The organism is Pseudomonas sp. AL 58, from assembly GCF_036348395.1.
Lineage (GTDB): Bacteria > Pseudomonadota > Gammaproteobacteria > Pseudomonadales > Pseudomonadaceae > Aquipseudomonas > Aquipseudomonas defluvii.
On sequence record NZ_JAZBQR010000002.1, the window covers coordinates 451,529 to 564,704 of the forward strand.

Genomic DNA, 113,176 nt, shown 5'->3' on the forward strand with positions numbered 1-113,176 from the left:
GCGACATTGGTCTGCCGCCGATCAACCCGGAAGATGACCGCGCGATGATCTGTGGTAGCCCGAGCATGCTGGATGAAACCAGTGAAGTGCTCGACAGCTTCGGTCTGAAGGTCTCGCCACGTATGCGCGAGCCGGGCGACTATCTGATCGAGCGGGCATTCGTCGAGAAGTAATCTCGCGGTTTGAACGAAAAAAAGCAGGCTTAGGCCTGCTTTTTTCGTTTTTACACCTTGCTGGTTCGGGGCTATGGCTCGCGCACGACTTCCAGCACCCGGATCATGTCCGGGTGGGGATAGTGCCAGCGCACCTGCACATCCCAGAACTTTACGCCGTAGATTCGCTCGGCGGGGGGAACCTGGTACGCCGGGCGCGGGTCTTGCGCCAGGCATTGCTCGATCAGTTCTGCCAGCGGCTCGCTGAGACGCAAGGCGTGCTCTTGTGCCTGATGCAATGCCTGGTCGCTCCACTCCACCTGGATCGGTGCGGGCGGGGCGCTGGCCATCGTATTCACCGCATCGCCAATGCTGTCGGCATAGGGAACGTACGGCTTGATATCCAGCACGGGGGTGCCGTCCAGCAGGTCGATACCGGAGAGGAACAACCGACCCGGTTCAACCTTTTCCAGCCTGACAACCGACTGACCGATGCCGTTAGGACGATGGGTGGCGCGCGTTGCGAACACCCCCATGGACTTGTTGCCCCCCAGGCGTGGTGGACGCACCTTCAGCCGAGGTTTGTCCTCCAATGCCTGATGGAACAGGAACAGCAGCCAGACGTGGCTGACCTGCTCAAGACCGGCGACTGCATCGCCCTGATCGAACGGCGGCAGCAGTTCGAGCACCCCGCGCGCGGCTGGCGCCAGTTGGGGTTGACGCGGGATGGCAAACTTTTCCTTGAAGCAGGAGTGCAGGATGCCGACGGGGGCGACACTGTGGTTCATCGGCGCCTCAACCACGTACCCGCAGGGTCAGGCCCTTGAGGAAGTTGCGTAGCAACTGGTCGCCACAGGGGCGGTAGTTACTGTGCCCGACCTTGCGGAACAGTGCGCTGAGTTCTGGCTTGGAAACCGGGAAGTCGACGGCCTTGAGAATCGCGTGCAGGTCTTCTTCCTTGAGCTCAAAGGCGACACGCAGTTTCTTCATGACGATGTTGTTGGTCACTGGAAGCTCGATCGGCAGGGCTGGACGGCTTTCGTCCTTGCCGCGCTTGAAGTACACCAGACCGTCAAGGCAATGCGCCAGGACTTCATCCGGGCAGCGGACGAAGCCTTCTTCATCCTCTTTTTTCAGGTAGGTGGCGATGTCGGCCTTGCTGACGTCCAACCCGCCCAGCTTGATGAGTTCAATCAGCTTGGCGTCGTTGATTTCCAGCAGGTAGCGCAGGCTGCGCAGTACATCGTTGTGAATCATGAGAACAATCCTGATCGGGGGCGCCACCCGAGTGGTAGCGCCTGTGGTGCTAGAACTTTTCCTGAGCCGCCAGATAGCGCCATTGGCCCAGAGGCAACTTGCCCATGGCTACGCCGCCGAGGCGTAGCCTGCGCATGCTGACAACGCTCAGGCCGACACTTTTGCACAACTGCACGATGACGCCGGGTGCCGGGTTTTTCAGTGCGATGCGCAGGCGCGTTTCGTTCTGCCAGCTGGCCTTGACCGGCGGCAGTGTATTGCCTTGCCAGATCACCCCGCGGTTCAGTCGTTCAAGGCCGTGGGCGATGATCTCGCCACTGACTTCGACGACATACTCCTGCTCAAGCTTGGCAATGTCCTGGGTGAGCTTGCGCAATACCCGCCAGTCCTGGCTGAACACCTGCAACCCGCTGGCACCTTCCTGAAGCAGCGCGGCACTCGTCAGGCGGCTGAAGTGGCCCTTGAGTGGGCGCTTACCGTAACGGTGCAGTTCGGACAGGCTGAGCGCATTGATACTGGCCAATGCGCTGTCGAGGGTGTCTTCGGGCTGTTGATTGAGCAACAGGGTGACCGGTTCCAGTGCTTCGGCCTTGGCGCCGGGCAACAGTTCGACCTGCTCGCTGCTGACCTTGTGCTGTGGTTCGTCGACGATCTGGCCGTCCACTGTGACCCAGCCACCCTCAATGAACAGCTCTGCCTCGCGTCGGGAGCAGCCGACAACTTCGATAAGGCGTTTGGAAAGACGAATGGGTTCAGACATGACGACAGCCGTGGCACAGGGAAAGGCCACCATTGTACCCGGCTGGCCCCGGTTAATCCCGGCAACATTCGTCGATAGCGCGGTTTTGCCCTATTTCGGAGTAGTACTACGTTGGCTGTCAGCCTGAAGTTAAAGGCAGTGTATGAACAAGCCTTAAGTGGAGTAGGGGGTAAGGTTGTCCCATGCCGTCGGTTTCTGACCGGCCGATGATTTCAAAGCCTTGTTTGAGATAGAAGCCTAGCGCCTGGGGGTTTTGTTCATTGACATCCAGTTGCTCGGCATTCAGGTGCTCGATGGCGTAGCGCAATAGCTGTTTGCCCACGCCCTGGCCGCGGTAGTCCGGATCAACGAAGAGCATTTCCACGCGTCCGGCGGCAACCCCGGCAAAACCGCTGATACGCTGCTGGCGGTCTTTGCAGCAGATCAGCATGACGGCGTCGAGATACTGTTTGCGCATCTGCTCGCGCAGCAGGCAGATATAGTCGTTCGGCAGAAAGTCGTGGGTGGCGCGCACCGAGGCTTCCCAGACGCGGATCAGTTCTGGGTAGTCGTTGAAGCTGGGGGTTTGAACCCGATGAAGCTGGGGCATTTCAAGGGCCTCCTCTGTGGGATGAGGAAACCATAGCCGTAAAAAAGCCCCGCCATCGCTGGCAGGGCTTTTTCAGACGCGGTTGATCAGAGGGTTTCGGCCCACAGATCGTATTCGTCGGCTTCGGTTACGCGGCACAGCACCTTGTCACCTGGCTTGAGGTCGCGGTCGCTTTCGACATAGACCACACCATCGATCTCTGGCGCATCGAAGAAACTGCGGCCAATGGCGCCTTGCTCGTCGACTTCATCGATGAGCACTTCGATTTCCTTGCCAACTCGCAATTGCAGGCGTGCGGCACTGATTTGCTGTTGGTGGGCCATGAAGCGGTCCCAGCGATCCTGCTTGACGTCGTCTGGTACGACTTCAAGGCCCAGGTCATTGGCCGGTGCGCCTTCGACGGGCGAGTACTGGAAGCAGCCGACACGGTCAAGCTGTGCCTCGCTGAGCCAGTCGAGCAGGTACTGGAAGTCTTCCTCGGTTTCACCCGGGAAGCCAACGATGAAGGTCGAGCGAATAATCAGCTCTGGGCACTGCTCGCGCCATTTCTTGATGCGTGCCAGGGTCTTGTCTTCGAAGGCCGGCCGCTTCATCGATTTGAGCACTTTCGGGCTGGCGTGCTGGAACGGAATGTCCAGGTACGGCAGGATTTTGCCCTCGGCCATCAGTGGGATCACGTCGTCGACGTTTGGATACGGGTAGACGTAGTGCAAGCGCACCCAGACGCCAAGGCTGCTCAGTGCTTCGCACAGTTCGAGCATGCGGGTCTTGACCGGGCGACCGTTCCAGAAATCGGTTTTGTACTTGACGTCGACGCCGTAGGCGCTGGTGTCCTGAGAGATCACCAGCAGCTCTTTGACGCCGGCCTTGACCAGGCGCTCTGCCTCGCTCAGCACTTCGCCCACCGGGCGGCTGACCAGCTTGCCACGCATCGACGGGATGATGCAGAAGCTGCAGCTGTGGTTGCAGCCTTCGGAAATCTTCAGGTAGGCGTAGTGGCGGGGCGTCAGTTTGATGCCTTGTGGTGGCACCAGGTCGATCAACGGGTTGTGGTCCTGCTTGGGCGGAATCACTTCGTGGACGGCGTTGACCACTTGTTCATATTGTTGCGGACCGGTCACGGCCAGTACGCTTGGGTGTACGTCGCGAATGGCGCCTTCTTCGACACCCATGCAGCCGGTGACGATCACCTTGCCGTTTTCGGCAATGGCTTCACCGATCACTTCCAGCGACTCGGCCTTGGCCGAATCGATGAAACCACAGGTGTTGACCACTACCACATCGGCATCCTGATAGGTGGGCACGACTTCGTAGCCTTCCATGCGCAGTTGGGTCAGGATGCGCTCGGAATCGACCAGGGCCTTGGGGCAACCCAGGGAAACAAAGCCAACCTTGGGCGTGGTGGGCGTAGGGGTGGTGGACATGACTAACCTCGGTGTTGAAGAGGTTGCCAGGCCGAATGGCGCGACAACCTTGGCGGGCGTTTGGGCGCCTCTGATCAAAAAGTGCGCAATTCTAGCGAGCGTAATCCTACTTGACCAGCAGAAATACGACGAACGCTGCGCTATGCTTCGCGGCGTTGTGCCAGCGTTGATGTCAGTTGCTGCGGGTCACCGTTCGCGGATTGCGTAAATGCTAGCATCTGGCGCGAATTTCTCAGGCTTCAGGGTCTTGGTTGCGGGAGTGGTTGATGGTTCAGGCAAGCAGTCATGCCGATACCGGGCAGTCGGCGGCAAAACCGCTAAGCCTGCTGGTGGCAGCGGTCGGGGTGGTTTACGGTGATATCGGGACCAGCCCTTTGTACACCCTCAAGGAAGTCTTCTCCGGCGGCTATGGGGTGCCGGTCAACCATGATGGAGTACTGGGTATTCTGTCATTGATCTTCTGGTCGCTGATTTGGGTTGTGTCCATCAAGTACGTGCTGTTCATCCTGAGGGCTGATAACCAGGGTGAAGGCGGGATCATGGCGCTGACGGCGCTGGCCCGACGAGCAGCGTCTCCGTATCCGAAACTGCGCACGTTACTGGTGGTATTTGGTTTGTTCGGTGCGGCGCTGTTCTACGGCGACAGCATGATCACCCCAGCAATCTCGGTACTGTCGGCTGTCGAGGGGATGGAGTTGGCCTTCGAGGGCATCGGTCATTGGGTCATTCCTGTGGCGCTGATCGTTCTGGTGGGGCTTTTCCTTATTCAGCGGCATGGCACGGCGCGAATCGGCATTTTGTTCGGTCCTGTGATGGTTGCCTGGTTTCTGGTACTGGCTGCGCTTGGCGTGCATGGCATTGTTCAGCGGCCTGAAGTGCTTCAGGCGCTCAATCCCCTGTGGGCGGTACGCTTCTTCATTGTGCATCCCGGTATGGGCGTAGCGATTCTTGGGGCGGTGGTGTTGGCGTTGACGGGCGCTGAAGCGCTGTATGCCGACATGGGGCATTTTGGTCGCAAGCCCATTGCACGGGCCTGGTTTGCCCTGGTGTTGCCAGCGCTGGTGCTCAATTACTTTGGTCAGGGTGCCTTGATCCTGGAGACGCCGGATGCCGCACGCAATCCGTTCTATCTGTTGGCACCGGACTGGGCACTGATACCTCTGGTCGGTTTGGCGACGCTGGCGACGGTCATTGCCTCCCAAGCGGTGATTTCCGGGGCATTTTCCCTGACTCGCCAGGCGATCCAGCTTGGCTATGTGCCGCGTATGCACATCCAGCACACCTCCAGTGACGAGCAAGGGCAGATCTATATCGGCGCCGTGAACTGGTCGCTGATGGTCGGTGTGATTTTGCTGGTGCTCGGTTTCGAGTCCTCGGGTGCCCTGGCCTCCGCTTACGGTGTAGCCGTGACCGGGACCATGCTGATCACGACCTTGCTGGTTTCTGCTGTCATGTTGCTGTTGTGGAAGTGGCCACCGGTTCTGGCTGTACCGGTATTGGTCGGCTTTCTCTTGGTCGATGGGCTGTTCTTTGCCGCCAACGTGCCGAAAATTTTCCAGGGTGGCGCATTTCCGGTCCTGGCGGGTATTGCCCTGTTCATGTTGATGACCACATGGAAGCGCGGTAAACAGATTCTGGTTGAACGGCTGGATGAAGGAAGCCTGCCGCTGCCGATCTTTATCAGCAGTATCCGCGTGCAGCCGCCCCATCGGGTTGAAGGTACTGCAGTGTTCCTCACTGCACGGGCGGATGCCGTGCCCCATGCGCTGCTGCATAACATGTTGCACAACCAGGTGTTGCATAAACAGGTCGTGCTGCTGACTGTAGTCAACGAGGATGCGCCGCGCGTGCCTGCCCAGCAGCGCTTTGAGGTCGAGGCCTACGGTGAGGGCTTCTACCGGGTCATTCTGCACTTCGGCTTCATGGACGAGCCAGATGTGCCTGCAGCACTGAAGTTGTGTCATCTCGAGGAACTGGACTTCAGCCCAATGCGCACCACCTACTTCCTCAGCCGGGAGACCGTGATCGCTTCGCGTCTTGTGGGGATGGCGCGGTGGCGTGCGACGGTGTTCGCGTTCCTGCTGAAGAATGCCAACAGTAACTTGCGCTTCTTCAACCTGCCGCTTAACCGTGTGATTGAACTGGGAACCCAGGTCGAAATGTAACGGGCAAAAAAACGGGCTCCGCTGGGAGCCCGTTTGCACAGTCGACTTACTGTTGTTCGGCGACGCTGGTTTTACCTTGACGGTTTTCGATGCCGTCGATCAGGCGTTTGGCCAGGGCCGGGTAGTTCTCGTCGAAGTGATGGCCGCCCGGCAGCTTGAGTCGCTCGCCGACGGCCGTATTTTCGGTACAACCACTTTCGTCGGTTTCCTCCAGGCCATAGACACAAAGCACCTTGGCTGCGGGCAATTTGGCCATTTCCGGGCCGGTTGGCGCCTCTTTGCCAGCATTGCCCAGCCAGCCTTCGACTTCGATTTCAAAGCTGCCGCTGCGGGCAAAGGCCAGCAAAATCACTGCGTCAATGCGCTTTTGATCTTCGCTGGGTAAGCGGTTGTAGATTGCCGGCAGCACGTCGGCGCCGAAGGAGTAGCCCGTCAGTACGAAGCGCTTGGTGCCCCATTTCTGGCGATAGTGTTGCATCAACTCGGACAGGTCGACGGCGCTTTGCTCTGGAGTTTTGTGCTGCCAGTAGTAACGCAGGGTATCGATACCTACCACCGGGTATCCCAGTTTGGCCATTTCACCCGCGACGTCCCGGTCCAGGTCGCGCCAGCCGCCGTCACCGGAGAGGAACAGCGTTACGGTGTCAGCCGTTTGCCCGGCAGGTACTTCAACAACCGGGATGCTCATGGCGTTGCCGTCCTGACCAATCAGTGCTTGGGTCAGTTGAGCCTTGAGTACTTGAGGCAAGTGGACGTCGTAGTCGCTGATGCTGGTTTCTGCATTTTGCTGATCACGGACGAAGGCCGCACTGGCGTCATCCGGATTGTCGTTCCAGGCCACGCTCCAGTGGCCGTGCGCGGCTGACTTCGGCAGAGGGGCAGGGCAGCCTGCCTGCTCAAGGGTGAAATCGACCGAAATCGCCTGAGCCTTGTCGTTTGTCTGTTCGGACAGCCAGCGCCATGCCTGTGCGGCGCCAGGGCCGATGCCCGCAACCAGAGTGGCGTCGCCCTGAAGTTGCTTGAGCGCCTCCTGCACAACCTGCTGCTGTTTAGCGCAGTCGGTGACCGGTAGGATCACTTGAACGAGTTGGGCGCTGCCACTCTGGCTCAGGTCGAGCAGTTGTTTATCACTCAGGGTTTGATCCTGAGGGACGGCTACGAGCACGCGGGCCTTGGCTTGGGTGCCAGGCGTTGTACGGGTCACGGGGCTACCGTCCTGCAGTGACAGGTGTTCCAGTTGTGCCTGTGGTGCTGGTCGTGTCCAGAGCCAGAAGCCCAAGGCGGCGGCAATCAGGGCTGCCACCAAGGTTGTCAGTGCGTACAGCCAATAGCGTCGAATCATTAGCGTTTCACCAATCCAGTCAGGCCGCCGGCGATCAGGGCGGCAGTGTCGGCCAGCGCTACCAGCGGATCAAGTCCTGCGGGTACGGCCATGTAACGGGGTTCCCAGTCGGGCTGGAACTTGTCTTTGAAGCGGCGCAGGCCCTGAAAGTTGTAGAGTTGTTCGCCGCGCTGAAAAACCAATGAGCCCAATCGTTGAGTCAGTGGTGCGCCACGCCGTGGTTGCAGCCCGGACAAGGGCACCATGCCCAGGCTGAAACGAGCGTAGTCATGTTTTTTATAGTGTTGGATCAGGCCGATCATCATGAACTCCATGGTCAGCTTCGGTGCTTCTGGGTGTGCGCGCATCAGGTCAAGGCTGGCCAGTTCATGGCTGTGGGTTTCCAGCAGGTTGGCGAACGCCACCGGACGGCCTTCGAACCGGATCAAGGCAATGCGAAAGTGCTGCAGGTAATCGGCGCTGAAGCGGCCCAGTGAGAAGCCTTTCTCACGTACGTTCTTACCGGTCAGCCACGCATCGGATATGACCTTCAGTTCTTCCAGCGGTGCTTCTCCTGGTTCATGAATTTCCAGGGTCAGGCCGTCCCGACCGCCGCGGTTCCAGGTGTAGCGCAGATCCTTCATTTCCTTGCCCTTGGCTTCAAGGTCGAAGCGCTTGAGGTCGACGCGTGCTTCTTCGCCCAGCTTGAGTGCGGTCAGGCCGATGTCCATATAGAACGGCAGGTTCTCCGCGCGTACCTGATAGAACACTGGACGGGCGTGGTGAACATCGCAGAGGTCGCGGAACTGCCAGATCATCTCGGCACGTTGTTGAGCAGGGCCGATGGGGTCATACAAGGCGACCAGGCTGCGGCCGCGACGTGCATACATGAGGAAGGCATTGTTATCGGGGTGAAACAGCAGGGCCTTGTCGCCGGTCAGGGCCAGGCCACCGTCGGGCTGATCCGAGGCGAGCAGGATGTGTTTGGCGCGCTGCAGTTCGTCGTCGTTTGGCAGGTGAATGACAGGCCTGGCGGTGCGCAGTAGCCACGTGAGTGCCACGATCACCAGCAGTACTGCGCTGCCCAGCGCCGAGCGCAGGCCTCGCGGTGCATCAGCATCCAGGGTGAATTGCCACCACAGTTGATGGCTGTAAGGAACGTCCTGATAGGCGAATAGCAGAAGCCAGATCGAGGCGCCCAGTACGCAGGCGCTGGCGACAACGTAGACAGGTGAAAACGGTAACTCCAGAAGGCGACTGGGGCGATAGAACGAGCGACGAAACAGCGCCAGCAGGCATGCGGTGAGGATCAGAATGCTGGCCTCTTCCCAGTCGAAACCCTTGAGCAAGGACAGCAAAGCGCCCACCAGCAGCAGGATGGTGGTTAGCATCCAGGCTGCCGAAAGGCGCCGACGCAACCCTTGGGCCAGCAGTAGGCAGAGTACGCCAACCAAACTGGCACCGAAGTGAGATGCGTCGATTAGCCGATGGGGTACCAGGAAGCCCATGTGTTCCAGGCGGGTGTCAATCTCAGGGGTAGCACCCGAAAACAGCAGGACCACACCGGAAAGGAACACCAGAACCGCCAGTACTGGCGCGGCAAGGCCGGAGGCCGCCCGCATGGCTTGACGGGCAAAAAGAAAGCGTCTCGCCTCGGTGGCCAGCAGCGCTACGCAAGCCAGCAGCAGAGGAAGCACTACATAGATCAGTCGGTAAAGCAGCAGTGCTGCAGCCAGTGGGGCAGCACCCAATTGGTTGGCGAAGGCTGCCAGCAGAATGGCCTCAAATACACCAACGCCGCCGGGAACATGACTCAATACACCAGCAGCCAGTGCGATGAGGTAAACCAGCAGGAAGGCACCAAAGGGCGGTGCTTCTGGCAGGAGCAGATAAAGCACTGTGGCTGCAGCGGCGACATCCAGTGCAGTAATGACCAGTTGCAGTGCGGTCAGTCGAACGCCAGGCAGGCGCAAGGTGCGTCGACCAATCTTAACCAGCAGGTTATCGGTAATGGGCTGTTCGGGCAGGCGTCGACGGTAAAGGCCAAACGCAAGGAGCGCGCTTAGCGCGAGAACCAGTACCGCAAGGCTCGCCAGCAGGCTCGCTGGCAGGCGCAGCGCCGTAGACGCAGCGTGCAGGTCGCTAAGGGTCGCGAGCGCGGCCAGCGGCGGTAGCGCGCAACCCAGGGAGAGGCTGGCGAACAAGGTCATGCGCGCCACCTCGGACGCTCCCAGACCATGCCGCGCATAGAGGCGATAGCGCACGGAGCCACCAGACAGCAGCGACAGGCCAATGGCGTTGCCAATGGCGAATGCAGTAAAACCGCCCAGTACCAGGGTTTGGGGGGCGAGCTTCACATTTGCATAGCGGCTGGCCGACCACTCATAACCGAGCAGGATGATAAAGCCGATCAGGGTGGCCAGCAGTGCGCCACCAAGTGATGGCAATGGAACACTCAGCAGTGAGTCGTGCAGCGAATAGATATCCAGCTCATTGAGCATGTGCCGACAGGCCACCAGGGCAATGCCGAACAGCAGCAAGGTTACGGTCAGGCCAATGGGCTGGCGGTACTTGCTGACCCGCTCAAGCCAGCGCAAGCGCTGCGGCGCAATTGGCTGGGCTGCAGTTACCGAAGTCTCGACGTCAGTGGTGTGAGTGCGCATCAATCACCTATTGGATTGTGCGCGACAGGATGGAAGTACCCAGTCAAGTTACCAATCCCTGTGGAATAGATTTACAGAATATTACCCTGTGATGACGCTTATGCGATGCACCGGGTTGGTTAAAGAAGTTTCATGCTGCCCTGGAGTAGGGCGGAGAAGGGTTGCGTATGAGGAGCGCAAAAAAAAAGGCCACTTTTTTCAAAGTGGCCTTTTTCAGACGTTTGGTTGCGGGAGCCGGATTTGAACCGACGACCTTCGGGTTATGAGCCCGACGAGCTACCAGGCTGCTCCATCCCGCGTCTGTGGGGCGCATTCTACAGCGTTGGCTATTGCTGTCAATGCTTAATTATTGAATTTCAATGGAAAACCCTGTGGGGCTTTTTTCGGCGCAAAGAAAAAGGCCACTCTTTCGAGTGGCCTTTTCTTAATCTGGTTGCGGGAGCCGGATTTGAACCGACGACCTTCGGGTTATGAGCCCGACGAGCTACCAGGCTGCTCCATCCCGCGCCTGTGGATTGAGATTCTACAGTTTTGCGCGATGCTGTCAATAGCGATGTGGAAAAAAACCTTTTCGTTCAACTATTTAGCCAGCCTGTAATGCCCTGCGAGGCAGGCGGGCCATGGCCTGTGCCGGGTTTTGCATCCTGTCGGGTGCACGGCTCGGCAACAGGGTGAGATACTGCGAGCACTCTTTTTACGGGTTGCTTGGCCAATCATGCCTCAACGCAAGATCATCCATATCGACTGCGATTGCTTTTATGCCGCCATCGAAATGCGCGATGACCCCCGCTTGGCGGGTCGGCCTATGGCGGTCGGCGGCGCTGCCGAGCGGCGAGGGGTCATTGCGACCTGTAACTATGAGGCCCGGGCCTTCGGTGTGCGCTCTGCCATGTCATCACGGCATGCGCTAAAGCTGTGTCCAGACCTGTTGATCGTCAAGCCGCGCATGGATGCTTATAAAGAAGCATCGCGTGAGATACAAAACATCTTCCGCGACTACACCGATCTCATCGAGCCCCTGTCTCTGGATGAGGCTTACCTGGATGTGTCAGACAGCCAGCACTTTTCCGGTAGCGCCACGCGCATTGCCGAAGATATCCGTCGGCGGGTTTCCCAGCGTTTGCACATCACGGTCTCGGCGGGGGTGGCGCCCAACAAGTTTTTGGCCAAGATCGCCAGTGACTGGCGCAAACCCAACGGTTTGTTTGTGATTACGCCTGCGCAGGTTGAGGAATTTGTCGCGGTGTTGCCGGTGAGCAAGCTGCATGGTGTCGGCAAGGTAACGGCGGACAAGCTCGGTCGGCTGGGCGTTGTCAATTGCCTGGAGTTGCGCGATTGGAGTCGCTTGGCGCTGGTGCGCGAGTTTGGCAGTTTTGGCGAGCGACTTTTCAATTTGGCGCGGGGCATTGATGAGCGCGCCGTGCAGAATGATTGTCGGCGTCAGTCGGTCAGTGTTGAGAACACCTATGATGCCGACTTGCCCGATCTGGCAAGTTGTCTGGATAAATTACCCGCATTGCTGGATGCATTGGCAGGTCGCATGGCGCGTATCGATAGCAGTTATCGGCCGGGTAAACCGTTCGTCAAGGTCAAGTTCCATGACTTTACCCAGACCACGCTGGAGCAGGCGGGGGCAAGCCGCGACCTGGAGAGCTATCAGCATCTGATGAGCCAGGCATTTGCCCGTGGCGGCAAGCCTGTGAGGCTACTTGGGATTGGGGTGCGCTTGCAGGATTTGCGCGGGGCGCATGAGCAACTAGAGCTGTTTTCGCTCGATTGAGGTGGGGCACGTCAGGCACGTACCCACTGCTCATCGGTCAGGTAATCAGTGAGCGCCAGGATCGGCAACCAGACGGCCGGCTTCGGTGGTCAGTGACTTGAGGAACTCCTGCTGCAGTTCTGGATCGTTGCGGGTCAGCTCGATCAGGCTCTGCTCCAGTTCGCTCGCCTCTTCTTCCATGCCCAGTTCTGAAAGACGCTTGACGCGATGAACCCATTGGCTGACTTCATCGTCTTCCAGGTCGTCGAAAATCAGGTCGTGGGCTTCTACCAATTTGCCACGCAGCGTACTGCTGAGCAGCAGGCTGGCATCGGCACGGACGTTGTTTTCCTCATCGGTTACTTGCAGATGCAAGGTGCCGACATGGCTGAGGTTTTGGTCGGTGAAGGGGTCGTCAAGCAGGTTCAGGCGCAGAATACCGTTACGGTCGGTAGTCAGCTCATGTGTCAGCTTGCCTGCCTTGATCTCCACGGGGCGTTCGCTCCAGGGCAGGCTGGTTTTTTCCTGGCGCTTGTCCTTCTGAACCTCATCGATAGCGGCCAGGTTCTGCTGGGCGCGACCGTTGGATTGTGTGTTCATGAATGGGTTCAGGCCAGCGAAGCCATAGCTGAGCCAGTCGTGAGTAACGCTGTCTGGCAGATTGCCCAGTGTGAAGACGTTGACGATGTTAGCGCCTGCACCGGCTACCACCGCGACCGCACCCAGCGGGATCTCATAGATTTCCCGCCAGGGCTGATAGGGGGTGTAGCGATCGTAACGACGCGTCACTTCAAACTCGGTGACTTCGAAGTTTTTCTGCTCTTGAATGCGCACGCGGCGTTGTGGCAGCTCAAGCACCTTGGGCTCCCCGACATCGATCTGCAGGCTATGCTCGAGCAATTTGCGCTCGATGCGCTCCTCGTGCTCGCTGCGCTGGGACATCTGATTGGCGCAGCCGCTGAGGAGCAGGGCACCGCACAGTGCGGTGCCCCCCAAGGTAAAGGTACTTCGCTTGAACATGATTACTCTTGCGTTGGCTGTCAGCGACGGATACGAGCTTGCAGGAACGACAGGGCATCGGCCAGCGCCAGAGGCTGAGCGTCGCGTTCGGTGCGGTGCTTGTACTCCAGGTTGCCTTCGGCCAGGCCGCGATCACTGATTACGATCCGGTGTGGGATGCCGATGAGTTCCATGTCGGCGAACTTGATGCCAGGGCTGGTCTTCTTGTCACGATCGTCCAGCAGAACCTCGAAGCCGGCAGCGGTCAGGTCGGCATACAGTTTGTCGGTCGCTTCACGAACCTGCTCAGTTTCGTAGCGCAGCGGTACCAGTGCGATCTGGAACGGTGCCAGGGTATCGCTCCAGATAATGCCGTTTTCGTCATAATTCTGCTCGATTGCGGCCGCAACGACACGGGATACGCCAATGCCGTAGCAGCCCATCGTCAGGGTTACAGGCTTGCCGTTCTCGCCCAGCACCTGGCACTTCAGGGCTTCGCTGTACTTGGTGCCGAGCTGGAAGATATGCCCGACTTCGATGCCGCGCTTGATGACCAGAGTGCCTTTGCCGTCAGGGCTTGGGTCGCCTTCCACGACGTTGCGCAGGTCAGCGATCTGCGGAACCGGCAGATCGCGCTCCCAGTTCACGCCGAAGTAGTGCTTGTCGTCGATGTTGGCGCCGATGGCAAAATCGCTCATCAGGGCTACGGAGCGGTCGATAATGCACTCCAGTGGCAGGTTCAGCGGGCCCAGGGAGCCGGCGCCAGCACCAATGGCGTCGCGCAGTTCGGCGTCGCTGGCCATGACCAGCGGGTCAGCGACCTGCTCAAGTTTGGCGGCCTTGATTTCGTTCAGTTCGTGGTCGCCACGTACAACCAGGGCAACCAGCTTGCCTTCTTCGGCGCCATGAACGATCAGGGTCTTGATGGTGCGCTCAATCGGCAGTCCGTGGCCTTCGACCAGTTGGGCGATGGTCTTGGTATCTGGCGTATCGACCAGGCGCAGTTCCTGGGTAGGGGCAGGGCGAGCCGTTTCCCGTGGAATCGCTTCGGCTTTTTCGATGTTCGCTGCGTAGTCGGAGCTGTCGCTGAAGATCACATCGTCTTCACCCGACTCGGCCAGTACGTGGAACTCGTGGGAGTAGGAGCCGCCGATGGAGCCGGTATCGGCTTCTACCGGACGGAAGTTCAGGCCCAGGCGGGTAAAGATATTGCAGTAGGCCTGGTGCATGCGGTCGTAGGTCTGCTGCAGGGAAGCCTGGTCGGTATGGAAGGAGTAGGCATCCTTCATGATGAACTCACGGCCACGCATCAGGCCGAAGCGTGGGCGGATCTCATCACGGAATTTGGTCTGGATCTGGTACAGGTTAAGTGGCAGCTGTTTATAGCTGTTCAGCTCGTTGCGGGCCAGATCGGTGATGACTTCTTCGTGGGTTGGGCCGACGCAGAACTCACGGTTGTGTCGATCCTTCAGGCGAAGCAGCTCTGGGCCGTACTGCTCCCAGCGGCCAGACTCCTGCCACAATTCGGCAGGCTGGATGCTTGGCATCAGCACTTCCAGGGCTCCGGCAGCGTTCATTTCCTCGCGCACCACGGCTTCGACCTTGCGCATTACCCGCAGGCCCATCGGCAGCCAGGTATAAAGGCCGGATGCCAGCTTGCGGATCATGCCTGCACGCAGCATCAGTTGGTGGCTGATGACGACTGCATCGGAAGGGGTTTCTTTCTGGGTGGCGAGCAAATATTGACTGGTGCGCATGGTAGGCCGTTGTCGGTTGCTTAACTGAAATGACCCGCATTGTACGGGCGGGATTCGGTGACGTACAGGATGGTGGCGGCTGAAACTGCAGCTATCTGTTTGCAATAAAAGAAAAAGCCCGGCAATGCCGGGCTTTTTCGTACTGATTACCGGTAGCCGAAGGGCTTACAGGATGCTCAGCGGGTACTCGACGATCACACGTACTTCGTCGATGGATGGCGAACCGTAGTAAACGCCGTCTGCGGAGCGGTAGGTCGCCTGGCGAACACGGAAGCTCAGGTCTTTTGCTGGGCCTTCCTGCAGGACGTACTTCGCTTCGATGTTACGCTCCCACTCTTTGCCGTTGTTAGTACCTTCTACGTTAGCATCGGTACCACGGATATAGCGGGTCATGAAGCTCAGGCCTGGAACGCCGTAGGTGGCCATGTTCAGGTCGTAGCGAGCTTGCCAGGATTTTTCGTCTTCAGCGTTGAAGTCGGAGCGTTGTACCGAGTTGGCCAGGAAAATGGTACCGCCACCATCAACGCCATAAGCGTAGTCACCGTCACCGGTTACACGCTGATGGGCAAGGGTGAATGTATGAGCGCCAATGTTGTATGCAGCCGAAAGGCTGAACGCACGGTTGTCAAGTTTTTGACCGTCATACGCCGTGACGTTGTTAGCGCCTTCGCCTTTGGTGTCATAGATGTTGAAGTCGAATACCAAGCCTTGCGCGTCGCTGATCGGCAGGCTCCAGTTCACGTTGGCGTAGTACTTGCGCCAGTAATCTTCTACTTTCGAGTAGTACAGGCTGGTGCTCAGGGTGTCGGTGATTGCGTAGGTGCCACCGAGAACATCGGCTTTTTTCAGGTGCAGGCTGTCACGGTCGGTTTGATCTTGGGCGTTGATGCCAGTGAAGTGACCGGCGTGCAGGGTCAGGCCTTTGATTTCGTTGCTGGTGATCAGGGCACCCTCTGCAACTTCAGGCAGCAAGCGGCTGTCGTCGGTAGCGAGAACCGGCAGCGCGGTGAACTGGTCGCCGACTTTCAGAACGGTGTCAGAGATGCGGAGTTTGACTGCGCCACCACCCTCGGAGTAGTCGTCTTGCGAGCGACCATCAGAGCCCGTCGGGAACAAGCCGGTGCCTGCACGGCCTTTGCCGCTGTCCAGTTTCAGACCCAGCAAGCCAATGGCGTCTACACCAAAACCAACGGTGCCTTGGGTGAAGCCCGATTCAAAGGTACCGATGAAGCCTTGGCCCCACTCTTCGCGGCGGCTCTGGCCGCTGTCGTTATTGCGGAAGTCACGGCTGAAATACAGGTTGCGAAGTTTGACGTTCAGCGCGCTGTCTTCAACAAAACCCTTGGACTCATCCTGGGAAGATGCCATTGCCAGTTGTGAGGTACCCGCGGCTACGGCCAGGGCGATAATGCTCCACTTCATCACGCGCATCGTGACTTGCTCCTTTGGTTTTTAGGAAGAGTTGCTGCCAGCCCAACTGGTTTTTTTATGCGGGCGGCTCTTTCTTTTTTTGCGTCGGCGGAATGTATATCACGCTGACGCATGTTGGCGATACTTGCGAAATGAACCTTTCGGTAACTTTACGGTCATGTCGCAAACAGTGTTGTCCCTGTCGCAAATCACGTCCCGGTTTTACGGGGCGTAGAACTCCAGCGCTGTTTTGGGCGGCTTAAGGATAGGTAAAAATAATCTAACCCTCGGCGCCAGCAACTCCCTGGTTACCCATGCAGCTGTTGTTATCTGTCGCACTCACCGTGTTCAGGATGGTGCTGTGTCGACTATGGTCAGCAATGGATGCAACAAGCGTGCACAAATCAGTGCCGGCCTCACAAATTTTTCACCTTTTTTTACGAAAACGCCTGCAAATGCCGAAAACGCGGGGGGCTAAGATCGCTTGGTTTGATCGGTTCTGCACTAATGACATAAGGCTTTTTTCGGGTTTTCACGTGGGCGTTACTGTCGGCGCAACGGGTGTTGGGTAGATTTTGGATACTCGCTGCATTCGGCTGGAGCGGGTGGCGTCATTTTGGTGCGAAAAGTAGCGCTTCTGTTACCGTTAGATTGTTAGCTATGTAACTAAGGGGCTTTTGTTTCAATAAATTGGCGCTGCTGATGCGTGTGGCCTTGATCGGTCGTGCTCTGTCGGGTGAACAGCGGTATTCTGCGTGTAGTGGTCTGCTTGGTGTCAATGCAAGTGAGACGGGTTATCGACTGTCGGGAGATGTGCCGTGTTTGTTCTGGATCCGCGCCTTGAACAGGATACGTATGTGCTGGGTGATTTTCCGCTCTGCCGTCTGTTACTGAGTAAGGATGCGAACTACCCTTGGTTTATTCTGGTGCCTCGCCGTGCTGAAGTCAGTGAGTTGTTTCAGCTTGATGGGGGTGATCAGCAGCAGCTCTGGAAGGAAACGACTGAGCTGGCTGAAACCCTCAAAGACAGCTTTGCCGCAGACAAGATGAATGTGGCAACGCTAGGGAATGTGGTCAGTCAGTTACACATGCACGTCATTGTTCGGCGTCGGAGTGATCTGGCCTGGCCTTCGCCGGTGTGGGGGCATTCGCCTGCCAGTCAGTACACGGCAGAGCAGCTTGCCGAAATTCGCCAGCGCCTGAAGATGGCGCTGGATGATGATTTTCAAGTCGTGGAGGGTTGAGCCATGTCGCTTGAGTTAAGAATCATGGAGCTGGAGAGCCGCCTGGCATTTCAGGACGACACCGTTCAGGCATTGAATGATGTGCTGGTCGAGCAGCAACGTGTGGTTGAGCGCCTGCAGTTGCAAATGTCGGCGTTGCTCAAGCGCTATGAGGAGATGGTAGGTCAGTACCAGAGCGCTGAAGAGGAAGCGCCGCCTCCGCATTATTGAGAGCACCGTTCAACGGGTACAAAAAAACCGCGATCAGCCAGGCTGTCGCGGTTTTTTATTGTATGCAATCAGCGGCGTGGTGCGGCAATCACGTCTTCTGCCTGGAGGCCCTTGTCGCGGTTCATGACCGAGAACTCAACACGCTGGCCTTCGACCAGTACTCGGTGGCCTTCCCCGCGAATGGCGCGAAAGTGAACGAAGATGTCATCGCCAGAGTCGCGGGAAATGAAGCCGAAGCCTTTGGAGGTGTTGAACCACTTTACGGTGCCTGTATCACGATTGCTCATGTCGTAGTTGGGGGCTTGATTGTGAAGGGGGCGGGTTTTTACCAGGTTTGCGATCAGGTGGGTAATGACCGCAAGCACTGCGCAGATCAGGGCGGGCAGGCTTCCCATGTCCTGGCGGGCAAACAGGGTGATGGTTTGCAGAACCACTGCCAGTACCAGCAGTGCGCTTGCCAGTTGTTGCAGGTGCTGACGAGGACGCGGCAGTGTTGCCACTGGAGCCAGGGTCAGGTTGAGCAGGCCGAAGAGTGCCAGGTAGACGGCGTCCGGTTGCTGCAGGAAAGGTGCCGCATCGGCTCTCAGGCTGGGTATTAAGGACAGCAGCAAAGCGGCTGCGCCCGTCAGGATGTGGACGATCTTGAACATGGTGGTTGGCTCACATTGTATAAGGAGGATCACAGGAAGAGCTGGCTCCATGGCGCGCAGGTGCACATTAGGGCGCAAAAACATGGAGGAGCAGCCTATGCGTCATGGCCTGGATGATTGGTAATGACAACACGCTACCTATTTAACAGCAAAGCTTGGGGGTTCTCAAATCGGCGGTCGGCGGCGGCTCATATGGCATGAGGTTTGGCTGATTCTGCCGCTGCAATCTGTCGCAGGGCTGCCGGGAAGGCTGCAGGGGTAGGCGAGTCTTGGTAGAGTGGCAAACATACCTGCTTGATGAGCAGGCACCATAGGAAGGGGAATGACATGGCAATTGATATCGGTATCAGTGAAGAAGACCGCAAATCTATCGTGGAAGGTTTGTCCCGTCTGTTGTCGGATACGTATGTCTTGTATCTGAAAACGCATAACTTTCATTGGAATGTCAGTGGTCCAATGTTTCGTACGCTACACCTGATGTTTGAAGAGCAGTATAACGAATTGGCCCTGGCCGTGGACTTAATTGCCGAGCGTATTCGTGCGTTGGGCTTTCCTGCACCGGGAACTTATTCCACCTATGCGCGCCTTTCTTCCATCAAGGAAGAGGAAGGCGTGCCGTCGGCTGAAGAAATGATTCGTCAGCTGGTGGAAGGCCAGGAGGCGGTCGTGCGGACCGCGCGCGGCCTCTTTCCGCTGCTCGACAAGGTCAGTGATGAGCCGACCGCCGACCTGCTGACTCAGCGTATGCAGGTGCATGAAAAGACCGCCTGGATGTTGCGCGTGTTGTTGGATAAGTAATGTTTGGGTGTTAATCAGGCAATATTTCCTTGTCTGATTAAAAAGCCTGGCCCTTTAGGGGTCAGGCTTTTTTATTTATAACGCTGTTGTCGGCGCGCAGGGAAGTGTTTCGTCGGTAGAATTTTTATCTCGTGTCTGGCGGATTGCTCCTACGGCAATAGCGTTTTGTTCTTCTAGAATGAAAATTATGTTGGGCGCTTTATAAGAGGGCGTGCGGCGTTAGTCGCTTATTTGTTCTCTTATTTATAAAGCGTGGTACTGATATGTCTCGAATGTTGAGTCGCGATGCTCGAGGAGCACTTGGCTTTCACGGGGTGGCCGTTGATCCGTTCGAAGCGGATTTCAATATGAATCTGGCACAACCGCTGTCGCGCTCGGTGCGCTTGAATGGCTTTGCGACCTGCCTGCGACTGGAGGAGGTCTACTGGAAGATTCTTGAGCGTATTGCGGTTGCCAATGGTTGCACGGTCAATTGCGTGCTCTCTTATGTGGATCGGGAGGTGCACCTGCGCCATGGTGGCGTGAAAAATTTCAGCGGTCTGGTGCGGGTCATTTGCGTGGTCTACCTGCTTGGCAGGGCTGCCGAGGTCTAGAATCATTCGCCCAGTGGGATGCTGGCGGGCTGCACAGCCTTCCTTAACCATATATAATCGCGCTTTTTACTGCGAGGCGTAGGCCCGCAGCGTAGTTAGCGAGACGTCCTCATGCCCCTGTACGACTATCAATGTGCTTCCTGCAATCATCAGATGGAAGTGCTTCAGAAGATCAGCGCTGCCCCACTGACCGACTGTCCGGCCTGTCAGGCGCCAGCGCTGAAAAAGCTGCTGTCCGTGCCAGGCTTTCGCCTGAGCGGTACCGGTTGGTACGAAACCGATTTCAAGACCGGCGCGAAAAAGAATCTTGCAGGCGGCGACAAGGCTGACTGAGTTGAACTGCACCGGCAGGGTCTTGCACTATTAGCCCCTTGCGGCGCCAAGACCTCCACTGAATTTTCGAATGACGAGAAGCGAAACCACCATCATGATGCGCAGCCATTATTGCGGCCAACTGAACGAGAGCCTGGAAGGTCAGGAAATTACCCTTTGCGGCTGGGTCCATCGTCGCCGCGACCACGGCGGGGTGATTTTCCTCGATATCCGTGATCGCGAAGGCATGGCCCAGGTCGTGTTCGACCCGGATCGCGCAGACAGCTTTGCTGCCGCCGATCGCGTGCGCAGCGAGTACGTGGTGCAGATTACCGGCAAGGTACGTCCGCGCCCGGCCGGAGCGGTCAACCCAAACATGGCCTCCGGTGCCATCGAAGTACTGGGTTACGAACTGACCGTGCTGAACGAAGCGGAAACCCCGCCGTTCCCGCTCAACGAGTATTCCGATGTTGGTGAAGAGACGCGCCTGCGTTATCGCTTTATCGACCTGCGTCGTCCGGAAATGGCCGACAAGCTGCGTCTGCGTTCGCGCATCACGTCCAGCATCCGCCGTTTCCTTGATGAAAACGGTTTCCTTGACGTCGAAACGCCAATCCTGACCCGTGCCACCCCTGAGGGTGCGCGTGATTACCTGGTGCCAAGCCGTACGCATGCAGGCAGCTTCTTTGCCCTGCCGCAATCGCCACAACTGTTCAAGCAGCTGCTGATGGTGGCGGGTTTCGACCGCTACTACCAGATCGCCAAGTGCTTCCGTGACGAAGACCTGCGTGCCGACCGTCAGCCGGAATTCACCCAGATCGACATCGAGACCAGCTTCCTCGATGAGTCCGAGATCATGGGCCTGACCGAGAGCATGATCCGCAAGCTGTTCAAGGAAGTGCTGGACCTGGAGTTCGGTGAGTTCCCGCACATGACCTTCGAAGAGGCCATGCGTCGTTACGGTTCGGACAAGCCAGACCTGCGTATTCCCCTGGAGCTGGTCGATGTTGCCGACCAACTCAAGGAAGTCGATTTCAAAGTGTTCAGTGGCCCGGCCAACGATCCGAAGAGCCGCGTTGCCGCGCTGCGTGTCCCAGGTGGCGCGAGCATGCCGCGTAGCCGTATCGACGAGTACACCAAGTTTGTCGGTATCTACGGCGCCAAGGGCCTGGCCTACATCAAGGTCAACGAGCGCGCCAAGGGTGTCGAGGGCCTGCAGTCGCCGATCGTCAAGAACATCCCGGAAGCCAACCTGAACGTGATCCTCGATCGCGTCGGTGCGGTCGATGGCGATATCGTCTTCTTCGGTGCGGACAAGGCCAAGGTGGTCAGTGAAGCGCTGGGTGCCCTGCGTATCCGCGTCGGTAACGATTTCAACCTGCACACCTGCGAGTGGGCACCTATGTGGGTTGTCGATTTCCCGATGTTCGAGGAAAACGAAGACGGTAGCTTCAGCGCGCTGCACCACCCGTTCACCGCGCCTAAATGCACCCCTGAGGAGCTTGAGGCGAACCCGGCGACTGCGCTGTCGCGTGCCTACGACATGGTCCTGAACGGTACCGAACTGGGCGGTGGTTCGATTCGTATCCACCGCAAGGAAATGCAACAGGCGGTCTTCCGTCTGCTGGGTATCGAGGCGGCGGAACAGGAAGAGAAGTTTGGCTTCCTGCTTGATGCACTGAAGTTCGGTGCACCGCCACACGGTGGCCTGGCCTTCGGCCTGGACCGTCTGGTGATGCTGATGACCGGCGCCCAGTCGATTCGTGAAGTGATCGCCTTCCCGAAAACGCAGAGTGCGGCCTGCGTCATGACCCAGGCGCCTGGCGTGGTCGATGCCAAGGCCCTGCGTGAACTGCACATCCGACTGCGCGAACAGCAGAAGGCTGAGTAAGGCGAAAACAGGGCGCATCTTCGGATGCGCCCTTGCGTTTCGGTAGTAACAAAGCTGCTGGGCATGCCCGGTAAGTGTTTCAAGCAGAATTCGGAGTTGCGTTATGGCAGGTCATTCCAAGTGGGCGAACATCAAGCACCGCAAAGAGCGCCAGGATGCCAAGAGAGGCAAGATTTTCACCAAGTGGATTCGTGAGCTGACGGTTGCTGCCAAACAAGGCGGTGGCGATCCGGGGTCCAACCCGCGTTTGCGTCTGGCACTGGACAAGGCGCTCGGTGCCAACATGAGCCGTGACATCATCGACCGCGCCATTGCGCGGGGTGCCGGTGCCACTGAGGCCGACAACGTTGAAGAGCTCAGTTACGAAGGCTACGGTCCGGGTGGCGTGGCGATCATGGTCGAGGCCATGACCGATAACCGTAACCGTACGGCTGCAGCAGTGCGTCATGCCTTCAGCAAGTGTGGCGGCAACTTGGGCACTGATGGTTCTGTGGCGTACCTGTTTGAGCGCAAAGGGCAGATATCCTTCGCTGCCGGTGTCGATGAAGACGCGCTGATGGAGGCGGCCATGGAGGCCGACGCCGATGATGTGGTCGACAACGGCGATGGTTCCTTCGATGTCTTTACCTCCTTCGCCAGCTTCTATGCTGTGCGCAGTGCGCTTGAAGCGGCGGGCTTCAAGGCCGCAGATGCGGAAATCGTGATGCAGCCGACTACCAGTGCCGAGCTGGATCTGGATGGCGCGCAGAAGGTGTTGAAGCTGATTGATATGCTGGAAGACCTGGATGACGTGCAGAACGTCTATTCCAATGCGGAAATTCCTGACGAGATCATGGAACAGCTCGCCTGAGTCTTTTGTTACGAGCTTTGTTCGAAGCCGGACCGCAGCCATTGCCTTGCACTGGCTGCGGTCCGGCTTCTGTCTTTTGACCGGCGCATCAAGGCGTCATTGTGCATGCGGGCGTTATGACTCTGATTCTTGGTATCGACCCAGGTTCGCGGATTACCGGCTACGGTGTGGTGAGACATACCGGGCGTGGCTGTGAGTATGTCGCCTCGGGTTGCATTCGCACTGGCAATGGAGAGCTGCATGAGCGCTTGCACATCGTTTATCGCGGCGTTCGCGAGATTATCCAGGCGCATGGGCCGGTAACGATGGGTATTGAGCGCGTATTCATGGCACGCAATGCCGACTCGGCGCTAAAGCTTGGCCAGGCGCGTGGCGCGGCCATTGTCGCCGCCGCCGAGGAGGGGCTGGAGATTGCCGAGTACACGGCGACTCAGGTCAAGCAGGCGGTTGCCGGTACGGGCGGGGCGAACAAGGAACAGGTGCAGATGATGGTCATGCACCTGCTCAAACTGACCCAAAAGCCACAGATCGATGCCTCCGACGCCTTGGCAATTGCACTGTGCCATGCGCACACCCGATCCAGTCTGGTGCCGCATGGGTTGGGTAGCGCCCGCAGCCGCAGCGGGCGTCTGAGGCTCTGAACGCCACATGGGTTCAGGTAGATTTTGCCGGTGCGGTGCCCCGTGCTGCTGTCTGTGCTGTTAAGGTGAGCAGCGTGTTGCTGTCACCCTTGGAAAGGATCGAAACGTGATTGGACGTTTGCGCGGGACGTTGGCTGAAAAGCAGCCTCCGCACTTGATTATTGACGTCAACGGCCTTGGCTATGAGCTGGAAGTGCCGATGACGACCTTGTATCGCCTGCCCAAGGTGGGTGAGGCGGTGACATTGCACACCCATCTGGTGGTGCGAGAGGACGCTCATCTGCTCTATGGGTTCCATGAGAAGCGTGAGCGCGAGTTGTTTCGCGAGCTTATCCGGCTCAATGGTGTGGGGCCCAAGTTGGCGTTGGCACTGATGTCAGGGCTGGATGTCGATGAACTGGTACGCTGTGTTCAGGCGCAGGATGCTTCAGCGCTGGTCAAGGTCCCGGGGGTCGGCAAGAAGACGGCCGAGCGATTGCTGGTTGAGCTCAAGGACCGCTTCAAGGCCTGGGAAACCGCGCCGAGCCTGTTCGCCTTGGTGCCCAATGGCCCGCTGCCGGTTGCGCCAGTCTCCAGTGCCGAGTCGGATGCTGTCAGTGCGCTGATTTCCTTGGGTTACAAGCCGCAGGAGGCCAGTCGGGCGGTGGCCGCTGTGGACGCCAAGGGACTGAGCAGTGAAGAACTGATCCGCCGCAGCCTGAAGGGAATGATCTAAGTGATCGAAGCAGACCGTTTGATTGCAGCCACCGGGCGTGATCGAGAAGAAGTTCAGGATCGGGCTATCCGTCCATTGCGCCTGGCCGAGTACATCGGTCAGCCGGTTGTGCGCGAGCAAATGAGCCTGTTCATTCAAGCTGCTCGTGGGCGCAATGAGTCGCTGGACCATACCCTGATATTCGGCCCGCCAGGGCTGGGTAAAACCACATTGGCCAATATCATTGCCCAAGAAATGGGGGTTTCGATCAAAAGCACCTCGGGCCCGATTCTGGAGCGCCCCGGCGACCTCGCGGCGCTGCTGACCAACCTTGAGCCGCATGATGTGCTGTTTATCGATGAGATTCATCGGTTGTCGCCGATCGTGGAGGAGGTGTTGTATCCGGCAATGGAAGACTTCCAGCTGGATATCATGATCGGTGAGGGGCCGGCTGCTCGCTCGATCAAGCTCGATCTGCCGCCGTTTACGCTGGTTGGCGCTACCACGCGTGCGGGGATGTTGACCAACCCGTTGCGTGATCGTTTCGGTATTGTGCAGCGCCTGGAGTTTTACAGTACGGAGGACCTGGCGACGATCGTCAGCCGCTCCGGTGGCATTCTGGGTTTGCCTATCGAGGACGAAGGCGCATTCGAAATCGCTCGGCGCGCGCGTGGTACCCCGCGGATTGCCAACAGGCTGTTGCGTCGGGTGCGTGACTATGCCGAAGTACGTGGCAAGGGGCATATCACCAAGCCTGTCGCGGATATGGCCTTGAACCTGCTGGATGTCGACGAACGTGGCTTTGATCATCAAGACCGTCGTCTACTGCTGACCATGATCGAAAAGTTTGATGGTGGGCCAGTCGGTGTCGACAGCCTTGCCGCGGCGATCAGTGAAGAGCGGCATACTATCGAGGATGTGCTGGAGCCATATCTGATTCAGCAGGGCTATATCATGCGAACGCCGCGTGGGCGGGTGGTGACCCGGCATGCTTACTTGCACTTTGGCCTCAACATTCCGGCTCGTGCGGGTGAGGCGGGTCGTGACGACGGTTTCGCCGCTCCGGCTGACGAGTGACAGATTTATCTCGCGTTTTCGTGGTCCTATTGCCAGGCATGGAAGGGTTGAGCTGGCAATACGACATATTCGATGAAAAACAGTTGCCGGCGCGGATTGGCAAGTTCAGGAGTAAGCACTAGAGTATGCGCGCGCAAAATGGGGTTGAGCCATTCGCACATCGCTGTCGCGTCTATTACGAGGACACCGATGCGGGTGGCGTGGTGTATTACGTCAACTATCTGAAGTTCATGGAGCGTGCCCGCACTGAGCGGTTGCGTGACCTGGGGTTTGCCCAGTCGGAGTTGGCGACACAGAACATGTTGTTTGTCGTGCATTCCAGCGAGGCGCGTTATCACGCGCCAGCGCGTCTGGACGATGAATTGCGGGTGACGGCGCAGGTGCTCGAGCTGAATCGAGCCAGCTTGCGCTTCGTGCAGCAAGTCTGGCGCGAAAACGATAATACGCTGCTCTGCGAAGGGCAGTTTCTGGTGGCCTGTGTGCGCGCCGATACGTTCAAACCCAGGGCCATTCCCTCCGAGCTGCGAGCGGCATTTGTTGAAGCGGGCGGCCCGGGTACACATTCAAATGCAGGAGATTAAGCGTGGAAGCTAACGTCGTCGACCATACCTCCATGTGGAGCCTGGTCAGCAATGCCAGCATCGTTGTACAGCTGGTCATGCTGGCTTTGGTGGCCGCATCGGTAACCTCATGGATCATGATTTTTCAACGCAGCACCATGCTGCGTGCCGGTCGCCGTGCGCTGGAAAACTTCGAGGAGCGCTTCTGGTCAGGTATCGACCTGTCCAAGCTGTACCGCCAGGCTGGTAGCAACCCGGATCCGGACTCCGGCGTAGAGCAGGTTTTCCGTGCCGGCTTCAAGGAATTCTCGCGTCTGCGTCAGCAGCCGGGTGTCGATCCTGATGCGGTCATGGAAGGTGTGGGTCGTGCCATGCGCGTCGCCATCTCCCGTGAAGAGGAAAAGCTCGAGCAAAGCCTGCCGTTCCTTGCAACCGTGGGTTCCACCAGTCCTTACGTCGGCCTGTTTGGTACGGTCTGGGGGATCATGAACTCCTTCCGCGGTCTGGCTTCCGCTCAGCAAGCCACACTGGCAACCGTTGCGCCAGGTATCGCCGAAGCACTGATCGCAACCGCGATCGGCCTGTTTGCTGCGATCCCGGCGGTTATCGCCTACAACCGTTTCGCTGCGCGCAGCGAAGTGTTGATCGGTCGTTACTACACATTTGCCGACGAGTTCCAGGCCATCCTGCACCGTAAAGTGCATACCAGCGAAGAGTGATCAGGTAAAAACCAATGGCCCGAGTTCGTCATAAACGCAAGCCGGTCGCCGAGATGAACGTGGTGCCATACATCGACGTGATGTTGGTACTGCTGGTCATCTTCATGGTCACCGCACCGATGCTCAACCAGGGCGTGAAGGTCGATCTGCCCAAGGTTTCCAGTGAAGCCTTGCCGCAGGACAACAATGTCCAGGTCCTGACCATATCGATCAAGGCTGACAAGACCTATTACTGGAACCTTGGCAGTGAAGTCGACACCGACAAGCAGATGGACAAGGCAATGACCTTGCCGCAAATGACCGACGCGGTGACCAAGATCATCGCTGCCGGACGTGACCAGGGGAAACAGACCCAGGTCTTCATCCGTGGCGACAAGTCCGTCGATTACGGCGCGGTCATGGGCGCCATGGGCGGGTTGCAGAAAGCGGGTGTCGGTAACGTTGGCCTGATTACCGAGGCGCCCTGATGCAACAGCGAGAGCCATCCGCCTCGGAAAGCTATTTCTGGCCCAGTGTATGGGCCATCGCGCTGCACGTTCTGGTGTTCGGCATGCTGTTTGTCAGTTTTGCCATGACCCCGGAGCTGCCGCCGGCCAAGCCTATCGTCCAGGCAACCCTGTACCAGCTCAAGTCCAAGAGTCAGGCGACCACCCAGACCAATCAGAAGATTGCCGGGGAAGCGAAGAAAACCGCTTCGCGCCAGACCGAAGTCGAGCAGATGGAGCAGAAAAAGGTCGAGCAGCAAAAGCAGGAAGCGGTGAAGGCTGCGGAACAAAAGAAAGAAGAAGCTGCTCAGAAGGCTGAAGCGGCCCGTGAAGCGGCTGAGGCGAAGAAAGCCGAGGAAGCTGCGAAGGCGGCCGAGTCGAAGAAAGCCGATGAGGCCAAGAAGGCCGCCGAGGCGAAGAAAGCCGAAGAAAAGCAGTTGGCTGATGTCGCCAAGAAAAAAGCCGAAGAAGAAGCCAAGAAAAAGGCTGAAGAAGAGGCGAAGAAACAGGCGGCTGAAGAAGCCAAGAAAAAAGCGGCTGAGGACGCCAAGAAAAAGGCAGCCGAAGACGCCAAGAAAGCCGCTGCCGCCGAAGAGGCGAAGAAAAAGGCAGCTGAAGAGGCCAAAAAGAAAGCCGCAGCTGATGCGGCCAAGAAGAAAGCAGTGGAAGCAGCTCGCAAGGCGGCAGAAGACAAGAAGGCTCAGGCGTTGGCCGAGCTGTTGTCCGATACCACCGAGCGGCAGCAGGCGCTGGCCGATGAGCAGGGTGACCAGGTAGCCGGTAGCTTCGATGACCTGATCCGTGCCCGTGCGGCCGAGGGATGGGCGCGTCCGCCTTCTGCTCGCAAGAACATGACGGTGGTCCTGCAGATCGGCATGTTGCCGGACGGTACCATTACCTCTGTGAGTGTTTCTCGTTCCAGTGGTGATGCACCTTTCGACAACTCGGCTGTGGCGGCGGTCAAGAACATTGGTCGCTTAACCGAAATGCAGGGCTTGAAACCGAGCGAATTCAATCCCTATCGTTCATTCAAGATGACATTCACACCTGAGGATCTAGCCTTGTGATTAACCTTCTTAGAGGACTGCTGGTCGTTCTCTGCTGTGCGGCGGGAATGGCCGTTGCAGAGGAAAAGAACATCATGGTCACCAGTGGCAGCGACCGTGCCACGCCAATCGCCGTCGTACCGTTCGGTCTGCAGGGCGGCAGTGTGCTGCCCGAGGACATGGCCGACATCATTGGCAACGACCTGCGCAACTCCGGCTACTACTCGCCGATTCCACGTCAGAACATGATCAGCCTGCCGACCCAGGCCGGTGAAGTGATCTACCGTGACTGGAAAGCGCTGGGTGCCCAGTACATCATGGTCGGCAGCATCGTGCCGTCCGGTGGTCGTCTGCAGGTACAGTACGCGCTGTTCAACGTCGCCACCGAGCAGCAAGTGCTGACCGGCAGCGTTTCGGGCAGCGTCGACCAGTTGCGTGACATGTCGCACTACATCGCCGATCAGTCGTTCGAGAAACTCACCGGTATCAAGGGTGCCTTCTCGACGCGCATGCTCTACGTGACGGCCGAACGCTTCTCTACCAACAACACCCGCTACACCCTGCAGCGTTCGGACTATGACGGTGCCCGCGCGGTGACCCTGTTGCAATCGCGTGAGCCGATTCTGTCGCCGCGTTTCGCGCCAGATGGCAAGCGCATTGCCTATGTGTCGTTCGAACAGAAGCGTCCGCGCATCTTCGTTCAGCACATCGACACTGGTCGTCGTGAGCAGATCACCAACTTCGAAGGCCTCAACGGTGCACCAGCCTGGTCGCCCGATGGCTCTCGCCTGGCCTTCGTGCTGTCCCGTGACGGCAACCCGGAGATCTATGTGATGAACCTGGGTTCGCGTCAGCTGACCCGCGTGACCAACAGCCCGGCCATCGATACCGAACCTTTCTTCGGTAAAGACGGTTCGACCCTGTACTTCACCTCCGATCGTGGCGGCAAGCCACAGATCTATAAAACCTCTATCGGCAGCGGTGGCGCCGAGCGTGTGACATTCATCGGTAACTACAACGCCAACCCTAAGTTGTCGGCTGATGAAAAGACATTGGTGATGATTCATCGTCAAGATGGTTTCACCAATTTCAAGGTGGCGGCTCAGGATTTGCAGCGCGGTAGCGTAAAAATCCTCTCAGAGACCAGTCTTGATGAGTCTCCTACTGTTGCGCCTAACGGCACCATGCTAATCTACGCCACCCGCCAGCAGGGCCGGGGAGTCTTGATGCTCGTGTCGCTAAATGGCCGCGTGAGGCTCCCGCTTCCTACCGCTCAAGGCGAAGTTAGAGAACCGTCCTGGTCCCCTTACCTGAACTGACGCGGCGCTTTACGTTGTACTTAACACATTGGGGTTCATTAGGAGTTTCACGATGGAAATGTTGAAGTTTGGTAAGTTTGCTGCGCTGGCTCTGGCCATGGCCGTAGCTGTAGGTTGCTCCTCGAAAGGCGGCGACAACGCTGGCGAAGGCGCTGTCGATCCAAACGCTGGCTACGGTGCCAACACTGGTGCTGTTGACGGCAGCCTGAGCGAAGAAGCTGCTCTGCGCGCAATCACCACCTTCTACTTCGAATACGACAGCTCGGACCTGAAGCCAGAAGCCATGCGCGCTCTGGACGTTCACGCCAAAGACCTGAAAGGCAACGGCGCTCGCGTCGTTCTGGAAGGCAACACCGACGAGCGTGGTACTCGCGAATACAACATGGCTCTGGGCGAGCGTCGTGCGAAAGCCGTTCAGCGCTACCTGGTACTGCAAGGCGTTTCCCCAGCCCAACTGGAACTGGTTTCCTACGGCGAAGAGCGTCCAGTTGCTACCGGCAACGACGAGCAGTCCTGGGCTCAAAACCGTCGCGTCGAACTGCGTAAGTAATTCGATATGCGTACGTGCCGTCGTGCTGTAACCGTCCTGGCTCTCTCCCTGCCTTTGCTGGCCTGGGGTGAGGTTCCTGTTGTTGATGACAACGCTGGCTATAACGGCGCAAGCAGTTATCCGCCCGCGGGTTATGGTACGAACGGCGCCTATGCCGGGGGAGGGGTTTCGGCCCCTGCCTCGGCACAGGGTCAGCTCTTCATGCAACTGCAGCAGATGCAGGAGCAGATAGAGCGTCAGCAGAACAGTATCGAGATTCTGCAAAATGAAGTAGCGCGTTTGAAACAGGAAGGCCTGGAGCGTTACCAGGACCTGGATCGACGTATTGGAAGCGGTGCTGCACCTGCCGCGACTCCTGAGAATTCTGCTGCCGGTGGCGCCAGCGCCGCCGTCGACAATAGCGCAGCGCCGGCTTCTCAGCCTGCTGCCAGCTCCGAGCCGGGTGATCCGGCGAAGGAGAAGCTGTACTACGACGCTGCCTTCGACCTGATCAAGGCCAAGGACTTCGACAAGGCCAGCCAGGCATTCAATGCCTTCCTGCGCAAATACCCGAATAGTCAGTATGCCGGCAATGCCCAGTACTGGTTGGGTGAAGTCAACCTGGCCAAGGGCGACCTGCAAGGTGCAGGTCAGGCCTTTGCAAAGGTCAGCCAGCTGTATCCGAAGCACAACAAGGTGCCGGATTCACTGTATAAACTGGCCGACGTAGAGCGTCGACTGGGGCATACCGATCGCGTCAAGGGCATTCTGCAGCAAGTGGTCAATCAATACCCTGGTACCTCGGCCGCACAATTGGCCCAGCGTGACCTGCAGAAGCTCTAAGTCAACGGCTTAAAAGAAAACCCGCGCTTGTCGCGGGTTTTTTCGTTAGAATTTGCGCCCTTTATTTGAATACGCTGCTGCGAACTACGCGATGACGGGTTCGTAGCGGTGCCTGACGGAGGCGGACAGCCTGTTTAGCTGTTACGCCCGTGGCGACTATGCAAGACACACTACGTATTACCGAAGTTTTTTACTCGTTGCAGGGTGAAACGCGTACCGCTGGCCTGCCCACGGTGTTTGTTCGTCTCACTGGCTGCCCTTTGCGCTGCCAATACTGTGACAGTGCCTATGCTTTCAGTGGCGGCACGTTGCGTACCCTGGACTCCATTCTCGAGCAGGTTGCCGGCTTTCGTCCGCGCTATGTCTGCGTTACTGGCGGTGAGCCTTTAGCGCAACCGAATGCCATACCGTTGCTACAAAAACTCTGCGATGCCGGCTACGAGGTCTCCCTGGAGACCAGTGGTGCACTGGACATTTCAGCCGTCGACCCGCGTGTTAGTCGCGTCCTTGACCTGAAAACCCCCGGCTCCATGGAAGTGGCGCGCAACCGCTACGAGAACATCGAACTGCTGACGGCCAACGATCAGGTCAAGTTCGTGATCTGTTCGCGCGAAGACTACGACTGGGCCGTTTCCAAGCTCATTCAGTACGGTCTTGATCAGCGGGCGGGGGAGGTGCTGTTTTCGCCAAGCCATCATCAGGTGCGGGCAACTGATCTGGCCGACTGGATCGTGGCTGACAATCTGCCGGTACGTCTCCAGTTGCAGCTGCACAAACTGCTCTGGAATGACGAGCCCGGACGCTGACAGGGGAGTAATGCAATGACTGAGAAACGTGCGGTAATTCTATTATCCGGCGGCCTGGATTCTGCCACGGTGGTCGCGATGGCCAAGGCAGAAGGCTACAGCTGCTACACCATGAGTTTCGACTACGGTCAGCGCCATCGCGCCGAGCTTGATGCGGCGGCACGGGTTGCCCGTGATCTGGGAGTGGTCGAGCACAAGGTGATCGGCCTGAACCTCAACGGTATTGGGGGCTCAGCCCTGACCGACAGCAGCATCGACGTACCTGAGGCACCGAGTGAAGGTATCCCGGTGACCTATGTGCCGGCGCGCAATACCGTATTCTTGTCGCTTGCACTGGGCTGGGCCGAGGTGCTGGAGGCGCGGGATATCTTCATTGGCGTCAACGCGGTGGATTACTCCGGCTATCCGGATTGCCGGCCCGAGTTTATTGAGGCGTTCGAGCGCATGGCCAACCTGGCGACCAAGGCCGGTGTTGAAGGTCAGGGCTTTAGAATTCAAGCGCCGCTGCAGAACTTGAGCAAGGCGCAGATCGTCCAGGCCGGTATTGCCCGGGGTGTCGACTACAGCCTTACCGTTTCTTGCTATCAAGCCGATGAGCAGGGGCGTGCCTGTGGAAAATGTGACAGCTGCCGCCTGCGCGCCGAAGGCTTCAAGGCTGCCGGTGTAGCAGACCCAACGCATTATTTTTGATTTTTTTTACATGAGGTGTTGATTTCTCGTTAGAAATCAGTATTATACGCCTCATCCAACGGGTCGTTAGCTCAGTTGGTAGAGCAGTTGGCTTTTAACCAATTGGTCGTAGGTTCGAATCCTACACGACCCACCACATACAGTCTGATATGTTAAATCCAATTATTGGTTTAACTGGTCAGGCACGAAAAGCCCGCTTCCTTAAAAGGAGCGGGCTTTTTCGTTTCCGGATCTCAGTAGCCTTTTGCATATGCAGGAGCGATCTGCCTGCCAGAGCGCCACGGTTTCTCGTCGCGTATTTACCTTCCCCCTCCGATGTTGATGTTATCGCTGGCGCCCAGCTCGCCTTGAGGCGTTCATCTGGCAACGTTCTTCTGCACATGACGGGCGTTGAGAGGCATCGGGAGTGCACGGTGGCCTGAGCAAGTTCACCCAGGAAAAATCCCTTTCAGTTTTGCCTAGGTCGTCCGGTGTAACTCACCAGGCCTATGAGATTTTTTAAGATTTGTTTAATCAAAGTGGCTCTGCAGATCAGTCTTCAATTGAAGTTTGATTGAATGCGGCGCGAGCAAACAAGGTCGTGTGCGTGAAGGGCTTTCGGCGTACATGCGGGATCTATTTGAGCGTTCCTGTGCCGCAGTTCCAACATGAATACTTGCTTTGAGCTGGAACCCTGACGTTTCCAACACTGGCTTTTCATCTCTCTTTCATATTTTCGTGCTTACGCTTCACTCGGCTTGCATTGAGTCGCTGAACTATTCCCACCCGTCGGTCCCGTCTACTAACGTCAATGAATGAGTTTTTCTATTGCCGCTGGCTAAGCGGTTGATAGGGTTTTCATTTCTTGAACTACGCTGTTATGGATGATGCATCGCTGGTGTAGTTGTCGTGTTGATTCGAGGGGGGTGACAGCTGCTGTTGTTTACTGACCCGAGGTACACATGAATCAGGCTTTTCTCCCGTTCTCGCGTCCCAGCATTGGCGACGAAGAGGTTGCTGCTGTAGAGCAAGTACTGCGCTCTGGCTGGATTACTACCGGACCGAAAAACCAGGAGTTGGAGCAGCAGTTCGCCGCCTATGTGGGTTGCAAGCATGCCGTAGCGCTGTCCTCGGCTACCGGCGGTATGCACATCGCGCTACTGGCACTGGGTATTGGCCCAGGTGATGAAGTGATCACACCCTCCCAGACGTGGGTTTCCACCGCCAACATGATCTGTCTGCTAGGGGCCACGCCGGTATTCGTTGATGTCGACCGCGACACCCTGATGACCGACGCTGTGGCGATTGAAGCCGCCATCACCCCGCGCACCAAAGCAATCATACCGGTACATTATGCCGGCGCCGCGTTTGACCTTGATCCGCTGTATGCCCTGGCCGATAAGCACGGCATTGCCGTTATCGAAGACGCCGCCCACTCCGCCGGCACCCGTTATCGTGGGCGAGCCATCGGAGCCCAGGGCACGGCGATCTTCTCGTTCCACGCGATCAAGAACATGACCTGTGCTGAAGGTGCGATGTTCGTCACCGACGACCAGAAACTGGCGGACCGGGTACGCATGCTCAAGTTCCATGGCTTGGGTGTCGACGCCTACGACCGCCTGACTGGTGGCCGCAAGCCTCAGGCCCAGGTGGTCGAGCCTGGTTTCAAGTACAACCTGGCCGACATCAATGCCGCCATTGCCCTGGTGCAACTGCAGCGCCTGGAAGCAATCAATGCCAAACGCACTGAATTGGCCCAGGCCTACCTGCAACGCCTGGAAGGCCTGCCGGTGCAGCCGCTGAGCATGCCGACCTACCCGCAACAGCACGCCTGGCACCTGTTTATCCTGCGTATCGATCCCGAGCGCTGCGGCATGGACCGCGAGGCATTCATGAAAGCCTTGCAGGAGCAGAACATCGGCACGGGCATTCATTTTATTGCCACGCACCTGCATACCTATTACCGCCAACGCTTCCCGGGCGTCCACTTGCCAAGTACCGAGTGGAACTCGGCGCGCCTGTGTTCGATACCGCTGTTCCCTGACATGACCCCCGATGACGTCGAGCGCGTTGTCGGTGCCATTGAAACTAGCCTGGCCCTAGTCCATTGAAGCCCTATCCAATTAATTGCGTGTCGGTCGTCATACCGGTCTACAACGAAGAAGAAAGCCTGCCTGAACTACTGCGTCGTACCGAAGCGGCCTGCAAGCAGCTCAAGCAGGCGTATGAAATCGTCTTGGTGGACGACGGGAGTCGTGACAGTTCGGCCGAGCAACTTGAAAACGCGGCGCAGCGCGAGGGCAGCCAAATCGTTGCGGTCATCCTTAACCGCAACTATGGCCAGCACGCGGCGATCATGGCCGGCTTCGAGCAATGCAGGGGCGACCTGGTGATTACGCTCGATGCCGATCTGCAGAACCCGCCGGAAGAAATTCCGCGGCTGGTAGAACAGGCTGAACTGGGCTACGACGTGGTCGCCACCGTGCGCAACAATCGCCAGGACTCCGCCCTGCGTCGCTACCCGTCGAAGCTGATCAACCTGGCCGTGAAGCGTTCCACCGGCGTGGCGATGAGCGATTACGGCTGCATGTTGCGGGCGTATCGCCGCACGGTGGTCGACGCGATGCTGGCTTGCCGCGAGCGCAGTACCTTCATCCCGATTCTGGCCAACAGCTTCGCACGCCATACCACCGAGATCCTGGTACAGCACGCCGAGCGCGAGCACGGTGACTCGAAATACAGCCCGATGCGCCTGATCAACCTGATGTTTGACTTGATCACCTGCATGACCACTACCCCGTTGCGCCTGCTGAGCATCATCGGCTTTGGCATGGCGGTACTGGGCATCCTGTTCGCCGTGCTGCTGATCATCCTGCGTCTGGCCTTTGGTGCGCAGTGGGCCGGCGGCGGGACCTTTGTGTTGTTTGCGGTGCTGTTCGTGTTCACCGGTGGCCAGTTCATCGGTATGGGCCTGCTAGGCGAGTACCTGGGGCGTATGTACGGCGATGTCAGGGCCCGTCCACGGTTTTTCATCGAAAAAGTCTTACGTAACCAACCCGCATCGCCTGCTCCTGTCGCAACTGTCGATGGACTGACTTCCACTCCTACTGACCAGGTTTCGTCATGAGTTCAAATGCCGTTGTCTTCGCTTATCACGATATTGGCTGTGCAGGCATCGAAGCACTGCTTGATGCGGGTATTGAGATTGCTGCCGTGTTTACTCACGCCGACGATCCGAAGGAAAACATCTTCTACGGCTCGGTCGCTCAACTCTGCGCCCGTAAAGGCATTGCGGTGCATGCACCGGAAGACGTCAATCACCCGCTGTGGATCGAGCGTATCGCCAAGCTCAACCCCGACTATCTGTTCTCGTTCTACTACCGCAACCTGCTGGCTGAACCGCTGCTGGCCGTGGCCCGTAAAGGTGCGTTCAACCTGCACGGTTCGCTGCTGCCGACTTACCGGGGGCGTGCTCCGGCCAACTGGGTGCTGGTCAACGGTGAGAAAGAAACCGGTGTGACCCTGCACCGCATGGTCAAGCGTGCCGATGCCGGTGCCATCGTCGCCCAGCAACGCGTGGCCATCGAGCGTTCCGATACTGCGCTTACCCTGCACGGCAAGCTGCGCGAGGCCGCTTCCAGTCTGCTGCGCGACACACTACCGCAACTTATCCAGGGCAAGATCAACGAGACCGCCCAGGACGAGTCCAAGGCCACCGTCTTTGGTCGTCGCACTGCCGCCGATGGCAAGCTGCTTTGGGACAAACCGGCGGAAACGCTGTTCAACCTGGTTCGCGCCGTGACCCAGCCCTACCCAGGTGCCTTCTGTGCAGTGGGGGAGCACAAGCTGATCGTCTGGAGCGCAGAGGTAGTCAAGGGCAATGAGGGGCAGGCCCCTGGTCGCGTGATCAGTATCGATCCGTTGCGCATTGCCTGTGGCGAAGACTCGCTGGTGATCACCTCGGGCCAGCGCAACGATAACGGTCTGTTTCTCAGCGGCGCGCAACTGGCTGCCGAACTGGGCCTGGTCGACGGCTCGGTACTGCGTGGTGCCGAATCGGGCCGCGCACCACGTCGTACCCGTGTGCTGATCCTGGGGGTCAACGGCTTCATTGGCAATCACCTGTCCGAACGCCTGCTGCGCGACGGCAAGTATGACGTCTATGGCCTGGACATCGGCTCCGACGCCATTGAGCGTCTGCGCAGCCACCCGAACTTCCACTACGTCGAGGGCGATATCAGCATCCACTCCGAGTGGATCGAGTACCACGTCAAGAAATGCGATGTGGTCTTGCCGCTGGTGGCCATTGCCACGCCAATCGAATACACCCGTAACCCGCTTCGTGTGTTCGAGTTGGACTTTGAAGAGAACCTGAAACTGGTTCGCTACTGCGTCAAGTACAACAAGCGTGTGATCTTCCCGTCGACCTCCGAAGTCTATGGTATGTGCCAGGATCGGAACTTCGACGAAGACACCTCCAACCTGGTCGTCGGCCCGATCAACAAGCAACGCTGGATCTACTCGATTTCCAAGCAACTGCTGGACCGCGTGATCTGGGCCTACGGCGCCAAGGGCCTGAATTTCACCCTGTTCCGTCCGTTCAACTGGATCGGGCCGCGGCTGGACCGCCTGGGCTCGGCACGTATCGGCAGTTCGCGAGCCATTACCCAACTGATTCTCAACCTGGTGGAAGGCACGCCGATCCGGCTGTTTGATGGGGGTGAACAGAAGCGCTGCTTCACCGACATCGCCGACGGTGTCGAAGCCTTGGCACGCATCGTCGACAACGAAAACGACGTCTGCAACGGCCAGATCATCAACATCGGCAACCCGGACAACGAAGCCAGCATCCGTCAGTTGGGCGAAGAACTGCTGCGTCAGTTCGAAGCTCATCCGTTGCGCGCCAACTTCCCTCCGTTCGCCGGTTTCCGCGATGTAGAGAGCAAGGCCTTCTATGGTGCCGGCTACCAGGACGTGGTGCACCGCAAGCCAAGCATCCAGAACGCCAAGCGCCTGCTGAACTGGGAACCAACCGTTGAAATGAGCGAGACGATCGGCAACACGCTGGACTTCTTCCTGCGCGAAGCCATGCTCGAAATTGCGGATAAGCGCTGATGCAGGCAGGTCTTCGAATCGATGTAGACACGTATCGAGGCACCCGTGAGGGGGTGCCTCGGCTGTTGGAAATACTCGATGAGGCGCAGGTCAAGGCAACGTTTTTTTTCAGCGTTGGCCCGGACAATATGGGGCGCCATGTGTGGCGCCTGATCCGCCCTCAATTTCTCTGGAAAATGCTCCGTTCCAACGCTCCAGGCTTGTACGGGTGGGACATTTTGCTGGCCGGTACCGCTTGGCCGGGCAAGCCTATTGGCCGTGACCTGGGGCACTTGATGCGTCAGGCCGCAGCGACTGGCCACGAAGTCGGCTTGCACGCGTGGGATCACTATGGCTGGCAGGCCAATGCCGGACGCTGGAGCGATGCCCAATTGACCGAGCAGATTCGCCGCGGCGTAGACACCCTCAGCGATATTCTCGGCCAGCCCGTCAACTGTTCGGCGTCTGCTGGATGGCGGGCGGACGAGCGCGTCATTGAGGTCAAGGAGCGCTTCGGCTTTCGTTACAACAGCGACTGCCGTGGGCAAAGCCTGTTTCGGCCACGGCTGACAGATGGTAAACCCGGCACGCCGCAAATTCCGGTCGACTTGCCAACCTACGATGAGGTGGTAGGGCCGGTCGTCTCTGCCGAGGCTTTCAACGCCTTCATTCTTGGTCGGTTCAGCCCCTCGGCGCTGAACGTCTACACCATCCATGCTGAAGTCGAAGGTATTCTGATGGCTGACCATTTCCGTCAACTGCTGATTGCTGCACGCTCGCATGAGATCCGGTTCCAGCCCCTGGGTAACCTGCTGCCCTTCGACCCGAGCAGCCTGCCTCAGGGCGGTGTGCTGCGCGGAACCCTTGAGGGGCGTGAAGGTTGGCTGGGGGTGCAAGGGGCATGAGCAAACGTTGGGCCCTGCCCCTATTGTTGATTGCATTCGTCTTGGCCTACCTGGTGCCGCTGGGCACCCATGGCCTATGGATCCCGGATGAAACCCGTTACGCCCAGATCAGTCAGGAAATGCTCCTGAGCGGTAACTGGGTGTCGCCGCATTTCTTGGGGCTGCGCTATTTCGAGAAGCCGATTGCCGGCTACTGGATGATCGCCATCGGCCAAGTGGTGTTCGGTGACAACCTTTTCGGTGTGCGTATTGCCTCAGCCCTCACCACAGGCCTGAGCGTTGTCCTGACTTACATCATTGCCCGCCGATTGTGGAACGACCCGCGCAAGAGCGTTGCCAGTGCTCTGCTCTACATGAGCTTTGTGGTGGTGGCGGGGCAAGGTGGCTATGCCAACCTCGATCCGCAATTCACCTTCTGGGTCAACCTGAGCCTGGTGGCCCTGTGGTTTGCCCTCGACCCGGCATCCCGTGGTTCACGCTTGATTGGCTGGGCCGTGCTAGGGCTGGCCTGCGGCATGGGCTTCATGACGAAGGGGTTTCTTGCCTGGTTGCTGCCGGTGCTGATCGCGCTGCCCTACATGATCTGGCAGAAGCGCTGGCGCGAGCTGTTGGTCTACGGGCCGATAGCCATCGCTGTAGCGATTGTTGTCAGTTTGCCGTGGGCGCTGGCAGTGCATGGTCAAGAGCCGGACTATTGGCGGTTCTTCTTCTGGAATGAGCACATTCGTCGTTTCTCTGCCGATGACGCCCAGCACGCCTCGCCGTGGTGGTTCTATCTACCGTTGCTGGTGGCCTTCAGCTTGCCATGGGTGGCGTTCCTGCCAGCCTCGCTCCAGCAAGCCTGGAGCACCCGGCGTCAGGCAGGCACCGGTTTCCTGTTGCTATGGTTGGTCCTGCCGTTGGCTTTCTTCAGCCTGAGCAAGGGCAAGCTGCCGACCTATATCTTGCCGTGCCTGTTGCCACTGGCACTGTTGATGGCCAACACGCTGGTGGACCGTCTGAAACAGGGGCAAAGCCGCCTGTTCAAGGTCAATGGCGTGCTGAATCTGGCCATCGGCCTGCTGACGTTGTTGGCGATTGTCTACCTGCAACTGAAAAAGCCGGTGTACGTCGATGAGATGAACAACCTGGTCCTGGTGTTCATTGTGATTCTGGCCTGGGTCCTGGCCAACCTGATGCAAATCGTCCGACCTTTGAGCACCTGGGCTGCGCCGGCCATTGGCAGCCTTTTGCTGGTGGCTATCTTGCCGGCCGCGTTACCGCACTCAGTGGTCTACAGTAAGACGCCAGACCAGTTCGTCCTGGAACACCTCGAAGAGTTGAGCCAGACCAAGCATCTGTTGAGCAACGATCTGGGGGCGGCTTCGGCCCTGGCTTGGCGTCTACAACGCCCGGACGTTGCGTTGTACAACACCATCGGCGAAGTGAAGTATGGCCTGCAGTACCCGGATGCTGCCACACGTCGGGTCGACGTCGACCAAGTACAACAGTGGATGAGCGAGGCTCGCAAGATCGGCCCGGTGGGTGTGGTGATGCGGGTCAAGGGTGAGGATGAAGTGCGTGAAGCCGAATTGCTGCCTAAAGAGGGCAAGCGTTACGAGCGCGGCAGCATCATCATTTTGATAATCCCGCAGAGTGCGCCATGACCTGGGCCTTGCTGTTGGGGGCATGCCTGCTGACCTGCATAGGCCAGATCGCCCAGAAGTATGCCGTGGAAAGCTGGCGCGGCGTCGAGTCGGGCCTGGGCGCGAAACTGCTCTCGCCCTGGTTATGGCTGGCGCTGGCCTGCCTGGGTACTGGCTTGCTGGTGTGGCTGCTGGTGTTGCAGCGTCTGGAAGTCGGTATCGCTTATCCGATGCTCAGTCTCAACTTTGTACTGATTACCTTGGCCGCCCGTTTCGTGTTTCACGAGACTATCGATCGTCGTCATGGGATCGGTATGGTACTGGTGATTGCCGGCGTCGTGTTGCTGGGGCAGCACGCATGAGTCAGGGGCGTGGAGTCGCTTTTGCCATGGGCAGCGTGTTGCTGGTCAGTGGCGCCCAGTTGGGCATGCGTTGGGGCATGAGTCACCTGCCGCAACCGGATCAATGGTTGATGGCGTTGGGCAACGACACGGTGGATGGGCTGGCACTGGGCGTGGTCATGTTGTCGATCTTCGCCTACGCGCTGTCGATGCTGTGCTGGCTGGCGGCCCTGCGGGACTTGCCTTTGGCCCGAGCCTATTCGCTGTTGAGCATCAGCTACGCGCTGGTGTACCTGCTGGCAGCCAGCTTGCCGTTGTTCAACGAACAGTTCAGTTTGTTCAAAACCCTGGGTGTGGCATTCGTCGTGCTGGGGGTCATTACCATTAACTCGTCACGTGTAACTCGTCCTCGAGACTCCGTATGAAAATCAGCGTAATTGGTAGTGGTTATGTAGGCCTGGTTCAAGCAACTGTCCTGGCTGAAGTGGGTCACGATGTTGTGTGCATGGACGTCGATAAGCACAAGATCAAAATGCTGCAAAAGGGCCATGTCACGATCTTCGAGCCCGGTCTTGAGAGCATGGTGCGGGACAACCTGGACAGCGGTCGCCTGCAGTTCACCAGTGATCAGAAAATGGCTATCCAGCATGGTCAGGTGCTGTTCATTGCTGTCGGAACGCCGTCGGATGAAGACGGTTCGGCTGACCTCAAGTACGTATTGTCGGTGGGCGATGCAGTGGCCCGCTACCGGGTCGAGCCATTGATCCTGGTGGAGAAGTCCACCGTGCCGGTTGGCACCGGCGACACCTTGCGCGCCCACATCGAAGAGGCCTTGGGCAAGGCCGGACGCAGCCTTGAGTTCGACATTGTTTCCAACCCCGAATTCCTCAAGGAGGGCTCGGCCGTCAGCGACTGCCGTCGTCCAGACCGCATTGTGATCGGTTGCGACCGTGAAGAAGTACGCGAGGTCATGCGTGAACTTTATGCGCCATTCAACCGCAACCACGACCGCACCATTTTCATGGACCTGCGCAGCGCCGAACTGACCAAGTACGCCGCCAACTGCATGCTGGCCACCAAGATCAGTTTCATCAACCAGATCGCCGAGCTGGCCGAACATCTGGGCGCCGACATTGAAGCCGTACGTATGGGCATTGGTGCCGATCCGCGCATTGGTTACCACTTCATCTACCCAGGCTGTGGCTATGGCGGTTCGTGCTTCCCCAAGGACATGCGCGCGCTGATCCACAGTGCTCAGTTGGCCAACTGCTCCAGTGACCTGTTGCAAGCGGTCGAGGCCATCAACCAGCGGCAGAAGCACAAGCTGTTCGAGCGTATCAATGCGTTCTACAAGGGCGACCTGCGCGGCAAGACCTTTGCCCTGTGGGGGCTGGCCTTCAAACCTAACACCGATGACATGCGCTATGCACCAAGCCGGGTGCTGATGGAAGCCCTGTGGGCGGCCGGTGCACAGGTGCGGGCCTTCGACCCTGAAGCCATGCAGGAAACCCAGCGCCTTTATCCGGACCAGCCTAACCTGTCGCTGATGGGGACCCCGGAGTCAGCCCTGGCCGGTGCCGACGCCCTGATCGTGTGCACCGAATGGCAACAGTTCAAGGCTCCTGACTTCAATGCCATCAAATCGCGTCTGAAGGCACCGGTGATTTTTGACGGCCGCAACCTCTACGACATTGAGCGCATGGCACGTGCAGGCTTCACCTACTTTCCGATGGGCCGTGGTGAGTCGCACAATCTGCCGGTTCCTCAGCAGCAGGTTCCGGCTCCAACCACTGTCGCCTAGGAGGCTGGGTATACCCCTCTTCACCGGCAAGGGCTCGTCAGCTAGCGTTACGGAGGGACGCTGTTCCGGCTTATTGGCATTTCGATGTAGCCCGGTGTGAGGCCAAAGACTTCGACACCTTGAGGAACAGCGCGTCCGGTTGTGACAAAGACCTTCTGCGGTATCTGTTCACGATGCGGTTGGTGGCGTACGAACGTCCGCCCTTCATGATCACGTCTAAGTGCGGCCACCGGTATCGCGATCGCGTTTTCAGCGTGATAGGTGACGATTGCCAGGCGCGCACTCATTCCCAGGCGCACGCGTTGCTGTTGGGCTTGAGTCAGTGGGTCGAGGGTCGCGACCACCCCGTAGCTGGCGCCGGCTCCATACGTTTCTGACGGTAGGCGCTGTGCACTGATGGCTGAGATCTTGCCTGTCAGCGTCATGCCGAGAAAGCCATCACCGGTGATCCGCACACGCATGCCTTCGCTCAACTGGTGCAGGTCGGCTTCTTCAACTCGGGTCACGGCGTTGATTTGTTCGAGGCTGACCAACTCGAACAAGGGCATACCCTGAGTGGCGCGGATGCCTTGCTGGATAGCGGTGGTGGTGTTTTCGTCCTGTTTGCGTGGGCGCAGGATGATCCCCGCGAACGGTGCGCGTAGCTCGCGTTGAGCATGCAGCGCAACCAGTGCCTGGTAGCGTGATTGGGCGTTGGCACACTCCATTTCGGCGATCTGTCGATGTTCGCCTTTGCCCTTTTCGAGTGTGGCGCTCAGTTCGGCCTGTGAAGCGGCCAGGTCGAGTGTTTGCATGCGGGCTTGTTGCTCAAGGGCTTCGACTTCCATTCGGGCCACGATGCCGCGATCGAACAGGCGCCGGGTGTCGGTGAGCTTGTTGCGCGTATCGCTCAGGCTCAGTTGGGCGTTGGTCACGGATCGACGGGCGCGGGCCACATCGGCGCTTTGCGGCCAGTTCTGCATTTCTTCCAGGGCGCGCTGAGCGTTGAGTTGCACGGCCAGTGCCTCGCGTAACTGAATCTCCAGTTGCGAGCTGTCGAGCGTCAGCAGGAGCTGGCCTAGCTCGACGCGCTGGCCTTCGGTAACGGAAACGCTGTGTACTAACCCTTCAAAGGGCGCAGCAAGGGTCAACCGTGTCGCGGCTTCCAAACGCCCGATGAGGCCCAACTGGTTTTCTAGTATTTGCGGTTTTACTTGCAGCCAGTCGCTTTCAGGCGGTGAGCCCGGTGGCCTTGCGTGGTACACGAGTGTGATTGCCAGCAACATCAGGCTCAGTGCGCCCGCCAGCCAGTATCGCGCCTGACGTGTGCGTGGAAACAAGTAGCGCTTAGTCGTTGAGGTCAATGTCCCAGCTCTCCAGCGTTGTGCCCAGTGTCTGGTCCAGTTGGGCTTGTGTGTTGAGATAGGCAATCAGTGCATTGAGGCGTGTGCTTTCCGCTGTTCGCAAATCGGCTTCAAAACTCAGTACCTGAAAGTTGCTGGAGCGACCGGCTTGCAGTTTCTCGCGTTCGATATCGAGTTTTCGGCGTGACAGCTCGCGCGCACGTTGTGCGATTTCATACTGGCGCCAGCGGGTGCCGAGGTTGCGCACAGCATCGCCGACATCGCGTTCGAGCAACTGGCGCGTTTCGCTTAGGCGAATGTCCTGGGTTTCGACGTTGACTCGGGCGCGCACTTCAGCTTGGCGTCGGCTCAGGTCGCCAATGGGGATCTCGACCTGTAGGCCGGCATAACCCTCCCAGGTGTGGTCGGATGCGTAGCCGCGTTCACCCGGGTAGCGGCTACGGGCCTGGGTGGCAGCACCAATGAGCGATAGGTCCCATAGTCGTTCATTGCGGGCCACCGTGAGGTTGACAGCGGCTTGCTCGATTGCGATCAACTGGGTGAGGTAGGTGGGTTGCTGGTTTTGTGCAACCGCTAGAGCCTCGGCCAGCCCGAAGTCTGTGCGTGTCACGTCAAGGCGTTCAATGGCCTGTACCGGTGTTTGCAGATCGAGCGCCAGCAGGTGCAGTAACTCGAGCCGGCTAGCGTCGAGTTGGTTGGAGGCTTCTTCGACAGCGAGTTCCTGTGTCGCCACGTCCGCTTCGGTCTGCACGAGTTCGAACTCGGCCATGCGCCCAGAGGCGATCATGACCTTGTTGGCATCCAGTAGCTGGCGTGAGCGCGCCAGTGCTTCGCGGGTGATGCGCAACTGTTCTTGTGCACGCAGCAGTTCGCGGTAAGCAGTGATGATCTGGGTGACGGTGCTTGAGACGGTTGCTTTCAGGTTGAGGCGATTGACCTGCTCGGCAAGTTCGGCCAAGCGTATGGGCGCGGTTGCCACCTCGCGCCCTGCGCCGCGGAGCAGGGGCTGGATGACGCTGAACGTTGCGCCATCGTTGTGTGTGCGACCAGCGTGGTTCGCCTGGGTAAGGTGATGACGCCATGACAGGCTGAACTGTGTTCCATATTCGCCAAGCAGCGTGGTTGAAGGGGCGACTTCGTTTTGCCGGTAGTGGTCATCCTGGTTGCGCGTAGCCAGGTGGCGGCTGCTTAGCACCAGTTTTGGCGTGAAGCGGTCTTTTTCCACATGTAGGTCGAATTTCTGCACGATGCGTTCGAAGTACGCGCTACGGATCGCGTGATTGTTACGCAGACCTAGCAGTACCGCTTCGTTCAAGGCCAGCGCTATCGTTTGTTCATTCGCGGAAAGGCTCTTGTCGGGGTGGCTGGCTTGCGTGGGTGACAAACGTTCGGCGCACGCGTTTGTCGTAAACAGCAGCAGGTGGACCACACCAGCCAACAGGTAACGGGTCGCAGTGCTGGGACGTGCGCACATGTCAGTCATCACGCAGCGCCGTCACGGGTTGTAGGGCGGCCGCACGCCGTGCCGGATGGAGGCCGAAGACCAGTGTACTCAGTAGCGAGCTGGCGATGCCCAGTGGCAGCGAGGTCATTGATAGCGAAAATGACCACCCCGATAGCGTCACAAACATCCAGGCAGCGGCCACGCCGAAAAGGGCGCCAGCCAACGCGCCGACCACGGCCAATGCCATGGCCTCCAGTAGGAAGAGGCTGGCGATATCGCGTGGGCGGGCACCGATTGCCATGCGTATGCCGATTTCTTGCCGCCGTTCGGACACGTTCATGACCATCACGTTCATGATGCCCACACCACCGACCAGCAGTGAAATACCGGCCAGCCCGAGGAGCAGGTAGGAAAAGGTTCGGGCCTGGCGTTCCAGCCCATCCAGCAACTGCTGGGGAATCTGTACCTGTACGGTGTGGCCTGGCGCCTTGGGGGCCAGGTAATCACGCAGCGCGTTGGCATCTTCAGCCAGGCGCTCACTCTGCAGCCCCTTGGCGATGATGCTGTTGATCTCGGGGGTGGGTGTTATCCGTCTCATCCCCTCGATAGGCAGGAGGATCGCCTCGTCCACGGGAATGGGTATGAGTGGGTTGTGCCCATGCTCGGCCAGGATGCCGATGATCTCAAACAGGTAGCCCTCAATCGCCACGGGATCCTGATTGTTCAGCGTGCTTACGTTCAGCGCTCTGGCTGCTTGTGCACCCAGCACCGCGTAGGTGCTCTGCTGATCGTAAGGGGAGAGGAATCTACCGTGACTGAGCTGCAGGCCCAATACACCTTCCAGTTCGTGGGAGGTGCCGATGACACTCAAGGGATAGGCTTGGCCGCCGATGTGGACGGTCGTCGAATAGAGTATGGCCGGCGCGATTTCACGAAGACCTGGGACGGCGTGTTTCACAAGCTGGGTGTCCAGTGTGGCAGGTGCGGGGCGCGTGACCGTGCCGGGCGTGGCGGTGAAGCTGCCTACCATTACATCGCTACCCAGGCCCTTGAATGTGCGGATGGCTTCGTGGGCCGCGTTGTGGCCTATGTTCAGCAGTGCGACCACCGAGGCGCAACCTGCTGCGATCCCTAGCAGGGCCAGCAGTGCGCGGCGCCCAAGCAGGCGCAGGCTGCTCAGGGGTTCGCTCAGTGTTTGGCGCAAGGATGGCCCGTAGCTGTTTGGCCGTGCGTCAGGCATGTGCTGGGTTCGGATACTGTTCAAGCAGATGCCCGTCTTTGACCAGCAGGCAGCGCTGCAGTGTCTGGGCCAGTGATTCGTCGTGGGTGACGATCACGAGGGTGACGCCCTGTTCTCGATTCAAGGCCTGTAACAGCGCTAGCACTTCCCCAGCGGTGGCGCTGTCGAGGTTGCCGGTGGGTTCGTCGGCCAGAATCAGGTCGGGGCGGCCGACCAGGGCCCGAGCAATGGCAATGCGCTGGCGTTGTCCGCCGGACAGCTCTGCCGGACGATGATGGGCGCGATTGGCCAGCCCGACACGCGTGACTTCCTGTAAGGCGAGGCGCTGTGCCTCTGCGTGCCCGTACCCTCGATAGCGCAGGGGCAGTGCCACGTTTTCCAGTGCGCTAAGGCGAGGGAGCAGGTTGAAGCTCTGGAATACGAACCCGATGCGCTGGTTGCGTGTTTGGGCACGTATGTGCGCCTTGGCGCGGGTCATGTCGTGCCCGTCGAGTAACAGGCGACCGGATGTGGGCTGGTCAAGCAGGCCAATGATATTGAGCAGCGTGCTTTTCCCTGAACCGGAAGCGCCGACGATTGCGCAGCTTTGTCCTCGCATGATGGACAGCGACACGTTGTGAAGTGTTGGCCGAAGCCCGGCAGCTGTTGAGTAGGTGTGGCCGATACTTTCCAGCTGTAGAAGGTGTTCGCCTGGCAAGGCGGTTGTGTGGTTGTTTCCGTTGCTCGGCACGGCCTGCTCCAAAGTATTTATCTAGTTTTCTATGGTTTTTGTGAGTCAGGCAATAAACAAAGTGTTGATGAGTGGTGGGTCGAATTATTCAAAAGGTTAGCGAAGGTTTAATTGATGATGTGTGCTGTCTTGGTTTTGCTGGGTGTTAGGTGTTTATTTTATACTTGGTTGTTTGTATGAATATTCTGATGTTCGAGAATTTGCTTTGGTTATGAAAGGGTGTTGTTCGTGAAAAGGGTTGACGTTATTTATCGTGCCGACTAAGAATTGCAGCCGGTTACACTGCTAACAGCAGTTGCGGCAACGTTCTTTACGGTTGTGAGCGGCGTGATGAAGTGAGGCTGGAGTGTGGTCGGCTTATTTCAAGGGCGCATTGCAAGTGTGATAAGCCGAAGGCATGTCTGTGTCGCTGGAACGCTTCGCGTTAAATAAATACGCAGGGAGGGCCGCCATGGTTGGCGTTACAGGCTATACATCTTTTTCCAGTACCAGTGCGCTGACCCGGGCCAGCCCAAGCTTGCCCGTTAGCACCGACGACACAGCGTGCTCCGCTGCAGTCATCCCGCCAGCGAGTGATGCAAGCACGGTGTCTACGCTGGCTCGGCAGCTCAGCGAGGCGGCTGCTCGCGCCGAGGCGCGCGATGCTGGGCTTGATCGCAAGGCGCTGGGTGAGGCGGCAAAAGTGCTGTTGAATCAAATATCGGGTGATAGCTATACACTCAACAAGGCTCGGCACGATGCGGAGCTGCCGAACAGTGATGACCCAGAACTGCTGGAGCGGGCCAGGCAGGCAACCGATTTCGTCAACAGTCGTTACCCAGGCTCCAACATCGTCGGCAAGAATCCTTTCGCGGGCATGTCACGAGATCAACTGGCTTTGATTGCCTATGACGATAGCGGTGCTTTCACAGTCAATGAGCGACGCGCAGCACTGTGCGAGAGTCTGAATCAGGAATACGAGTGGCGTCGGATGGTGCTGGCAAAAGGTGACGCTGAATACAATAGCACCGGCAAACTTACCAACTTTTTTACCGAGGTGCTTGAGCATTATGAAGGTCTGCCGGCTATCGAGCAGGCACAGTACCCTGGCAATTATGTGAGCCAGTTGCAGGGATGGATTGATAGCGGTTTCAACTACATCACTCACCAGTCTGAGGGCAACGCTACGACCTTGGTCGGGTTACTCGAAGAGTGGATGGCTTCAGCGTCGTACCAACAAAATGATGCAACGGATTACCTGCCCGCTAGAACAGGTGATGAGGCTGCGAACAAACGCAGTTGAGTGAACGGCGCAATCAGGCGCAGTCAGTTGGGTTTATCGAGAAATCATCAGTTCAGCATTGCTTTTGGCGTCGCTCCAAGAGGAGTCGCTGTAATTTAATAATGCCTGTTCAATCACGTGGAGACATAAAGTATGAATTTACATAAGGTAGTACTTGCGCTGCTCTCGGTCGTTACTTTGTTTGCTGCAGGTGCGGCGCATGCTGGGCCTAAGGTTATGGTGACCTTTAAGAATAACGCTATCTCAGATGCTGCATATGTAATAGAGACGTCAAATGAGGCTAGTACCAATGTAAATGCTTCGCCAAAGCCGGCTGCTTTGGTTGATTATGGAGGGGCGGATACCTACTATGTTCAAAGCAATGTCTCTCCTGATACAAATTTCGCTGCTGTCCGCTACAAGGTTGGCGGCAAAACCTGTGCATTTACCACGACGTATGTGAATACATACAACTCAAGCGGTATCAAGGTGCCGTCCTGGAACAAGACGTCTACCCCCAGTGGCGGTGCCACGTGTACCGCGACTATCACATCGACCAATTACACGAGTCACGAGTGGTCTGTAGAGTTTGCAATGAAGTAATCATCCCTATGGCCGGCGCTGTATTAGCCGGCCTTTTTTTTGCAATACCTATTCGTCAGTCAAAGGAAGACCGCTATGGTCGGCGTTACAGGGTATACATCCTTTTCCGGTACCAGTGTGCTGACCCGGGCCAGCCCAAGCGTGCCCGTTAGCCCAGACGACACAGCGTGCTCCGCTGCGGTCATCCCGGCAGCGAGTGAGGCAAGTACGGTGTCTACTCTGGCGCGGCAGCTCAGCGAGGCGGCTGCGCGTGCCGAGGCGCGGGATGCCGGGCTTGATCGCAAGGCGCTGGGTGACGTCGCGAAAGCACGGTTGAATGAAATTTTGGGTGACAGTTATTTCTTTAACAAGGCGAAGCATGATGCCGAGCTGCCAAACAGTGATGACCCGGAGCTGTTGGCACGGGCCAAAGACGCGACGGACTTCGTCAATGGCCGTATATATGGCTCCCGTTCCGGGACCAATCCTTTTGCGGGCATGTCACGAGATCAATTGGCCTTGATTGCCTATGACGATAGTGGTGCTTTCACGGTCAATGAGCGGCTTGCTGCAGTGTACGAAACCCAAGAGCAGGAGTACGAATGGCGCCGGATGGTGCTGGCAAAGTCGGATGTTGAATACAACAGGACCGGCAAGCTCACGGGCTTTTTCATGGAAGTGCTTGAGCATTATGAGGGGCTACCTGCCATCGAGCAGGCGCAGTACCCCGATACCTATGTGAGCCAATTACAGGGATGGATTGACAGCGGTTTCAACTACATTACTCATCAGGCCGAGGGCAATGGCATGAGCCTGAGCGGGTTGCTCGAGAAGTGGCTTGTGGAAAGCCCGGATGGCCGCAAGGGCGTGTTGAACAGTACCGACCCCGCATAGTGTGAAGCGCCTCATGATCCTGGTGAAGTACTGGGGGAAAGGGCGGGCAAAGTGATATTCTTCGCGCCTTCGGTCAACCCGTGTCGTCGCGGCATGCCGGTTTGGCTGAACAGTCATACTTCCCCCATTATGGATATCGTTCGGGTCAGTTCATGAAGAAATCAGTAGGCGTACTTTCCGGTCTTGCGGTACTCGCGGCCTTGACGAGTGCAGGTACCTGGTACACCGGCAAGCAGTTGCCTGACGCCTTGAAGGCCTCTATTGCGCAAAGTAACGAGCAGGCCCAGAAGGCATTGCTTGGCACGGGCGCCAGTGCCAGCGTCGAGTTGGTTTCGCTGGAGCAGCACTTCTACACCAGTACCGCCCATTACCGTGTGAAGGTTGCAAACCTGGATGCCGGTGACGAGTCGGTGAGCCTCGAGTTGAACTTCGTTGATCGCATCGAGCACGGCCCGCTGCCATGGTCGCGCTTGAAGGCGTTCAAGCTGATGCCGGTCATGGCAACCAGCAACTATGCGCTGGAGAAGACTGAAGGTACCGCCAAGTGGTTTGCCGCGGCCAAGGAAGTTGCGCCGCTGCAGGGTCAGGTCAGCCTGGGTTATGACCGTTCGGTACAGGGCAGCATGAAACTGTTGCCGCTGGACGTTACCGGTGACGACGGCTCGGTGGTGAAATTCTCCGGCTTCAACCTGGATGTCGACAGCAGTGCCGATGCCGAGAAGGTCAAGGTCAATGGCACCATGGGCAGCCTCGCCATGTCGCTGGTGTCGCCTGACACTGCGCCGGTCAAGATCGACCTCAATGGCATGAATATTACTGGCGACCTGACCAAGACCACCTATGGCTTCTATGTGGGGCAGGTTGACTTCGGGTTGGCCAGCAGCCAGTTCGTGTTCGGTGATCAGCAGTCGACGTTGCTGCTCAAGGCGCTTGAGCAGCGCAACGATTACCGCGCTGAGGGCGACAAAATGTCGGGCCGCCTGACCTACAAGGTCGGCGACATCAGCTACGAGGGCAAGTCGGTCGGCAGTGCGCAGATGGTCATGAGCGTGAAGAGCCTGGATATTCCGGCGCTCCAGTCGTTGATGAGCTGGTATGAAAGCCATCTGCCCGAGATTCAGCAGGCCGCCGCCGAGGGGCGGTCCATGCCGCAGTTGGCGATGAGCCCTGAAGAAGAGGCGAAGGTACGCGAGGATATCCTGAAGATGCTCGCGGCCAAGCCGCAGGTCGCGCTGGAAGACTTGTCGTTCAAGACCGCCAACGGTGAAAGCCGTTTCAGCCTGGCGGTTGAGCTGAACAAGCCGACCTCGTTGGAGTTGCCGCCTGATCAGTTGGGTCGCCAATTGATCTCCCAGCTCAAGAGCAACCTGACGCTGTCCAAGCCGATGATCGTTGATCTGGCGGTTCTGCAGGCTGCCTTCCAGGGTGAAACCGACACCCAGGCGATTGCCCAGCAGGCGTCCATGACCAGTGAAATGGTCGGGCAGATGGCGCTGCAGACGCAGTTGGCCAAGCTGCAGGGCAGTGATGTCGTTGCCAACTTGAACTATGTCGATGGCCAGGTGGAGTTCAATGGGCAGAAAATGACCCTTGAAGAGTTCGCCGGGCTGGTCATGGCCAACCTCGGTGCCATGGGTCAAATCGGCGGTTGATGTGATGCAAGGGGCGGGCAGCCGAGGCTAAGGTTGCCTGTCCTTGGCCGCTTCAGGCCAAAAAAGCCTTTAGAATTCATCTGATTATCTGTAGCCTTCGGCCTCCTATGAAGCCGAGGCCGCAGAGGCTTTACGGTCCTGCCGCAACTGCCGTTCGGGCACTTGCCGACGGAACCTGTAGCCGATTTGCCGGGGCTCGGTGATACACTCGACTTACGCGTATCAGCGCCTGCAGGTCTTGCCGAACATGACGCATATCTCCGAACGCCTTCTGGTTCAAGCTCACTTGGATGCCAAGCAACCCAAGCCACTGACACCGGAAGAAGAAGCCCATTACCGTGCCGCCATCGCTGCTGAGCTCAAGGCGCAGGATGCGGTCCTGGTGGCGCACTATTACTGTGACCCGGTCATCCAGGCACTTGCCGAGGAGACGGGCGGCTGCGTGTCTGACTCGCTGGAAATGGCTCGCTTTGGTAACAAGCACCCGGCCAAGACGGTCGTCGTTGCCGGTGTTCGCTTCATGGGCGAAACCGCCAAGATCCTCAACCCTGAGAAGCGTGTGCTGATGCCAACGCTTGAAGCGACCTGCTCGCTCGACCTGGGTTGCCCGGTGGACGAGTTCTCGGCGTTCTGCGACAAGCACCCTGAGCGTACCGTAGTGGTTTATGCCAATACGTCGGCAGCGGTCAAGGCGCGGGCTGACTGGGTGGTAACCTCCAGTTGTGCACTGGAAATCGTTGAAAGCCTCATGGATAACGGCGAGACCATTATCTGGGGGCCGGACCAGCATCTGGGGCGTTATATCCAGAAACAGACCGGCGCCGACATGCTGCTCTGGGACGGCGCGTGCATTGTTCACGAAGAGTTCAAGTCGCGACAATTGGCGGACATGAAAGCGCTGTACCCCGATGCGGCGATTCTGGTTCACCCTGAATCCCCTGAGGCAGTGATCGAGCTGGCCGATGCGGTGGGTTCCACCAGCCAGTTGATTGCCGCTGCGCAAAGCATGCCGAACAAAACCTTTATCGTCGCCACCGATCGCGGCATTTTCTACAAGATGCAGCAGCTGTGCCCGGACAAGGTCTTTGTCGAAGCGCCTACCGCAGGTAACGGTGCCGCATGCCGCAGTTGCGCCCATTGCCCATGGATGGCCATGAACACGCTGGAGCGCACCCTGCAGTGCCTGCGTGAGGGCAGTAACGAGATTTTTGTGGACGCTGCGTTGATTCCGCAGGCCATTCGCCCGCTCAAACGCATGCTGGATTTCACCCATGCCGCGCGGATGAAGTTGTCCGGTAACGCCTGATACACGCCGAATCCTGCGACGGCAGGGCAGCCCCATGTGCTGTGGGGCTGCTGCCGTACGTGGGTTAGGCTCTGTACGAAAAGCCTTGATACTCGGTGATGCTGCGTTGAAAACAGCCTCGGAATGCTCATTTACAACCCGTAAACTCCGCTTCCTCGGCTGTTTTCGCCTTGCCTGACCTTCGTCTCAAGACTTTTCATACAGACCCTAGCGCATCATTTCCTTGACCATGCGTTGCTGCTCAAGCATTTCCCGTTGCCGTGCATCGAGGCGCGACGCCAACTGGAAGTTGTTGCCGGCACGGCGCTTGGCGTAATCAAGCTGCTGAATTGCCTGGTCGTAGTCGCCGACCAGGGCAAAGTACTCTGCGCGAGCCTGGTGCAGGCCTATCGTGTTGCCTGACAGGCCGCGTGCCTCGGCCACTTCATACCAGACATCCGGATCGTCTGGGCGGTTCTTCAGCAAACCGTCCAGCGCCTTTTCCGCTTCGGCTGGGCGATTCAGTTTCAGCAATACATCGGCCCGGGCCTGCTGCAGTGGGTAGCTGCCGGGGTAGAGGGTGAGCATCTTCGCCACCCGTTGTTCGGCGTCGGCCAGTCGATTATTGGTAATGTCCAGGTCGATTTGCGCCAGGTTGTAGGTGATGTCGTTCGGTGCCTTGGCCAGCAAAGGCTTGAGATTTTCGCGGGCTTCGTTCAGTTGGCCGCCCTTGGTTTGGGCGATGGCCAGGCCATAGCGCGCGGCATCGAGTGTGGGGTTTTCCTCGAGCATGGCGCGGAAGCGTTTGGCCGCAAGGCCGGGGGTGCCCTCGTAGGTCAATTGCACCCGAGAACGCATCAATTGGTAGCGCAGGCTGTCTTCGGTGCCGCCGGCAGGTGCCTGTTCGGCACGGTTGCGGGTGTCGGCAATACGCGACTCGGTCACCGGGTGAGTCAGCAGGAATTCTGGCGGCTTGGCGTCGAAACGGTACTGGCGCATCAAACGCTCGAACATGCTGGGCATGTTCCGTGGGTCGTAGCCAGCCTTTTCCAGGTTGATGATGCCGATACGGTCGGCTTCCTGCTCGTTCTGCCGGGAGAAACGCCGCTGCTCCTGGATCGCGGCAGCCTGGGAGCCGGCGATGGCGGCAATACCGGCATCCCCGGCACCGGAAGCTGCAACCACGATCCCCGCCAGCAGGGCCGCCATCATCGGCAGTTGCATGCGTTGCTGGGCTTCAACACCACGGGCAAAGTGGCGCTGTGACAAGTGCGCCAGTTCGTGGGCGAGTACCGAGGCATATTCGCCTTCGTTCTGGGCGTTGAGGAACAGCCCTCCGTTGACCCCGACAATGCCACCGGGCGCAGCAAAGGCGTTCAGCTCTTTGCTGTCGATCAGGATGAACTCCAGGCGTCGGTCCTGCAGTTGGCTGGTTTCGGCAAGCCGGTAGACACTGGTCTCGACATAATCCTTGAGCTGGGGGTCGGACAGTTGGCCGACATTGCCCCGCAACAGGCTGAGCCAGGCGCGGCCCAGTTGGTGTTCCTGTTGCGGCGAGACAATGGCCGAACTGGCGTCGCCGAGTGACGGAAGGTCGTCGGCATGGCTCGGTAGCGCCAACAGGCAGGCCAGCGTCAGCAAGGTGGGGCGCAGAAAATTCATGCACGAAGCTCTGGTCGACAAAGACCTTACTGTAGCCCGCTCGCACGTCTGCGACCAGAGGCGGTATTCTACCGGGCTTGCTTTGTATCAATGCCCTTGACCGGGCGCCTGCCAGGAGAGAACCGATGACCGATAGCCTGCCCTGTGACGCCGAGCTCGATGCCAGTGGCCTGAATTGCCCGCTGCCTCTGCTCAAGGCCAAGCTGGAGCTGAATCGGCTTGCCAGTGGCGCGGTGCTCAAGGTGATCGCCACCGACGCGGGTTCGCAACGTGATTTTCGCACTTTTGCTCAATTGGCAGGTCACACGCTGCTACTCGAAAAGGCCGAGGCCGGGGTTTTCAGCTATTGGCTGAAGAAAGCCTGAGTCTTCCCCCGTATTTAAGGATTGTTGATGTTCAAAGTGCTTCGCGACTGGATGCAGCGCTATTTCTCCGATGAAGAGGCAGTGGTGCTGGCGGTGCTGCTGTTCCTGGCGTTTGCCGCGATATTGACCCTTGGCGGGATGCTTGCGCCCGTGTTGGCAGGCATGGTCCTGGCGTTTCTCATGCAAGGCCTGGTCAATGCCCTGGAGCGTTTCAAGGTTCCCAGCAAGATTGCCGTGGCACTGGTGTTCACTCTGTTCATGGGGGCGTTGGCAGTGTTCCTGCTGGTGCTGGTGCCGTTGCTGTGGCATCAGTTGATCACCTTGTTCAACGAACTGCCCGGCATGCTTGGCAAATGGCAGTCGCTGTTGTTGCTGCTGCCGGAGCGTTATCCGCACCTGGTCTCGGACGAACAGGTCTTGCAGGCCATTGAAGTGATGCGTGGCGAGATCGGCAAGTTCGGCCAGTGGGCGCTGACCTTCTCGTTGTCCAGCCTGCCACTGTTGGTCAACGTCATGATCTACCTGGTACTGGTACCGATCCTGGTGTTCTTTTTCCTCAAGGACCGTGAACTGATCGCGCGTTGGGTCAGTGGATACCTTCCGCGTGAGCGGGCCTTGATGACCCGTGTGGCCGAGGACATGAACCGGCAGATCGCCAACTACATTCGCGGTAAAGGTATCGAGATCCTGATTTGCGGGGTCGCGACCTACATCGCCTTTGTCGCCCTTGGGCTGAACTACGCGGCGCTGCTGGCACTGCTGGTCGGTCTGTCGGTGGTAGTGCCCTATGTCGGGGCGGTGGTGGTGACCGTGCCGGTGACATTGATCGCCTTGTTCCAGTGGGGCTGGGGAGACCAATTCATTTACCTGATGGCGGTGTACGCGATCATTCAGGCGCTGGACGGCAACGTGTTGGTGCCGTTGTTGTTCTCCGAAGCCGTCAGCCTGCACCCGGTCGCAATCATCTGCGCCGTGCTGTTGTTCGGCGGGCTGTGGGGGTTCTGGGGGATCTTCTTTGCGATTCCGTTGGCGACCCTGTTCAAGGCGGTGCTGGATGCCTGGCCTCGCCGGGAACCGCCTGTGGCGCCATTGCTGTAACGTCAGGCAGGGTTGATCACCGGCAAGGCCAGATCCATCAGGAGCCGGCCTTGCCGACGATAGCGCTTCAGGCCTTGTTCAACGCCTGCGCTTGGGCCAGCACGGCTTCAACGTGGCCCGGTACTTTCACGCCACGCCACTCCTGGCGCAGTACACCATCCTTGTCGATCAGGAAGGTGCTGCGGTCTACGCCCAGGTATTCCTTGCCATAGAGCTTCTTAAGCTTGATCACGTCGAACAACTGGCACAACGCCTCGTCCTTGTCGCTGATCAGCTCAAACGGGAACGCCTGCTTGCACTTGAAGTTCTCGTGCGATTTGAGGCTGTCGCGGGAAACGCCGAACACCTCGGTGTCGGCCGCCTGGAAGGCCGCGTAGTGATCCCGAAAACCCTGGCCTTCGGTGGTGCAGCCCGGGGTGCTGTCCTTGGGGTAGAAGTACAGCACGACCTGACGGCCTTTCAGGGCTTCCAGGTTGATCTGCTTGCCGCTGGTGGCCTCGGCCTGGAAAGCGGGTACCGATTGATCGAGTTCAACAGCCATGGTGCATTCCTTACATGGGGTTTTGTGGGCGCCAGGGTTCGATCAGCGCATCCAGGTTGAGTGCGTCGGCGAAGTCCAGGAACTGGTCGCGCAGCCAGCTGATCTGTGTGCCCGCAGGCAGCGTCACGGTGAACGTGGCGTTGAGCATGGTGCCGCCGGTTTGCGGTGCCTGATAGGTATCGCAGGTCAGGTTCTCCAGCTCGACCCGGTGGTCGAGGAAGAACTGGCACAGCTCATTGATGATATCGGGCCGATAGGCGGCGCTGATGTAGGCGACGTACGGCAAGGATAGTGGGCGAACCTCCAGGCCTGCGCTGCGCACGACATTGACCGTGAAACTGTGCTTCTTGGCCAGGCTTGGGAGTGCAGCCTCGAGCCGCGCCAGTGCGTCCCAGCTGCCCGATACCTGGAGCACCAGTGCGCTGCATTCCCCGTGGCGTGTCAGGCGCGAGGTTACGACAGAGCAACGGTTGTCGTTGCTGGTGCGGCACAGGATGTTGGTCAGCTCCATGGGATTGGGGCCCAGGGCGCTGATGACAAGGAATTGTTCGCGAACGGTGGGGGTGGACATGCAGCATTCCTAAAGCGATGAGCGGTCGGTACGTGACGTGGCAAGAGGCTGTGCTGTATACCGTTCCGCCGCTCAGAATCGAGGGTCAGGGCGCAGCCGAGGTGCATCATCAGCAAGCCAGGGGGCTGCTGCGTACCGATCAAAGAGGGAAGGGTAGCGAAAACTGCTGCCGAGGGGAATGCTCCGGCCACCTGCTTCGCTTGTGCAAGCCCGATGGCGCCAGTACCATTACCGCTCTCTTTTTCCGGCAGGAGCAGTTTCATGATTGCGGGCAGTATGGTGGCATTGGTCACACCCATGGATGCACAAGGGCGTCTTGACTGGGACAGCCTCAGCAAACTCGTGGACTTTCACCTGAAAAACGGTACTCATGCCATCGTTGCCGTCGGTACGACCGGCGAGTCTGCGACCCTTGATGTCGAAGAACACATCAAAGTCATCGAGGCTGTAGTCAAACAGGTCAACGGGCGTATCCCGGTGATCGCTGGCACCGGCGCCAACTCCACGCGTGAAGCGGTCGAGCTGACCCGCAACGCCAAGAACGCCGGGGCTGATGCCTGCCTGCTGGTGGTGCCGTACTACAACAAGCCTACCCAGGAAGGCTTGTACCAGCACTTCAAGCATATCGCTGAAGCCGTAGACATCCCGCAGATTCTCTACAACGTGCCCGGCCGTACTTCCTGCGACATGCAGGCAGAGACCGTCATTCGTCTTTCGACCGTACCGAACATCATCGGTATCAAGGAAGCCACAGGCGACCTGAAGCGCGCCAAGGCCATCCTGGATGGCGTCAGCAAGGACTTCATCGTCCTGTCCGGCGATGATCCAACCGCCGTTGAGCTGATCCTGATGGGCGGCAAGGGCAATATCTCGGTAACCGCCAACGTTGCGCCACGCGAAATGGCCGACCTGTGTGAAGCCGCCCTCAAGGGCGATGCCGAAACGGCCCGTGCCATCAACGAAAAACTGATGCCGCTGCACAGGGACCTGTTCATCGAAGCCAACCCGATCCCGGTGAAGTGGGCGTTGGTGGAAATGGGCCTGATGCACAAAGGCATTCGCCTGCCGCTGACCTGGCTGAGCGAACCTTGTCATGAAACGCTGCGGCAGGCCATGCGCCAGTCCGGCGTACTGGTTTAACTGAGGAAGTACACCGCATGAAGCGATTGGCTGGTCTTTCCGCCCTTGCCTTGATTATCTCCAGCACCAGCGGGTGCGGCTGGCTGTGGGGTGAAGACGGTTACTTCCGTGACCGTGGCAGCGACTATCTGGAGGCTACCCAGAAGCCGCCGATGCAACTGCCACCGGATGTCAGCAGTGCCAAGCGTCTCGACCCGCTGCTGCCGATCCCGCGTAACGTCGCGGACAGCAGTACCAAGGGCGAGTTCGACGTGCCGCGTCCGCTGCCGTTGTCGGCGGCGGGTGAAGCCAGCGACTTCAGCCTGCAGAAGAGTGGTAACTCGCGTTGGGTACTGGCCCAGCGTGCACCGGCTGAAGTCTGGCCAGTGGCTCGTCAGTTCTTTGAAGACAACGGTTTCCGTATTGCCGAAGAGCGTCCGCAAACCGGTGAGTTCACGACCACCTGGCAGCGTTCCGACGAGCTGTCGGCCGCCATGGCAAAACGCTTGGCAAGCACCGCCACCAGCGGTGACAGTGAAATGCGTGCGCGTGTACGCATCGAGCCAGGTGTACAGCGGGGCACCAGTGAAGTCTATGTGGTGACTGCTGAGCGTCCGGCCGGCAGCACCGCCGAGGTTGATTTCCCGGCGCGTTCCGTCAATACCGCCGCTGATGCCCTGCTGGTCGATGAAATGCTCGCCAGCATGACCCGTAGCGCCGAGAAGGGCGGTTCCGTCTCGCTGCTTGCTGCTCGTGATTTCGATGCCCCTAGCCGTGTCAGCCTGAGCGAAGACGGCAGCGGCAACCCGGTATTGAACCTGGGCGCCGACCTTGATCGTGCCTGGTCCAGTGTGGGCCGCGCCTTGGAACACGGTGAGTGGCGTGTCGAAGACATAAACCGCAGCCTGGGCCTTTACTACATCAACCTGGCCGAGAAAGCCGAGAAGCACGACCAGGAGCCTGGTTTCTTCGGCAAGCTGTTGGGCAGCGAGCCGAGCAAGGAAGAGCGTGAAGCCCGTGCCGAGCGTTATCAGGTTCGCCTGAGCAAGGTGGGTGACAGCGTCCAGGTTACGGTCGAGAAAAACATCAACACCGTCGCGCCAGCTGATGTCGCTCGTCGTGTGTTGAGTGTCATTCAGGACAACCTGGGTTAAGTGCGCTTCGCCGTACTAGGAAGCGGTAGCCAGGGCAATGGTACGCTGATCGCCAGTGACGACACCTGTGTGCTGGTCGATTGTGGCTTTTCCCTGCGGGAAACCGAGCGGCGCCTGGCGCTGCTCGGCGTAGCGCCAGATCAATTGAATGCCATCGTCGTTACCCATGAACATGCCGACCATGTTCATGGCGTTGGTTTGCTGGCGCGGCGCTACAATCTACCGGTCTACCTCAGCCGTGGGACGCTGCGCGGGATGCGCAAGCCCGTCGAGGTCGCAGGCTTCCTGGCCGGTGACGAGCGGTTGCAGGTGGGAAGCTTGAGTATTACCGCTGTTGCTGTGGCGCACGATGCGCTGGAGCCACTGCAGTATGTGTTCAGTGACGGTCATCGGCGATTGGGTGTGCTGACCGACCTGGGTTCGTATGATGATCGGCTGTTGACTCACTATCAGGATCTGGACGCCTTGTTGATCGAGGCCAATCACTGCCGTGATCTGCTGGCCAGAGGGCATTACCCCTATTTCCTCAAGCAGCGGGTGGGTGGTGATCTAGGACATTTGAACAACCATCAGGCCGCGCGCCTGGTGGCCGAGTTGGGTTGGCACAAGCTGCAGCATCTGGTGCTGGCCCACCTCAGTAGCAAGAACAACCAGCCACAGCTGGCCCGGCAGTGTTTTGTCGACGCCTTGGGGTGTGACCCGGGCTGGCTACAGGTGGCCAATCAGGATTCAGGGCTCGACTGGCGCGAAATCGCCCGGCCCATCTAACTTAGCAAGCGGAGCCCATCATGGAAAAACGTGAAGAACTCTACCGCGGCAAAGCCAAGTCGGTTTACAAGACCGATGACGCTGACCGCTTGATCCTGCTGTTTCGCAACGACACTTCGGCGTTCGACGGCAAGCGTATCGAACAGCTCGACCGCAAAGGTATGGTGAACAACAAGTTCAACGCCTTCATCATGCAGAAGCTCGAAGAAGCGGGTATCCCGACTCAGTTCGACAAACTGCTGGGTGACAACGAGTGCCTGGTCAAAAAACTCGACATGATTCCGGTCGAGTGCGTCGTGCGTAACTATGCTGCTGGCAGCCTGGTCAAGCGCCTGGGCGTTGAGGAAGGCATCAAGCTGGAGCCTTCGACCTTCGAACTGTTCCTGAAGAACGACGAAAAGGGTGATCCGTTCATCAACGAATCGCACGTTGTTGCGTTTGGTTGGGGCACTGCCGAGCAACTGGCGAAAATGAAAGCGCTGTCGCTGAAGGTCAATGAAGTACTGACCAAGCTGTTCGACGACGCTGGCCTGCTGCTGGTGGACTTCAAGCTGGAGTTCGGTGTATTCCACGGCGAAATCGTGCTGGGTGACGAGTTCAGCCCGGACGGCTGCCGCCTGTGGGACAAGGAAACCCGCAAGAAGATGGACAAGGACCGCTTCCGTCAGGGCCTCGGTGACGTCATCGAAGCGTACGAAGAAGTGGCCAAGCGCCTGGGCGTACCGCTGTAAGCTGGCGTTTTAACGCAAGCGCCTGATACCACGCGAATTTTTTTCGCAAGGCGCTTTGCCTTTTGGCAAACTGCTGGTATCATGCGCGCCACTGGAGAGATGCCGGAGTGGCCGAACGGGACGGATTCGAAATCCGTTGTACTGGCAACAGTACCTAGGGTTCAAATCCCTATCTCTCCGCCATACATGAAGTACACGAAACCCCTGAAAGCGTTAACGCTTTCAGGGGTTTTGTGCTTTTGGGTGTCGGTTTTTCAGGCCGCTGCGGTGCAACGGCCCTCCGCGGGTTCAATGCTCGCTCTTCGCTCTTTTTATCCGGATCAGGATGAGCAGGAGAATGCTGATGGCCAGTGGGCTCATGGTCAGCATGGCTTCTTTTGGGGACATCTCCAGCCCCAGGGTGTGTGCGCCCGAGTAGAGCAGCTTGAGCAGACTCAGCAGGTAGTAGGTGATGGCGATGATCGACAGGCCTTCTACCGCGCGTTGGATCTTTATTTGAGTATCCGCGCGATTGCTCAGGCTCTTGAGGATTTCCGCGTTCTGCTCTTCCATTTCGACTTGTACGCGCGCCTGCAGCAGGTCGCCGAGGTTGGCGACGCTTTTGGCCAGTTGATCCAGGCGTTGTTCGGTGACGGCGCAGTATCTGACGGTGGGCTTGAATCGTCTTTCGATGAAGATACCGAGCCGCTGGCAGTCTCCGACATGGCTTTCCCGTAGTTCGCTCAAGCGCTCAAATACCAGTTGGGCATAGGCTTGTGTGGCGCTGAAGCGGTGCCGGGTTTTCGCGGTACTGCTGACCACTTGTGCCGACAGGTTGGCGATGTCGGCCAGCAGCGCCTTGGCATCGCCGGTCTCGGCGCCGGCGTTGCGCTCTGAGAGGTTGACCAGCGTTCTGTCGAAGGTATTGAGTTGAGTACTCAGGTTTTTCGCGGTGGTGAGTGAAAGCGAGGCCATCATGCGGTAGGTCTCGATTTCCAGCAGGCGCCGGATCATGCGCCCTTGACGGTACGCATTCAGGCGTTTGTTCACGAACAGAAAGCGATTGGTGCCATCTTCGCTCAAGCGGAAGTCGCTCCACACCACCGCATCGCCGCCACCTATGCAAGAGCCGCAGGGGTCTTTGAAGCCGAAGCTGGAAAGGTCACCGTTAAAGGACGTATCGGCGCGCACCACAATTTGTACGGCGTTGATCATATGCTGCAAGTAAGGCGCAACCCGGTCCATGAGGGCCTTTGGCGGCGGGCTCCAGCCAGGCTCGGGGTCGGATGAGGTCACCACCACTGTCAGGGTCAGAAACTCGGCGTGCCGCTCCCATTTCAATGCGTGACCTTCTAGCTGGGTGATGCCCTGAACAGTATCGGGATCGATGGGGTCGCGGCAGAAGCTGCTCAGGAGGGTGTCGCACGGCACCTCGTGGGTGAGGAATGCCATGTGGTAGACGTTCGCGGGCTCGTCGAAATACAGCGACGGACGGGCGTGCAACTCATTGTGCAGGGTCTTTCTTTGCGGGTGCATGTCGTTCAAGCCATCTTGGAATTGTTCTTGGCGCTCTCGATGATGCCGGTGACGAAGGTGGCCAGTGCTTGTGTCAGGTTCTGCTCACTCACCTGCACCTCACGCCCCTGGCGTCCTCACTCGTTAGCAATGATCGGGTTGAGGATTGATGCGTGGCTGCTTTTCAGTGCATCAATCTGCTGCTGTTCTTGGGACAGGCTGATGTGCGCCCGAGTCACCCGTTGCGGGCGATGAGTTTCCAGAACTGAAGCTGACAACGGCCTGGGTGACGGGTTGTCCGCGATCTATTGAAGCTGCATGTCAGCGTTATCCAGCAGCCAGTCCCTGAACGCCTGTAGCGCGGGCAGTGCCTTGTTACGGGGCGGGTACACCAGGTAGTAGCTGCGTGAACTGGCATAAGGCAGCGCCGGGCTGCTCAGCTCGCCACGGGCCAGTTCGTCGGTGATCAGGATCCTGGGTACCAGGCCGATACCGATGTCGGCGCGCACGGCCTGGATAAGGTGCGAGGTCAGTTCGAAGCTCGGCCCCAGGCGCATGGCCTGATGCGTCAGGCCATGGTGGATGAACCACTCGCCCCAGGCGTTGAGGTTGTTTGCGACGCTGAGCAGCACCTGTTTGCTGATGTCTTCGGGTGTCCAGCAGGGCCGTGTGGCGGCTAGGGTTGGCGAAAGGATCACCATCAGTTCTTCGGCATGCAAACGGTGGCAGATCAGCCCCGGCAGGTCGCTGGCCGCGACTACGATGGCGGCGTCGATGCCGCTGGTCGCGAAGTCGATGGGTTCGATCCGCGAATTGATATGCACCAGTACCTCGGGGTGGCTGCGGTAGAACTCATGCAGGCGCGGCAGCAGCCATTTGGAGCCAAAGGTTGGCAGGGTCGCCAGGCGCAGGCTGCCGCCGCCGGCTTGATGGGCAATCGCGTGCAGGGTGGCGCTGCGTACACGGCCCAATGCTTCGCTGATTTCTCGCTGGTACAGGCGCCCGACATCGGTGAGCTGGACGGCGCGGCCTTCACGACGGAACAGTGTCACCCCCAATTGGCGTTCCAGGATCTGGACCTGGCGGCTGACGGCGCTCTGGGTCAGCGACAGTTCTGCGGCTGCGCGGGTGTAGCTCTCGTGGCGGGCAGCGGCCTCAAAGGCCAGCAGCAGGGACATGGATGGGGTGAGGTTGCGGTAATTCATTCGTAAAAGTCATCGAAGGCTGCGTGAGTATCCGTTTGTGTCTGGCTTGAAGCTCCGGGATCATGGTCATCATCCCCTACCTGATGGTGTGCCAGCCATACCGTTTTAGCAGGTATTCATGATTAAACCGATATAAATGAGGCCATCCCCAATGATCGCCCGATTGACTGGTGTCACGCCGGCCACCCTGTATGCCGATTTCCTTGATGCGTTGCGCGCTGCCGGCTTCCGTGGCCAGATCAGTGCCGACTACGCCACCCGTACGGTACTGGCAACCGACAACTCGATCTATCAGCGCTTACCTCAGGCGGCGGTATTCCCGCAGGATGCCGAGGACGTGGCGCGTGTCGCTGCGTTGATGGCCGAGCCGCGCTTTCGGCAGGTCAAGCTGACGCCACGTGGCGGCGGCACCGGCACCAACGGCCAGTCGTTGACCGATGGCATCGTTGTCGACTTGTCGCGGCACATGAACAACATTCTCGAAATCAATGTCGAGCAGCGTTGGGTGCGGGTTCAGGCGGGGGTGGTCAAGGACCAGCTCAACGCCGCCCTCAAGCCCCACGGGCTGTTTTTCGCGCCAGAGCTGTCCACCTCCAACCGTGCGACCGTGGGCGGCATGATCAACACGGATGCCAGCGGGCAGGGCAGTTGCACCTACGGCAAGACTCGCGATCACGTACTTGAGCTGCATAGCGTGCTGTTGGGTGGCGAGCTATTGCACACCAGGCCCATCGATGATGAGGCGTTGGATCAGGCCTGCGCACAGGCCGGGCGCAGCGGTGAGGTTTACCGTATGGCCCGACAGATCCATGAAACCCAGGCTGAATTGATCGAGTCGACCTTCCCCAAGCTCAACCGTTGCCTGACAGGCTACGACCTGGCACACCTGCGCGACGAGCAGGGGCGCTTCAACCTCAATAGCGTGCTCTGCGGCGCCGAAGGTTCCTTGGGCTACGTGGTAGAGGCCAAGTTGAACGTGTTGCCGATTCCCAAGTATTCGGTGCTGGTCAACGTGCGTTACAGCAGCTTCATGGACGCCTTGCGCGATGCAAACGCGTTGCTGAGCCACAAGCCGTTGTCCATCGAGACGGTTGACTCGAAGGTGTTGCTGTTGGCCATGAAGGATATTGTCTGGCACAGCGTTGCCGAGTACTTTCCTGCCGACCCAGAGCGCCCGACACTGGGGATCAACCTGGTGGAGTTCAGTGGTGATGAACCGGACGAAGTGAACGCCAGGGTGCAGGCGTTCGTCAAACACCTGCAGGCTGACACCAGTATCGAGCGTTTGGGCCATACCCTGGCCGAAGGTGCCGAGGCGGTGACCCGTGTCTATACCATGCGCAAGCGCTCGGTGGGTTTGCTTGGCAACGTTGAAGGCGAAGTGCGCCCGCAGCCGTTTGTCGAAGACACCGCCGTGCCACCTGAGCAGTTGGCCGATTACATCGCCGAGTTCCGCGCCTTGCTGGACAGCTATGGCCTTGCCTATGGCATGTTCGGGCATGTCGATGCTGGCGTGCTGCACGTTCGACCGGCGCTGGACATGAAAGACCCTGCCCAGGCGGCACTGGTCAAGCCGATTTCCGATGCCGTGGCGGCGCTGACCCAGCGTTATGGTGGCCTGCTCTGGGGTGAGCACGGCAAGGGCTTGCGTTCGGAGTACGTACCGAGCTTTTTTGGCGAGCTGTACCCGGCGCTTCAGGCGCTCAAGGGCGCATTTGACCCGTACAACCAACTCAACCCCGGCAAGATCTGTACGCCGGACAGCAGCGAGAGCCTCCTCAAGGTTGACGAGGTGACACTGCGCGGTGACCTGGACCGGCAGATTGACGAGCGGGTCTGGCAGAGCTTCGACAGCGCCATGCATTGCAACGGCAATGGCGCCTGCTACAACTTTGACCCCAACGACGCCATGTGCCCGTCCTGGAAAGCTACCCGCGAGCGTCAGCATTCACCTAAAGGCCGTGCTTCGCTGATTCGTGAGTGGTTGCGCCTGCAGGGTGCGGCCAACATCGATGTGCTGGCGGCAGCGAAAAAGAAAACTTCCTGGCTCAAGACGTTGCCCGCCCGGCTGCGCAACAACCGGGCGCGCCAGCGGGGTGAGGCGGACTTCTCTCATGAGGTCTACGACGCCATGGCCGGCTGCCTGGCGTGCAAATCCTGCGCGGGGCAGTGCCCGATCAAGGTCAATGTGCCGGAGTTTCGCTCGCGCTTCCTCGAGCTCTACCATGGTCGCTATCAGCGGCCACTGCGCGATTACCTGATTGGTTCGCTGGAGTTCACGATCCCGTACATGGCCTATGCGCCAGGGCTGTACAACTGGGTGATGGGTTCGCAGTGGGTCAGTCGACTGCTGGAGCGTCATGTCGGCATGCTCGACAGCCCGCTGATCAGTCGCTACAACCTGCAGGCGACGCTGACCCGTTGCAATGTCCGACCGGCCAGCGTTCCGGCCCTGCGCGAACTGACGCCGGCGCAGCGCGAGCGCAGTATCGTGCTGGTGCAGGATGCCTTCACCCGCTACTTTGAAACACCGTTGCTGGCGTCTTTCATTGAGTTGGCTCATCGGTTGGGCTATCGGGTATTCCTGGCGCCCTACAGTGCCAATGGCAAGCCATTGCACGTTCAGGGTTTTCTCGGCGCGTTCGCCAAGGCGGCGATTCGCAATGCCAGCCAACTCAAGGTTCTGGCCGATTGCGGTGTGCCTTTGATCGGCCTGGACCCGGCCATGACGCTGGTCTACCGGCAGGAATATCAGAAGGTCCCGGGCTTGAGTGAGTGCCCGAAGGTTGCGCTGCCACAGGAATGGTTGATTGACGCGCTACCTGAGCGGGCGGTTTCCAACCCGGAGACCTTCCGCTTGCTGGCTCACTGCACTGAGAAGACCAACGTTCCGGCCAGTACCCGGCAGTGGGAGCAGGTGTTTGCTCGTCTGGGGCTGAAACTGGTCACCGAGGCGACCGGCTGCTGCGGCATGTCGGGTACATACGGCCACGAAGCGCGTAACCAGGAAACCTCGCGGACGATCTTTGAGCAGTCCTGGGCCGGTAAACTGGATAAGCAGGGTGAGGCGTTGGCAACAGGCTACTCCTGCCGCAGCCAGGTCAAACGCTTGGCCGACCGCACGTTGCGGCATCCTCTGGAGGTGGTGTTGCAGCACCTCTGTCGCTAAGGGGAGGGTCGAGAGCGGCTTACCTCAAGCCGCTCCATCGGAAAGCGGGTGTCAGTCGACGTTGAACAATGGCTTTCCCTCCTGCGTACTCAGTTGGGTTTGCCTTTTTGCACGTGAGCAACAATCTCATCCTTGAGTTTCAGTCGCTCCTTGCGAAGCTGGGTGACCCGGTCATCCGAGGCGCCATTGCCCTCCGCCACGACGACTTCGGCATCCTTGGCATTGTACTTTTCATGCAGTCGGTCGAGTTGTGGGTCGGTTTTCCTGAGGGCATCGAACGCTTCCTTGGTCAGATTAAGGTCTGCGAGCAAATCGTGCTTAACCGGCATGTCTCCACCTCTGCGGGCTACTGAGTAAGGGCTTGAGTTATGAGGATAGCCGTCTTTGCCAGGTTCTGTGGCAGGGCTGGTCTGTAGCCGTATTTCTCAATCCTGATGCGCTGCAATGCCTTGTCTTGGCAGGAAGTGCGGCGTGTATGAGGCTGGCTGGCAAAAAGGCATCAAACCCTTTGTTGCCATCTTTTTCACGAAAGTTTTATGAGGCGGCGCCTAGAGTTTCGGCAGTTTTAAAGCCGTGCCAACGCGCACTCTCTCGAATTACTTTTCAAGCGAAGTCTCATGTTCAAGGTAAAGCCGCTGCGTCCAGAATGGGTCACACTGATCGCTAGTTTGTATCTGCTGTTCGGATTCAACTTCACGCTTTGGCAGCACCTGTTCACGATTATTCAGGGAGACGGGCAAGGCATGCTGCTGCGCATGGCCTTCGCATTGATGCTGCTGTGCGCCTTCAATCTGATCCTGACGTTTCTGGCCTTCAAAGTTGTGCTGAAGCCTGTACTGATTGTGCTATTCATGATCAGTGCCAGCGTTGCTTACTTCATGAATCAGTATGGTGTGCTGATCGATGTGGGCATGTTGCGCAACGCTGTTGAGACCAATGCGACAGAAGTACGTGACCTGCTGTCTCTGAAGTGGCTTGCATACGTCTTGCTGTTGGGCGGTGTGCCGTCATTCCTGCTGATCAAGACCCCGATTCAGTACCGTGCCTGGCACCGTGAGTTGCTCAGCAAGCTGGTCGTCAGCGTGGGCTGTGTTGCGGCGCTCGGTGGTGTTGCGTTGCTCAATTATCAGGGCCTTTCTTCGCTGTTTCGCAATCACCATGAACTGCGCCTGATGATTGTGCCCAGCAACTATGTAGGGGCGTCGGTCGGTTTGTTGAGGGAGCGCGCAGGTTCTGCGGTCAAGTCATTCCACAAGTATGGTGAAGATGCGCATTTGGCATCATCCTGGCAGCAGCATCCACGCAAGTCGTTGACCGTGCTGGTTGTTGGCGAGAGCGCTCGTGCGGAAGATTTTGGCCTGCTGGGTTATGGGCGTGACACCACCCCGCAGTTGAGCCATGAGGCCGGCCTGATTGCATTCAACAATGTAACCTCGTGTGGTACCGAGACTGCGGTGTCGGTGCCTTGCATGTTCTCGGGAATGACCCGCAAGGATTACTCGGCCAGTGAGGCCAAGAGCCGTGAAGGGCTGCTGGATGTGCTTCAGCGTGCCGGGCTTGCCGTGCGCTGGCGTGACAACCAGTCAGGGTGTAAAGGTGCCTGTGATCGGGTGATGTTCGAGGATGTCAGCAACCTGAAGGACCCGGCGTTGTGCGCCGACAGCGAGTGCCATGACGATATCCTGCTCAAGGGGCTGGAAGCTTCCCTCGACAATCTGCAACAGGACACCGTACTGGTGCTGCACCAGATGGGCAGCCACGGGCCTGAATACTACAAGCGTTATCCCAAGGCCTATGAGCGATTTACGCCGGTGTGCCAGAGCAACGCACTGAACACCTGTAGCCGTGAAAGCATCACCAATGCCTATGACAACACGTTGGTCTATACCGACCATGTCCTGGCATCGCTGATCGATATCCTGCGCAGCAAGTCAGACAAAGTGGATACCGCAATGATTTACCTGTCCGATCATGGTGAATCGCTGGGTGAATACAACCTGTTCCTGCATGGCACCCCCTATATGCTGGCACCGGAGCAACAGAAGCATGTGCCGATGCTGGCGTGGTTCTCCGAGGGTTATCAGCACAGTTTCGCTGTCGACACGGCCTGCCTTGCCAAGAGCAGCAGCCAGCCGCTTAGCCAGGACAACCTGTTCCATTCGATGCTCGGTTTGCTGCAGGTCCAAAGTGGCGTGTACAAGCCGGATCTTGATCTGTTTGCCGGTTGCCGCCAGGTGACGAGCCGCTGACGGTCGTACCGTTTCCCGACGGTGGCCCGCGTTGTATATACTGCGGGCCATTGTTTGTGGGAGAGCCTTGTGGCCATCGATATTCACTGGATTTGCGACGACCGCAGCCTGGCCGAGCACTGCCTGCAATGGCAGCAACTGCCCTTCGTGGCGCTCGATACCGAGTTTATGCGGGTTGATACCTTTTATCCCAAAGCCGGTTTGATCCAGGTTGGTGATGGGGCACGGGCTTTCTTGATCGATCCCCTACAGATTGGTGACTGGCAGCCGCTGGCGCGCCTGCTCGAGGATCAGCAGGTGACCAAGGTGCTGCATGCCTGTAGCGAAGACCTTGAAGTGTTGATGCGCTTGACCGGTAGCTTGCCTGCGCCCTTGTTCGACACGCAGTTGGCCGCGGGGTACCTCAACCTGGGGTTCTCCATGGGCTACTCGCGGCTGGTTCAGGACGTGTTGGGCATTGACCTGCCCAAGGGTGAAACCCGCTCCGACTGGTTGCAGCGTCCGTTGTCGGAAACCCAGGTCAGCTATGCGGCCGAAGATGCCGTGCACCTCGCTGAGCTTTACGAGCGCCTGCGTACGCGGTTGTCGGATGACAAGTACGCCTGGGTACTGGACGACGGTGCGGAGCTGGTTGCGCAGATGCGCCGCGAAACCGACCCGTACGAGTTGTACCGCGAAGCCAAGCTGGCCTGGAAGCTGTCTCGCCAGCAACTGGCGGTCATGCGTGAGCTGTGTGCCTGGCGTGAGCGAGAGGCGCGAGCGCGTGATCTGCCGCGCAACCGGATTCTGCGTGAGCCATCCTTGTGGCCGCTTGCCCGGACCCAGCCTGACAACCTCTCGGCGTTGGCGAAAATCGAGGATATGCATCCCCGGACCATTCGCCAGGATGGTGAATTCCTGCTCGCTCTGATCAAGCAGGCCGCGAGCGTTGCACCCGCCGAATGGCCGCCGGCCTTGCCCGAGCCGTTGCCAATCGAAGCCTCGGGGGTGCTCAAGCAACTGCGTGCCATCGGTCAGGCTGAAGCCGAGCGCCTGGGCATTGCCCCAGAGCTGATGCTGCGCAAGAAAACCCTGGAAGCCCTGCTCAAGAGCGGTTTTCCCAATGGCCCTTATCAACTGCCCGACTCCCTGCGCGGCTGGCGCCGCGAGCGGATGGGCCAGGCGCTGCTTGACTGCCTCGCCGGTGCCGGAGAACAACGATGAAACGAATCTGTTCGATCTACAAAAGCCCACGCAAGAACGAAATGTACCTCTACGTACTCAAGGCTGATGGCCTGGAGCGCGTGCCTGAAGGCTTGCTGCCGTTTTTTGGAACCCCTTTGCATGCCTTCGACCTGGTGCTGACACCCGAGCGCAAGCTGGCCCGTGAGGACATCGCCAAGGTGCTGGAAAACCTCGATCAGCAGGGCTATCACCTGCAGATGCCGCCCGCAGAAGATGAGTACATCGAGCACTTGCCCGAAGAGTTGCTGCGTCGCAACGACCCCGTCTGATTACTGCCCTGAACATCCCCTGAATGCGGCCCATGCCATCGTGCCTGGCCGCATTCAGCGCTTCTGCAAGGTTGTATAAAACATGCGTGTTCTGATCGCCGAACAGGATCATGCCCTTTACGCTCGTCTGTTGCGTGAGAGGGCTCCTGACCTGGAGGCTCTGACCAGTGGTGACTCCGCCGAGCTGGCGCGTCAGGCTGCAGATTGCCCCGTGTGGCTAGGGCAACCTGATCTGTTGGCGAGCCTGTTGCGCCAAGGGCACCAGCCTCAATGGCTGCAGTCGACCTGGGCGGGTATTACGCCACTGCTCGCCAATGAACTGCCTCGCCATTACCGCCTGACGCGGGCGGTAGGGATTTTTGGCCAGGTCATGGCTGAGTATGTGCTGACCTACATGCTGGTCCATGAACGTGAGGTGCTGGCCCGGCTGGTCAGCCAGGTAGAACGTAAATGGGATGGTCGCCCCGGACGTACGCTGGAAGGTCGGCGCGTATTGATTGTCGGCACCGGTGACATTGGTCAGCGGGTTGCGGAGTTTCTGTTGCCCTTTGGCGTCAAGCTGTATGGCGTTGCCAGCCAGGCGCGTGAGCAGGCACCGTTCATCGAGGTGGCGGGGTTGAACGACCTCGGCCGGCTGGTTGGCGAGGCTGACTATGTGATCAACCTGTTGCCAGATACGCCGGCTACCCATGATCTCTACAACGCAGCGTTGTTTGCCCGGTTCAATCCGGATGCATTGTTCATCAATGCCGGGCGTGGTGTGGCGGTGGTGGATGTCGATCTGGTCAAGGCGTTGGAGAAGGGGCATTTGGCGGGCGCGGTCATCGACGTTTGTCGCCAGGAGCCTTTGCCGCAGCGCCATCCGTTCTGGACAGCCCTGGGGTTGTTGCTGACGGGGCACAGTTCGGCACCGACCTCGCCAGAGGCGATGGTGCAGTTGTTCGTTGAGAACCTGAAGGCTTACCGAGCCGGTGAAGCGCTGCGCGGCGAAGTGGATTTCAACCGCGGCTACTGACGGATCGCGTCCTGCAGGTGTTGGGCAGCAAGGTTGCCCAACACCTGGCAAGCGCCGTGTTTACAGGCTGAAGTCGCCTTCGGCGGCCAACTCGCTCAGCGGGCGGCGTGGGCTTGGGACTTCGCGGGCTTGCAGGCCTTCAGCAAGGCTGGCCTTGTCGCCCAGCTTGCCGATCGCCACGGCGGCATGCAGGTCATAGCCTTCAGGGATCTTGAGCTCTTTGCGGGTCAGGGCCTGGTCGAAACCGGCCATGCCATGGGTGTACCAGCCGCTCAAGCTGGCTTGCAGGGCCAGGTGGCCCCAGGCCGAGCCGGTGTCGAAGGTATGCCAAAGTGCCGGGGTTTCTTCGCTGGCGCCAGGGGCGGTGAAGGTGGTCTTGGAGGCAATAATCACCAAGGCCGACGCGTGTTGTGCCCAACTGCGGTTGAATTCGTTGAGCAGGCCCAGGTAGCGCTCCCAGTTTGGCGTGTCACGGCGCGCGTAAAGGAACCGCCAAGGTTGTGAGTTGTAGGCCGACGGCGCCCAGCGGGCTGCTTCCAGGAAGCTCAGCAGGGTTTCTTCGCTGATCGGCTCGGCAGTGAAGGCACGTGGCGACCAGCGCTGGATGAACTGATCGTTGATGGCATAGTCGGCAACACGGGGATTGGCGCTCATGTAGGCGTTCCTGACGGGATTGAGAAATGGCAAGTAGGCTCAAGCTACTGTGCCGAGTCAGCGCTGACAAGCGGTCTGGCAATGAGTGATGACACGACCTAGACTGGCGCCGCCGCGCCGCTGCACATGAATTGAAACAGGAATCTGACACGATGGCTGTTAACGCCGCCCCCTTCTGGATGCGCAAAACCCTCGAGCAACTTGACCGCCAGGAGTGGGAGTCGCTATGCGATGGGTGTGGTCTGTGTTGCCTGCAAAAGCTCGAAGATGAAGACGACAACAGCGTCTACTACACGCGTATTGCGTGCAAACTGCTGGACCTGAAGAGCTGCCAGTGCCGCGACTACCCGAATCGCTTTGAGCAGGTGCCTGACTGCATCCAACTCACGCCGGGAACGGCCGATCAGTTCAAATGGCTACCGCCAACCTGTGCGTATCGCCTGGTCAGCGAGGGGCAGGACTTGCCGCAGTGGCACTACCTGGTGTGTGGTGATCGCGAACAGGTGCATAAACAGCGTATTTCCCAGTCTGGCCGAATGCTCAGCGAGACGACGGTGGCTGAGGATGATTGGGAAGACTATCTGATCTTTCGCGCCAGTTGAGGCGTACAAGCGCGCTGGGGCGCGGCATGGTGTCGTTGCAAGGAGTCGTTATGCGTGTGCGTTACCTGTGGGTGCTGGCCCTGCTGCTGTCGAGTGCGCCCGCCTGGGCCAAGAAAGTCGATCTGGATTATCACGTCCAATTATTGCCGCAGACGGGTCTGGCGCTGGTCAGCCTGACCCTGGCCGATGGGGCCGTAGTGCGCAGCCTGGATTTCGATCTGGGTACCCTGGGCAACTACAGCGAATTCAAGGGTGAAGGCCAGTGGCAACTCAAGGATAACGGTCGGCGTGGCCTGTGGCAGCCGGCGGCGGGCAAGTCCAGCCTGACCTACAAGGTGCAGTTGGATCACCGGCTCAAGGGCGGCATGTACGACAGTCGAATCACCCCGAACTGGGCGCTGTTTCGCGGCGATGACCTGGTACCGCCCGCACGTCTGGATCAACAGGACGGTACCGAATTGGTGGCGCGTCTGACCTTTGAGCTGCCCAGCGGCTGGAAGAGTGTCGAAACTGCGTGGCCACGCATCGGCAAGAATCGCTTCCGCATCGACCAGGTCTCCAGGTTGTTTGACCGTCCGACGGGGTGGATGCTGGCGGGCGACATCGGTAGCCGTCGCAGCCGACTCGGGGATACCGAGGTCACGGTAGCCGCCCCGAAAGGGCAGGGTATGCGCCGTCTTGACACCCTGACGCTGCTGACGTTCGTGTGGCCGCAGTTGCAAGCCGTGTTTCCGCGCAATCCGCCCAAACTGCTGATCGTCGGTGGCCATGATCAACTCTGGCGCGGTACGCGCGCGGCAAACAACTCGATCTACTCGCACAGCAGCCGGCCGTTGGTGAGCGAGAACGGCAGCAGCCCCTTGTTGCGTGAGCTGGTGCGGGCCTTCGCCGGGGTCAACGACATCCAGCACAGTGACTGGATAGGTGAGGGGCTGGCCGAGTACTACAGCATTGAATTGCTGCGCCGCTCCGGTGGGTTGGCCGATGACCGTTATCAAGTCCTGCAGGACAGCTTGACCAAGGCCTCAGCCAAGGTCACCAGCCTGCGTGGTGCCCAGGTCGATGGGCCGACCATTGCACGCGCCGTGCTGCTGTTGCAGGCACTGGACCGGGAAATCCGTTTGCAGACCCACAACCAGCGCTCATTGGATGACGTGAGCCGGGCCATGATGCGCCTGAACAGCGTCAGCACCCAGGAGTTCGTTCAGCTCAGCGAGAGTGTGCTGGGTGGTTCGTCGAAGGTGCTGCAAACCAAATTGCTGGACTAGTCGTTACTTGAATTTCGGCCCGGACCGGGTGTTGTTGCCTTTGGCCATGCGGTCGTAGAGCACCACGTTCACAGTGGCTGCCAGGTTCATGCAGCCCTCGGTCGGTATGTAGATGGTTTCTTCGCACCAGTCGCGCACGCTTTGGTCGAGGGATCCGTCTTCAGGGCCGAAAATGTAGATGGCCCGGTCCGGGTGGGTGTAGGTCGGCAGCGGGCGGGCGCCCTCGACCAGCTCCACCGCAACGGGCGTGCAGCCCAAGGGAATGATTTTCTGCAGATCGTCGATGCCGATCAGTGGGATGTCGTAATGTACGCGCTTGGTATCGGTGACGAAGTCGCGGGCGCGTTCATAGCGTTTTCCCGTGTAAAACACCGAGTTGACGCCATAGCAGCCTGCCGCACGCATGACCGAGCCGACGTTTTCTGCAGATTTGGGGTTGAACAGTCCTATGCAGCTGTACCGTTTGTTCGCCACGTGCCGGGGCCCTTGAGAAAAAACACGATTATACGGGCTTGCCGGCACAGGCGGGGACGATCAGTCTTTTTTCAGCAAGCTTGCCAGCCCGGCGAACGGGTTGTGGGTTGCCTTGGCGATCGTCGGGCTGCTGGTCGACCCTTCGCTGAAGTACTGCTGGTCGGTATAGCGTGCGTGTTCGTTGTCGTGGCAGAACAGGCACAGCAGCTCCCAGTTCGAGCCGTCCTGGGGGTTGTTATCGTGGTTGTGGTCGCGGTGATGCACGGTCAGCTCGCTCAGGCGCTTGCCAGAGAACTCACGGGCACAGCGTCCACAGACATGCGGGTACATCTTCAGGGCCTTGTCGCGATAGCCCATTTCACGGTCGCGTTTGGCATCGGCGAGGATGCGGTCCAGACGTGCGGTGGCGGAGGAGGGTGTTGCCGAGCTCATGGAGGTACCTTTTTATCGGGCTTGTTACGGTTATGCCCTTGAGTTTAGCTGTTTGCCAAGGGAATCGGGCAGGCGCATTTGCTGTCTTAGGCGTAGCCTTTAGACAAACGGCCCGAAGGAGCACTGGTATGCGCTATCTGATTGCAGCAGTAATGGTCCTGACTACCCTGGGGGCTGCTTCAGCCCAGGACCTGCAACCACGGCCCATCGCGCCCGTTCCGGGAGCGCCGGGAACGCCAACGCCGACCCCATACCCGCAGGTGGCACCATCAAGTATCCCCAAGGCTGGCGATAGCCGCAGCGGTTCGCCCTTGTTGCCACCGATGCCGCTGCCGAACCCGCCGAAAGATCAGCCACTACCGGGGCTGACCCCCGCGCCGGACGTCGACAAGCCGACCAAGGACTAGGTCGATGGGCGGCTTTGCTCAGGCGTGGTGCGGCAGTCAAAAACGGCGTTACGCCAGGCCCAGCACCTTGAAGACAAAACCGTACTCCAGCGCGACATCGCGCAGCCCCTGGTAGCGACCGCTCATACCGCCATGGCCTGCGCCCAGGTCGGTCTTGAGCAGCAGCAGGTTGTCGTCGGTCTTGGTTGCCCGCAGCTTCGCCACCCATTTGGCGGCTTCCCAATACTGCACGCGGCTGTCGTTGTAGCCTGCAATCACCAGCAGTGCGGGGTACGCCTGAGCCTTGACGTTCTCATACGGTGCGTAGGCCTTGATCCGCTCATGGACGGCTGGCTCTTCAGGGTTGCCCCACTCGTCGTACTCGGTAACGGTCAATGGCAGATCCGGGTCGAGCATGGTGTTGAGTACGTCGACGAAAGGCACCTCGGCGATGGCAGCCTTGAACAGTTCCGGGCGCTGGTTGAGTACCGCCCCGATCAGCAGGCCGCCAGCACTGCCACCACTGATGACCAACTGCTCGGCATGGGTGACGTTGCTGGCAATCAAGTGCTCGGCACAGGCGATGAAATCGCTGAACGTATTGCCTTTGTGCTCCTGCTTGCCTGCACGGTACCAGGCTTCGCCCAACTCGCCGCCGCCACGTACATGGGCGATGGCAAAGGCCACGCCGCGTTCAAGCAGGCTCAGGCGAGCGTGAGAGAACCAGGGGTCGAGGCTTTCGCCGTAGGCGCCGTAACCATACAGGTACAGTGGAACGGGCTTGCCGACGTCCTGGCGACGTTGAACCAGGCTGATCGGCACGCGTGTACCGTCGGCGGCGGTAGCCCACAGGCGCTGGCTGACATAGTCGTCAGCATCGAACGGGCCCAGTACGGGGGTCTGCTTGAGGACCTGTTGCGCACCGTTTGCCAGCTCCAGCTGCCTGACCTGTGCCGGACGATTGAGTGCCTCGTAGCGCAGGCGGACTCGTGTGCTGGTGAACTCCAGGCTGTCCTGCACGTAGAGGCTGTAGGCGGCATCGGGCAGTTCGACGCGGTAGGCAGCACGACCTTGAGGCTGCACTTCGATGATCGGCAGGCCGCCTTCACGCAGGCTCAGGGTCAGGGCGCTGGCATTAAGGCTGAAACCTTCGAGCATCACCTGCTCGCGATGGGGCACCAGCACCTGCCACTGGTCGCGTGTCGGGATGCTGTCGGCCACTGCGTGGAACAGCGCAAAATTGATGCCGTGCTGGTTGCTGCGGATAAACCAATGCCATTCACCGTCAAGTTGGCCGTGGTCAGGGTAGTACTCATGGTCTTCGACGCGTGGCGCCAGGCACGTGAAGCTCGCTTGCGGGTGATCGGCATCCAGCACCCAGGCTTCGCTGGTGGTCTTGCTGTTGAGCAGCAGGACCAGTTGACGTTCGGAGCTTGAACGGTAGCAGGTCAGGAAGAAACGCCCGTCAGCCTCCTCGAACACCGTTTCGGCCTGAGTGCTGCCCAGGCGATGACGCAGCAGCTTGTAGGGGCGGTGGGTGTCGTCCAGTTCGGCAAAGAACAGTGTCTGGCTGTCGTTGGCCCAGGTCATGCTGCCGTCGCAGTCGTCGAACGGCAGTGCCTGGACGGCGCCGTTGATCAGTTCTTTGACGTACAGGGTGTAAACCTCGTCGCCGCTGGTATCCAGGCTGTAGGCCAGGCGCTGGTGGTCGGGGCTGACATTGAACGCACCCAGCGACAGGAAGCCGCCATTGGCCAGGCTGTTGGGATCGAGCAGCAGTTCTTCGCGGCTTTCGTCTACGGTCGGCGAGTCGTCAGCCGGGCGTGGGCAGCGGTAGTGGCGGGGGTACTCGTCGCCGGCGGTGGTGCGGGTGTAGTAAAGGTACGGCCCCCATGGCGAGGCCAGCGACAGATCGGTTTCCTTGATCCGGCCCTTGATCTCCTGGAACAGCTGTTCGCGCAGTTCGGCCTGGTCAGCGAGCTGCGCCTGTTGATAGGCATTCTCGGATTCCAGGTAGGCCATGACCTCAGGCGTGTCACGTTCCTGCAGCCAGGCATAAGGGTCGCTGCCGGCAGCTTTGTGGGCCACGGGGGCGTTGGAAACGGGGGAAACGGTGGGCATTGGAAGTTCTCTTGGCAGATCGGCGGCGAGGCCGTCTCAGACAGGGGGCGCCGGCACGCGGAAAAATCGTTATCATAAGCGTCTATTTGCCTAGCTTGCCACGGACGTCATGACCGAGAACGATTATCTGCTCGCCTGGGGCCTTTATGCCTTCGCAGCCTTGGGCTGCCTGTTGGTTTGGTTTCGCCTGACTCGCTGGATGTGGCGCTGGCTGCGCGAGCCACTGCGGGTGGCCGTCGCGGTGTTGCTGTTCACCCCGACCATTGTCGATCCTGGCCGTGACCTGTTCGCACCGGCCATTGCCATCAGTGCCCTGGACCTGGCCTTCAAGGTGGGTAGTAATGTGCTGCGCGCCGCGTCTGACCTGGCCATGTACGGCATGTTTGCCTTTGTCGCCTATCTGCTGTTCGTACTGGTGCGCTGGCCGCTGGAGCGCAACGCCCGTGCTCGCCGTGAAGCTGCCGAAGCGGCTGCCCAGCAGCGTGCCAACGCGCTTGAAGAGCAGGACCAACCGTTCACCAGCGCCGACCCTGGCCGCTACCGCAACGAGCCACCAGCCAGCAGTGGTTCGGTCCGGGTTGAACCACGCCTCTAACGCCTGCCTCAGAAGCGAGAACCGAGCATGTGTGAATTGTTGGGCATGAGTGCCAATGTGCCGACTGATATCGTTTTCAGCTTCACTGGGCTGATGCAGCGCGGTGGCCGCACTGGTCCTCACCGCGATGGCTGGGGTATCGGTTTTTACGAGGGCCGCGGCCTGCGCCTGTTTCAGGACCCTGCGGCAAGTTGCGAGTCGGAAGTGGCCAACCTCGTACAGCGCTACCCGATCAAGAGTGAAGTGGTCATCGGGCATATTCGCCAGGCCAACGTCGGCAAGGTTTGCCTGTCCAATACCCACCCGTTCGTTCGTGAGCTGTGGGGGCGCAACTGGTGCTTTGCCCACAACGGCCAGTTGGCGGGCTTCCAGGCCTTGAGGACCTTCTACCGTCCGGTGGGTGATACCGACAGCGAGGCGGCGTTTTGCGATTTGCTTAACCGCGTGCGCGAGGCGTTCCCGGAGCCGGTCGACGTCGAGCAACTGCTGCCGGTGCTGGTTGCTGCGTGCGATGAGTATCGCAGCAAGGGCGTGTTCAATGGCTTGCTCAGCGATGGTGACTGGCTGTTCTGCTATTGCTCGACCAAACTGGTGCATATCACCCGGCGCGCGCCTTTCGGCCCGGCTCGTTTGAAAGATGTCGACATGATCGTCGACTTTCAGGCTGAAACAACACCCAATGACGTTGTCACGGTCATCGCCACCGAAGCGCTGACCGAGAACGAAACCTGGCACCGTTATGAGCCCGGGCAGTGGGGGCTTTGGCGGCGCGGGGAATGTATCGCTCAAGGCCGGACGGAATAAGGATCATCATGCTCAGGAGCTACTTGCGGCTGTTGTTGTTCACCTGCGGTTTGCTGTTGGGTGTGCAGGTGCCCGGTTTGATCAATGACTACAGCCAGCGGGTGCAGGCCCATCTGTTGGAGTCGCGTGAAGGGCTAAAGGGCTTTGAGCAGACGGCTCAACGTTTCTTCAACGGCGATCTGCAGGCCTTGGTGCGGCATTACCGGGCCAGTGACGACCCGGTGTTCCGCAGTGATGCAGACAGTATCGATAGCCTGCTCGGCCGCAACCGCCTGCTTGAGGGCGAATGGCAGATCCTGCAGGGGCCGTGGCTGGCCCGTACCTGGCATGTGCTGGTGGCTGCCGATGCTCAGTTACGCGACGAAACGCTGAAGGGCTACAGCTATCAGGTCTTGCTGGTTCCCGAGGCGATTGCCTGGGGCCTGGGGTGCGCATTGTTGCCGGCATTGCTGCTGGAGAGTTTCCTGTTGTTGATCGGCTGGGTATTGCTGGGCGGGCGGCGCAAGCCGGTGCAGCCGAGCTGGCGTTAAACCAGCACGATGTGCTGCGCTCCGGCATGGCTGGCGTAACGCTCGAGCACGTTACGGCACAGGGCGACGACCTCGTCCGTCCATTGCACCCCGGTTTGCCAGGCTACCACCAGTTCAAGGCTCGGCGGTTGTTGCTCAAGGTGCAGTTGGCTGAGCTCGCCCCGTGCCAGTTCTTCGCTGACCAGTGCCGGCGGTAAGGCGCCGATGCCGAACCCGTCGCGCAGCAGGCGTGTGATGGCGGCCACGGAGTTCACGCAGTTCAGCCGAGGCGTACTTACGCCTTCCGCCTGCAACAGGCTCAAGACTTCCTGATGGGGGCGCGAGTTCTTTGAGAAGGTGACGATGCGCTCACGGGCCAGGTCAGCCAGTGAGGTGTATGCCCGGTTGTAGATCGATTGACTGGCGACGATCCAGCCCATGGGATACCGCGCCAGGTCGAGGCTGCGGATTGAGGCTTCGCGGAGCAGGTCGGTCTGCAGGATGACATCGAGGAAGCCCTTCTGCAGTTGCTCGCGCAGGTTGAGTGCCGTGTCGGCGACCAGCTCGATTTCGACCTGCGGGTAATGCTCCATCAACTCCGACACCAGGGTACTCATCCAGGTGTGAATGACCGTGTCCATCACCCCCAGGCGTATGCGTCCGACCTTGGCTCGGTCGCTGTCCAGTGATTGCCTCAGGGCCTTGGCGGTGCCCAGCATCTGTTCGGCATATTCCAGCACCTTACTGCCTTCGGGCGTCAGGCTGACGCCGCGTGAGTCACGTAGCAGCAGCCGCACCCCGAGGTCTGCTTCCAGTGCAGCAATACGGCTGGAGATCGAGGCCTGCGTGGTGAAGAGTTTTTCGGCCGTCAGGCGAAAGCTCTTCAGGCGGGCCACCCAGACGAAGGTTTCGAGGAATTTGAGATTCATTGCAGGCTCGCTCAAGCAGGGCAATCAAATTTTTCTTATGCCAGACCGCAGCTTTTTCTCGTTGGACGGGCACCTGCCTGACGTCAAAAAATGTTCGCCAGGCTGCGACACAGAGCGTCGCCTTAAAAACAATACCAACAAGCTGAGGCAAGCATGAACCCATCTGGCGTGCAGCAACAGGTCAAATGCAGTGATGTGGCCGGGCCATTTGCCTGGTACCGCAACATCAACAAGCAAGAGCGTCGAACATTCTGGAGCTGCAAGATCGGCTATGGCCTTGATGGCATGGATACCCAGATGCTCAGCTTCGTGATCCCGACATTGATCGCGCTGTGGGGGATCACCACTGCCGAGGCGGGCCTGATTCATACCTCTACCCTGATCGCGTCAGCGTTGGGCGGCTGGATTGCCGGGATTCTTTCTGACCGTATTGGCCGGGTCCGTACCTTGCAGTTGACGGTGCTCTGGTTTGCGTTCTTCACCTTTCTATGTGGCTTTGCCCAGAACTACGAGCAATTGCTGATCGCTCGGACCTTGATGGGCTTCGGCTTCGGCGGCGAGTGGACTGCTGGGGCGGTGCTGATCGGTGAGGTCATCCGTGCTCAGGATCGGGGCAAGGCCGTAGGCATGGTTCAGTCCGGTTGGGCCATCGGTTGGGGGCTGACAGCAATCCTCTACGCTGTGCTGTTCTCGTTGCTGCCACCCGAAGATGCCTGGCGCGCATTGTTCCTGCTCGGGCTGGTTCCAGCGGTGTTTGTGATTTTCGTTCGTCGCCTGGTCAAGGACCCTGAGGTCTACCGTGCAGCCAAGGCGGTTGAATCAGCAGAAGCACCGTCGCACTTCTACGAAATTTTTGCTCCGGGCATGCGCTCGATTACCTTGCGGGCATCGCTGCTGACCACCGGTGCGCTGGGCGGCTACTACGCCATCACGTCGTGGTTGCCAACGTTCCTCAAGAACGAACGCGGCCTGAGCGTGCTGGGAACGGGTGGCTACCTGGCCATGGTGATTTTTGGCTCTTACGTCGGCTATGTGATCAGCGCATACCTCACTGATCTGTTGGGGCGTAAAAAGAACTTCATTCTCTTTGCCGTCGGCTCGTTCGTGATCGTGCTGTTGTACACCCAGATCCCGGTCAGTGATGGTGTGATGCTCTGGCTGGGTTTTCCACTGGGTTTCTTCGCTTCAGGTATCTTCAGCGGTATGGGGGCGTTTCTGACCGAACTCTTTCCGACGCGCATTCGTGGTTCGGGGCAGGGGTTCTGTTACAACATTGGTCGGGCGCTGGCGGCATTCTTTCCGTTGCTGATCGGCCTGCTTAGCCAGAAAGTCCCGTTGAGCCTTGGAATTGGTGGTTTTGCCGCAGTGTCGTATGGCGTAGTGATCCTGGCAGCATTGAGCTTGCCAGAAACGCGCGGCAAAGAACTTGAAGCGCGTTAAGGTAGGGGCCAGAAGAGATGGACGAAGGAGCAACGCGTGTGAGCCGCCTGTTACTCAATTGCGACATGGGTGAGAGCTTTGGTAGCTGGACCATGGGCCTGGATGCCGAGGTCATGCCCTTTATCGACTGCGCCAACATCGCCTGTGGCTTTCATGCCGGCGACCCAGGAATCATGCGCAAGACTGTGGCCTTGGCCGTTGCCCATGGCGTGACCATTGGCGCCCACCCGGCGTATCCAGACCTGGTGGGGTTTGGTCGCCGTTCCATGGCCTGTAGCGCCGAGGAAGTTCGCGACCTGCTGCTCTACCAGATGGGGGCGCTGGAGGGGATCTGCCGGGCGCAAGGCACCCGGGTGGCCTACATCAAGCCCCACGGGGCGCTCTATAACGACATGATGGCCGATCCGCGAACGTTGCGCGCGGTGCTGGAGGCCGTCGTTGCCTACGATCAGCAATTGCCCTTGATGCTGATGGCCACTGCCGATGATAGCGAGGCAATGGCGTTGGGCCGCGAGTATGGTGTGACGTTGTGGTTCGAGGCATTTGCGGATCGGGCTTACGACCCAAGCGGTCGGTTGGTGTCGCGGCGGTTGCCGGGGGCTGTGCATCATGACCCCGCGCGTATTGTCGAGCAGGCGCTGCGCCTGGCGCGCGGCGAGGCGCTAACGGCCAGTGATGGCAGCCCGGTGCTGCTCAAGGCCCAGACGCTTTGCGTGCATGGCGATAACGACAGCTCGGTGGCGGCTGTACGGCAGATCCGTCAGGCCCTCGATGCGCTGGTGACGTCATGAAGCTGCGGATCGAAGTGGTCGCTGTCGACAGCCTGATGGTGCGGTTGTTCGATGTCATTGATGAAGCCAACATGCCCTGGATGCTGGCGGCACGTCAGCGGTTGCAGGCCGCCTTTGGCGGGCGTCTTGTGGACCTGGTGCCGTCCTACACCACGTTGATGGTGCAGTTCGACCTGCTGCAGATGTCCCCCACTGAGGCGCGCAGCTGCATTGAACAGGCGCTGGCGCATGTGCAGCCTGACCCTGGCAGTGCTGGTCGGCGTCATGAAATACCGGTGTGGTATGACCCCAGTGTCGGTCCGGAACTGACAGTGCTGGCTCAGCGCATTGGCAAGTCGCCAGCTGAGGTGATTCGCCTGCACAGTGAGCGCGAGTATCAGGTGTTCGCGTTGGGCTTTGCGCCGGGTTTTGCCTTTATGGGGTTGGTTGATGAGTGCCTGGCGAGCCCGCGTCTGGCAACCCCGCGCAAGCGCGTGGCAGCCGGCAGTGTGGGGATCGCCGAGCGCCAGACCGCGGCCTACCCGGCCGTATCGCCAGGGGGCTGGAACCTGATCGGGCGTACGCCGAGCGCGCTGTTTGACCGTGATCGCGAGGGCTACAGCCTGTTGCAGCCTGGTGATCGGGTGCGTTTTGTGTCCGTCGATCATGCGACGTTCATGCGCCTGGGTGGTGACGATACGCCATTGGAGGTGCAGGCATGAGCCGACTGATGATTGAGGCCAGCACGCCATTGTGTCTCTTGCAGGATGCCGGGCGTTTTGGCGTGCGCCATTTAGGCGTCACTCAGGGCGGAGCGCTGGATTGGGTCTCGATGCGCTGGGCCAACTGGCTATTGGGTAATGCCTTTGATGCCCCGGTGGTTGAAATCACCTTGGGTGGGCTCAGCCTGATTGCTGAACAGGACGCTTGCCTGGCGCTGGCGGGTGCCGACCTGGATGCACGGCTCGACGGGCAAGCGCTGGCGCCATGGCGCAGCTTCACCATGAAAAAAGGCCAGCGCTTACGCTTCAATCAGCCGTTGTCGGGGGCGCGGGCTTACCTGGCAGCGCCAGCAGGCTTTGTCGCGCCGTTGGTGTTGGGAAGCTGTGCTTGCGTGGTACGTGAAGGGTTGGGTGGCCTTGAAGGTTTTGGGGCGCCCTTGGCCGAGGGCGAGTACCTGACCTACGCGGGCGTGGCGTCAGGCCCACGGGAAGTCCCTGTTCAGCAGCGCCCCGACCTGCGCAGCAATGCGCCGCTGGATATGGTGCTGGGCGCACAGATTGGCGACTTCAGTGGCCAGAGCTTGTTCGATGCGTTCAACTCAGCGTGGGCACTTGATCGTCGCGCCGACCGGATGGGTATTCGCTTGCTTGGCCCAGCCTTGCAGTACCAGGGAGAACCGATGATTTCCGAGGGTATTCCCTTGGGCGCGGTGCAGGTACCGCCGGACGGTCAGCCCATTGTGCTGCTCAACGATCGGCAGACCATTGGTGGCTACCCGCGCCTTGGCGCACTGACGCCGTTGGCGTTGGCACGACTGGCGCAGTGCCTGCCTGAAAACGTCGTCACTTTCAGGCCGGTGCTGCAGGTGCAGGCATACGAGCAGCAGCTGGCGTTTCTCCGTCAGTTTGAGTGAATGCCCATCGCCAGGCGTGGTTCCGGGCATTGTTCTCTTACTTGGACAGAAACCGCATCCCTTCCTCAAGCCCGCGCAGGGTCAGTGGAAACATACGGTCTTCGATCAACTCGCGGACAATGTTGGTCGAGGCCGTATACCCCCAAGTGTTCTTGGGGTAGGGGTTGATCCAGATGAGCTTCTTGTACTTCTCCATGAAGCGTTGCATCCAGACGTAGCCCGCCTCTTCGTTCCAGTGCTCGACGCTGCCACCGGGCTGGGTGATCTCGTAGGGCGCCATGGCCGCATCACCAACGAACACCACTTTGTAGTCGGCACCGTACTTGTGCAGCAGGTCCATGGTGGACGTGCGCTCGGAGGTGCGACGCAGGTTGTTCTTCCACACCGATTCGTAGATGAAATTGTGGAAGTAGTAGTACTCAAGGTGCTTGAATTCGGTCTTGCAGGCTGAAAACAGTTCCTCGCAGATCTTCACGTGGGCGTCCATGGAACCGCCGATATCGAACAGCAACAGCAGTTTTACGCTGTTGCGTCGTTCTGGGCGCATCTGGATATTCAGCAAGCCGGCATCACGGGCGGTGTGGTCGATGGTGCCGTCGATGTCCAGTTCGTCGGCCGCCCCCTGGCGGGCGAACTTGCGCAGCCGACGCAGGGCCAGCTTGATGTTGCGCGTGCCCAGTTCGACCTGGTCGTCGAGGTTACGGTATTCGCGTTGGTCCCAGACCTTGACCGCTTTGCCCTGACGTTTGCCTGCATCGCCGATGCGGATGCCTTCGGGGTTGAAACCGCCGGAGCCGAAGGGGCTGGTGCCGCCTGTGCCAATCCATTTGTTGCCGCCGGCGTGGCGTTCCTTCTGTTCTTCCAGGCGCTTCTTGAACTCCTCGATCAGCTTGTCCAGCCCGCCAAGGGACTGGATCTGTGCGCGTTCTTCGTCGCTGAGCGAGCGCTCGAATTCCTTGCGCAGCCAGTCTTCCGGAATCAGCGCCTCCAGGTGTTGATCGAGGTTTTCCAGGCCTTTGAAGTAGGCCGAGAAGGCGCGGTCGAACTTGTCGAAGTGGCGTTCATCCTTGACCAGAATCGCCCGTGACAGGAAGTAGAACTCGTCCATGTCGGCAAAGGTCACGCCCTGCTTGAGTGCGTTGAGCAAATCAAGCAGCTCGCGTACCGACACCGGTACCTTTGCCGCGCGCATTTCATTGAACAGGTTGAGCAGCATGGCAGTCGCCCCTGATTGGTCTGTGGCAGATCAGCGATTGCCGCGACGGCTCATGAACGCCAGGCGCTCCAGCAGTTGTACGTCCTGCTCGTTCTTGACCAGGGCGCCAGCCAGCGGCGGAATGGCCTTGGTTGGATCGCGCTCGCGCAGCACGGCTTCACCGATGTTGTCGGCCATCAGCAGCTTGAGCCAGTCGACCAGTTCAGAGGTAGAGGGTTTTTTCTTCAGGCCCGGTACCTTGCGCACGTCGAAAAACACATCGAGTGCTTCGCTGACCAGGTCCTTCTTGATGTTGGGGTAGTGCACATCGACGATCTGCTGCAGGGTGTCGCGGTCAGGGAAGGCGATGTAGTGGAAGAAGCAGCGACGCAGGAAGGCATCAGGCAGCTCCTTTTCGTTGTTCGAGGTAATGATGATGATCGGACGCTGCTTGGCCTTGATCGTCTCGTCGGTCTCGTAAACGTAGAACTCCATCTTGTCGAGTTCCTGCAACAGGTCGTTGGGGAACTCGATGTCAGCCTTGTCGATTTCGTCGATCAGCAGAATCACGCGCTCTTCGGACTCGAACGCCTCCCAGAGCTTGCCCTTCTTCAGGTAGTTGCGCACGTCGTGCACCTTGTCCACACCCAGTTGCGAGTCGCGCAGGCGGCTGACCGCATCATACTCATACAGCCCCTGATGGGCCTTGGTGGTGGACTTGATGTGCCAGGTGATCAGTTTGGCGCCAAAGGATTGGGCCAGTTGTTCGGCGAGCATGGTCTTGCCGGTGCCGGGCTCACCCTTTACCAGCAACGGGCGTTCCAGGGTAATCGCCGCGTTGACCGCCAGTTTCAGGTCGTCTGTGGCGACATAAGCGCTGGTGCCTTCGAACTTCATGTAGCGATCCTCTAACGTAGCCCCAAGGGTACGTGGCCCCTGGTGGAAAAATGGTTATCCCCGACTATAACGCGCTGCCCGCTTGGCTGGGAACGCAGACGGAGCATTCAGTCTCTGAATGCTCCGTCACCTGGTGACCGGTGTAAGAGGATTTGTCTTGCACAGGGCGTGCGTGGGGCTGGACGCACTTCAGGGGCAGGCTTACCCTTGAAGTTTTCGCACGGTGCCAAAAGGACCCCGCCATGAGCCGCATTTTTGCTGACAACGCGCATTCCATCGGTAATACACCGCTGGTGCAGATCAACCGTATCGCCCCGCGCGGAGTGACCGTTCTGGCCAAGATCGAAGGGCGTAACCCTGGCTATTCGGTCAAATGCCGAATTGGCGCAAACATGATTTGGGATGCTGAAGGCAGCGGAAAGCTCAAGCCTGGCATGACCATCGTAGAGCCGACCTCGGGCAACACCGGTATTGGCCTGGCGTTTGTCGCGGCGGCCCGTGGCTACAAGTTGGTGCTGACCATGCCGGCGTCGATGAGTATCGAGCGTCGCAAGGTGCTCAAGGCACTGGGGGCCGAGCTGGTGTTGACCGAACCTGCCAAGGGGATGAAAGGCGCCATTGAGAAGGCCAACGAAATTGTTGCCAGCGACCCTGCCCAGTACTTCATGCCACAGCAGTTCGATAACCCGGCAAACCCGGCGATTCATGAAAAAACCACAGGGCCCGAAATCTGGAACGATACCGATGGTGCGGTGGATGTGCTGGTAGCGGGTGTCGGTACGGGCGGCACGATCACCGGCATTTCGCGTTACATCAAGAAGACCAAGGGCAAGGCGATTCTGTCGGTGGCGGTGGAACCCATGGTATCGCCGGTCATCACCCAGGCACTGGCCGGTGAAGAGATCAAGCCCAGCCCGCACAAAATCCAGGGTATTGGCGCAGGCTTCGTGCCGAAGAACCTCGACCTGTCGATGGTCGACCAGGTCGAGTTGGTCAGCGATGAAGAGTCCAAGACCATGGCCCGGCGTTTGATGCAGGAGGAGGGCATCCTTTGTGGCATTTCCTGTGGTGCCGCGATGGCGGCGGCGATACGCCTGGCCGAAAAACCGGAAATGCAGGGCAAGACTATCGTGGTCATCCTGCCCGACTCCGGTGAACGTTACCTGTCGAGCATGTTGTTCAGTGACCTGTTCACCGATCAGGAAAACCAGCAGTAATACCGCTGCCTGTGCCGGTTTGCCTGATCCGCGGCAATATTCGCTGCCGCGCTTTGTTGCACAATCCTTAACAGTGATTGTCCGGCTCTGGTTGTTTTTACCAGAGCCGGATCGGTTTATCATGGCCGATTAATCGGCAGCGATGGCCTGATCGAAATTCCAAGGAGTGTTGCATGACCTTTTCCTTTGTCGCCAAGGCGGGTGTACTGCTGCTGTTTTTCGGCAGCACGCTCTATGTACATTTGCGCGGCAAGGCGCGTTTGCCGCTGTTGCGCCAGTTCGTCAACCATTCGGCATTGTTCGCCCCTTACAACGCCTTGATGTACCTGTTTTCCGGGGTGCCGTCCAAGCCCTACCTGGACCGCAACCGTTTCCCGGAGCTGGATGTGCTCAAGGACAACTGGGAAGTGATCCGTGAGGAGGCCATGCACCTCTTCGACGAGGGGTACATTCGTGCTGCCGAGAAAGACAACGACGCCGGATTCGGCTCGTTCTTCAAGAAGGGCTGGAAGCGTTTCTACCTGAAGTGGTACGACAAGCCGCTGCCGTCGGCCAACGCGCTTTGCCCGAAGACCGTTGAACTGGTCAGCAGTATCCCCAACGTCAAGGGCGCCATGTTTGCCCTGCTGCCTGGTGGTAGCCACCTGAACCCGCACCGTGACCCCTTTGCCGGTTCCCTGCGTTATCACCTGGGCCTGTCGACGCCCAACTCGGACGACTGCCGAATCTACGTCGATGGTCAGGCGTATGCCTGGCGCGACGGTGAAGATGTGATGTTCGATGAGACGTACGTGCATTGGGTGAAAAACGAAACCGACACGACGCGCGTGATCCTGTTCTGTGATATCGAACGGCCGCTCAGCAGCCCGCTGATGACACGCATCAACCGCAGTGTCAGTGCGTTCCTTGGCCGTGCGACGGCACCGCAGAACACCGATGACGAGCGTGTTGGCGGTATCAACCAGGCGTATGCCTGGAGCAAGCGTTTCAGTAACGTCATCAGTAACAAGGTCAAGCAGTTCAAACGGGCCAACCCAAAAGCCTATCGGGTCATGCGTCCGGTGCTGGCCGTGCTAGTTGCCTACCTGTTGTACCGCTGGTTGTTCTGACCCCTTGCGCTGTTACCGGGTGCTGACTATAGTCAGGCCCGGTAGGCCATGTGCCTTCTGCTATTCCCCTTAATGAAGAACTGATCATGCCAGCATTCTGTCCAGTCACTGCATACGCTGCCGCGCCCGACGCGGTAGTCGTCGTGCGTGGCGCGCAGCAGCCGGCCATGATTAGCCATTACCCACCACCTGTCAGTGGCGTTCCAGGGTGTGTCGTAGCACCCCCAGGCGTGGTTGTCGTAGTGGGCTGAGCAGCTGGTGCTGCGACATCCCCCGATTACGCCTGAACACTACTGAAAGCGGTTGACTGTCCTTTTGCGGCAGCACCGTTCGGCTTACTTGCCCGAATACAGGTGGCATTTCATGTCTGTTATTTCGAAAGAATCCGTGGCCGCGGCGGCCACGACCAGCCTGTTCGTCCTGCTCTGGAGCAGTGGCGCAATTGTTTCCAAGTGGGGGCTGGCCCACGCAAGTCCCTTTGCCTTTCTGCTGATCCGTTTTGTCATCGCCCTGGCAGCGTTACTGCTGCTTGGCCCCTTGTTGAAATTGCGTTGGCCGCAAGGCCGGCGCGCGTGGCTGCAGGCGATTTCAACAGGGTGCGTGCTGCTTGGCGCTTATCAGATTTTCTACCTGTTGGCCCTGGATGGTCACGTCACACCCGGGGTAATGGCCACCGTGATGGGTGTGCAGCCGATTCTCACCATCGTGCTGATGGAGCGTCAGCGCTCCTGGAATCGGCTGTTTGGTTTGTGCCTGGGCCTGGCCGGGCTGGTAATGGTGGTTTATCAGGGCATAGGCTTGGGAGGCGTATCGTTTGCCGGCATGTGTTTCGCGTTGCTAGCGCTGGCGAGCATGACCCTGGGCACGATCATGCAAAAACGTATTACCGCTAATCCATTGGGTACCCTGCCGTTGCAGTACCTGGCAGGGTTGCTGCTGTGTGGGGTGCTCGCGCCCTTTCAGCCGCTGCATATCGATCCGGGCAGTGACGTGCTGCTGTCGGTGCTATGGATGGGATTAGTGGTTTCGGTGTTCGCCACCTTGCTGCTCTACCGGTTGATTGCCGGGGGCAATCTGGTGAATGTCACCAGTTTGTTCTATCTGGTACCGGCGGTGACCGCCATCATGGACTACCTGATCTTTGGCAACCGACTGGCATTGCTGAGTGTACTGGGCATGGGGCTGATCGTTATCGGCTTGCTGTTCGTCTTCCGCAAGCCGGCCTATGCGCCTCAGTCAGGCAGGGTTGAAGAGGCCTAGCGGTAACTGAGCCTGGCACGGCGTACAGGCAGCCAGCCGTACGCCGCGCCTGGCAATGCGCTCAACGACGGGTACAGGTCTTTACCTGGTCACGCTGGGCTTGAGCACCAGCCACAAGGCCAGCGCAATCAATGCTCCACCGTACAGGTGGGCAGCAGACAACGGTTCGTCCAGTAACCAGGCTCCCCAGAGTACGCCAAACGCGGGAATCATGAAGGTCACGGTTGACGACTTGACCGGGCCGATCTCGCTGAGCAGGCGGAAGTACACGATGTAGGCAAAGGCGGTGCAGACCAGCCCCAGGCCCAGTAGCGATAACCAGACCTCCCAACCACCCCAACTGGCCGGTGGCTGGGTCATGACGTTGTAGCCGAACAGGGGCAACAGCAGCAGGGTGGCGCCGAGCATGCTGCCCAGCGCTGAAAGGCGGCTGTCCAACCCGCCCTGGTGGTCGAGCCAACGTCGGGCAAGAAAACCCGCGAAGCCATAGCAGGTGGTTGCCGCCAGGCAGGACAGGGCGCCTTGCAGCAGGTTCAGGTCGAAGGCTACCGGCCCGGCACCACTGAGAATACCGACGCCGAGCAGGCCGAGAAAAATGCCGGCGAGTTTGCTCAGGGTCATGGGTTCGCGAAAGAACAGCGCACCGATCAATACGCCCATCAAGGGCGTGGTGGCATTGAAAATGGCCGAGTAGCCGGCTGGCAGCACTTGCGCCGCGACGGAGTACAGGGTTGCCGGAATGCCTGAGTTCACCATTCCAAGCACAAGGCACGCCTTGAGTTTGCCGTGAAAATTCCACTCCACTCGCAGCAGTGCAAGGATCATCAGCAGCCCAGCACAGGCAATCGAAACACGGAAGAACGCCGTGGGCACAGTGCCCAGTACTGGCGCAATAATGCGCATGAACAGAAAGCTGGCCCCCCACACGGCAGCGAGGGTCAGCAGGCGGGTCAGGGCGATAGGGCTCACGAGGGTCTCCGGTCCGTGGTGCGGGCCGCGAGTTTACGGTAAATGCTTGATTGCCTCGCTCTGTTTCTTGCGCTTAATTCAGCCTTCGGAGGTGCTGCCTTCCACCATTAATTCAAAGGTGAGGGTGAAGCCTACTGCCAGGTGATCGGAAGGGCCGGGTGTATTCACAAGTCCCGGTGGTGTCGCCTGCGCGGTGCCATTGGTAACGGCGTAGTCGAGCATGTTCTGTGGTGCCGTGCTGGGGTGTGTATTACTGTTGGCTGGCTCGATACGTGCGATGTCCGGTGGTGATATCCAGTTGCCTCGCAGTGGCTGAGGGAGGTCAGGTTCTTGTGGATCGCGATTAAAATCACCTAGTACGGCAAACGGCGTGTCGGTATGCCAGGCAACCTCGCGGATGATGCGGGGGGCGTTTGGGCCACCTCCGGAAATAGCGTGAAAATTGAAAATTGTCACGGCATCTTCCCGGTGGCTTGACTGCGCTGAATTTCTCACCTGAAGGCCAAAGGCGGGGCGATACGGTGGGACATTGTCGGTGTTTGGTAGGCCATCGGAGATAATGACGGTGTTTTCAATATTGATGGTGTTGGCGTCGGCTACCACCAGTGCCAGATTAACGCGCAGGCGTTGAACATCCAGAAAGAACAGGTGGTAATCCTCCGGTCGACGAGCGGTCCCCGCATGCCATATGTAGTGCTCAACAGTATGTTCGACGCCAAACTGATCGTAGGTCGTAAGGTGGTTAACAAAGTCGGATGAAAACGGACGTACGCCAGCCTCCTGAATGAGGACCATGTCATTCGTGCGGGCCAGTTGCAGTACTCTTGTTCGCCACTTGGTGTCGCTTGTTTCTGAGGAACCTTGCATGTTCCACGTGGTGACGGTTATTTGCTGGTTGATGCCTATGCCGCGGGGCCTGCCAATTTCAATGTGTGGCGCAACGGCATCCAGATTGACCCGGGTATGGTAGTAGTCTCGGATGCCGCCGTGTAATCGCACATAGGCATTCCAAGGCCCGTATGCCGCATTGATGATGATTTGCAACATGCGCAGCGGTGAGTGGACGTCCAACGTAAAGGGGGCGTCGGGGGCTCTTAGTCCATTTAGGGTCAAGGCGTAATGAATGTTGTAGAGGTTGGCGAGTATTGGAAAGGTTTGTTGGGGGGTGAGTGTATTGAAGGTCTGGATGAACGACGCTTCGTTATAGAGGCGTTGAAACAGTGCGGTGAGCTGTTGGGCGTAAGCAGCTTGTTGTGCATCGTTGTTGCTTCGCATCAAACGGCTTGAAATAGTATAGGTCAGATACCGTGAGGTGTGATGGGCATCAGCAGGGTGAAGGGCGGTTAGTGTGAAAATATCAGTAATGATGACCTCTAGTTGTGTTTGGAAATCAGACTCAGATAGGTTTTGTGTGATGTGGTTTTCAATGTAAAGGCGAATGTGAGCGTTGACAGGCATAAGTGTACCTGGGCGTTAATGGGGAAAGAGTGGAATGCTGGAAATGCCCTTTACAGGGCGGTGTCCTGATGGTGCAGTGCGTACAGCTTTCCGTCCAGAACGCCTAGCCCCGGGCTTCGATTGGCCTTGATGTTTGAACTGATTGTGGCGAGGCTCATGCAGTTGCCGTCATAACAGTATTGGTAAATATTACCGTCGGCAACGTTTTCTTTATCGACAAAGGCCAGCTTCAGTAAGCCGTTATGTATGGTTATGCCGGGTGAGTGGATAAAGTGTTCCGGTATGATTTCGAGCGGCGTAGTCCAGGCATTAAGGCCATCAAATTTGGTGAGGAAAAACCCCCCATACATGGACTTGTAAAAAACATGGATCAGGCCTTGGTAGGTTATTGATGCGGGGCTTGAATAGGAGTAGGCGTTCTGGCCGCCGAAGTGGTGTACAATTTTTTCATCGCTCCAGTTCAATAAGTTGCTGGTTTCGATATAGCGAATGGCGTCGTACTCGTTCGTCTTGAAAAACATGTAAAGCTTGCCGTTTAGCGTGGCAAATGAAGGTGTTTGTGCGATTTTTTTGTTGAGTGGGCTGCTGGCGTGAAAATTTCCGAGCAAGTTGTTGTAGGTGGCGACCATTAACTTTCCATGGGCGGTACCGCCAATGATATGAAGCTCATCTTTGAAGGTCGTGATGCCGGGTGTATCAACACTCTGGGGGAAACCAAGGAGGGCGCGTGGCTGGCTCCAGTTTGAATCAGGTGTTTTCTCGATGTGCCGAATGTTGAATGTATCGTTCTCGGTCGAGAGGTAGGTGCAAATCAATTTGTTATCGAACGTTTCCACGCGACAGGCGCCTTTGGCGTTGGCGTCGATGCTGATCGAGTGGTTCAGTATGCCATGTTGGCTGGCGGTATAGTTCAGGCTCATGGAGGGCTCCTCATTTATTAAAGGTGTATTCAGTAGACCCTTTATAAATAGGCGGCGAAGTCAGGATAGCTTTGGCTTGAGGTGGGAAAATACGCAGGCATTGGCAGTACACCGGCGTGCGGAATCAGATCTGTTTGCTACCTTTTGGCCGAAGTATCGGTGCGAGGAGTCTTTTCGTCCTGTAGGAGACTGACCTAAGCTCAGGCTTTATCCACGACACCGAGGTCCCTGTATGCCCCAGCCATGGCCGGCCGCTGATATTGCCCGGATGATCCTCGAAGGTTTCGACGACTACCGTGAGCATTTCCGCTGTATTACCGACGGTGCCCGTAGTCGCTTTGAGCAGGCCCAGTGGCAGCAAACGCAGAGCGCCTCGGCGGCACGGATCAACCTTTACGAAGACAAGGTCAGCGAGGTCAGTCAACGCCTGCACCAGGCGTTTACCGATGAGGTGCTGCTGGATGTCGCCTATTGGCCATTGGTCAAGAGTGCCTATATCGACCTGATTGATCCACGACTGGACGATGAGCTCTCCGAAACCTGGTACAACTCGATTTTCTGCAGTCTGTTCAGCCATGACCTGATCAGCGATGGCTGCATGTTCATTCACACCACCCGGCCTTCGCTGCGCAGTCACGAGCGAGCCGCGCAAACGCGCATTTACCGTCCTGACGGGCACTTGGCGGCTATGCTTGCGCAGGTCTTTGCGGATTATTCGTTTGACGTACCCTATGCCGATTTGCAGGGCGATCTGGCGCGACTTGAAGTGCAACTTCGAGAAAACCTGCCGGACTGGGTGTGCAAGGACCCCCAACTGCAGGTCGAGTTGTTTTCCTCGGTGCTCTACCGCAACAAGGGTGCCTATCTGGTCGGGCGGATTTTTACCCAGGACGAGCAATGGCCTTTGGTGATCCCGCTACTGCACCGCGAAGGGCACGGTATCGAGATCGATGCACTGATTACCGATGAAGCGGATGTCTCTATCATCTTCTCGTTTACCCGTTCCTATTTCATGGTGGATGTACCGGTACCCGCCGAGTTCGTTGGCTTTCTCAAGCGTATTCTTCCGGGCAAGCACATTGCTGAGTTGTACACCTCGATTGGCTTTTACAAGCATGGCAAGTCGGAGTTCTACCGGGCACTGATCAACCATCTGGCCAGCACCGATGACCGCTTTATCATGGCGCCCGGGGTGCGTGGCATGGTCATGAGCGTGTTCACCCTGCCGGGCTTCAATACAGTGTTCAAAATCATCAAGGACCGTTTTTCACCCTCCAAGAGTGTCGATCGGGCCACGGTGATCGAAAAGTACCGCCTGGTGAAGAGTGTTGATCGCGTCGGGCGCATGGCCGACACCCAGGAATTTGCCGACTTTCGTTTTCCGCTGAGCAAGTTCGACCCTGAGTGCCTGGCCGAACTGCTGGAGGTGGCACCGTCTACCGTCGAGGTGCATGGTGATACCGTACTGATTCGCCACTGCTGGACTGAGCGACGCATGACCCCGCTCAACCTCTACCTGGAAAATGCCAACGATGCCCAGGTGCGTGATGCACTGGAGGATTACGGCTTGGCCATCAAGCAGTTGGCGGCGGCGAACATTTTTCCAGGTGACATGTTGCTGAAAAACTTTGGCGTGACGCGCCATGGTCGGGTGGTGTTCTACGACTACGATGAAATCTGCTTTCTGACCGAGGTCAATTTCCGCTACATCCCGCCGCCGCGCTTCCCGGAGGATGAGATGGCCTCGGAGCCCTGGTATTCCATCGGCCCGCTGGATGTATTCCCTGAAGAGTTTCCGCCGTTCCTGTTTGCCGACAGCGCCCAGCGTCGCCTGTTCAGCCAACTGCATGGCGAACTCTATGATGCCGATTACTGGAAAGGCCTGCAGGAAGCGATCCGTGCGGGTAAAGTGATCGACGTCTTCCCGTACCGGCGCAAATGCCGCGAAGCGTGAGTCAGGCGCCTGCCTTCAGGCATTTGAGCTGGCTGAAATCCTGGTGCACCTGTGCCAGCTTTTTCTCCAGGTGTTGCCGCTGGTAGGGGCTGCTTTGAGCCATCAGGTCGACCAACAGGCTGCGGGTAGCGGCTTCGTTCTGTTGGTAGGCCTGGCGGTACGCAGGGATCCAGAGACGTTCCCGGTCGATCAGCAAACGCTCCAGGCGCTCTGGAAAGTCTGCAGACTGCCGTTGCTCCACGGCGGCACTGAACTGCGCCTGCCATTCTGCGCGGTTGGTGATCCAGACATTACCCTGAGCGCCCAGTGAGTGTGCCCACTGGGTGATCCGCAACTGCTGTTGCGCGCTGAGCTCACCCAGCCAGGGTGTCAGACGCTTTTCCATGCGTCGGGTACGCTGGGCGATCTGTTTATCGAAGGGTGTGTTGGCGTAAATTTCCTGCTTTTCGCGGGTATCTTCGGTAAACGCCTGACGCATGGCGCGTACCTGATCATCATCCAGGGCGCGTAACAGTTCTACCGCCGAAGGCGTGATCTGCCTGGCTACGTTGTCGATCGCGTGCTTGATTTCGTTGGTGCGCGCCTGCAATTGCGCCTCGGACACCTGATTGCTGGCCACCATCGCCTTCACCCGATCGAGCCATTCAAGGTAACCCGGCAGTTGGGTGCGGCAGTGCCAGCTCAAATGTGTCGTGAGGCGCTGTTTAAGCCAGGTTTTCTGTTCGCGGTTCATGTCCAGGTAGTCGTTCAGCGACCAGGGCACGAGGATGTCGAGGTTGCGGTAGACCAGATCAATCCGGTTGCAGGCTATCAGTGCGGCACTACAGAGAACCGCTAGCAGGAGAGGGCGCAGGTACTTGGACAGGCGGCTGTACATGAGCGGATCCTTGCATGGGCATGCCCTTTCTTTATAGAACAGGCAGGCTCTCTTGCCGACCCCACAGGTACGAACGGTTGAAAGAGACCTTCAGTGACCGGGCGGTGTCTTCGGTTCAGGTGTAGAATACCGGCCTCGCAACGAGGATTTTCGGACATGGCTTTAGTTGGGCGTTACAACAGTTTGCAAGTGGTAAAACATACGGACTTCGGTCTGTACCTGGACGGTGGAGCAGACGGCGAGATCCTCTTGCCCAACCGCTACATCCCCAAGGACACGCCCACTGAAGTTGAAGATTGGCTCAACGTCTTCGTCTACCTGGACAGTGAAGACAAGCTGATCGCCACCACCGAGAAGCCCAAGGTGCAGGTTGGCGAGTTTGCCAGCCTGAAGGTGGTCGAGATCAACAGCATTGGCATTTTCCTCGACTGGGGCCTGCCCAAGGACCTGTTGATGCCGTACTCCGAGGAAAAGCATCCACTGCGTGCGGGCGACTACTGCGTGGTGCATGTCTACCTGGACAAACGCACCCGCCGCATTACGGCGACTTCACGTCTGGACCGTTACCTGGACAAGGTGCCGGCCAACTACAAGGTGGGGCAGCAGGTCGATCTGCTGGTCGCCGGCGAGACGCCCATGGGCTTCAAGGCGATCATCGACAACAAGCACTGGGGCCTTATCCACAAGAACGAAGTGTTCAAGTTCCTGCGTTCCGGCAAGCAGGAGAAGGGCTATATCAAGGAACTGCGCAGCGACGGCAAGATCGCCCTCAGCCTGCAGCCAATTGGCCAGCAGGCCGTTAACAGCCTGCACGACCTGATCCTCGACAAGCTCAAGGCGGCCAACGGCGTGTTGCCGGTCAGCGACAAGAGCGACCCGCAACTGATCAGCGACCTGTTCGGGGTCAGCAAGGGCAACTTCAAGAAGGCCATTGGCGCCTTGTACAAGGACGGCCTGATCGTGATCCACGCCGACCGTATCGAACGGGTCTGATCAGCTCTGCAGGAACCGGGCGAAACTGACATTGTTGCCGCCCGGACGCTGATCCTGCAGCCACGCATCGCGGTCGGCGCTCAGCGCCAGGCTGATGGTGGTACGGCGCTTGTGCGCATTACGCACCTCCATTTCCTCCAGGCGTGTGCGCAGGAAGCTGGTCGGCACCTTCAAGTGCTGCAACTGGTCGTTCTCCGGAGTGTGCAACAGCAGGTTGATCCAGTCACCCAGGCCGGTGTGCAGGCGCTTCACCGGTACATCAAACCACCAGATATTGCGCTTGTGATCGAGCGCGGCGAACAGGCAGTTGTCGGCGCTCAGCACCGGTGTGCCCAATTGCTGGTTGCGGCGGGCAATAGCGGTGGCTTTGTCGATTTTCATTGCGGGTTCCTACGGGTGACGCTTTGGCACGGTGTCAAAGATGCCGGGCATTTTACGCGTTCTGTGCGTTGCTGGGGTTAATTCCTGAGCCCTGATTGCTGCACTCTGGATGCCCATCGAACGATGATTTTCTCGGGCAAAAAACAGCCTGTTAATCACATTTTTTTGCATGATGGCTTTAGGCTATTGTGCGCAAGAAGTTGCGCACTGAAATGTGGATAACCCTGTGTATAGATTTGCGTAGGCCATATATTTCGGTGTGTACAGACGAGTGCGCAAGAAGTTGCGCAGCACTGCGCAACTTCTTGCGCACTTTTTCCTGATTATTTGTGCAAAAAACGACCAGTTCTGTTTGGTTTGTTTTTAAGCTTATGATTTTAAAGCATTTTAAAAAGTTGGCACGATCCTTGGCATTAGTCATTTCGTCGTGGGGCGGATTTCGCCCACGGTTTTAATGACTTTTTAGCAAGGAAAATACCAATGGCTACTCCTGCATACATGTCCGTCGTGGGCACCAAACAAGGCCTGGTTACGGACAGTGCCTTTACCGCAGATTCCGTCGGCAACACCTACCAGGAAGGTCATGAGCATGAGGTCATGGTTCAGGGCTTCCAGCACGAAGTGATCATTCCCCGTGACCCGCAATCTGGCCAGCCTACAGGTCAGCGCGTACACAAGCCCGCAGTCGTCACCAAAGTGTTCGATAAGGCTTCGCCGCTGCTGCTGGCGGCACTGACGTCCGGTGAGGTGCTTAGAAAGGTCGAGATCAAGTGGTACCGCACCTCGGCGTCCGGCACCCAGGAGCATTACTACACCACCACCCTGGAAGACGCGATCATCGTCTATATCAAAGACTACATGCACAACTGCCAGGACCCAAGCAACGCGCATTTCACGCATCTGCAAGACGTGCATTTCACCTACCGCAAGATCACCTGGACGCATGAGGTCTCGGGTACCTCCGGCTCTGATGACTGGCGCGCGCCAGTTGCCGGCTAAGGCTGATTGATCTTACTGCGCAGCGGTCGGCCTTCGTGTCGCCCGCTGCGCACTGCCTGGCGCTGCCGATACCCTGACGGGCGCTCGGAGTGGTTGTTTCGTGACGCAGCGAAAAATCTCATCTGCCATGTACACGCCGACGGCGGCAACGACTTCCACGGCAACCTGCTCAAACACATCCTCCCCCGACCACCGCATGGCGTATTACGCCTCATTAGTTTCGGCGTATAGGCTTGTTGATGGGGAGGGTAATATTTCTACTGACTTTGAATCGCAGGAGGTTGCGAGGAGGACGTTAAAGGCGCTAATTAAATATTTTTCAGATAACAATCTGTTGGTGGAAGGGGAGGGGGATTGTTGGTGGAGCCTATTATAGGAATGATTTTACTGATGATGGTATTGAGCTATTGAAACGTAAAGAGGCTGCGTGGCTAAAATCCAAGGCATCGAAAAAGTCCTCCTGATATGAGGATTTTGGACGCGGCGCTAGCGGAAATCAGAGCTGCAAAGTGACGTTGCCTCTAGGCAATTAATAGGGAACGACTTCGTAAGAAAGGAGGTAGCACGATGAAGGACATCATCCGCTTAGGCGACACCACCAGTCATGGTGGCACTGTACTTGAAGCCTTTACCCACACTAACGTCAACGGCAAGCCCATTGCGGGCGTTGGTCACAACGTCAGTTGCCCGCTCTGCAAGGGTATTTTTCCGATAGTCGAAGGCAGTAGCACTTATTCCGTTGAGGGTGTCCCCGTTGCACTCGATGGCATGAAAACCGCCTGCGGGGCCCATTTGATTGCCAGCGGCCCTCGTGGAGCAGTCATTCGCTAGTGTTAGTGGGGCGGATTATCCACTGGCTCTGCGAACCGCGCAGCGCTGTGTCAGGGGAGGTCATGCGAGATTTTCTTAGGTACTTCCTTTGATTCAAAGAAAATTCCTACAGCTCCATGGGAAGCGTCCTCTTTAAGGAAATATCTATTGGGGGGATATTCATTTCGGTGTCAGGTTTTTTACTTTCGGGTTGATATTTTTTACTGGCATGCGTGGCGCCTGCTTGCTGCTGTTTTTATTTTTAAGAATCAGTCCGCTCGGTTTGCAGTTGCGTGCATTCAGACGATTGATTCCTTTTTATGAAGTTGGTGGATGTCGTACTCATCTAAACTTTCTGCTCGTTATCTTGAACTTGCCAAGCGCTCTGTTTCACCTGGGGGCTTTGCGGGAGAGGATGTGCGCTTTTCGGTTGAGTTCGAGGCGCTGGAAGCTGAGCTGGGCAAGGCGCAGTCCATGCATGAAAGTGGTCAGGTCGACTGGATGGCAGTGCTTGAGCGTAGTGAAACGCTGTTGCGTGACCAGTCCAAGGATCTGCGGGTTGCGGTCTGGTTGACGTGGGCCTTGTATCAGCGTGAAGCCTTTCCGGGGCTTCTGGCGGGCATTGGTTTGTTGCGTGTGTTCTGTGAGCAGTATTGGACGGATATTCATCCACAGAAGCTGCGTACTCGCAGTGCCGCCATGCGTTGGTTGGTGCCGCGCCTTGATCAGGCTTTGAGCGAGACGATTCCGGTCAAGGAGCAGCAACCACTGTTCCGCTGCGTGCTTGAGCATCTGGAGGGCTTGGAAAAGGCGCTGACGGTACACCTGGGTGACGACGCACCGTTGCTGTTACCTGTCTGCCGACGCTTGAACAGCATGCTTAAGCGTGCCGACGATGATCGGCATGAGGCCGGCACTGTCGGTGCGGTAGTGGCTCAGGTCAAACAGGCGGCGGCACAGCTGTTTACGCCCGGCGCACCGATTGACAACGAGAAGGATGCCCACAAAGCGCTGCGTGCACAGCAGGAGGGTGCACGTCCGCTGTGTGCCTGGTGGCTGCGTCAGAAAGCGACTGATCTTCGTGCCTTGCGCCTGAACCGTACGTTGTTGTGGCTACCGATTGATGTAATGCCAGAGCGCAATGCCGAGCAGGTCACGGCTTTGCGCGGGCTGCCGGGCGACAAGTTGAGAGCTTATCAGGAGCAGTTTGAGCAGGGGCAGTACGCTGATCTTCTGCTTGAGCTGGAAGCCAGCCTGGCCAGGGCGCCATTCTGGTTCGACGGCCAGCGCCTGGTCTGGGAGTGCCTGCAGGCGCTAGGTGCTGAGCAGGCGATGCGTGAAGTGGAAGTTCACTTTGCCTTGTTGCTGCAGCGCCTGCCAGGCGTAGTCGAATTGCGTTTTTACGACAGTACACCGTTTGCCGACCCTGCCACTCGTAGCTGGATCAGTGCGCAGGTGATGCCTCATTTGCACAGTACTGAGGTGCCGCGCAAGGTTGAAGTTGGTAGCGATCAACCTGAATGGGAAGAAGCATTGGAGGCTGCCCAGCCGATCCTGCGCAAGGAGGGGCTGAAGGCTGCCGTACACCATCTCAAGCAAGGCTTGAGAAGTGCCCATGGAGGGCGCACGCGTTTTTTTTGGCAGTTGAGCATGGCTCGACTGTGCTTCATGGCCAAGAAATACGAGTTGGCCAAGACTCAGCTCGAAACCCTTGACCAGGAACTCCAGCGTTCGGGTGTGCATGCCTGGGAGCCTGACCTTGTGCTCGAGGTGTTGAACCTGCTGCACGGCTGCTGTGAGTTGTTGCCGCAGAACCATGCCGTCCGCGAGCGCAAGGACGAGATTTATCGACGGCTGTGCCATCTCGATCTTGAAGTGGTACTCGAATAGGCCCAAGGGCCGCAACCGAAAGGAGAAACACCATGGCCAAAGAAGGCTCGGTAGCGCCGAAGGAGCGCATCAACGTCACCTTCAAGCCTGCTACAGGCGGGGCTCAGGAGGAGATCGAACTGCCGCTGAAGTTGATGGCGATCGGTGACTATACCCAGCGAGTGGACGAGCGCAAGGTTGAGGATCGCAAGCCGATCAGTATCGACAAAATGACCTTCGACGAAGTGTTGGCCAAGCAGGAGCTGAGCCTGACGCTGAGTGTGCCTAACCGTCTGCAGGACGACAGCGACACTGATGAGCTGGCTGTGCAGTTGCGGGTCAACTCGATGAAGGACTTCAACCCGGCCAGCCTGGTCGAGCAAGTGCCTGAGTTGAAAAAATTGATGGAACTACGTGACGCACTGGTAGCCCTCAAAGGCCCGCTGGGTAACGCACCGGCCTTTCGCAAGGCTATCGAAGGCGTGCTTGCCGACGATGAGTCGCGTGCACGTGTACTGGGTGAGCTAGGGCTGAACACCGCCCCGGCCCAGGACGCCTGAGCCTCCCATTTGCCAAGGAAGTCATCACCATGAGCAGCACTGCGACACAACAGAACAGCCCTGAAAACAGCGAGTACAGCATTCTTGACAGCATCATCGCCGAAACCCGCCTGACGCCCGACGATGATGCCTATGGCATCGCCAAACGTGGCGTCTCGGCGTTTATTGAGGAGTTGCTGAAGCCGCACAATAGCGGCGAGCCGGTGAAGAAGGCCATGGTCGATCGCATGATTGCCGAGATCGATGCCAAGCTCAGCCGGCAGATGGATGAAATTCTTCACCATGCCGATTTCCAGTCGCTGGAGTCTGCTTGGAGAGGCCTGCAGTTGTTGGTGGAACGCACCAACTTTCGTGAAAACATCAAGATCGAGATTCTCAACGTTTCCAAGCAAGACCTGCTGGATGACTTCGAGGATTCGCCCGAAGTGATGCAGTCAGGCCTGTACAAGCATGTCTACACGGCTGAATACGGCCAGTTTGGCGGGCAGCCGGTGGGGGCGATCATTGCCAACTACTTCCTGTCACCCAGCTCGCCTGACGTCAAATTGATGCAGTACGTCTCCAGCGTTGCCTGCATGTCGCATGCTCCATTCATCGCGGCTGCCGGCCCGAAGTTTTTCGGCCTGGAAAGTTTTACCGGCTTGCCGGACCTGAAGGATCTGAAAGACCACTTTGAAGGCCCGCAGTTCGCCAAATGGCAGAGCTTCCGGCAGTCCGAAGATGCGCGCTACCTCGGTCTGACACTGCCGCGCTTCTTGCTGCGTAACCCGTACGATCCGGAAGAAAACCCGGTGAAGTCGTTTTTGTACAAGGAAACCGTCGCCAACAGTCACGAGCATTACCTGTGGGGTAATACCGCTTATGCCTTTGGCACCAAGCTGACTGACAGTTTTGCCAAGTTCCGCTGGTGCCCGAACATCATCGGCCCGCAAAGCGGTGGCGCAGTGGAGGACCTTCCATTGCACCACTTTGAAAGCATGGGCGAGATCGAGACCAAGATCCCCACCGAAGTGCTGGTGTCTGACCGTCGCGAATATGAGTTGGCCGAGGAAGGCTTCATTTCCCTGACCATGCGCAAGGGCAGCGACAACGCCGCATTTTTCTCTGCTAGTTCGGTGCAGAAACCGAAATTTTTCGGCATCAGCGCCGAAGGCAAGACGGCCGAGTTGAACTACAAGCTCGGCACCCAGCTGCCATACATGATGATCGTCAATCGCCTGGCCCACTACCTGAAGGTGCTGCAGCGCGAGCAGATTGGTTCGTGGAAGGAACGCACCGACCTTGAGCTGGAGCTCAACAAGTGGATTCGCCAATACGTCGCCGACCAGGAGAACCCCAGCGCGGAAGTGCGTGGCCGCCGCCCGTTGCGAGCAGCCCAGATCATCGTCAGCGATGTGGAGGGTGAGCCGGGTTGGTACCGCGTGAGCCTGAATGTGCGCCCGCACTTCAAGTACATGGGGGCTGACTTCACGTTGTCTCTGGTTGGCAAGCTGGACAAAGAGTAACCGGGGTTCGGGCCATGAATGGAAACGGCAGTCTTTTTGAGCGGTTGAGTGGTGAAGCTGACAAGCGCATCGGCTGGAGCCGTGAAGCGTGTGTCACCGCTTCAGTGGCCACCCATCTGGCGAAGATGCTCAGTACCCGTGCGGGCAGTGTGCAAACGCTATCCGATTATGGCCTCCCTGATCTGAACGACATGCGCCTGAGTTTGCATGATGCTCTGAGCCAGGCCCGTAGCGCCATCGAGCGTTTTATCGAGGCCTATGAGCCGCGTCTCTCCTGCGTGCGTGTTGTGTCCCAGCCGCGTTGTCACGATCAACTCAAGCTGTCCTTCAGTATTGAAGGGCTGCTTGACGTAGATGGCGTCAAGCGGCAGGCCAGTTTCTCCGCGCACATCAATGGCGGCGGACAAGTGAGCGTGACGTGATCATGGATGAAAAGCTTTTGAGAAGGACTGTCGTGTATGCGCCACGTGTTGCGGTCCTCGCACAGCAGGCTGAAAGGCGGGTAGATCATGGCCTTTAACCATTACTACCAGAGTGAACTGACAGCATTGCGCCAGTTGGGGCGCCGTTTCGCCGACCGTAGTCCGGCGTTGGCGCCTTTTCTGGGGCAGGCCGGGCGGGATCCGGATGTAGAGCGTTTGCTTGAAGGGTTCGCGTTTCTTACTGGGCGTTTGCGTCAGAAGCTTGATGACGAGCTTCCGGAACTCAGTCACTCCTTGATGCACCTGCTGTGGCCGAACTACATGCGGCCGCTACCGGCCTTCAGCATTTTGCAGTTCGAGCCCATGGAGCGGCCCGGTCCGGCGTTTCGGGTCGAACGTCACACGGGGGTGAAAAGTCTTCCCGTCGACGGCGTGCAATGCCGCTTTCGCACGTGTTACCCAACCGATGTCCTGCCGCTGAAACTGAGTGCATTGAACTACTCGGTCAAGGGTGATGGAGCGCTGTTGGGCTTGCGCCTGGAGATGAGCAGCGAGGGGCATGTCGGCGAGTTGAACCTGAGGCAGCTGCGGCTGTTCCTGACCGGTGATGATCGTTACATCGCCCAGATGCTCTACCTGAGCCTGTTGCGCAACCTGGACCATATCGAACTGGTACCGCTGGACAGTGATGGTCAACCGCTGGTCAATGCCGCTGGCGAATTGAACCTTAAATTACCCGGTGACCGGGTGCAGCCCGTAGGGTTTGCCGAAGAAGAGGCACTGATTCCCTATCCGCTGAATACCTTTCGTGGCTATCGCTATTTGCAGGAGTATTTTGCATTCCAGGACAAGTTCCTGTTTGTTGACCTCGATGGTCTTGAGGTGCTGCAGACGCTACCGCAGGAGCTGTTGGCACAGACGCGAGGCCTGGAGTTGCGTTTCGATATTCGCAAGAGTGGTATCCAGCGCCTGCGGCCGACCTTGGACAATGTGAAGCTCTACTGTACGCCCATCGCCAACCTGTTTGACCACGATGCATTGCCGATTCGTCTTGATGGCAAGGAGGACGAGTACCTGTTGTTGCCGGCCAGCTATGACCTTGAGCACTGTGGGGTGTTTTCGGTCGACCGTGTGGCGGGCTGGAGTACCGGAGGTGTCGGTTATCGGGACTATGTGCTGTTTGAGTCGTTCGAGCATGACGCCAGTTTCGACGTACCTCAGAGCCGCCCGCACTACAGTGTTCGGCAGCGGTCGTCGCTGCTGCATGAGGGGCTGGATACTTACCTGAGCTTTGCCATTCGTCAGGCTGAAGTGCAGGAAACACTGTCCATCGAGCTGACCTGTACCAACCAGAACCTGCCGCGTCGCCTCAAGTTGGGGGACATTTGCCTGACCTGTGAAGGGACCCCCGAGTTTCTCAACTTCCGCAACATCACACCTACGACCTCAAGTTTTGCGCCCCCGTTGAATCGCGATTTCCTCTGGAAGTTGATCAGCAACATGTCGCTCAACTACTTGTCGCTTGCCAACGTCGATGCGCTCAAGGTGATTCTCGAAACCTACGATTTGCCGCGTTACTACGACCAGCATGCAGAAAAGGTCAGCAAGCGGCTGCTGGGAGGGCTCAAGTCGATTCGTCATCAGCCGGTGGACAGGTTACACCGTGGGCTGCCTCTGCGTGGCTTGCGTACTGAACTGACCATTGACCCGGAGGGTTACATCGGCGAGGGCGATCTCTTTGTTTTCGCCTCGGTGCTGAACGAGTTCTTTGCGCTTTACGCCAGTCTCAATTCGTACCATGAGTTACGAGTGAAAAGTACACAAGGAGAGGTGTACCAATGGATACCGCGAATGGGGTTACAGCCCCCGCTTTAACCGGATTGAGCCGGGTAATTCGAGAGTACTCGCTGTTCCAGGCTGTGTTGTTGGTGATCGACCGGCTGCGGGAGTATCACCCAGAACTGAGCGACGACGAGCTCTACGAACAGATGGAGTTTCAGGCCAATCCAAGCCTGGGTTTTCCCGGCAGTGACGTCGAACAAGTGGTGTTCTTTTACGAGCACGGAAAGCTGCGCGCGCGTTTACGGTTCAACCTGATCAGCCTCTTTGGTTCCGGTTCGCCGCTGCCTGCATTTTACGGTGAGCAGGCACTGGGTGATGGTGAAGAGGGTAACGCGACCCGCCACTTTCTTGACCTCTTTCATGATCGCCTGCAGCGGTTGATGTTGCCCATCTGGCGCAAGTATCGCTATCGGGCGAGTTTCAAGAGCGGTGCGCTTGATCCGTTTTCCGAGCAATTGTTCGCCCTGATCGGTCTGGGAGGCCGGGATATTCGCGAGGCGCGGGAGCTGAACTGGAAGCGCTTGTTGCCTTACCTCGGCCTCCTCAGCTTGCGGGCGCACTCTGCTGCATTGATCGAGTCGGTACTGCGTTACTACTTCAAGCATGCGCATCTGGTGATCGAGCAATGCATCGAGCGCCGGGTCGACATTCTTGACGAGCAGCGTAATGGCCTTGGCCGGTGCAATAGCCGGTTCGACGAAGACCTGGTTCTTGGCGAATCGGTACGCGACCACAGTGGCAAGTTTCGTATCCATATCCGTCAGCTCGACTGGACACGCTTCCACGAGTTCCTGCCGATCGGCGCCGGCTACCAGCCATTGTGCGCGTTGGTGAGGTTCACGCTGCGTGACCCATTGGATTACGACATCCGCCTGGTGCTGCGCCAGGAGGAAATCCGCGAACTGCGTATCGGTGAATCGAACGTCTGCCACCTGGGCTGGACCAGCTGGCTGGGGCCTGAACACGCTGACGGCGTGGTCACCCTGGGCAGCAAAACTCATTAAGGACAGAGGCTCATGATTAACGTAGATCTGCAACAACTCATCCAGGCCCTGGACACCGAAACCCGCCGAGACCTTGAACGCGCGGCTGAGAGTTGTGTCTCCCGTGGTGGTAGCAAGGTTCTGGTTGAGGACCTGTTATTGGGGTTGCTGGAGCGTCCGCACGGCTTGCTTGCACGAGCCTTGAGAGACGCTGAAGTCGAAGCGGGTGAGCTGAGTGCCGTGTTACAGGTGCAGGCCGAGCACAGTGCTTCGCGTAATCCGGTGTTCGCTCCTGAACTGGTGCAATGGCTGCAGGATGCCTTGCTTGTGGCAAACCTGGATCTGGGGCAGAGCCAGGTCGAGCAGGCCGCCCTGATTCTCGCTTTGGTGCGTAACCCGCTACGTTATGCCGGTAGCCGCTACCAGCCTTTGCTGGCCAGGTTGAACATTGAGCGGCTGAAGTCATTCGCCCTGTCGCAACAGGTCACCACTACCCATGAAAAATCCGGTGTTCAGGGGGAGTCGTTGTTGCAGCGTTTCACCCATAACCTGACGCAGCAGGCGCGTGACGGCACGCTTGACCCGGTCTTGTGTCGCGATACTGCGATTCGCCAGATGGTCGATATCCTCGCCAGGCGTCGCAAGAACAATCCAATCGTGGTCGGTGAGGCTGGCGTCGGCAAGACGGCCATCGTGGAGGGACTGGCTTCGCGCATTGTTGCCCAAGAGGTGCCAGCGGCGCTCCAGGGGGTTGAACTGCTGTCGCTTGATATGGGCCTGCTGCAAGCCGGAGCGAGTATCAAAGGCGAATTCGAACGCCGCCTCAAGGGGGTGATCGATGAGGTCAAGGCTTCGCCGAAACCGATCATTCTGTTCATCGATGAAGCCCACACGCTGATTGGTGCCGGTGGCAATGCAGGTGGGGCGGACGCTGCCAATCTGCTCAAGCCTGCGTTGGCCAGGGGAGAGTTGCGCACCATCGCAGCGACTACCTGGGTCGAGTACAAAAAATACTTTGAAAAAGACCCCGCCCTGGCACGGCGATTTCAGCCGGTGCAATTGCATGAACCAACGGTCAGCGAGGCGGTGACCATTCTGCGTGGGCTGGCGCAGGTCTATGAGAAAAGCCACGGCATCTACCTGCGTGATGATGCCGTGGTGGCTGCCGCTGAATTGTCGGCACGTTACCTGGCCGGCCGACAGTTGCCGGACAAGGCCGTCGATGTACTCGATACCGCGTGTGCGAGGGTTCGGATCAGTTTGGCCGCAGCGCCAGAGCGCCTGGAACACTTGCGCGGCAAGCTGGCCGAAGGCAAGCGACAGTATCAGGCGTTGCGCCGCGATGCCGAAGCAGGGTTGCTTGTTGAGCAGTCGGCTCTGGACGCATTGCGGGTACATCTGGCAGAAGTGGACGAAGAACAGCAGGTATTGGCGGAGCGTTGGCATGAGCAGCGCAGCCTGGCCGAACGGCTTCTGGAGCTGCGCCAGCGATTGGCTGAGGCTCGCGAAATCGGTATGCACGAGCAAGCTCAGGACGCCGCCGCGGAGCAACACAGCATCGAGGCGCTGGAAACGCTACTTCATGATACCCACCAGGCGTTGTGTGAGGCTCAGGCTCAAGAACGCCTGGTCAGCTTTGAGGTGTGCCCTCGTTTGGTGGCGGAAGTGATCAGCGCCTGGACGGGCGTACCGTTGGCACAACTGGCCTGGGAGCACAACGCCAAGGTCGCTCGTTTTGCCACTGACCTGCGAGCACGCATTCGTGGCCAGGAGCAGGCTGTACAGGCACTGGACCGTGCCATGCGTGCCACTGCCGCAGGGCTGAACACACCCGATGCACCGGCAGGGGTGTTTTTGCTGGTGGGGCCCAGTGGTGTCGGCAAGACTGAGACTGCATTGGCGCTGGCCGACCTGTTGTACGGTGGCGAACGGTTCATAACCACCATCAACATGTCCGAGTTTCAGGAAAAACACACGGTTTCGCGCCTGATCGGAGCGCCGCCAGGTTACGTGGGGTATGGCGAGGGGGGCATGCTCACCGAAGCTGTGCGACAGAAGCCTTATTCGGTGGTGCTGCTCGATGAAGTCGAAAAGGCTGACCCCGATGTCTTGAATCTGTTCTATCAGATCTTCGACAAGGGCGTTGCCAATGATGGTGAGGGGCGCGAAATCGATTTTCGCAACACCCTGATTCTGATGACCTCAAACCTGGCCAGCGAGCGTATCAGTGCACTCTGTCTGCACGGCGAGCGGCCTACTGCCGAGGCGCTGGAAGACGCCATTCGGCCAACACTCAGTCAGCACTTCAAGCCGGCGTTGCTCGCGCGCATGCGTGTGGTGCCGTACTACCCGATGGACGCAACGGTGCTTCGTGAGCTGATTGAAATCAAGCTGCAGTACCTGGGCGAGCGTTTAACCAGGCGGCAATTGACGTTCAGCTACAGCCCTTGCCTGGTGGATCACCTGGCTGAGCGCTGTACCGAGAGTGATAGCGGTGCGCGCTTGATTGATCACCTGCTTGACCGGCACCTGTTGCCGCACGTGGCCGACCGTCTGCTGGCGTCGATGGCCACAGGTGAACGTCTCTCACGGGTGCATGCGACGTTCGACAATAGCGCAGACGTGGTGTGTGAGTTTGTCTGAGGGCGCGCAGATGTTTACGCGAGTAGCGCAACCCTTGATCTATGCCGAGGCGGTGCTGGCGCAGTTTGCCAGCTTGTCGCGTGTGACAGACGAAGGTGCGTTGTTGGCCGATTTCGTCCGGGCCACCGCTTCGCTCAGTGGTTGTGAGTTGAGCCAGTTGTACCTGCTTGATGCCACTCATACCACATTAGGGCTGAGTGCAGAGTGGCTGGACGGTGTACTCCAGCCTCGGGAAATGGCCACGTTGCCTGCAGACTACAACGGTGAGCAATTGTTGCAGTTTGCGCTGTGCCAAAACCGAGAGGTCAGTATCAGCGACCTGAGCGGGGGCATCCATGAAATCAGTTTTCTTCCACGGCACGCCAAGGCATGGCGCTCGTTGTTGTGTGTACCGCTGAGTGATCGCCAGCAGGCCGTTGCAGGTGTTCTGCTGTGTGCCAGTCGCAGGCCTGTCGATCTGCAGGGCTTTGCTAGTTCACTGAGCGTCCTTGGGCGCTTTGTGCTCGGCCAGTTGCATCTATTGCAACGGCGCCTGTGGTCCTCCAGTGATGTGCCACCGGCATCAGAGCCGGTGATCTGTTCGGGTGCTTATGGCCTGATCGGCAAGAGTGCCGGAATGCGCCAGACCTATCAGTTGATCAGCAAGGTGTTGCACACCCCGTACACCGTATTACTACAAGGCGAGACGGGTACCGGAAAAGATGTGGTGGCACGGGCAATTCATGATTATGGCCCGCGCCGATCAAAGGCCTTTGTCGCGCAGAATTGTGCGGCGCTTCCGGAGCAACTGCTGGAGAGTGAACTGTTCGGTTATCGCAAGGGCGCGTTTTCCGGTGCCAACAGTGACCGGGTAGGGCTGTTCGAGGCTGCTAATGGCGGCACCTTGCTGCTGGATGAAATTGGCGACATGCCGCTCACCCTTCAGGCCAAGTTGCTGCGCGTATTGCAGGAAGGCGAGATTCGTCCGTTGGGGGCCAATCAGACGCAACGGATCGACGTGCGGATCATTGCCGCGACCCACCGTGATCTATTGGCACGGGTTCGTGAAGGGGCGTTTCGTGAAGACCTCTATTACCGCCTGGCGCAGTTTCCAATCACGCTACCGGCCTTGCGCCAACGCGAAGGTGATTTGCGTGAGCTGGCTTTGCACTTCGCTGACAAGGCCTGCGCATTCCTGCAGCGTGAGCCACTGAAATGGTCGGATGCGGCATTTGAACGCCTTGGCGGATACAGCTTTCCGGGCAACGTCAGAGAGCTCAAGGGCCTGGTCGAACGGGCCGTATTGCTGTGCGACGGCGGTGAGCTGTGCAGCGAGCACTTCACCTTGACTACCGACACGTTGCCGCAGGCGCCTGCCCGTAGCCTGCGTGAATGCCTGGAGCAGGTTGAGCGCAAATTGTTGCTTGATTGCCTGCGCAAGCATGGCGGTAACCAAACCCTGGTGGCACGCGAACTCGGCCTGCCACGCCGCACCCTGTTGTATCGACTCGGACGCTTGAGCATCCCGCAGGGCGGTGTTGACGGTTAGCAGCACATGACCTTTTTACGCCTTTTTTCTTTCCGGTAGCCCTGAAAGGACAGGGGTTCTGCACGCTTTTTTCAAGGAGATTTTCTGATGTCTGTTCGTCACTGGCCACCGGTGTTGCTGGTCCTGATTGTTCTGGGCGGCTGCAGCGGTAACTACAAATTCAATGACAACGCGTATCGCCCGTTGGGTGACCCGCAGGCATTCAATCGCGGCAAGTGATCGCAAGGAGCCTCATCATGGAACTGATTTTCGATTGGCTGAATCCACCCCAGCCTGCCGCTGGAGTCTCTTGCAGTAGAACCTTTGGGGCGTTCGGCGGTGTGATCGGACGGGGTGTGAATTGTTACTGGCCCCTTTCGTGTGCTGCGTTGACGTTATCAAAGCAGCACGCGCTGATTACGTTCGACAACGGTAAGTTCATGCTGATCGATATCAGCACCAATGGCACGTTGGTCAAGGACACTGGCCAGCGCTTGCGCGCGGGCGAGTCGCTACCAATCGAGCATGGTTTTACGTATGTCGTGGGTGACGTCGAGCTCCGTGCAACCCTGGTGGGTGCTGATGTTGACGACCCCAGGCCGACTGAGCGTCCCCCGCAGGCAGACAATCACATTCCACAGGGGGCATTGTTCGGTTTCGATCTGTCTGGCTCCGACGATGACGACGACCAGATCTATGCAGAATTTCAACGGCTAGACGAGGGATCGGCCGTGTCTTATCCGGTGCATCCGGGTGCGGACTATGCCTCCATCACGCATGAGCATCTGCATGTACCGACGCTTCAGGCGCCGCAGGACATGGCCGCTCGTGAGGAGCTACCGCTCACTCCAGAGGTGCGTAGCGAAGGGTTCTGGACGCAGTTTGGCGTTGCTCTGGGCGTTGATGTCAACGCGCTCGATGAGTCGGGCCGGGAGGCGCTGGCGCTCAAGGTTGCGGCGCTGTTCAAGCAGAGTATCGACGGTATCCAGCAGGGCTTGCATACGCGCAGTGCGTTGAAGCGAGAGCTGCGTCTGGCTGTGACCACGGAGGGGGCCAGCCGTAATCCGCTCAAGCACACCGCGGATGCCAGTGGCGCGTTGAGCCTCATGCTGTCACCGGGAGCGCCAGGGCAACTGCCTGCTGACCAGGCGCTGGCGTTTGCGTTTCGCGAACTGCAAGCACATCAGGTGGCGTTGCTTGGGGCAACGCGAGCGGCATTGCGTGGCGCCCTTCAGCATTTTTCGCCCCAACAGCTGACCTTGTGTTTCGAGCGTGAGGGGCATCAGTCACTGTTTGCGACTGCGTTCAGTCGCTGGAAAGCTTTTGAGCGTTACCACCATGCGCTGTGTCGAGATGACGAGTGGAGTGAACGCTTGCTGGCGCGAGACTTCGCCCGTGCCTACGAAGAGCAGGTCCGCCTGATCACCACCCTCCATCACCCACACCAAGGATGATGCTTATGCCTCGCTTGACTTCATGCTTCAAGACGATTGCCGCGTTGACGGCACTGCTGCTGTTGGCGGGTTGTGCATCGCTCTCGCCGTATTCGAACCTGACCAAGCTGAACCTGAAGCTGACCGCCAGCGATCAGCTCAACCCAGACCTCCACGGACGCCCGTCGCCGATCGTCGTACGCCTGATGGCGCTCAAACATCCGGTGGCGTTTGAGAACGCAGATTTTTTCAGCCTCTACGAGCGTGCCAAGGAAAGCCTGGCGGTGGACTTGTTGGCCAGTGAAGAGCTGGAGCTGCGTCCGGGGGAATCCATTGAGCTCAAGCTCAGTGTCGAACAGGGCAGTCGCTATGTCGGCGTGGTGGCGGCTTACCGCGACTTGTCGCAAGCCCGCTGGAGTTACGTGGTTCCTCTCGCGCCAGAGGCCTTGACCGAGGTTGAGCTGGTGCTTGCTCAGGCAGGTATTCGCTCCCGTAACGACCCATTAGCAAGCACGGATAACTGATCATGAACAGGGACAAAGTCATTTGGCAGGAAGGCATGTTGCTGCGCCCGCAGCACCTTCAGCACAACGACCGTTACTACGACTATCAAATGAGAAGCCGAACCCACCTGCTGGGCAGTTACATGTGGGGATTTTTGCGATTGGAGATCGACCAGCAGTTTCTCAAGATGGGGAAGCTGGCGATTAGCCAGGCCTCCGGCATCTTGCCGGACGGCAGTCTGTTTGAACTGGGGGGCGAGGGGCAGCCGTTGGTGCTCGATGTTCCACCCAGTACGGGTAATACGCCGGTCTACCTGGCATTACCATTGATCACGGGGCATCACATCGAGGCACGTCGGCCGGAACAATCCGATGTGCTGGCGCGTTACACCCACTACGAAACCGAGGTCGCGGACTCCAATGCCGGTGCTGATTCCAGCCGGGTGATCAGCTGCGCACGTCCGGATTTTCGCTTGTTGCTGGGTGAGCAACAGAGCGATCAGGCCTATGTGAAATTGAAAATATGCGAAGTTTTCGACACCTCGGCGGATGGCGCCATCACGCTTGCAGAGGACTTTGTTCCGACCTTCATCAATGCCCAGGCGTCTGGCTATTTGTTGTCCTGCCTGAAGGAAGTCATCAGCCTGTTGGCCCATCGAGGGGACGTCCTGGCGGAGCGGATCCGCTCTAACGGCAAGGTGGGCGGCGCCGAGGTGGGGGACTTCATGATGCTGCAGTTAATCAACCGAACCGAGTTGGTGTTGCGCCACTTTCTGGATATTGAACAGGTGCATCCTGAGGTCTTGTACCGCACGCTACTGGCGATGCTCGGGGACCTTGCAACCTTCTCCAGTGAGCACAAACGCCCGCACCTGGACAGCCGCTATCAGCACAGTGACCAGGGCTCCAGCTTTCGCAGCGTGATGAATGCCATCCGTCAGGTGCTGTCGATGGTGCTTGAGCAGCATGCCATCGAACTTGAGCTGCAAGTGCGCCAATACGGTGTTCTGGTCTCCCCACTGAATGACCCTACGCTGCTGGACTCGGCCTCGTTTGTGCTTGCCGCCAGTGCCCATTGTGACGGCGACGAACTGCGCCAGCGTTTGCCTGCACACCTCAAGGTCGGCGCCGTGGAGCAGATTCGACAATTGGTCAACCTGCACCTGCCGGGTATCAAGGTCAGGCCGTTGCCGGTGGCCCCACGGCAAATTCCGTTTCACGCCAACA

The 113,176-nt window shown here is 58.5% G+C and carries 108 protein-coding genes and 4 tRNA genes (2 of these 112 cut by a window edge); 77 read left to right on the plus strand and 35 right to left on the minus strand.

The features are described 5' to 3' along the window. Positions 1-173, plus strand: partial view of a ferredoxin-NADP reductase gene (fpr, locus tag UIA24_RS02485; RefSeq protein ID WP_065760805.1) — the 3' portion only. Its footprint begins 607 nt before the window's first position; only the last 173 of its 780 coding nucleotides appear in the window; the start codon falls outside the window, past its left edge; it ends in the stop codon at positions 171-173. 71 nt (positions 174-244) lie between these two features. Here fpr and tsaA read toward each other — a convergent pair whose 3' ends face one another. From tsaA to rimO, 5 genes are all read right to left on the minus strand, one after another. Beyond that, the gene (tsaA, locus tag UIA24_RS02490) at positions 245-940 is read right to left on the minus strand and encodes a tRNA (N6-threonylcarbamoyladenosine(37)-N6)-methyltransferase TrmO (RefSeq protein ID WP_330522095.1); all 696 of its coding nucleotides are present in this window, start codon (positions 938-940) and stop codon (positions 245-247) included. 7 nt (positions 941-947) lie between these two features. Further along, positions 948-1,409, minus strand: a complete 462-nt coding sequence (locus UIA24_RS02495) for a DUF1456 family protein (RefSeq protein WP_065760803.1) — start codon at positions 1,407-1,409, stop codon at positions 948-950. 49 nt (positions 1,410-1,458) lie between these two features. Next, complete coding sequence (locus UIA24_RS02500; protein WP_099776560.1) at positions 1,459-2,169, minus strand: rRNA pseudouridine synthase; 711 nt, start codon at positions 2,167-2,169, stop codon at positions 1,459-1,461. A gap of 118 nt (positions 2,170-2,287) precedes the next feature. After that, a complete protein-coding gene (locus UIA24_RS02505; RefSeq protein ID WP_330522096.1) occupies positions 2,288-2,758 on the minus strand; it encodes a GNAT family N-acetyltransferase in 471 nt (156 codons plus the stop codon). Positions 2,759-2,844: 86 nt separating this feature from the next. After that, complete coding sequence (gene rimO, locus UIA24_RS02510) at positions 2,845-4,182, minus strand: 30S ribosomal protein S12 methylthiotransferase RimO (protein WP_102053498.1); 1,338 nt, start codon at positions 4,180-4,182, stop codon at positions 2,845-2,847. Between the two features lie 266 nt (positions 4,183-4,448). On the opposite strand from rimO, the gene UIA24_RS02515 reads away from it, so the two are divergent. Next, entirely contained in the window at positions 4,449-6,347 is a 1,899-nt protein-coding gene (locus UIA24_RS02515) for a potassium transporter Kup (protein ID WP_330522097.1), read from the plus strand. Positions 6,348-6,393: 46 nt separating this feature from the next. Here UIA24_RS02515 and UIA24_RS02520 read toward each other — a convergent pair whose 3' ends face one another. The 4 genes from UIA24_RS02520 to UIA24_RS02535 all read right to left on the minus strand — a co-directional run bounded on the left by UIA24_RS02520 (position 6,394) and on the right by UIA24_RS02535 (position 10,838). Continuing rightward, entirely contained in the window at positions 6,394-7,689 is a 1,296-nt protein-coding gene (locus UIA24_RS02520) for a virulence factor family protein (RefSeq protein WP_330522098.1), read from the minus strand. Continuing rightward, the gene (gene mprF, locus UIA24_RS02525) at positions 7,689-10,331 is read right to left on the minus strand and encodes a bifunctional lysylphosphatidylglycerol flippase/synthetase MprF (RefSeq protein WP_330522099.1); all 2,643 of its coding nucleotides are present in this window, start codon (positions 10,329-10,331) and stop codon (positions 7,689-7,691) included. The genes UIA24_RS02520 and mprF overlap by 1 nt, the downstream gene beginning before the upstream one ends. A gap of 222 nt (positions 10,332-10,553) precedes the next feature. Further along, a tRNA-Met gene (locus UIA24_RS02530) sits at positions 10,554-10,630 on the minus strand. 131 nt (positions 10,631-10,761) lie between these two features. After that, a tRNA-Met gene (locus tag UIA24_RS02535) sits at positions 10,762-10,838 on the minus strand. Between the two features lie 208 nt (positions 10,839-11,046). On the opposite strand from UIA24_RS02535, the gene dinB reads away from it, so the two are divergent. After that, positions 11,047-12,111 carry a DNA polymerase IV gene (gene dinB / locus UIA24_RS02540; RefSeq protein WP_330522100.1) on the plus strand — a complete coding sequence of 355 codons (1,065 nt, stop codon included), beginning with the start codon at positions 11,047-11,049 and terminating at the stop codon, positions 12,109-12,111. A 45-nt stretch (positions 12,112-12,156) separates the two neighbouring features. Here the strand turns inward: dinB and UIA24_RS02545 are convergent, their stop codons facing one another. From UIA24_RS02545 to UIA24_RS02555, 3 genes are all read right to left on the minus strand, one after another. Beyond that, positions 12,157-13,110: a hypothetical protein gene (locus UIA24_RS02545; protein WP_099773796.1), complete on the minus strand. Its 954-nt coding sequence runs from the start codon at positions 13,108-13,110 to the stop codon at positions 12,157-12,159. Between the two features lie 20 nt (positions 13,111-13,130). After that, positions 13,131-14,846 (minus strand): proline--tRNA ligase, encoded by a 1,716-nt coding sequence (locus UIA24_RS02550; RefSeq protein WP_330522101.1) that lies wholly within the window; start codon positions 14,844-14,846, stop codon positions 13,131-13,133. A 165-nt stretch (positions 14,847-15,011) separates the two neighbouring features. Then, entirely contained in the window at positions 15,012-16,277 is a 1,266-nt protein-coding gene (locus tag UIA24_RS02555; RefSeq protein ID WP_330522102.1) for an OprD family porin, read from the minus strand. 797 nt (positions 16,278-17,074) lie between these two features. On the opposite strand from UIA24_RS02555, the gene UIA24_RS02560 reads away from it, so the two are divergent. Together UIA24_RS02560 and UIA24_RS02565 are read left to right on the plus strand one after the other, a co-directional pair. After that, the gene (locus UIA24_RS02560) at positions 17,075-17,500 is read left to right on the plus strand and encodes an HIT family protein (RefSeq protein WP_330522103.1); all 426 of its coding nucleotides are present in this window, start codon (positions 17,075-17,077) and stop codon (positions 17,498-17,500) included. 3 nt (positions 17,501-17,503) lie between these two features. Beyond that, positions 17,504-17,710, plus strand: a complete 207-nt coding sequence (locus tag UIA24_RS02565; RefSeq protein WP_065761591.1) for a SlyX family protein — start codon at positions 17,504-17,506, stop codon at positions 17,708-17,710. A 68-nt stretch (positions 17,711-17,778) separates the two neighbouring features. Here UIA24_RS02565 and UIA24_RS02570 read toward each other — a convergent pair whose 3' ends face one another. After that, a complete protein-coding gene (locus tag UIA24_RS02570) occupies positions 17,779-18,360 on the minus strand; it encodes a cold-shock protein (RefSeq protein WP_330522104.1) in 582 nt (193 codons plus the stop codon). A gap of 327 nt (positions 18,361-18,687) precedes the next feature. On the opposite strand from UIA24_RS02570, the gene UIA24_RS02575 reads away from it, so the two are divergent. The 26 genes from UIA24_RS02575 to UIA24_RS02700 all read left to right on the plus strand — a co-directional run bounded on the left by UIA24_RS02575 (position 18,688) and on the right by UIA24_RS02700 (position 41,958). Further along, positions 18,688-19,158, plus strand: a complete 471-nt coding sequence (locus UIA24_RS02575) for a Dps family protein (RefSeq protein WP_065761589.1) — start codon at positions 18,688-18,690, stop codon at positions 19,156-19,158. 263 nt (positions 19,159-19,421) lie between these two features. Beyond that, positions 19,422-19,751 carry a ribbon-helix-helix domain-containing protein gene (locus UIA24_RS02580; protein ID WP_330522105.1) on the plus strand — a complete coding sequence of 110 codons (330 nt, stop codon included), beginning with the start codon at positions 19,422-19,424 and terminating at the stop codon, positions 19,749-19,751. Positions 19,752-19,862: 111 nt separating this feature from the next. Continuing rightward, positions 19,863-20,084 carry an FmdB family zinc ribbon protein gene (locus tag UIA24_RS02585; RefSeq protein WP_065761587.1) on the plus strand — a complete coding sequence of 74 codons (222 nt, stop codon included), beginning with the start codon at positions 19,863-19,865 and terminating at the stop codon, positions 20,082-20,084. A gap of 94 nt (positions 20,085-20,178) precedes the next feature. Then, positions 20,179-21,954 carry an aspartate--tRNA ligase gene (gene aspS / locus UIA24_RS02590; protein ID WP_065761594.1) on the plus strand — a complete coding sequence of 592 codons (1,776 nt, stop codon included), beginning with the start codon at positions 20,179-20,181 and terminating at the stop codon, positions 21,952-21,954. Between the two features lie 103 nt (positions 21,955-22,057). Continuing rightward, complete coding sequence (locus UIA24_RS02595) at positions 22,058-22,804, plus strand: YebC/PmpR family DNA-binding transcriptional regulator (protein WP_065761586.1); 747 nt, start codon at positions 22,058-22,060, stop codon at positions 22,802-22,804. A gap of 116 nt (positions 22,805-22,920) precedes the next feature. Continuing rightward, positions 22,921-23,445 (plus strand): crossover junction endodeoxyribonuclease RuvC, encoded by a 525-nt coding sequence (gene ruvC, locus UIA24_RS02600; protein ID WP_065761585.1) that lies wholly within the window; start codon positions 22,921-22,923, stop codon positions 23,443-23,445. Positions 23,446-23,551: 106 nt separating this feature from the next. After that, positions 23,552-24,160 carry a Holliday junction branch migration protein RuvA gene (ruvA, locus tag UIA24_RS02605; protein WP_099773800.1) on the plus strand — a complete coding sequence of 203 codons (609 nt, stop codon included), beginning with the start codon at positions 23,552-23,554 and terminating at the stop codon, positions 24,158-24,160. After that, entirely contained in the window at positions 24,161-25,216 is a 1,056-nt protein-coding gene (gene ruvB / locus UIA24_RS02610; RefSeq protein ID WP_065761583.1) for a Holliday junction branch migration DNA helicase RuvB, read from the plus strand. A gap of 125 nt (positions 25,217-25,341) precedes the next feature. Beyond that, on the plus strand, positions 25,342-25,797 hold the full coding sequence (gene ybgC, locus UIA24_RS02615; protein WP_065761582.1) for a tol-pal system-associated acyl-CoA thioesterase: 456 nt from the start codon (positions 25,342-25,344) through the stop codon (positions 25,795-25,797). A gap of 2 nt (positions 25,798-25,799) precedes the next feature. Beyond that, entirely contained in the window at positions 25,800-26,495 is a 696-nt protein-coding gene (gene tolQ / locus UIA24_RS02620; protein WP_065761581.1) for a protein TolQ, read from the plus strand. A 14-nt stretch (positions 26,496-26,509) separates the two neighbouring features. Continuing rightward, on the plus strand, positions 26,510-26,962 hold the full coding sequence (tolR, locus tag UIA24_RS02625) for a protein TolR (protein ID WP_065761580.1): 453 nt from the start codon (positions 26,510-26,512) through the stop codon (positions 26,960-26,962). After that, entirely contained in the window at positions 26,962-28,047 is a 1,086-nt protein-coding gene (tolA, locus tag UIA24_RS02630; RefSeq protein WP_102053492.1) for a cell envelope integrity protein TolA, read from the plus strand. The genes tolR and tolA overlap by 1 nt, the downstream gene beginning before the upstream one ends. Before the next feature lie 47 nt (positions 28,048-28,094). Next, positions 28,095-29,345 carry a Tol-Pal system beta propeller repeat protein TolB gene (gene tolB, locus UIA24_RS02635; RefSeq protein WP_330522165.1) on the plus strand — a complete coding sequence of 417 codons (1,251 nt, stop codon included), beginning with the start codon at positions 28,095-28,097 and terminating at the stop codon, positions 29,343-29,345. Positions 29,346-29,397: 52 nt separating this feature from the next. Next, positions 29,398-29,895 carry a peptidoglycan-associated lipoprotein Pal gene (gene pal / locus UIA24_RS02640; RefSeq protein ID WP_042121796.1) on the plus strand — a complete coding sequence of 166 codons (498 nt, stop codon included), beginning with the start codon at positions 29,398-29,400 and terminating at the stop codon, positions 29,893-29,895. 6 nt (positions 29,896-29,901) lie between these two features. Further along, on the plus strand, positions 29,902-30,717 hold the full coding sequence (ybgF, locus tag UIA24_RS02645) for a tol-pal system protein YbgF (protein ID WP_330522106.1): 816 nt from the start codon (positions 29,902-29,904) through the stop codon (positions 30,715-30,717). 158 nt (positions 30,718-30,875) lie between these two features. After that, positions 30,876-31,523 carry a 7-carboxy-7-deazaguanine synthase QueE gene (queE, locus tag UIA24_RS02650; RefSeq protein ID WP_065759640.1) on the plus strand — a complete coding sequence of 216 codons (648 nt, stop codon included), beginning with the start codon at positions 30,876-30,878 and terminating at the stop codon, positions 31,521-31,523. A gap of 15 nt (positions 31,524-31,538) precedes the next feature. Beyond that, the gene (gene queC, locus UIA24_RS02655; RefSeq protein WP_065759639.1) at positions 31,539-32,213 is read left to right on the plus strand and encodes a 7-cyano-7-deazaguanine synthase QueC; all 675 of its coding nucleotides are present in this window, start codon (positions 31,539-31,541) and stop codon (positions 32,211-32,213) included. Between the two features lie 60 nt (positions 32,214-32,273). Next, a tRNA-Lys gene (locus UIA24_RS02660) sits at positions 32,274-32,349 on the plus strand. A gap of 805 nt (positions 32,350-33,154) precedes the next feature. Continuing rightward, entirely contained in the window at positions 33,155-34,303 is a 1,149-nt protein-coding gene (gene arnB / locus UIA24_RS02665) for a UDP-4-amino-4-deoxy-L-arabinose aminotransferase (RefSeq protein ID WP_330522107.1), read from the plus strand. Then, positions 34,300-35,319 (plus strand): undecaprenyl-phosphate 4-deoxy-4-formamido-L-arabinose transferase, encoded by a 1,020-nt coding sequence (arnC, locus tag UIA24_RS02670; protein WP_330522108.1) that lies wholly within the window; start codon positions 34,300-34,302, stop codon positions 35,317-35,319. The genes arnB and arnC overlap by 4 nt, the downstream gene beginning before the upstream one ends. After that, entirely contained in the window at positions 35,316-37,307 is a 1,992-nt protein-coding gene (gene arnA / locus UIA24_RS02675; protein ID WP_330522109.1) for a bifunctional UDP-4-amino-4-deoxy-L-arabinose formyltransferase/UDP-glucuronic acid oxidase ArnA, read from the plus strand. Before arnC ends, arnA begins: the two co-directional genes overlap by 4 nt. Continuing rightward, positions 37,307-38,191: a 4-deoxy-4-formamido-L-arabinose-phosphoundecaprenol deformylase gene (gene arnD / locus UIA24_RS02680; protein ID WP_330522110.1), complete on the plus strand. Its 885-nt coding sequence runs from the start codon at positions 37,307-37,309 to the stop codon at positions 38,189-38,191. The genes arnA and arnD overlap by 1 nt, the downstream gene beginning before the upstream one ends. Then, the gene (gene arnT, locus UIA24_RS02685; protein ID WP_330522111.1) at positions 38,188-39,837 is read left to right on the plus strand and encodes a lipid IV(A) 4-amino-4-deoxy-L-arabinosyltransferase; all 1,650 of its coding nucleotides are present in this window, start codon (positions 38,188-38,190) and stop codon (positions 39,835-39,837) included. Before arnD ends, arnT begins: the two co-directional genes overlap by 4 nt. Then, positions 39,834-40,178, plus strand: coding sequence for a 4-amino-4-deoxy-L-arabinose-phosphoundecaprenol flippase subunit ArnE (gene arnE / locus UIA24_RS02690; protein ID WP_330522112.1), 345 nt, complete (start codon positions 39,834-39,836; stop codon positions 40,176-40,178). The genes arnT and arnE overlap by 4 nt, the downstream gene beginning before the upstream one ends. Beyond that, the gene (gene arnF, locus UIA24_RS02695; protein ID WP_330522113.1) at positions 40,175-40,582 is read left to right on the plus strand and encodes a 4-amino-4-deoxy-L-arabinose-phosphoundecaprenol flippase subunit ArnF; all 408 of its coding nucleotides are present in this window, start codon (positions 40,175-40,177) and stop codon (positions 40,580-40,582) included. The genes arnE and arnF overlap by 4 nt, the downstream gene beginning before the upstream one ends. Beyond that, a complete protein-coding gene (locus UIA24_RS02700) occupies positions 40,579-41,958 on the plus strand; it encodes a UDP-glucose dehydrogenase family protein (protein WP_330522114.1) in 1,380 nt (459 codons plus the stop codon). The genes arnF and UIA24_RS02700 overlap by 4 nt, the downstream gene beginning before the upstream one ends. 47 nt (positions 41,959-42,005) lie before the next feature. On the opposite strand, the gene UIA24_RS02705 is transcribed toward UIA24_RS02700, so the two are convergent. Genes UIA24_RS02705 through UIA24_RS02720 form a run of 4 tightly spaced genes read right to left on the minus strand, consistent with a single transcriptional unit; the run spans position 42,006 to position 46,715 of the window. Beyond that, complete coding sequence (locus UIA24_RS02705) at positions 42,006-43,301, minus strand: efflux RND transporter periplasmic adaptor subunit (RefSeq protein ID WP_330522115.1); 1,296 nt, start codon at positions 43,299-43,301, stop codon at positions 42,006-42,008. Continuing rightward, positions 43,285-44,775, minus strand: a complete 1,491-nt coding sequence (locus UIA24_RS02710; RefSeq protein ID WP_330522116.1) for a TolC family protein — start codon at positions 44,773-44,775, stop codon at positions 43,285-43,287. The genes UIA24_RS02705 and UIA24_RS02710 overlap by 17 nt, the downstream gene beginning before the upstream one ends. Position 44,776: 1 nt before the next feature. Further along, positions 44,777-45,985: an ABC transporter permease gene (locus UIA24_RS02715; protein ID WP_330522117.1), complete on the minus strand. Its 1,209-nt coding sequence runs from the start codon at positions 45,983-45,985 to the stop codon at positions 44,777-44,779. Beyond that, on the minus strand, positions 45,978-46,715 hold the full coding sequence (locus UIA24_RS02720) for an ABC transporter ATP-binding protein (protein WP_330522118.1): 738 nt from the start codon (positions 46,713-46,715) through the stop codon (positions 45,978-45,980). Before UIA24_RS02720 ends, UIA24_RS02715 begins: the two co-directional genes overlap by 8 nt. A 397-nt stretch (positions 46,716-47,112) precedes the next feature. On the opposite strand from UIA24_RS02720, the gene UIA24_RS02725 reads away from it, so the two are divergent. From UIA24_RS02725 to nadA, 5 genes are all read left to right on the plus strand, one after another. Next, a complete protein-coding gene (locus UIA24_RS02725; protein WP_330522119.1) occupies positions 47,113-47,997 on the plus strand; it encodes a hypothetical protein in 885 nt (294 codons plus the stop codon). Between the two features lie 132 nt (positions 47,998-48,129). After that, positions 48,130-48,579, plus strand: coding sequence for a hypothetical protein (locus UIA24_RS02730; RefSeq protein WP_330522120.1), 450 nt, complete (start codon positions 48,130-48,132; stop codon positions 48,577-48,579). Between the two features lie 210 nt (positions 48,580-48,789). Then, positions 48,790-49,452 (plus strand): hypothetical protein, encoded by a 663-nt coding sequence (locus UIA24_RS02735; RefSeq protein ID WP_330522121.1) that lies wholly within the window; start codon positions 48,790-48,792, stop codon positions 49,450-49,452. A gap of 152 nt (positions 49,453-49,604) precedes the next feature. After that, positions 49,605-51,104 (plus strand): YdgA family protein, encoded by a 1,500-nt coding sequence (locus UIA24_RS02740; RefSeq protein WP_065759623.1) that lies wholly within the window; start codon positions 49,605-49,607, stop codon positions 51,102-51,104. A gap of 247 nt (positions 51,105-51,351) precedes the next feature. Beyond that, a complete protein-coding gene (nadA, locus tag UIA24_RS02745; RefSeq protein WP_065759622.1) occupies positions 51,352-52,410 on the plus strand; it encodes a quinolinate synthase NadA in 1,059 nt (352 codons plus the stop codon). Positions 52,411-52,617: 207 nt separating this feature from the next. Here the strand turns inward: nadA and UIA24_RS02750 are convergent, their stop codons facing one another. Continuing rightward, positions 52,618-54,051 (minus strand): M48 family metalloprotease, encoded by a 1,434-nt coding sequence (locus UIA24_RS02750; RefSeq protein WP_330522122.1) that lies wholly within the window; start codon positions 54,049-54,051, stop codon positions 52,618-52,620. Positions 54,052-54,176: 125 nt separating this feature from the next. Here UIA24_RS02750 and UIA24_RS02755 point away from each other — a divergent pair, with 125 nt between their 5' ends. Both UIA24_RS02755 and UIA24_RS02760 read left to right on the plus strand, forming a co-directional pair. Further along, on the plus strand, positions 54,177-54,416 hold the full coding sequence (locus tag UIA24_RS02755; protein WP_065759620.1) for a sulfurtransferase TusA family protein: 240 nt from the start codon (positions 54,177-54,179) through the stop codon (positions 54,414-54,416). 27 nt (positions 54,417-54,443) lie between these two features. Further along, complete coding sequence (locus UIA24_RS02760) at positions 54,444-55,514, plus strand: AI-2E family transporter (RefSeq protein ID WP_065759619.1); 1,071 nt, start codon at positions 54,444-54,446, stop codon at positions 55,512-55,514. 67 nt (positions 55,515-55,581) lie between these two features. Here UIA24_RS02760 and UIA24_RS02765 read toward each other — a convergent pair whose 3' ends face one another. Together UIA24_RS02765 and UIA24_RS02770 are read right to left on the minus strand one after the other, a co-directional pair. Next, positions 55,582-56,055, minus strand: a complete 474-nt coding sequence (locus UIA24_RS02765) for a peroxiredoxin (protein WP_065759618.1) — start codon at positions 56,053-56,055, stop codon at positions 55,582-55,584. Positions 56,056-56,065: 10 nt separating this feature from the next. Further along, positions 56,066-56,626, minus strand: coding sequence for a glycine cleavage system protein R (locus UIA24_RS02770; protein ID WP_065759617.1), 561 nt, complete (start codon positions 56,624-56,626; stop codon positions 56,066-56,068). A 261-nt stretch (positions 56,627-56,887) separates the two neighbouring features. On the opposite strand from UIA24_RS02770, the gene dapA reads away from it, so the two are divergent. The 5 genes from dapA to UIA24_RS02795 all read left to right on the plus strand — a co-directional run bounded on the left by dapA (position 56,888) and on the right by UIA24_RS02795 (position 60,581). Continuing rightward, positions 56,888-57,766 carry a 4-hydroxy-tetrahydrodipicolinate synthase gene (gene dapA / locus UIA24_RS02775; RefSeq protein WP_065759616.1) on the plus strand — a complete coding sequence of 293 codons (879 nt, stop codon included), beginning with the start codon at positions 56,888-56,890 and terminating at the stop codon, positions 57,764-57,766. Between the two features lie 17 nt (positions 57,767-57,783). After that, complete coding sequence (bamC, locus tag UIA24_RS02780; RefSeq protein ID WP_330522123.1) at positions 57,784-58,899, plus strand: outer membrane protein assembly factor BamC; 1,116 nt, start codon at positions 57,784-57,786, stop codon at positions 58,897-58,899. Then, positions 58,900-59,667 carry an MBL fold metallo-hydrolase gene (locus tag UIA24_RS02785; RefSeq protein ID WP_065759614.1) on the plus strand — a complete coding sequence of 256 codons (768 nt, stop codon included), beginning with the start codon at positions 58,900-58,902 and terminating at the stop codon, positions 59,665-59,667. Positions 59,668-59,687: 20 nt separating this feature from the next. Beyond that, on the plus strand, positions 59,688-60,398 hold the full coding sequence (purC, locus tag UIA24_RS02790) for a phosphoribosylaminoimidazolesuccinocarboxamide synthase (RefSeq protein ID WP_009399599.1): 711 nt from the start codon (positions 59,688-59,690) through the stop codon (positions 60,396-60,398). Between the two features lie 93 nt (positions 60,399-60,491). Continuing rightward, positions 60,492-60,581: transfer RNA gene (locus UIA24_RS02795), tRNA-Ser, on the plus strand. Positions 60,582-60,686: 105 nt separating this feature from the next. Here the strand turns inward: UIA24_RS02795 and UIA24_RS02800 are convergent. After that, entirely contained in the window at positions 60,687-61,913 is a 1,227-nt protein-coding gene (locus UIA24_RS02800) for a DUF3422 domain-containing protein (RefSeq protein ID WP_330522124.1), read from the minus strand. A 284-nt stretch (positions 61,914-62,197) separates the two neighbouring features. After that, positions 62,198-63,097 (minus strand): LysR substrate-binding domain-containing protein, encoded by a 900-nt coding sequence (locus UIA24_RS02805; RefSeq protein ID WP_065759248.1) that lies wholly within the window; start codon positions 63,095-63,097, stop codon positions 62,198-62,200. 151 nt (positions 63,098-63,248) lie between these two features. Between UIA24_RS02805 and ydiJ the strand changes: the two genes are divergently transcribed. Next, positions 63,249-66,266, plus strand: a complete 3,018-nt coding sequence (gene ydiJ / locus UIA24_RS02810; RefSeq protein ID WP_330522125.1) for a D-2-hydroxyglutarate dehydrogenase YdiJ — start codon at positions 63,249-63,251, stop codon at positions 66,264-66,266. A gap of 89 nt (positions 66,267-66,355) precedes the next feature. Here ydiJ and UIA24_RS02815 read toward each other — a convergent pair whose 3' ends face one another. Next, entirely contained in the window at positions 66,356-66,595 is a 240-nt protein-coding gene (locus UIA24_RS02815) for a YdcH family protein (RefSeq protein WP_330522126.1), read from the minus strand. A gap of 288 nt (positions 66,596-66,883) precedes the next feature. Here UIA24_RS02815 and UIA24_RS02820 point away from each other — a divergent pair, with 288 nt between their 5' ends. The 4 genes from UIA24_RS02820 (at position 66,884) to UIA24_RS02835 (ending at position 71,023) form a co-directional block, all read left to right on the plus strand. Beyond that, positions 66,884-68,515, plus strand: coding sequence for a phosphoethanolamine transferase (locus UIA24_RS02820; RefSeq protein WP_330522127.1), 1,632 nt, complete (start codon positions 66,884-66,886; stop codon positions 68,513-68,515). Between the two features lie 69 nt (positions 68,516-68,584). Next, a complete protein-coding gene (gene rnd / locus UIA24_RS02825) occupies positions 68,585-69,718 on the plus strand; it encodes a ribonuclease D (protein WP_330522128.1) in 1,134 nt (377 codons plus the stop codon). Then, positions 69,715-70,008, plus strand: a complete 294-nt coding sequence (locus tag UIA24_RS02830) for a YcgL domain-containing protein (protein ID WP_065759253.1) — start codon at positions 69,715-69,717, stop codon at positions 70,006-70,008. Before rnd ends, UIA24_RS02830 begins: the two co-directional genes overlap by 4 nt. An 82-nt stretch (positions 70,009-70,090) precedes the next feature. Continuing rightward, positions 70,091-71,023 carry a D-2-hydroxyacid dehydrogenase gene (locus tag UIA24_RS02835; RefSeq protein ID WP_330522129.1) on the plus strand — a complete coding sequence of 311 codons (933 nt, stop codon included), beginning with the start codon at positions 70,091-70,093 and terminating at the stop codon, positions 71,021-71,023. Between the two features lie 60 nt (positions 71,024-71,083). On the opposite strand, the gene UIA24_RS02840 is transcribed toward UIA24_RS02835, so the two are convergent. After that, positions 71,084-71,677, minus strand: coding sequence for a nitroreductase family protein (locus tag UIA24_RS02840; RefSeq protein WP_099773824.1), 594 nt, complete (start codon positions 71,675-71,677; stop codon positions 71,084-71,086). A gap of 152 nt (positions 71,678-71,829) precedes the next feature. Here UIA24_RS02840 and UIA24_RS02845 point away from each other — a divergent pair, with 152 nt between their 5' ends. Continuing rightward, positions 71,830-72,279 carry a YcgN family cysteine cluster protein gene (locus tag UIA24_RS02845; protein ID WP_065759256.1) on the plus strand — a complete coding sequence of 150 codons (450 nt, stop codon included), beginning with the start codon at positions 71,830-71,832 and terminating at the stop codon, positions 72,277-72,279. 50 nt (positions 72,280-72,329) lie between these two features. Further along, a complete protein-coding gene (locus UIA24_RS02850) occupies positions 72,330-73,547 on the plus strand; it encodes a hypothetical protein (protein ID WP_330522130.1) in 1,218 nt (405 codons plus the stop codon). Positions 73,548-73,550: 3 nt separating this feature from the next. On the opposite strand, the gene UIA24_RS02855 is transcribed toward UIA24_RS02850, so the two are convergent. Continuing rightward, the gene (locus tag UIA24_RS02855; RefSeq protein ID WP_065759258.1) at positions 73,551-74,021 is read right to left on the minus strand and encodes an RNA methyltransferase; all 471 of its coding nucleotides are present in this window, start codon (positions 74,019-74,021) and stop codon (positions 73,551-73,553) included. A gap of 60 nt (positions 74,022-74,081) precedes the next feature. Continuing rightward, entirely contained in the window at positions 74,082-74,453 is a 372-nt protein-coding gene (locus tag UIA24_RS02860) for a YajD family HNH nuclease (protein WP_065759259.1), read from the minus strand. 128 nt (positions 74,454-74,581) lie between these two features. Between UIA24_RS02860 and UIA24_RS02865 the strand changes: the two genes are divergently transcribed. After that, positions 74,582-74,860 carry a hypothetical protein gene (locus UIA24_RS02865; protein ID WP_330522132.1) on the plus strand — a complete coding sequence of 93 codons (279 nt, stop codon included), beginning with the start codon at positions 74,582-74,584 and terminating at the stop codon, positions 74,858-74,860. Positions 74,861-74,908: 48 nt separating this feature from the next. Here the strand turns inward: UIA24_RS02865 and UIA24_RS02870 are convergent, their stop codons facing one another. Next, on the minus strand, positions 74,909-76,960 hold the full coding sequence (locus UIA24_RS02870; protein ID WP_330522133.1) for a S9 family peptidase: 2,052 nt from the start codon (positions 76,958-76,960) through the stop codon (positions 74,909-74,911). 109 nt (positions 76,961-77,069) lie between these two features. Between UIA24_RS02870 and UIA24_RS02875 the strand changes: the two genes are divergently transcribed. From UIA24_RS02875 to UIA24_RS02885, 3 genes are read left to right on the plus strand one after another with little or no spacing between them, the layout of a single operon-like run. Then, positions 77,070-77,555: an MFS transporter gene (locus UIA24_RS02875; protein ID WP_330522134.1), complete on the plus strand. Its 486-nt coding sequence runs from the start codon at positions 77,070-77,072 to the stop codon at positions 77,553-77,555. A gap of 27 nt (positions 77,556-77,582) precedes the next feature. Then, entirely contained in the window at positions 77,583-78,359 is a 777-nt protein-coding gene (locus UIA24_RS02880) for a class II glutamine amidotransferase (protein ID WP_065759263.1), read from the plus strand. Between the two features lie 8 nt (positions 78,360-78,367). Continuing rightward, entirely contained in the window at positions 78,368-78,889 is a 522-nt protein-coding gene (locus UIA24_RS02885; RefSeq protein WP_330522135.1) for a DUF2937 family protein, read from the plus strand. On the opposite strand, the gene UIA24_RS02890 is transcribed toward UIA24_RS02885, so the two are convergent. Next, complete coding sequence (locus UIA24_RS02890) at positions 78,886-79,797, minus strand: LysR family transcriptional regulator (protein ID WP_330522136.1); 912 nt, start codon at positions 79,795-79,797, stop codon at positions 78,886-78,888. The genes UIA24_RS02885 and UIA24_RS02890 overlap by 4 nt on opposite strands. Positions 79,798-79,950: 153 nt before the next feature. Here UIA24_RS02890 and UIA24_RS02895 point away from each other — a divergent pair, with 153 nt between their 5' ends. The 4 genes from UIA24_RS02895 to UIA24_RS02910 are packed head-to-tail and all read left to right on the plus strand — an operon-like array spanning position 79,951 to position 83,643. Continuing rightward, the gene (locus tag UIA24_RS02895) at positions 79,951-81,237 is read left to right on the plus strand and encodes an MFS transporter (protein ID WP_330522137.1); all 1,287 of its coding nucleotides are present in this window, start codon (positions 79,951-79,953) and stop codon (positions 81,235-81,237) included. 17 nt (positions 81,238-81,254) lie between these two features. Beyond that, entirely contained in the window at positions 81,255-82,028 is a 774-nt protein-coding gene (locus tag UIA24_RS02900; protein ID WP_330522138.1) for a 5-oxoprolinase subunit PxpA, read from the plus strand. Then, the gene (gene pxpB, locus UIA24_RS02905) at positions 82,025-82,729 is read left to right on the plus strand and encodes a 5-oxoprolinase subunit PxpB (RefSeq protein ID WP_099773830.1); all 705 of its coding nucleotides are present in this window, start codon (positions 82,025-82,027) and stop codon (positions 82,727-82,729) included. Before UIA24_RS02900 ends, pxpB begins: the two co-directional genes overlap by 4 nt. Then, positions 82,726-83,643, plus strand: coding sequence for a biotin-dependent carboxyltransferase family protein (locus tag UIA24_RS02910; RefSeq protein WP_330522139.1), 918 nt, complete (start codon positions 82,726-82,728; stop codon positions 83,641-83,643). Before pxpB ends, UIA24_RS02910 begins: the two co-directional genes overlap by 4 nt. Positions 83,644-83,680: 37 nt before the next feature. Here UIA24_RS02910 and UIA24_RS02915 read toward each other — a convergent pair whose 3' ends face one another. Then, complete coding sequence (locus UIA24_RS02915) at positions 83,681-84,859, minus strand: vWA domain-containing protein (protein ID WP_102053294.1); 1,179 nt, start codon at positions 84,857-84,859, stop codon at positions 83,681-83,683. A gap of 30 nt (positions 84,860-84,889) precedes the next feature. Further along, complete coding sequence (locus tag UIA24_RS02920) at positions 84,890-85,735, minus strand: AAA family ATPase (protein ID WP_065761662.1); 846 nt, start codon at positions 85,733-85,735, stop codon at positions 84,890-84,892. 242 nt (positions 85,736-85,977) lie between these two features. Between UIA24_RS02920 and cysK the strand changes: the two genes are divergently transcribed. From cysK to UIA24_RS02935, 3 genes are all read left to right on the plus strand, one after another. Then, entirely contained in the window at positions 85,978-86,952 is a 975-nt protein-coding gene (cysK, locus tag UIA24_RS02925; protein ID WP_065761663.1) for a cysteine synthase A, read from the plus strand. A gap of 173 nt (positions 86,953-87,125) precedes the next feature. Then, on the plus strand, positions 87,126-88,061 hold the full coding sequence (locus UIA24_RS02930) for an aspartyl/asparaginyl beta-hydroxylase domain-containing protein (protein WP_330522140.1): 936 nt from the start codon (positions 87,126-87,128) through the stop codon (positions 88,059-88,061). Between the two features lie 363 nt (positions 88,062-88,424). Continuing rightward, positions 88,425-89,321 carry a DMT family transporter gene (locus UIA24_RS02935; protein WP_330522141.1) on the plus strand — a complete coding sequence of 299 codons (897 nt, stop codon included), beginning with the start codon at positions 88,425-88,427 and terminating at the stop codon, positions 89,319-89,321. An 81-nt stretch (positions 89,322-89,402) separates the two neighbouring features. On the opposite strand, the gene UIA24_RS02940 is transcribed toward UIA24_RS02935, so the two are convergent. The 3 genes from UIA24_RS02940 to UIA24_RS02950 form a co-directional block, all read right to left on the minus strand. Then, positions 89,403-90,290 carry a DMT family transporter gene (locus tag UIA24_RS02940; protein ID WP_330522142.1) on the minus strand — a complete coding sequence of 296 codons (888 nt, stop codon included), beginning with the start codon at positions 90,288-90,290 and terminating at the stop codon, positions 89,403-89,405. Positions 90,291-90,368: 78 nt separating this feature from the next. Further along, positions 90,369-91,748 (minus strand): endonuclease/exonuclease/phosphatase family protein, encoded by a 1,380-nt coding sequence (locus UIA24_RS02945; RefSeq protein WP_330522143.1) that lies wholly within the window; start codon positions 91,746-91,748, stop codon positions 90,369-90,371. A 50-nt stretch (positions 91,749-91,798) separates the two neighbouring features. Beyond that, positions 91,799-92,668, minus strand: coding sequence for a hypothetical protein (locus tag UIA24_RS02950; protein ID WP_330522144.1), 870 nt, complete (start codon positions 92,666-92,668; stop codon positions 91,799-91,801). 232 nt (positions 92,669-92,900) lie between these two features. On the opposite strand from UIA24_RS02950, the gene aceK reads away from it, so the two are divergent. Further along, positions 92,901-94,622, plus strand: a complete 1,722-nt coding sequence (gene aceK / locus UIA24_RS02955; RefSeq protein ID WP_330522145.1) for a bifunctional isocitrate dehydrogenase kinase/phosphatase — start codon at positions 92,901-92,903, stop codon at positions 94,620-94,622. Between the two features lies 1 nt (position 94,623). Here the strand turns inward: aceK and UIA24_RS02960 are convergent, their stop codons facing one another. After that, on the minus strand, positions 94,624-95,499 hold the full coding sequence (locus UIA24_RS02960; RefSeq protein WP_330522146.1) for a DUF6279 family lipoprotein: 876 nt from the start codon (positions 95,497-95,499) through the stop codon (positions 94,624-94,626). A gap of 156 nt (positions 95,500-95,655) precedes the next feature. On the opposite strand from UIA24_RS02960, the gene UIA24_RS02965 reads away from it, so the two are divergent. Continuing rightward, positions 95,656-96,492, plus strand: coding sequence for a CvfB family protein (locus UIA24_RS02965; protein WP_065761668.1), 837 nt, complete (start codon positions 95,656-95,658; stop codon positions 96,490-96,492). Here the strand turns inward: UIA24_RS02965 and UIA24_RS02970 are convergent, their stop codons facing one another. Then, positions 96,493-96,873 carry a hypothetical protein gene (locus UIA24_RS02970; protein WP_065761669.1) on the minus strand — a complete coding sequence of 127 codons (381 nt, stop codon included), beginning with the start codon at positions 96,871-96,873 and terminating at the stop codon, positions 96,493-96,495. A gap of 480 nt (positions 96,874-97,353) precedes the next feature. On the opposite strand from UIA24_RS02970, the gene UIA24_RS02975 reads away from it, so the two are divergent. From UIA24_RS02975 to tssK, 14 genes are all read left to right on the plus strand, one after another. Next, entirely contained in the window at positions 97,354-97,872 is a 519-nt protein-coding gene (locus tag UIA24_RS02975) for an Hcp family type VI secretion system effector (RefSeq protein WP_065760319.1), read from the plus strand. Between the two features lie 567 nt (positions 97,873-98,439). Continuing rightward, positions 98,440-98,703, plus strand: coding sequence for a PAAR domain-containing protein (locus UIA24_RS02980; protein ID WP_330522148.1), 264 nt, complete (start codon positions 98,440-98,442; stop codon positions 98,701-98,703). A gap of 312 nt (positions 98,704-99,015) precedes the next feature. Next, the gene (gene tssA / locus UIA24_RS02985; protein WP_330522149.1) at positions 99,016-100,572 is read left to right on the plus strand and encodes a type VI secretion system protein TssA; all 1,557 of its coding nucleotides are present in this window, start codon (positions 99,016-99,018) and stop codon (positions 100,570-100,572) included. Positions 100,573-100,604: 32 nt separating this feature from the next. Continuing rightward, complete coding sequence (gene tssB / locus UIA24_RS02990; RefSeq protein ID WP_065760324.1) at positions 100,605-101,111, plus strand: type VI secretion system contractile sheath small subunit; 507 nt, start codon at positions 100,605-100,607, stop codon at positions 101,109-101,111. 29 nt (positions 101,112-101,140) lie between these two features. Next, positions 101,141-102,616: a type VI secretion system contractile sheath large subunit gene (gene tssC / locus UIA24_RS02995; protein WP_065760325.1), complete on the plus strand. Its 1,476-nt coding sequence runs from the start codon at positions 101,141-101,143 to the stop codon at positions 102,614-102,616. Between the two features lie 14 nt (positions 102,617-102,630). Then, on the plus strand, positions 102,631-103,038 hold the full coding sequence (tssE, locus tag UIA24_RS03000) for a type VI secretion system baseplate subunit TssE (RefSeq protein ID WP_065760326.1): 408 nt from the start codon (positions 102,631-102,633) through the stop codon (positions 103,036-103,038). 87 nt (positions 103,039-103,125) lie between these two features. Further along, entirely contained in the window at positions 103,126-104,913 is a 1,788-nt protein-coding gene (gene tssF, locus UIA24_RS03005; protein WP_330522150.1) for a type VI secretion system baseplate subunit TssF, read from the plus strand. Next, a complete protein-coding gene (gene tssG, locus UIA24_RS03010) occupies positions 104,877-105,884 on the plus strand; it encodes a type VI secretion system baseplate subunit TssG (protein ID WP_330522151.1) in 1,008 nt (335 codons plus the stop codon). Before tssF ends, tssG begins: the two co-directional genes overlap by 37 nt. 12 nt (positions 105,885-105,896) lie before the next feature. Then, complete coding sequence (tssH, locus tag UIA24_RS03015; RefSeq protein WP_330522152.1) at positions 105,897-108,506, plus strand: type VI secretion system ATPase TssH; 2,610 nt, start codon at positions 105,897-105,899, stop codon at positions 108,504-108,506. Positions 108,507-108,516: 10 nt separating this feature from the next. Then, on the plus strand, positions 108,517-110,034 hold the full coding sequence (locus UIA24_RS03020) for a sigma-54 interaction domain-containing protein (protein WP_330522153.1): 1,518 nt from the start codon (positions 108,517-108,519) through the stop codon (positions 110,032-110,034). An 87-nt stretch (positions 110,035-110,121) separates the two neighbouring features. Beyond that, a complete protein-coding gene (locus UIA24_RS03025; RefSeq protein WP_065760330.1) occupies positions 110,122-110,253 on the plus strand; it encodes a type VI secretion protein in 132 nt (43 codons plus the stop codon). A 17-nt stretch (positions 110,254-110,270) separates the two neighbouring features. Continuing rightward, positions 110,271-111,467, plus strand: a complete 1,197-nt coding sequence (gene tagH, locus UIA24_RS03030; protein WP_330522154.1) for a type VI secretion system-associated FHA domain protein TagH — start codon at positions 110,271-110,273, stop codon at positions 111,465-111,467. 5 nt (positions 111,468-111,472) lie between these two features. Beyond that, a complete protein-coding gene (tssJ, locus tag UIA24_RS03035; RefSeq protein ID WP_065760332.1) occupies positions 111,473-111,970 on the plus strand; it encodes a type VI secretion system lipoprotein TssJ in 498 nt (165 codons plus the stop codon). Between the two features lie 2 nt (positions 111,971-111,972). Continuing rightward, positions 111,973-113,176, plus strand: partial view of a type VI secretion system baseplate subunit TssK gene (tssK, locus tag UIA24_RS03040; protein WP_330522155.1) — the 5' portion only. It continues 128 nt past the right edge of the window; only the first 1,204 of its 1,332 coding nucleotides appear in the window; its start codon is at positions 111,973-111,975; its stop codon lies beyond the right edge, outside the window.

Coding starts and splice junctions, on each gene's coding strand:
- tsaA (WP_330522095.1), bottom strand. CDS start 940: ATGAACCACAGTGTCGCCCCCGTCGGCATCCTGCACTCCTGCTTCAAG.
- UIA24_RS02495 (WP_065760803.1), bottom strand. CDS start 1,409: ATGATTCACAACGATGTACTGCGCAGCCTGCGCTACCTGCTGGAAATC.
- UIA24_RS02500 (WP_099776560.1), bottom strand. CDS start 2,169: ATGTCTGAACCCATTCGTCTTTCCAAACGCCTTATCGAAGTTGTCGGC.
- UIA24_RS02505 (WP_330522096.1), bottom strand. CDS start 2,758: ATGCCCCAGCTTCATCGGGTTCAAACCCCCAGCTTCAACGACTACCCA.
- rimO (WP_102053498.1), bottom strand. CDS start 4,182: ATGTCCACCACCCCTACGCCCACCACGCCCAAGGTTGGCTTTGTTTCC.
- UIA24_RS02515 (WP_330522097.1), top strand. CDS start 4,449: ATGGTTCAGGCAAGCAGTCATGCCGATACCGGGCAGTCGGCGGCAAAA.
- UIA24_RS02520 (WP_330522098.1), bottom strand. CDS start 7,689: ATGATTCGACGCTATTGGCTGTACGCACTGACAACCTTGGTGGCAGCC.
- mprF (WP_330522099.1), bottom strand. CDS start 10,331: ATGCGCACTCACACCACTGACGTCGAGACTTCGGTAACTGCAGCCCAG.
- dinB (WP_330522100.1), top strand. CDS start 11,047: ATGCCTCAACGCAAGATCATCCATATCGACTGCGATTGCTTTTATGCC.
- UIA24_RS02545 (WP_099773796.1), bottom strand. CDS start 13,110: ATGTTCAAGCGAAGTACCTTTACCTTGGGGGGCACCGCACTGTGCGGT.
- UIA24_RS02550 (WP_330522101.1), bottom strand. CDS start 14,846: ATGCGCACCAGTCAATATTTGCTCGCCACCCAGAAAGAAACCCCTTCC.
- UIA24_RS02555 (WP_330522102.1), bottom strand. CDS start 16,277: ATGCGCGTGATGAAGTGGAGCATTATCGCCCTGGCCGTAGCCGCGGGT.
- UIA24_RS02565 (WP_065761591.1), top strand. CDS start 17,504: ATGTCGCTTGAGTTAAGAATCATGGAGCTGGAGAGCCGCCTGGCATTT.
- UIA24_RS02570 (WP_330522104.1), bottom strand. CDS start 18,360: ATGTTCAAGATCGTCCACATCCTGACGGGCGCAGCCGCTTTGCTGCTG.
- UIA24_RS02575 (WP_065761589.1), top strand. CDS start 18,688: ATGGCAATTGATATCGGTATCAGTGAAGAAGACCGCAAATCTATCGTG.
- UIA24_RS02580 (WP_330522105.1), top strand. CDS start 19,422: ATGTCTCGAATGTTGAGTCGCGATGCTCGAGGAGCACTTGGCTTTCAC.
- UIA24_RS02585 (WP_065761587.1), top strand. CDS start 19,863: ATGCCCCTGTACGACTATCAATGTGCTTCCTGCAATCATCAGATGGAA.
- aspS (WP_065761594.1), top strand. CDS start 20,179: ATGATGCGCAGCCATTATTGCGGCCAACTGAACGAGAGCCTGGAAGGT.
- UIA24_RS02595 (WP_065761586.1), top strand. CDS start 22,058: ATGGCAGGTCATTCCAAGTGGGCGAACATCAAGCACCGCAAAGAGCGC.
- ruvC (WP_065761585.1), top strand. CDS start 22,921: ATGACTCTGATTCTTGGTATCGACCCAGGTTCGCGGATTACCGGCTAC.
- ybgC (WP_065761582.1), top strand. CDS start 25,342: ATGCGCGCGCAAAATGGGGTTGAGCCATTCGCACATCGCTGTCGCGTC.
- tolR (WP_065761580.1), top strand. CDS start 26,510: ATGGCCCGAGTTCGTCATAAACGCAAGCCGGTCGCCGAGATGAACGTG.
- tolA (WP_102053492.1), top strand. CDS start 26,962: ATGCAACAGCGAGAGCCATCCGCCTCGGAAAGCTATTTCTGGCCCAGT.
- tolB (WP_330522165.1), top strand. CDS start 28,095: ATGGCCGTTGCAGAGGAAAAGAACATCATGGTCACCAGTGGCAGCGAC.
- pal (WP_042121796.1), top strand. CDS start 29,398: ATGGAAATGTTGAAGTTTGGTAAGTTTGCTGCGCTGGCTCTGGCCATG.
- ybgF (WP_330522106.1), top strand. CDS start 29,902: ATGCGTACGTGCCGTCGTGCTGTAACCGTCCTGGCTCTCTCCCTGCCT.
- queE (WP_065759640.1), top strand. CDS start 30,876: ATGCAAGACACACTACGTATTACCGAAGTTTTTTACTCGTTGCAGGGT.
- queC (WP_065759639.1), top strand. CDS start 31,539: ATGACTGAGAAACGTGCGGTAATTCTATTATCCGGCGGCCTGGATTCT.
- arnB (WP_330522107.1), top strand. CDS start 33,155: ATGAATCAGGCTTTTCTCCCGTTCTCGCGTCCCAGCATTGGCGACGAA.
- arnA (WP_330522109.1), top strand. CDS start 35,316: ATGAGTTCAAATGCCGTTGTCTTCGCTTATCACGATATTGGCTGTGCA.
- arnD (WP_330522110.1), top strand. CDS start 37,307: ATGCAGGCAGGTCTTCGAATCGATGTAGACACGTATCGAGGCACCCGT.
- arnT (WP_330522111.1), top strand. CDS start 38,188: ATGAGCAAACGTTGGGCCCTGCCCCTATTGTTGATTGCATTCGTCTTG.
- arnE (WP_330522112.1), top strand. CDS start 39,834: ATGACCTGGGCCTTGCTGTTGGGGGCATGCCTGCTGACCTGCATAGGC.
- arnF (WP_330522113.1), top strand. CDS start 40,175: ATGAGTCAGGGGCGTGGAGTCGCTTTTGCCATGGGCAGCGTGTTGCTG.
- UIA24_RS02700 (WP_330522114.1), top strand. CDS start 40,579: ATGAAAATCAGCGTAATTGGTAGTGGTTATGTAGGCCTGGTTCAAGCA.
- UIA24_RS02710 (WP_330522116.1), bottom strand. CDS start 44,775: ATGTGCGCACGTCCCAGCACTGCGACCCGTTACCTGTTGGCTGGTGTG.
- UIA24_RS02715 (WP_330522117.1), bottom strand. CDS start 45,985: ATGCCTGACGCACGGCCAAACAGCTACGGGCCATCCTTGCGCCAAACA.
- UIA24_RS02725 (WP_330522119.1), top strand. CDS start 47,113: ATGTCTGTGTCGCTGGAACGCTTCGCGTTAAATAAATACGCAGGGAGG.
- UIA24_RS02730 (WP_330522120.1), top strand. CDS start 48,130: ATGAATTTACATAAGGTAGTACTTGCGCTGCTCTCGGTCGTTACTTTG.
- UIA24_RS02740 (WP_065759623.1), top strand. CDS start 49,605: ATGAAGAAATCAGTAGGCGTACTTTCCGGTCTTGCGGTACTCGCGGCC.
- nadA (WP_065759622.1), top strand. CDS start 51,352: ATGACGCATATCTCCGAACGCCTTCTGGTTCAAGCTCACTTGGATGCC.
- UIA24_RS02750 (WP_330522122.1), bottom strand. CDS start 54,051: ATGAATTTTCTGCGCCCCACCTTGCTGACGCTGGCCTGCCTGTTGGCG.
- UIA24_RS02755 (WP_065759620.1), top strand. CDS start 54,177: ATGACCGATAGCCTGCCCTGTGACGCCGAGCTCGATGCCAGTGGCCTG.
- UIA24_RS02760 (WP_065759619.1), top strand. CDS start 54,444: ATGTTCAAAGTGCTTCGCGACTGGATGCAGCGCTATTTCTCCGATGAA.
- UIA24_RS02765 (WP_065759618.1), bottom strand. CDS start 56,055: ATGGCTGTTGAACTCGATCAATCGGTACCCGCTTTCCAGGCCGAGGCC.
- UIA24_RS02770 (WP_065759617.1), bottom strand. CDS start 56,626: ATGTCCACCCCCACCGTTCGCGAACAATTCCTTGTCATCAGCGCCCTG.
- dapA (WP_065759616.1), top strand. CDS start 56,888: ATGATTGCGGGCAGTATGGTGGCATTGGTCACACCCATGGATGCACAA.
- bamC (WP_330522123.1), top strand. CDS start 57,784: ATGAAGCGATTGGCTGGTCTTTCCGCCCTTGCCTTGATTATCTCCAGC.
- purC (WP_009399599.1), top strand. CDS start 59,688: ATGGAAAAACGTGAAGAACTCTACCGCGGCAAAGCCAAGTCGGTTTAC.
- UIA24_RS02800 (WP_330522124.1), bottom strand. CDS start 61,913: ATGCACCCGCAAAGAAAGACCCTGCACAATGAGTTGCACGCCCGTCCG.
- UIA24_RS02805 (WP_065759248.1), bottom strand. CDS start 63,097: ATGAATTACCGCAACCTCACCCCATCCATGTCCCTGCTGCTGGCCTTT.
- ydiJ (WP_330522125.1), top strand. CDS start 63,249: ATGATCGCCCGATTGACTGGTGTCACGCCGGCCACCCTGTATGCCGAT.
- UIA24_RS02815 (WP_330522126.1), bottom strand. CDS start 66,595: ATGCCGGTTAAGCACGATTTGCTCGCAGACCTTAATCTGACCAAGGAA.
- UIA24_RS02820 (WP_330522127.1), top strand. CDS start 66,884: ATGTTCAAGGTAAAGCCGCTGCGTCCAGAATGGGTCACACTGATCGCT.
- UIA24_RS02830 (WP_065759253.1), top strand. CDS start 69,715: ATGAAACGAATCTGTTCGATCTACAAAAGCCCACGCAAGAACGAAATG.
- UIA24_RS02835 (WP_330522129.1), top strand. CDS start 70,091: ATGCGTGTTCTGATCGCCGAACAGGATCATGCCCTTTACGCTCGTCTG.
- UIA24_RS02840 (WP_099773824.1), bottom strand. CDS start 71,677: ATGAGCGCCAATCCCCGTGTTGCCGACTATGCCATCAACGATCAGTTC.
- UIA24_RS02845 (WP_065759256.1), top strand. CDS start 71,830: ATGGCTGTTAACGCCGCCCCCTTCTGGATGCGCAAAACCCTCGAGCAA.
- UIA24_RS02850 (WP_330522130.1), top strand. CDS start 72,330: ATGCGTGTGCGTTACCTGTGGGTGCTGGCCCTGCTGCTGTCGAGTGCG.
- UIA24_RS02860 (WP_065759259.1), bottom strand. CDS start 74,453: ATGAGCTCGGCAACACCCTCCTCCGCCACCGCACGTCTGGACCGCATC.
- UIA24_RS02865 (WP_330522132.1), top strand. CDS start 74,582: ATGCGCTATCTGATTGCAGCAGTAATGGTCCTGACTACCCTGGGGGCT.
- UIA24_RS02870 (WP_330522133.1), bottom strand. CDS start 76,960: ATGCCCACCGTTTCCCCCGTTTCCAACGCCCCCGTGGCCCACAAAGCT.
- UIA24_RS02875 (WP_330522134.1), top strand. CDS start 77,070: ATGACCGAGAACGATTATCTGCTCGCCTGGGGCCTTTATGCCTTCGCA.
- UIA24_RS02880 (WP_065759263.1), top strand. CDS start 77,583: ATGTGTGAATTGTTGGGCATGAGTGCCAATGTGCCGACTGATATCGTT.
- UIA24_RS02885 (WP_330522135.1), top strand. CDS start 78,368: ATGCTCAGGAGCTACTTGCGGCTGTTGTTGTTCACCTGCGGTTTGCTG.
- UIA24_RS02890 (WP_330522136.1), bottom strand. CDS start 79,797: ATGAATCTCAAATTCCTCGAAACCTTCGTCTGGGTGGCCCGCCTGAAG.
- UIA24_RS02895 (WP_330522137.1), top strand. CDS start 79,951: ATGAACCCATCTGGCGTGCAGCAACAGGTCAAATGCAGTGATGTGGCC.
- UIA24_RS02900 (WP_330522138.1), top strand. CDS start 81,255: ATGGACGAAGGAGCAACGCGTGTGAGCCGCCTGTTACTCAATTGCGAC.
- pxpB (WP_099773830.1), top strand. CDS start 82,025: ATGAAGCTGCGGATCGAAGTGGTCGCTGTCGACAGCCTGATGGTGCGG.
- UIA24_RS02910 (WP_330522139.1), top strand. CDS start 82,726: ATGAGCCGACTGATGATTGAGGCCAGCACGCCATTGTGTCTCTTGCAG.
- UIA24_RS02915 (WP_102053294.1), bottom strand. CDS start 84,859: ATGCTGCTCAACCTGTTCAATGAAATGCGCGCGGCAAAGGTACCGGTG.
- UIA24_RS02920 (WP_065761662.1), bottom strand. CDS start 85,735: ATGAAGTTCGAAGGCACCAGCGCTTATGTCGCCACAGACGACCTGAAA.
- cysK (WP_065761663.1), top strand. CDS start 85,978: ATGAGCCGCATTTTTGCTGACAACGCGCATTCCATCGGTAATACACCG.
- UIA24_RS02930 (WP_330522140.1), top strand. CDS start 87,126: ATGACCTTTTCCTTTGTCGCCAAGGCGGGTGTACTGCTGCTGTTTTTC.
- UIA24_RS02935 (WP_330522141.1), top strand. CDS start 88,425: ATGTCTGTTATTTCGAAAGAATCCGTGGCCGCGGCGGCCACGACCAGC.
- UIA24_RS02945 (WP_330522143.1), bottom strand. CDS start 91,748: ATGCCTGTCAACGCTCACATTCGCCTTTACATTGAAAACCACATCACA.
- UIA24_RS02950 (WP_330522144.1), bottom strand. CDS start 92,668: ATGAGCCTGAACTATACCGCCAGCCAACATGGCATACTGAACCACTCG.
- aceK (WP_330522145.1), top strand. CDS start 92,901: ATGCCCCAGCCATGGCCGGCCGCTGATATTGCCCGGATGATCCTCGAA.
- UIA24_RS02960 (WP_330522146.1), bottom strand. CDS start 95,499: ATGTACAGCCGCCTGTCCAAGTACCTGCGCCCTCTCCTGCTAGCGGTT.
- UIA24_RS02965 (WP_065761668.1), top strand. CDS start 95,656: ATGGCTTTAGTTGGGCGTTACAACAGTTTGCAAGTGGTAAAACATACG.
- UIA24_RS02970 (WP_065761669.1), bottom strand. CDS start 96,873: ATGAAAATCGACAAAGCCACCGCTATTGCCCGCCGCAACCAGCAATTG.
- UIA24_RS02975 (WP_065760319.1), top strand. CDS start 97,354: ATGGCTACTCCTGCATACATGTCCGTCGTGGGCACCAAACAAGGCCTG.
- UIA24_RS02980 (WP_330522148.1), top strand. CDS start 98,440: ATGAAGGACATCATCCGCTTAGGCGACACCACCAGTCATGGTGGCACT.
- tssA (WP_330522149.1), top strand. CDS start 99,016: ATGTCGTACTCATCTAAACTTTCTGCTCGTTATCTTGAACTTGCCAAG.
- tssB (WP_065760324.1), top strand. CDS start 100,605: ATGGCCAAAGAAGGCTCGGTAGCGCCGAAGGAGCGCATCAACGTCACC.
- tssC (WP_065760325.1), top strand. CDS start 101,141: ATGAGCAGCACTGCGACACAACAGAACAGCCCTGAAAACAGCGAGTAC.
- tssE (WP_065760326.1), top strand. CDS start 102,631: ATGAATGGAAACGGCAGTCTTTTTGAGCGGTTGAGTGGTGAAGCTGAC.
- tssF (WP_330522150.1), top strand. CDS start 103,126: ATGGCCTTTAACCATTACTACCAGAGTGAACTGACAGCATTGCGCCAG.
- tssG (WP_330522151.1), top strand. CDS start 104,877: ATGGATACCGCGAATGGGGTTACAGCCCCCGCTTTAACCGGATTGAGC.
- tssH (WP_330522152.1), top strand. CDS start 105,897: ATGATTAACGTAGATCTGCAACAACTCATCCAGGCCCTGGACACCGAA.
- UIA24_RS03020 (WP_330522153.1), top strand. CDS start 108,517: ATGTTTACGCGAGTAGCGCAACCCTTGATCTATGCCGAGGCGGTGCTG.
- UIA24_RS03025 (WP_065760330.1), top strand. CDS start 110,122: ATGTCTGTTCGTCACTGGCCACCGGTGTTGCTGGTCCTGATTGTTCTG.
- tagH (WP_330522154.1), top strand. CDS start 110,271: ATGGAACTGATTTTCGATTGGCTGAATCCACCCCAGCCTGCCGCTGGA.
- tssJ (WP_065760332.1), top strand. CDS start 111,473: ATGCCTCGCTTGACTTCATGCTTCAAGACGATTGCCGCGTTGACGGCA.